Origin of the sequence: Pseudomonas sp. efr-133-TYG-5 (assembly GCF_030209175.1) — a bacterium.
Classification (GTDB): domain Bacteria; phylum Pseudomonadota; class Gammaproteobacteria; order Pseudomonadales; family Pseudomonadaceae; genus Aquipseudomonas.
In genome coordinates this window covers 1,998,048-2,109,351 of the sequence record NZ_JARVSM010000001.1, presented here as the reverse complement: position 1 = coordinate 2,109,351, position 111,304 = coordinate 1,998,048, and the positions used below count along the sequence as shown (strand labels likewise).

General features: G+C 63.0%; 109 protein-coding genes and 3 pseudogenes (2 of these 112 only partly in view). 59 read left to right on the top strand and 53 right to left on the bottom strand.

Translation table 11 applies throughout. The features are described from left to right. The 5 genes from QRN70_RS09595 to QRN70_RS09575 all read right to left on the bottom strand — a co-directional run. Positions 1-398, bottom strand: partial view of a transporter substrate-binding domain-containing protein gene (locus QRN70_RS09595; protein WP_285417287.1) — the 5' portion only. The gene continues 385 nt to the left of window position 1, outside the view; 398 of the gene's 783 nt are visible here — the first part of the coding sequence; its start codon is at positions 396-398; its stop codon lies beyond the left edge, outside the window. A 318-nt stretch (positions 399-716) separates the two neighbouring features. After that, a complete protein-coding gene (locus QRN70_RS09590; protein ID WP_285417286.1) occupies positions 717-2,405 on the bottom strand; it encodes an ATP-dependent DNA ligase in 1,689 nt (562 codons plus the stop codon). After that, the gene (locus QRN70_RS09585; protein WP_285417285.1) at positions 2,402-3,436 is read right to left on the bottom strand and encodes a ligase-associated DNA damage response exonuclease; all 1,035 of its coding nucleotides are present in this window, start codon (positions 3,434-3,436) and stop codon (positions 2,402-2,404) included. The genes QRN70_RS09590 and QRN70_RS09585 overlap by 4 nt, the downstream gene beginning before the upstream one ends. A 300-nt stretch (positions 3,437-3,736) precedes the next feature. Further along, positions 3,737-6,187, bottom strand: coding sequence for a penicillin acylase family protein (locus QRN70_RS09580; RefSeq protein WP_285417283.1), 2,451 nt, complete (start codon positions 6,185-6,187; stop codon positions 3,737-3,739). Positions 6,188-6,390: 203 nt separating this feature from the next. After that, complete coding sequence (locus QRN70_RS09575) at positions 6,391-7,035, bottom strand: glutathione binding-like protein (protein WP_285417282.1); 645 nt, start codon at positions 7,033-7,035, stop codon at positions 6,391-6,393. Between the two features lie 146 nt (positions 7,036-7,181). Here QRN70_RS09575 and QRN70_RS09570 point away from each other — a divergent pair, with 146 nt between their 5' ends. Continuing rightward, complete coding sequence (locus QRN70_RS09570; RefSeq protein WP_285417281.1) at positions 7,182-7,739, top strand: cysteine hydrolase family protein; 558 nt, start codon at positions 7,182-7,184, stop codon at positions 7,737-7,739. A 78-nt stretch (positions 7,740-7,817) separates the two neighbouring features. Here the strand turns inward: QRN70_RS09570 and QRN70_RS09565 are convergent, their stop codons facing one another. The 4 genes from QRN70_RS09565 to QRN70_RS09550 form a co-directional block, all read right to left on the bottom strand. After that, positions 7,818-8,021, bottom strand: a complete 204-nt coding sequence (locus tag QRN70_RS09565; RefSeq protein WP_003198420.1) for an SEC-C metal-binding domain-containing protein — start codon at positions 8,019-8,021, stop codon at positions 7,818-7,820. 5 nt (positions 8,022-8,026) lie between these two features. Continuing rightward, entirely contained in the window at positions 8,027-8,512 is a 486-nt protein-coding gene (locus QRN70_RS09560; protein ID WP_285417280.1) for an LEA/WHy family protein, read from the bottom strand. 101 nt (positions 8,513-8,613) lie between these two features. After that, entirely contained in the window at positions 8,614-9,090 is a 477-nt protein-coding gene (locus QRN70_RS09555) for a YchJ family protein (RefSeq protein WP_285417279.1), read from the bottom strand. Positions 9,091-9,094: 4 nt separating this feature from the next. Next, positions 9,095-9,592, bottom strand: coding sequence for a DUF6231 family protein (locus QRN70_RS09550; protein ID WP_285417278.1), 498 nt, complete (start codon positions 9,590-9,592; stop codon positions 9,095-9,097). Between the two features lie 199 nt (positions 9,593-9,791). Between QRN70_RS09550 and QRN70_RS09545 the strand changes: the two genes are divergently transcribed. From QRN70_RS09545 to QRN70_RS09530, 4 genes are all read left to right on the top strand, one after another. Further along, on the top strand, positions 9,792-10,487 hold the full coding sequence (locus QRN70_RS09545; protein ID WP_285417277.1) for a PA1041 family peptidoglycan-binding anchor lipoprotein: 696 nt from the start codon (positions 9,792-9,794) through the stop codon (positions 10,485-10,487). A gap of 89 nt (positions 10,488-10,576) precedes the next feature. Continuing rightward, the gene (locus QRN70_RS09540; RefSeq protein WP_285417276.1) at positions 10,577-11,299 is read left to right on the top strand and encodes a PA1041 family peptidoglycan-binding anchor lipoprotein; all 723 of its coding nucleotides are present in this window, start codon (positions 10,577-10,579) and stop codon (positions 11,297-11,299) included. Between the two features lie 163 nt (positions 11,300-11,462). Beyond that, on the top strand, positions 11,463-11,741 hold the full coding sequence (locus QRN70_RS09535; RefSeq protein WP_285417275.1) for a DUF1145 domain-containing protein: 279 nt from the start codon (positions 11,463-11,465) through the stop codon (positions 11,739-11,741). Beyond that, entirely contained in the window at positions 11,734-12,495 is a 762-nt protein-coding gene (locus tag QRN70_RS09530) for a collagen-like protein (protein ID WP_285417274.1), read from the top strand. The genes QRN70_RS09535 and QRN70_RS09530 overlap by 8 nt, the downstream gene beginning before the upstream one ends. A gap of 41 nt (positions 12,496-12,536) precedes the next feature. On the opposite strand, the gene QRN70_RS09525 is transcribed toward QRN70_RS09530, so the two are convergent. Further along, the gene (locus tag QRN70_RS09525) at positions 12,537-13,001 is read right to left on the bottom strand and encodes a CopD family protein (RefSeq protein WP_285417273.1); all 465 of its coding nucleotides are present in this window, start codon (positions 12,999-13,001) and stop codon (positions 12,537-12,539) included. Between the two features lie 98 nt (positions 13,002-13,099). On the opposite strand from QRN70_RS09525, the gene dinG reads away from it, so the two are divergent. From dinG to pdxH, 5 genes are all read left to right on the top strand, one after another. Next, positions 13,100-15,244 (top strand): ATP-dependent DNA helicase DinG, encoded by a 2,145-nt coding sequence (dinG, locus tag QRN70_RS09520; protein ID WP_285417272.1) that lies wholly within the window; start codon positions 13,100-13,102, stop codon positions 15,242-15,244. A 93-nt stretch (positions 15,245-15,337) separates the two neighbouring features. Beyond that, positions 15,338-17,821 (top strand): beta-galactosidase, encoded by a 2,484-nt coding sequence (locus QRN70_RS09515; RefSeq protein WP_285417271.1) that lies wholly within the window; start codon positions 15,338-15,340, stop codon positions 17,819-17,821. A gap of 213 nt (positions 17,822-18,034) precedes the next feature. Then, positions 18,035-19,180: a serine hydrolase domain-containing protein gene (locus QRN70_RS09510; RefSeq protein ID WP_285417269.1), complete on the top strand. Its 1,146-nt coding sequence runs from the start codon at positions 18,035-18,037 to the stop codon at positions 19,178-19,180. A 113-nt stretch (positions 19,181-19,293) separates the two neighbouring features. Next, on the top strand, positions 19,294-20,415 hold the full coding sequence (locus QRN70_RS09505) for an OmpA family protein (protein ID WP_285417268.1): 1,122 nt from the start codon (positions 19,294-19,296) through the stop codon (positions 20,413-20,415). 24 nt (positions 20,416-20,439) lie between these two features. Continuing rightward, positions 20,440-21,087 carry a pyridoxamine 5'-phosphate oxidase gene (pdxH, locus tag QRN70_RS09500; RefSeq protein WP_285417266.1) on the top strand — a complete coding sequence of 216 codons (648 nt, stop codon included), beginning with the start codon at positions 20,440-20,442 and terminating at the stop codon, positions 21,085-21,087. A 5-nt stretch (positions 21,088-21,092) separates the two neighbouring features. On the opposite strand, the gene QRN70_RS09495 is transcribed toward pdxH, so the two are convergent. Further along, positions 21,093-21,329: a hypothetical protein gene (locus tag QRN70_RS09495; protein ID WP_285417264.1), complete on the bottom strand. Its 237-nt coding sequence runs from the start codon at positions 21,327-21,329 to the stop codon at positions 21,093-21,095. 168 nt (positions 21,330-21,497) lie between these two features. Between QRN70_RS09495 and QRN70_RS09490 the strand changes: the two genes are divergently transcribed. After that, on the top strand, positions 21,498-21,962 hold the full coding sequence (locus QRN70_RS09490) for an outer membrane lipoprotein (protein WP_024776354.1): 465 nt from the start codon (positions 21,498-21,500) through the stop codon (positions 21,960-21,962). Between the two features lie 67 nt (positions 21,963-22,029). Here the strand turns inward: QRN70_RS09490 and QRN70_RS27760 are convergent, their stop codons facing one another. The 5 genes and pseudogenes from QRN70_RS27760 to nhaA all read right to left on the bottom strand — a co-directional run bounded on the left by QRN70_RS27760 (position 22,030) and on the right by nhaA (position 24,447). After that, a complete protein-coding gene (locus tag QRN70_RS27760) occupies positions 22,030-22,287 on the bottom strand; it encodes a DUF7683 domain-containing protein (protein WP_502941549.1) in 258 nt (85 codons plus the stop codon). 49 nt (positions 22,288-22,336) lie between these two features. Next, entirely contained in the window at positions 22,337-22,591 is a 255-nt protein-coding gene (locus QRN70_RS09485) for a colicin E3-like toxin immunity protein (protein ID WP_285417263.1), read from the bottom strand. A gap of 7 nt (positions 22,592-22,598) precedes the next feature. Then, a pseudogene (locus QRN70_RS09480) lies at positions 22,599-22,850 on the bottom strand (colicin E3/pyocin S6 family cytotoxin); the annotation flags it as partial. Further along, positions 22,844-23,074 (bottom strand): annotated as a pseudogene (locus QRN70_RS09475) (toxin); the annotation flags it as partial. The pseudogenes QRN70_RS09475 and QRN70_RS09480, both read right to left, overlap by 7 nt. 182 nt (positions 23,075-23,256) lie before the next feature. Further along, positions 23,257-24,447 carry a Na+/H+ antiporter NhaA gene (gene nhaA, locus QRN70_RS09470; protein WP_285417260.1) on the bottom strand — a complete coding sequence of 397 codons (1,191 nt, stop codon included), beginning with the start codon at positions 24,445-24,447 and terminating at the stop codon, positions 23,257-23,259. Positions 24,448-24,686: 239 nt separating this feature from the next. Here nhaA and QRN70_RS09465 point away from each other — a divergent pair, with 239 nt between their 5' ends. Continuing rightward, positions 24,687-25,781 carry a PLP-dependent cysteine synthase family protein gene (locus QRN70_RS09465; RefSeq protein ID WP_285417258.1) on the top strand — a complete coding sequence of 365 codons (1,095 nt, stop codon included), beginning with the start codon at positions 24,687-24,689 and terminating at the stop codon, positions 25,779-25,781. 134 nt (positions 25,782-25,915) lie between these two features. Here the strand turns inward: QRN70_RS09465 and QRN70_RS09460 are convergent, their stop codons facing one another. From QRN70_RS09460 to QRN70_RS09450, 3 genes are all read right to left on the bottom strand, one after another. Beyond that, entirely contained in the window at positions 25,916-27,529 is a 1,614-nt protein-coding gene (locus QRN70_RS09460; protein ID WP_285417256.1) for an NAD(P)/FAD-dependent oxidoreductase, read from the bottom strand. Positions 27,530-27,624: 95 nt separating this feature from the next. Further along, positions 27,625-28,278 carry a COG3650 family protein gene (locus tag QRN70_RS09455; RefSeq protein ID WP_285417255.1) on the bottom strand — a complete coding sequence of 218 codons (654 nt, stop codon included), beginning with the start codon at positions 28,276-28,278 and terminating at the stop codon, positions 27,625-27,627. Between the two features lie 152 nt (positions 28,279-28,430). Then, positions 28,431-29,030 carry a short chain dehydrogenase gene (locus tag QRN70_RS09450; RefSeq protein ID WP_285417254.1) on the bottom strand — a complete coding sequence of 200 codons (600 nt, stop codon included), beginning with the start codon at positions 29,028-29,030 and terminating at the stop codon, positions 28,431-28,433. Between the two features lie 103 nt (positions 29,031-29,133). Here QRN70_RS09450 and QRN70_RS09445 point away from each other — a divergent pair, with 103 nt between their 5' ends. Then, entirely contained in the window at positions 29,134-30,048 is a 915-nt protein-coding gene (locus QRN70_RS09445; protein WP_285417253.1) for a LysR family transcriptional regulator, read from the top strand. A gap of 31 nt (positions 30,049-30,079) precedes the next feature. On the opposite strand, the gene QRN70_RS09440 is transcribed toward QRN70_RS09445, so the two are convergent. From QRN70_RS09440 to QRN70_RS09425, 4 genes are read right to left on the bottom strand one after another with little or no spacing between them, the layout of a single operon-like run. Further along, positions 30,080-30,556, bottom strand: coding sequence for a DoxX family protein (locus QRN70_RS09440; protein WP_285417252.1), 477 nt, complete (start codon positions 30,554-30,556; stop codon positions 30,080-30,082). Beyond that, entirely contained in the window at positions 30,553-31,311 is a 759-nt protein-coding gene (locus tag QRN70_RS09435; RefSeq protein ID WP_285417250.1) for an HvfC/BufC N-terminal domain-containing protein, read from the bottom strand. Before QRN70_RS09435 ends, QRN70_RS09440 begins: the two co-directional genes overlap by 4 nt. Further along, positions 31,308-32,195, bottom strand: coding sequence for an MNIO family bufferin maturase (bufB, locus tag QRN70_RS09430; protein WP_285417248.1), 888 nt, complete (start codon positions 32,193-32,195; stop codon positions 31,308-31,310). Before bufB ends, QRN70_RS09435 begins: the two co-directional genes overlap by 4 nt. A 25-nt stretch (positions 32,196-32,220) precedes the next feature. Next, positions 32,221-32,526 (bottom strand): BufA1 family periplasmic bufferin-type metallophore, encoded by a 306-nt coding sequence (locus QRN70_RS09425; protein WP_285417246.1) that lies wholly within the window; start codon positions 32,524-32,526, stop codon positions 32,221-32,223. Between the two features lie 69 nt (positions 32,527-32,595). Here QRN70_RS09425 and QRN70_RS09420 point away from each other — a divergent pair, with 69 nt between their 5' ends. From QRN70_RS09420 to QRN70_RS09410, 3 genes are all read left to right on the top strand, one after another. Further along, the gene (locus QRN70_RS09420) at positions 32,596-32,733 is read left to right on the top strand and encodes a hypothetical protein (RefSeq protein ID WP_285417244.1); all 138 of its coding nucleotides are present in this window, start codon (positions 32,596-32,598) and stop codon (positions 32,731-32,733) included. Further along, positions 32,730-33,080, top strand: a complete 351-nt coding sequence (locus QRN70_RS09415) for a hypothetical protein (protein WP_285417242.1) — start codon at positions 32,730-32,732, stop codon at positions 33,078-33,080. Before QRN70_RS09420 ends, QRN70_RS09415 begins: the two co-directional genes overlap by 4 nt. 182 nt (positions 33,081-33,262) lie before the next feature. Continuing rightward, on the top strand, positions 33,263-34,501 hold the full coding sequence (locus QRN70_RS09410) for a DUF2599 domain-containing protein (protein ID WP_285417240.1): 1,239 nt from the start codon (positions 33,263-33,265) through the stop codon (positions 34,499-34,501). A gap of 188 nt (positions 34,502-34,689) precedes the next feature. Here QRN70_RS09410 and QRN70_RS09405 read toward each other — a convergent pair whose 3' ends face one another. The 5 genes from QRN70_RS09405 to QRN70_RS09385 form a co-directional block, all read right to left on the bottom strand. Continuing rightward, complete coding sequence (locus QRN70_RS09405; RefSeq protein WP_003222380.1) at positions 34,690-35,391, bottom strand: ABC transporter ATP-binding protein; 702 nt, start codon at positions 35,389-35,391, stop codon at positions 34,690-34,692. Beyond that, positions 35,392-36,159: a high-affinity branched-chain amino acid ABC transporter ATP-binding protein LivG gene (gene livG / locus QRN70_RS09400; RefSeq protein ID WP_025110759.1), complete on the bottom strand. Its 768-nt coding sequence runs from the start codon at positions 36,157-36,159 to the stop codon at positions 35,392-35,394. Continuing rightward, entirely contained in the window at positions 36,156-37,412 is a 1,257-nt protein-coding gene (locus tag QRN70_RS09395) for a high-affinity branched-chain amino acid ABC transporter permease LivM (RefSeq protein WP_285417239.1), read from the bottom strand. Before QRN70_RS09395 ends, livG begins: the two co-directional genes overlap by 4 nt. Continuing rightward, positions 37,409-38,332: a high-affinity branched-chain amino acid ABC transporter permease LivH gene (gene livH / locus QRN70_RS09390; RefSeq protein WP_065261020.1), complete on the bottom strand. Its 924-nt coding sequence runs from the start codon at positions 38,330-38,332 to the stop codon at positions 37,409-37,411. The genes QRN70_RS09395 and livH overlap by 4 nt, the downstream gene beginning before the upstream one ends. 231 nt (positions 38,333-38,563) lie before the next feature. After that, positions 38,564-39,691, bottom strand: coding sequence for a branched-chain amino acid ABC transporter substrate-binding protein (locus tag QRN70_RS09385; protein WP_285417236.1), 1,128 nt, complete (start codon positions 39,689-39,691; stop codon positions 38,564-38,566). A 352-nt stretch (positions 39,692-40,043) separates the two neighbouring features. On the opposite strand from QRN70_RS09385, the gene QRN70_RS09380 reads away from it, so the two are divergent. Next, on the top strand, positions 40,044-40,349 hold the full coding sequence (locus QRN70_RS09380) for a DUF2288 domain-containing protein (protein WP_285417235.1): 306 nt from the start codon (positions 40,044-40,046) through the stop codon (positions 40,347-40,349). 320 nt (positions 40,350-40,669) lie between these two features. Here QRN70_RS09380 and QRN70_RS09375 read toward each other — a convergent pair whose 3' ends face one another. Further along, the gene (locus QRN70_RS09375; protein ID WP_285417234.1) at positions 40,670-42,868 is read right to left on the bottom strand and encodes a hypothetical protein; all 2,199 of its coding nucleotides are present in this window, start codon (positions 42,866-42,868) and stop codon (positions 40,670-40,672) included. A 195-nt stretch (positions 42,869-43,063) separates the two neighbouring features. On the opposite strand from QRN70_RS09375, the gene QRN70_RS09370 reads away from it, so the two are divergent. After that, positions 43,064-43,960 carry an NAD(P)-dependent oxidoreductase gene (locus tag QRN70_RS09370; RefSeq protein WP_285417232.1) on the top strand — a complete coding sequence of 299 codons (897 nt, stop codon included), beginning with the start codon at positions 43,064-43,066 and terminating at the stop codon, positions 43,958-43,960. Here the strand turns inward: QRN70_RS09370 and QRN70_RS09365 are convergent. Together QRN70_RS09365 and QRN70_RS09360 are read right to left on the bottom strand one after the other, a co-directional pair. Then, the gene (locus QRN70_RS09365; RefSeq protein ID WP_285417230.1) at positions 43,851-46,133 is read right to left on the bottom strand and encodes a putative bifunctional diguanylate cyclase/phosphodiesterase; all 2,283 of its coding nucleotides are present in this window, start codon (positions 46,131-46,133) and stop codon (positions 43,851-43,853) included. The two genes, QRN70_RS09370 and QRN70_RS09365, sit on opposite strands and share 110 nt — an antisense overlap. 148 nt (positions 46,134-46,281) lie before the next feature. Continuing rightward, on the bottom strand, positions 46,282-46,650 hold the full coding sequence (locus QRN70_RS09360) for a YkgJ family cysteine cluster protein (protein WP_285417228.1): 369 nt from the start codon (positions 46,648-46,650) through the stop codon (positions 46,282-46,284). 298 nt (positions 46,651-46,948) lie between these two features. Between QRN70_RS09360 and QRN70_RS09355 the strand changes: the two genes are divergently transcribed. Then, entirely contained in the window at positions 46,949-48,298 is a 1,350-nt protein-coding gene (locus QRN70_RS09355) for a spinster family MFS transporter (protein WP_285417226.1), read from the top strand. A 164-nt stretch (positions 48,299-48,462) separates the two neighbouring features. On the opposite strand, the gene rapA is transcribed toward QRN70_RS09355, so the two are convergent. Beyond that, positions 48,463-51,309: an RNA polymerase-associated protein RapA gene (gene rapA, locus QRN70_RS09350; RefSeq protein ID WP_285417223.1), complete on the bottom strand. Its 2,847-nt coding sequence runs from the start codon at positions 51,307-51,309 to the stop codon at positions 48,463-48,465. 240 nt (positions 51,310-51,549) lie between these two features. Between rapA and QRN70_RS09345 the strand changes: the two genes are divergently transcribed. Then, on the top strand, positions 51,550-51,891 hold the full coding sequence (locus QRN70_RS09345) for an aspartate-semialdehyde dehydrogenase (RefSeq protein WP_285417221.1): 342 nt from the start codon (positions 51,550-51,552) through the stop codon (positions 51,889-51,891). On the opposite strand, the gene QRN70_RS09340 is transcribed toward QRN70_RS09345, so the two are convergent. The 3 genes from QRN70_RS09340 to QRN70_RS09330 all read right to left on the bottom strand — a co-directional run bounded on the left by QRN70_RS09340 (position 51,861) and on the right by QRN70_RS09330 (position 54,496). Next, positions 51,861-53,072, bottom strand: coding sequence for an aminotransferase class V-fold PLP-dependent enzyme (locus QRN70_RS09340; protein WP_285417219.1), 1,212 nt, complete (start codon positions 53,070-53,072; stop codon positions 51,861-51,863). The two genes, QRN70_RS09345 and QRN70_RS09340, sit on opposite strands and share 31 nt — an antisense overlap. Beyond that, positions 53,069-53,539, bottom strand: a complete 471-nt coding sequence (locus tag QRN70_RS09335; protein WP_285417218.1) for a RidA family protein — start codon at positions 53,537-53,539, stop codon at positions 53,069-53,071. The genes QRN70_RS09340 and QRN70_RS09335 overlap by 4 nt, the downstream gene beginning before the upstream one ends. Positions 53,540-53,629: 90 nt before the next feature. After that, positions 53,630-54,496 carry a LysR substrate-binding domain-containing protein gene (locus QRN70_RS09330; protein WP_285417216.1) on the bottom strand — a complete coding sequence of 289 codons (867 nt, stop codon included), beginning with the start codon at positions 54,494-54,496 and terminating at the stop codon, positions 53,630-53,632. Positions 54,497-54,677: 181 nt separating this feature from the next. Between QRN70_RS09330 and QRN70_RS09325 the strand changes: the two genes are divergently transcribed. Then, positions 54,678-54,839, top strand: a complete 162-nt coding sequence (locus tag QRN70_RS09325) for a hypothetical protein (RefSeq protein WP_007906621.1) — start codon at positions 54,678-54,680, stop codon at positions 54,837-54,839. Between the two features lie 145 nt (positions 54,840-54,984). After that, positions 54,985-55,098: a cytochrome c oxidase subunit CcoM gene (ccoM, locus tag QRN70_RS09320; protein ID WP_003222396.1), complete on the top strand. Its 114-nt coding sequence runs from the start codon at positions 54,985-54,987 to the stop codon at positions 55,096-55,098. Between the two features lie 227 nt (positions 55,099-55,325). On the opposite strand, the gene QRN70_RS09315 is transcribed toward ccoM, so the two are convergent. Together QRN70_RS09315 and QRN70_RS09310 are read right to left on the bottom strand one after the other, a co-directional pair. Beyond that, positions 55,326-56,801: an inorganic phosphate transporter gene (locus QRN70_RS09315; RefSeq protein ID WP_285417214.1), complete on the bottom strand. Its 1,476-nt coding sequence runs from the start codon at positions 56,799-56,801 to the stop codon at positions 55,326-55,328. Positions 56,802-57,176: 375 nt separating this feature from the next. Continuing rightward, the gene (locus QRN70_RS09310; RefSeq protein ID WP_007986337.1) at positions 57,177-57,377 is read right to left on the bottom strand and encodes a hypothetical protein; all 201 of its coding nucleotides are present in this window, start codon (positions 57,375-57,377) and stop codon (positions 57,177-57,179) included. A 644-nt stretch (positions 57,378-58,021) separates the two neighbouring features. Between QRN70_RS09310 and pcaR the strand changes: the two genes are divergently transcribed. The 11 genes and pseudogenes from pcaR (at position 58,022) to pcaC (ending at position 69,022) form a co-directional block, all read left to right on the top strand. After that, positions 58,022-58,864, top strand: a complete 843-nt coding sequence (gene pcaR / locus QRN70_RS09305; RefSeq protein WP_285417210.1) for a pca regulon transcriptional regulator PcaR — start codon at positions 58,022-58,024, stop codon at positions 58,862-58,864. A 292-nt stretch (positions 58,865-59,156) separates the two neighbouring features. Beyond that, positions 59,157-60,503: a 4-hydroxybenzoate transporter PcaK gene (gene pcaK / locus QRN70_RS09300; protein ID WP_285417208.1), complete on the top strand. Its 1,347-nt coding sequence runs from the start codon at positions 59,157-59,159 to the stop codon at positions 60,501-60,503. 268 nt (positions 60,504-60,771) lie between these two features. Then, positions 60,772-61,629 carry a CoA transferase subunit A gene (locus QRN70_RS09295; protein WP_285417206.1) on the top strand — a complete coding sequence of 286 codons (858 nt, stop codon included), beginning with the start codon at positions 60,772-60,774 and terminating at the stop codon, positions 61,627-61,629. Next, positions 61,626-62,406 (top strand): annotated as a pseudogene (locus QRN70_RS09290) (CoA-transferase subunit beta). Before QRN70_RS09295 ends, QRN70_RS09290 begins: the two are co-directional and overlap by 4 nt. Beyond that, positions 62,403-63,608 carry a 3-oxoadipyl-CoA thiolase gene (gene pcaF / locus QRN70_RS09285; protein ID WP_285417204.1) on the top strand — a complete coding sequence of 402 codons (1,206 nt, stop codon included), beginning with the start codon at positions 62,403-62,405 and terminating at the stop codon, positions 63,606-63,608. Before QRN70_RS09290 ends, pcaF begins: the two are co-directional and overlap by 4 nt. Positions 63,609-63,644: 36 nt before the next feature. After that, the gene (gene pcaH / locus QRN70_RS09280; RefSeq protein ID WP_285417202.1) at positions 63,645-64,349 is read left to right on the top strand and encodes a protocatechuate 3,4-dioxygenase subunit beta; all 705 of its coding nucleotides are present in this window, start codon (positions 63,645-63,647) and stop codon (positions 64,347-64,349) included. 1 nt (position 64,350) lies between these two features. Then, positions 64,351-64,917: a protocatechuate 3,4-dioxygenase subunit alpha gene (pcaG, locus tag QRN70_RS09275; protein ID WP_285417200.1), complete on the top strand. Its 567-nt coding sequence runs from the start codon at positions 64,351-64,353 to the stop codon at positions 64,915-64,917. Between the two features lie 192 nt (positions 64,918-65,109). Continuing rightward, entirely contained in the window at positions 65,110-66,405 is a 1,296-nt protein-coding gene (locus QRN70_RS09270) for an MFS family transporter (RefSeq protein WP_285417199.1), read from the top strand. A gap of 46 nt (positions 66,406-66,451) precedes the next feature. Further along, positions 66,452-67,816, top strand: coding sequence for a 3-carboxy-cis,cis-muconate cycloisomerase (locus QRN70_RS09265; RefSeq protein WP_285417198.1), 1,365 nt, complete (start codon positions 66,452-66,454; stop codon positions 67,814-67,816). 11 nt (positions 67,817-67,827) lie between these two features. After that, a complete protein-coding gene (pcaD, locus tag QRN70_RS09260) occupies positions 67,828-68,619 on the top strand; it encodes a 3-oxoadipate enol-lactonase (RefSeq protein ID WP_285417196.1) in 792 nt (263 codons plus the stop codon). Positions 68,620-68,629: 10 nt separating this feature from the next. Next, entirely contained in the window at positions 68,630-69,022 is a 393-nt protein-coding gene (gene pcaC, locus QRN70_RS09255; protein WP_285417195.1) for a 4-carboxymuconolactone decarboxylase, read from the top strand. Positions 69,023-69,126: 104 nt separating this feature from the next. Here the strand turns inward: pcaC and QRN70_RS09250 are convergent, their stop codons facing one another. Both QRN70_RS09250 and QRN70_RS09245 read right to left on the bottom strand, forming a co-directional pair. After that, positions 69,127-69,933 carry a methyltransferase domain-containing protein gene (locus QRN70_RS09250; RefSeq protein ID WP_285417194.1) on the bottom strand — a complete coding sequence of 269 codons (807 nt, stop codon included), beginning with the start codon at positions 69,931-69,933 and terminating at the stop codon, positions 69,127-69,129. 259 nt (positions 69,934-70,192) lie between these two features. Further along, complete coding sequence (locus QRN70_RS09245) at positions 70,193-71,446, bottom strand: OprD family porin (RefSeq protein WP_285417192.1); 1,254 nt, start codon at positions 71,444-71,446, stop codon at positions 70,193-70,195. 446 nt (positions 71,447-71,892) lie between these two features. On the opposite strand from QRN70_RS09245, the gene QRN70_RS09240 reads away from it, so the two are divergent. Further along, positions 71,893-72,366 (top strand): hypothetical protein, encoded by a 474-nt coding sequence (locus QRN70_RS09240; protein WP_285417190.1) that lies wholly within the window; start codon positions 71,893-71,895, stop codon positions 72,364-72,366. A 131-nt stretch (positions 72,367-72,497) separates the two neighbouring features. Here QRN70_RS09240 and emhC read toward each other — a convergent pair whose 3' ends face one another. Genes emhC through emhA form a run of 3 tightly spaced genes read right to left on the bottom strand, consistent with a single transcriptional unit; the run spans position 72,498 to position 78,280 of the window. Then, on the bottom strand, positions 72,498-73,958 hold the full coding sequence (gene emhC, locus QRN70_RS09235) for an efflux RND transporter outer membrane subunit EmhC (RefSeq protein WP_285417188.1): 1,461 nt from the start codon (positions 73,956-73,958) through the stop codon (positions 72,498-72,500). Next, positions 73,955-77,119 (bottom strand): efflux RND transporter permease subunit EmhB, encoded by a 3,165-nt coding sequence (gene emhB, locus QRN70_RS09230; protein WP_285417187.1) that lies wholly within the window; start codon positions 77,117-77,119, stop codon positions 73,955-73,957. Before emhB ends, emhC begins: the two co-directional genes overlap by 4 nt. A 3-nt stretch (positions 77,120-77,122) precedes the next feature. After that, a complete protein-coding gene (gene emhA, locus QRN70_RS09225) occupies positions 77,123-78,280 on the bottom strand; it encodes an efflux RND transporter periplasmic adaptor subunit EmhA (RefSeq protein WP_285417185.1) in 1,158 nt (385 codons plus the stop codon). Positions 78,281-78,547: 267 nt separating this feature from the next. Between emhA and emhR the strand changes: the two genes are divergently transcribed. After that, positions 78,548-79,180, top strand: a complete 633-nt coding sequence (gene emhR, locus QRN70_RS09220) for an efflux system transcriptional repressor EmhR (RefSeq protein ID WP_285417183.1) — start codon at positions 78,548-78,550, stop codon at positions 79,178-79,180. A 255-nt stretch (positions 79,181-79,435) separates the two neighbouring features. Here emhR and QRN70_RS09215 read toward each other — a convergent pair whose 3' ends face one another. The 3 genes from QRN70_RS09215 to QRN70_RS09205 are packed head-to-tail and all read right to left on the bottom strand — an operon-like array spanning position 79,436 to position 82,006. Continuing rightward, positions 79,436-80,485: an alkene reductase gene (locus QRN70_RS09215; protein WP_285417182.1), complete on the bottom strand. Its 1,050-nt coding sequence runs from the start codon at positions 80,483-80,485 to the stop codon at positions 79,436-79,438. A 29-nt stretch (positions 80,486-80,514) separates the two neighbouring features. Next, positions 80,515-81,681, bottom strand: a complete 1,167-nt coding sequence (locus QRN70_RS09210; RefSeq protein WP_285417180.1) for an MFS transporter — start codon at positions 81,679-81,681, stop codon at positions 80,515-80,517. 4 nt (positions 81,682-81,685) lie between these two features. Further along, positions 81,686-82,006, bottom strand: a complete 321-nt coding sequence (locus QRN70_RS09205; RefSeq protein WP_285417179.1) for an ArsR/SmtB family transcription factor — start codon at positions 82,004-82,006, stop codon at positions 81,686-81,688. A 171-nt stretch (positions 82,007-82,177) separates the two neighbouring features. On the opposite strand from QRN70_RS09205, the gene QRN70_RS09200 reads away from it, so the two are divergent. Beyond that, positions 82,178-82,756 carry an acyl carrier protein phosphodiesterase gene (locus tag QRN70_RS09200; RefSeq protein WP_285417178.1) on the top strand — a complete coding sequence of 193 codons (579 nt, stop codon included), beginning with the start codon at positions 82,178-82,180 and terminating at the stop codon, positions 82,754-82,756. Between the two features lie 111 nt (positions 82,757-82,867). Here the strand turns inward: QRN70_RS09200 and QRN70_RS09195 are convergent, their stop codons facing one another. Both QRN70_RS09195 and olsB read right to left on the bottom strand, forming a co-directional pair. Continuing rightward, positions 82,868-83,662, bottom strand: coding sequence for a lysophospholipid acyltransferase family protein (locus tag QRN70_RS09195; protein ID WP_285417177.1), 795 nt, complete (start codon positions 83,660-83,662; stop codon positions 82,868-82,870). Continuing rightward, positions 83,662-84,417, bottom strand: a complete 756-nt coding sequence (gene olsB, locus QRN70_RS09190) for an L-ornithine N(alpha)-acyltransferase (protein WP_007916280.1) — start codon at positions 84,415-84,417, stop codon at positions 83,662-83,664. Before olsB ends, QRN70_RS09195 begins: the two co-directional genes overlap by 1 nt. A gap of 153 nt (positions 84,418-84,570) precedes the next feature. Here olsB and QRN70_RS09185 point away from each other — a divergent pair, with 153 nt between their 5' ends. The 5 genes from QRN70_RS09185 to QRN70_RS09160 all read left to right on the top strand — a co-directional run bounded on the left by QRN70_RS09185 (position 84,571) and on the right by QRN70_RS09160 (position 89,132). Further along, positions 84,571-85,449: an acyl-CoA dehydrogenase family protein gene (locus QRN70_RS09185; protein ID WP_285417174.1), complete on the top strand. Its 879-nt coding sequence runs from the start codon at positions 84,571-84,573 to the stop codon at positions 85,447-85,449. A gap of 180 nt (positions 85,450-85,629) precedes the next feature. Further along, the gene (locus QRN70_RS09180) at positions 85,630-86,709 is read left to right on the top strand and encodes a serine hydrolase domain-containing protein (RefSeq protein WP_285417173.1); all 1,080 of its coding nucleotides are present in this window, start codon (positions 85,630-85,632) and stop codon (positions 86,707-86,709) included. Further along, positions 86,706-87,008: an amidase gene (locus QRN70_RS09175; protein WP_285417172.1), complete on the top strand. Its 303-nt coding sequence runs from the start codon at positions 86,706-86,708 to the stop codon at positions 87,006-87,008. Before QRN70_RS09180 ends, QRN70_RS09175 begins: the two co-directional genes overlap by 4 nt. A gap of 374 nt (positions 87,009-87,382) precedes the next feature. Then, positions 87,383-87,973: a YceI family protein gene (locus QRN70_RS09165; protein ID WP_285417170.1), complete on the top strand. Its 591-nt coding sequence runs from the start codon at positions 87,383-87,385 to the stop codon at positions 87,971-87,973. Between the two features lies 1 nt (position 87,974). Beyond that, positions 87,975-89,132: a phospholipase D-like domain-containing protein gene (locus QRN70_RS09160; RefSeq protein WP_285417168.1), complete on the top strand. Its 1,158-nt coding sequence runs from the start codon at positions 87,975-87,977 to the stop codon at positions 89,130-89,132. Between the two features lie 156 nt (positions 89,133-89,288). Here the strand turns inward: QRN70_RS09160 and bglX are convergent, their stop codons facing one another. Continuing rightward, a complete protein-coding gene (gene bglX / locus QRN70_RS09155; protein ID WP_285417167.1) occupies positions 89,289-91,580 on the bottom strand; it encodes a beta-glucosidase BglX in 2,292 nt (763 codons plus the stop codon). 259 nt (positions 91,581-91,839) lie between these two features. Here bglX and QRN70_RS09150 point away from each other — a divergent pair, with 259 nt between their 5' ends. From QRN70_RS09150 to QRN70_RS09135, 4 genes are all read left to right on the top strand, one after another. Next, positions 91,840-92,448 carry a LemA family protein gene (locus QRN70_RS09150; protein ID WP_285417165.1) on the top strand — a complete coding sequence of 203 codons (609 nt, stop codon included), beginning with the start codon at positions 91,840-91,842 and terminating at the stop codon, positions 92,446-92,448. 50 nt (positions 92,449-92,498) lie between these two features. After that, a complete protein-coding gene (locus QRN70_RS09145) occupies positions 92,499-93,257 on the top strand; it encodes a TPM domain-containing protein (RefSeq protein ID WP_285417164.1) in 759 nt (252 codons plus the stop codon). A gap of 33 nt (positions 93,258-93,290) precedes the next feature. Beyond that, the gene (locus tag QRN70_RS09140; RefSeq protein ID WP_285417162.1) at positions 93,291-93,908 is read left to right on the top strand and encodes a TPM domain-containing protein; all 618 of its coding nucleotides are present in this window, start codon (positions 93,291-93,293) and stop codon (positions 93,906-93,908) included. Between the two features lie 155 nt (positions 93,909-94,063). Next, positions 94,064-95,281, top strand: coding sequence for a class I SAM-dependent methyltransferase (locus QRN70_RS09135; RefSeq protein ID WP_285417161.1), 1,218 nt, complete (start codon positions 94,064-94,066; stop codon positions 95,279-95,281). A 65-nt stretch (positions 95,282-95,346) separates the two neighbouring features. Here the strand turns inward: QRN70_RS09135 and QRN70_RS09130 are convergent, their stop codons facing one another. Then, complete coding sequence (locus QRN70_RS09130; RefSeq protein ID WP_285417160.1) at positions 95,347-96,252, bottom strand: DMT family transporter; 906 nt, start codon at positions 96,250-96,252, stop codon at positions 95,347-95,349. 273 nt (positions 96,253-96,525) lie between these two features. Here QRN70_RS09130 and QRN70_RS09125 point away from each other — a divergent pair, with 273 nt between their 5' ends. The 5 genes from QRN70_RS09125 to QRN70_RS09105 all read left to right on the top strand — a co-directional run bounded on the left by QRN70_RS09125 (position 96,526) and on the right by QRN70_RS09105 (position 99,169). Next, the gene (locus QRN70_RS09125) at positions 96,526-97,107 is read left to right on the top strand and encodes a DJ-1/PfpI family protein (RefSeq protein ID WP_285417159.1); all 582 of its coding nucleotides are present in this window, start codon (positions 96,526-96,528) and stop codon (positions 97,105-97,107) included. Between the two features lie 13 nt (positions 97,108-97,120). Beyond that, positions 97,121-97,426, top strand: a complete 306-nt coding sequence (locus QRN70_RS09120; protein ID WP_285417158.1) for a ribbon-helix-helix domain-containing protein — start codon at positions 97,121-97,123, stop codon at positions 97,424-97,426. Between the two features lie 82 nt (positions 97,427-97,508). Beyond that, positions 97,509-97,853, top strand: a complete 345-nt coding sequence (locus QRN70_RS09115; RefSeq protein WP_285417156.1) for a YegP family protein — start codon at positions 97,509-97,511, stop codon at positions 97,851-97,853. Positions 97,854-98,003: 150 nt separating this feature from the next. After that, positions 98,004-98,648 (top strand): hypothetical protein, encoded by a 645-nt coding sequence (locus QRN70_RS09110; RefSeq protein ID WP_285417154.1) that lies wholly within the window; start codon positions 98,004-98,006, stop codon positions 98,646-98,648. Next, complete coding sequence (locus tag QRN70_RS09105) at positions 98,648-99,169, top strand: hypothetical protein (protein ID WP_285417153.1); 522 nt, start codon at positions 98,648-98,650, stop codon at positions 99,167-99,169. The genes QRN70_RS09110 and QRN70_RS09105 overlap by 1 nt, the downstream gene beginning before the upstream one ends. A gap of 54 nt (positions 99,170-99,223) precedes the next feature. On the opposite strand, the gene QRN70_RS09100 is transcribed toward QRN70_RS09105, so the two are convergent. Both QRN70_RS09100 and QRN70_RS09095 read right to left on the bottom strand, forming a co-directional pair. After that, positions 99,224-100,105 (bottom strand): dihydrodipicolinate synthase family protein, encoded by an 882-nt coding sequence (locus QRN70_RS09100; protein WP_285417152.1) that lies wholly within the window; start codon positions 100,103-100,105, stop codon positions 99,224-99,226. 22 nt (positions 100,106-100,127) lie between these two features. Continuing rightward, positions 100,128-100,910 (bottom strand): aldolase, encoded by a 783-nt coding sequence (locus tag QRN70_RS09095; protein WP_285417151.1) that lies wholly within the window; start codon positions 100,908-100,910, stop codon positions 100,128-100,130. 160 nt (positions 100,911-101,070) lie between these two features. Here QRN70_RS09095 and QRN70_RS09090 point away from each other — a divergent pair, with 160 nt between their 5' ends. Next, entirely contained in the window at positions 101,071-101,613 is a 543-nt protein-coding gene (locus QRN70_RS09090; RefSeq protein WP_285417150.1) for a helix-turn-helix domain-containing protein, read from the top strand. A 107-nt stretch (positions 101,614-101,720) separates the two neighbouring features. Here QRN70_RS09090 and QRN70_RS09085 read toward each other — a convergent pair whose 3' ends face one another. Then, positions 101,721-102,740 (bottom strand): DUF4917 family protein, encoded by a 1,020-nt coding sequence (locus QRN70_RS09085; protein ID WP_285417149.1) that lies wholly within the window; start codon positions 102,738-102,740, stop codon positions 101,721-101,723. Positions 102,741-102,891: 151 nt separating this feature from the next. On the opposite strand from QRN70_RS09085, the gene yiaY reads away from it, so the two are divergent. The 5 genes from yiaY (at position 102,892) to QRN70_RS09060 (ending at position 108,711) form a co-directional block, all read left to right on the top strand. After that, on the top strand, positions 102,892-104,040 hold the full coding sequence (yiaY, locus tag QRN70_RS09080) for an L-threonine dehydrogenase (RefSeq protein ID WP_285417148.1): 1,149 nt from the start codon (positions 102,892-102,894) through the stop codon (positions 104,038-104,040). A 68-nt stretch (positions 104,041-104,108) separates the two neighbouring features. Further along, on the top strand, positions 104,109-105,023 hold the full coding sequence (locus tag QRN70_RS09075; protein WP_285417146.1) for a LysR family transcriptional regulator: 915 nt from the start codon (positions 104,109-104,111) through the stop codon (positions 105,021-105,023). 143 nt (positions 105,024-105,166) lie between these two features. Next, positions 105,167-106,360 (top strand): CaiB/BaiF CoA transferase family protein, encoded by a 1,194-nt coding sequence (locus QRN70_RS09070; RefSeq protein ID WP_285417145.1) that lies wholly within the window; start codon positions 105,167-105,169, stop codon positions 106,358-106,360. Next, positions 106,357-107,283, top strand: a complete 927-nt coding sequence (locus tag QRN70_RS09065; protein WP_285417144.1) for a hydroxymethylglutaryl-CoA lyase — start codon at positions 106,357-106,359, stop codon at positions 107,281-107,283. The genes QRN70_RS09070 and QRN70_RS09065 overlap by 4 nt, the downstream gene beginning before the upstream one ends. 96 nt (positions 107,284-107,379) lie before the next feature. Further along, on the top strand, positions 107,380-108,711 hold the full coding sequence (locus QRN70_RS09060) for an MFS transporter (protein WP_285417142.1): 1,332 nt from the start codon (positions 107,380-107,382) through the stop codon (positions 108,709-108,711). 71 nt (positions 108,712-108,782) lie between these two features. On the opposite strand, the gene QRN70_RS09055 is transcribed toward QRN70_RS09060, so the two are convergent. After that, positions 108,783-109,271, bottom strand: coding sequence for a DMT family transporter (locus QRN70_RS09055; RefSeq protein WP_285417140.1), 489 nt, complete (start codon positions 109,269-109,271; stop codon positions 108,783-108,785). A 78-nt stretch (positions 109,272-109,349) separates the two neighbouring features. On the opposite strand from QRN70_RS09055, the gene QRN70_RS09050 reads away from it, so the two are divergent. The 3 genes in view from QRN70_RS09050 to QRN70_RS09040 are tightly spaced (at most 39 nt apart) and all read left to right on the top strand, a layout consistent with a single transcriptional unit that may run on beyond the window. Then, complete coding sequence (locus tag QRN70_RS09050) at positions 109,350-110,261, top strand: LysR family transcriptional regulator (RefSeq protein ID WP_285417138.1); 912 nt, start codon at positions 109,350-109,352, stop codon at positions 110,259-110,261. A gap of 19 nt (positions 110,262-110,280) precedes the next feature. After that, a complete protein-coding gene (locus QRN70_RS09045) occupies positions 110,281-111,006 on the top strand; it encodes a PA3715 family protein (RefSeq protein ID WP_285417136.1) in 726 nt (241 codons plus the stop codon). Between the two features lie 39 nt (positions 111,007-111,045). Then, on the top strand, positions 111,046-111,304 hold the 5' end (the start) of the coding sequence (locus QRN70_RS09040) for a PA3715 family protein (protein WP_285417135.1). It continues 458 nt past the right edge of the window; 259 of the gene's 717 nt are visible here — the first part of the coding sequence; the start codon lies at positions 111,046-111,048; its stop codon lies off the right edge, out of view.

The window sequence follows — 111,304 nt, the reverse complement described above, 5'->3', positions numbered from 1 at the left end:
CCCTTGAGGGAGGCGACGTCGTCGCTCAGGCCGGAACCCTTCTTGAACACATAAGCGGTCGGGCCGGAAAACAGTTCGCTGGAGAAGTCGATCGCCTTTTCACGGGCCGGTGTTACCGTCATCGACGAGATCACACCGTCGAACTTGTTGGCGTTGAGGCCTGGAATCATGCCGTCGAAGTCGCTTTCAACCCATTTGCACTTGACCTTCAGCTCGGCGCAGATCGCGTTGCCCAGGTCAATGTCGAAGCCCACCAGGCTGCCGTCGGCCGCTTTCGACTCGAACGGTGCGTAGGATGGGTCAACGCCAAAACGCAGCTCTTTGTATTCCTTGGCCAGCGCGGAGCCGGCAGCCATGCACAACGCCAGTGCAGAAAGGGTCAGCAATGCTTTTTTCATTATTCAATCCCTAAGAACCAATATGAGCGCTTGTGGCGCAGAATTATTGTTACTGCAACGCTTACGACCTATAGAAAGTAGCAATTTCCGAACCAGAGTCCCGAACAAGTGTTTTAAAAGGTTGGAAACGATGCCGGCGAGAGGCTTTGGTGCACGAAAACGGGCATTGAAAACCCGTTGCACTGTTTGCGGGCGTGATCGTCGCCGCGTGTTGGGCGAGAGATGCTTGGCGAGCGCTGTCCGGGCGGCTTTTGCCGGGTCGTGGCGCACCCGGCTGACCTTCCCGCGCCGGGCGAGATAACGCGCAGGCCGCTTGGGTCAGGCCAGCAGATCCTGCAGCGTCGCCAGGCTGTCGGCTTCGTCGACGGTCTTGTCCTGGCGCCAGCGCAGCATGCGCGGGAAGCGCACGGCAATGCCGCTCTTGTGCCGGCGTGAGAGGGCGATGCCTTCGAAGCCCAGTTCGAACACCAGGCTTGGCTTCACGCTGCTGACCGGGCCGAATTTTTCCACGGTGGTCTTGCGCACGATGCTGTCGACCTGGCGCATTTCCTCATCGGTCAGCCCGGAATAAGCCTTGGCGAACGGCACCAGCGAGCGTTGGCTGGCGCTCGGCGGGCCGTCCCACACGGCGAAGGTGTAATCGCTGTACAGGCTGGCGCGGCGCCCGTGGCCGCGCTGGGCGTAGATCAGCACGGCGTCGACGCTGAACGGGTCGACCTTCCATTTCCACCACACGCCCATGTCCTTGGTCCGGCCCACGCCGTACATCGCATCGCGGGCCTTGAGCATCATGCCCTCGACGCCCAGGCGTCGTGACGCTTCACGCTGGCGGGCCAGATCGAACCAGTCGGTGCCGCTCAGCACCGGCGAAGGTAACAGCACCGGGCTGTTACAGCGGGCAATCACCTGGTCCAGCTGTTCCCGGCGTCGCGCCTGGGGCTGGTTGCGCCAGTCGTCACCCTGCCATTCCAGCAAGTCATAGGCGAGGACCACCACCGGCACTTCCTCGAGAATCTTTTTGTCCAGCGTCTTACGCCCGATCCGCTGCTGCAGCTGGGCAAACGGTTGCACGGCCGGTGGCGTCGTGGCTTGCGGGTCGAAGGCGTCTACGGTGCCGGGCCCGGCGTTCTTCCATACGACGATTTCGCCGTCGATCACCGTGCCGTCGGGCAACCCCTGTACCAGCACGTCAAGTTCGGGGAAGCGCTCGGTCACCAGTTCCTCGCCACGCGACCAGATCCACAGCCGCCCGTCACGCTTGACCACCTGGGCACGGATGCCGTCCCACTTCCATTCCACCTGCCAGTTGCTGGCCGGGCCGAGCAGGGTTTCGAACTGTTCCACCGGTTGCGACAGGGCGTGGGCAAGAAAAAACGGATAGGGCTGGCCGCCCCGCTGCGCATGTTCGTCGGCGGATTCCGCAGCGATCAGTTTCAGGTAACTGTCGGCGCTCGGCCGGTTGGACAGGTCGGTGTAACCCACCAGGCGCTGGGCCACGCGTTTGCTGTCGAGCCCGGCCATTGCCGCCAGGGCCCGGGTCACCAGCAGTCTCGACACGCCGACGCGGAAGCTGCCGGTGATCAACTTGATGCACAGCATCAGGCTCGGCCGATCCAGTTGCGCCCACAGCTGCGGTAACAGGCGGGCGAGGTTTTCCGGGGTTTCCCCGCGCAGCGGCAGCAGTTTGTCTTCGATCCATTCGGCGAGGCCGGCGGCGGAGCTGTGCGGGTTTTCGGCCAGGACCAGGGAAATGGTTTCCGCCAGATCGCCGACGGCCTGGTAGCTCTCTTCGAACAACCACGGGGTCAGTCCGGACACCTCGACCGCCAGTTCGCGCAGGATGCGCACCGGCACCAGTTGCCGCGGCCGACCGCCGGACAGGAAATACACCGCCCAGGCGGCATCCTGCGGTGCGGCCTGGGCGAAGTAGGCCTGCATGGCGGCAAGTTTGGCGTTGCTCGACGTGGTCGCGTCGAGTTCGGCGTACAACCCGGCGAAATCCTTCATGGTTGCACCTCGGCGATTGCCGGTTCGGCGGCGACGTTGTCCTCTTCATCGTCACCGTATTCGGTGTTGAAACCCTGGGCATCGAGGCCTTGCTCGCGCAGGTGACGGACGAGCACGCCGATCGAACCGTGGGTGACCATCACCCGTTCGGCGCCGGTCTGGGCGATGGCCCACAGCAGGCCCGGCCAGTCGGCGTGATCGGAGAGCACGAAGCCGCGATCGACGCCACGCCGCCGCCGCGTGCCGCGCAGGCGCATCCAGCCGCTGGCAAAGCTGTCGCTGTAATCGCCGAAGCGGCGCATCCAGCTGCTGCCACCGGCGGAGGGCGGGGCAATGACCAGCGCCTGACGCATCAACGGATCGCTTTTCTTTACGTCCCCGGCGTAGAGGGTCGGCGGCAGGTACACCCCGGCGTCGCGGTAGACGCGGTTCAACGGCTCGACCGCGCCGTGGCTGAGGATCGGGCCGATGTTTTCGTCGATGCCGTGGAGAATCCGCTGGGCCTTGCCGAACGAATAGCAGAACAGCACGCTGGCCTTGCTGGCCGCGATATTGCCCCGCCACCAATCGTTGATTTCGGCGAACACCTGGGCTTGCGGCTGCCAGCGATAGATCGGCAGGCCGAACGTCGATTCGGTGATGAAGGTGTGGCAGCGCACCGGTTCGAAGGGCGCGCAGGTGCCATCGGGCTCGATTTTGTAGTCGCCGGAGGCGACCCAGACCTCACCGCCGTACTCCAGGCGCACCTGGGCCGAGCCCAGCACGTGACCGGCAGGGTGGAAGCTGAGGGTGACGCCGTGGTGGGTCAGGCGCTGGCCGTAGGCCAGGGTCTGCAGGTTGATGTCCTGGCCCAGGCGTGCACGCAGAATGCCTTCGCTGGCGCTGCTGGCCAGATAATGCTGGTTGCCGCCGCGGGCGTGATCGCCGTGGGCGTGGGTGATGACCGAGCGCTCGACCGGCCGCCACGGGTCGATGTAGAAATCTCCGGCGGGGCAGTACAAGCCTTCGGGACGCGCGATAACCAGGTCCATGTCGTTCCCGCAAAGGGTGGGCTTGTTAGCTATGAGGCGGGTGCGGGGACGGAAGTTCTATCGACTTTTGCGGGCGGCGCAGGGGCAGGGCAGCAGGGGAACTCGCTCCCCCTTACCCCAGCCCTCCCGGAGGGAGAGGGGGCTGACGGAGGTGTCTGGCGTCCTGCACCGGCCTGAAAGCCCGGGCCGATGTGGGATTCGGCGTCGGGCGTTCGGCTCGATGTAGTTTTCCAGCAACCCCAATCAGTCCCCCCTCCCGTCGGGACAGGATCAGGGCGATGGGACTATTCGCCTGGGGGGTTATTTGCCGGGCGTCAGGGTCAGGCGCGTTTTTCCGTAGACCCGATCAAAGTTCTGCGGCTGCATCGGCAGACCGATGTACTGGCCCTTGAGCCAGGCATCGATGCCGTTGAGGTAGCTCGCACTGGCCGGGTTACCCGACTGTCCTGTGCCGTTCTGCCCCATCAGCGGCTCACTCTGGCCGAAGTCGACGATGAAACGCATCGACGGCGCACGGCGGGTGTTGAAGTCCTGACCCCAGGCAAACGCCGCGGTGTTCAGCGTGGTGTGGTCACCGCCCGCGGCGAGTGGACCGCGCACGGTCTGGCCGCTGGCGTTTTTCCATTCGTAGCGATGCAGTTTGCCCCACTGCCAGGCCTTGTGATCGCCGCCGAGTTGACTGTCGCCGGCGCTGATCGCTGCGGCCAGGCTGCGGGCGAGGATCGCCGGTTTGTCTTCTTTGTGCGGGGTGCGCACGTCGTCCCAGAAAGGGCTGTCTTCACGACCGAGCAGGTGATCGGCCTGCGCCGCGTAGGAAAGATCACCATTGGCGACAAAGGCTTTCCACGCCGGACTCGATTCGGGGCCGAGTTCGTCGAGGAAGATCTGCTTCATGCTTTCCTGCAGGAACAGTTCGTAGATCGCTGCATCGGCCGAAGTCGGGCTGAGCTTGCCGTCGAACGCCAGCAAACGCGTGTAGGCCTCGCGGGCCTTGTTGCGCTCGGCTTCCGGCAGGGCATCGATTGCCTGTTTCAGCGGCTGGGCCATGCCCGGTGCCTCGAACATCTTCTTCAGTTTGGCGGCGAAGGTGGTGGTCTGGTCGTATTGCATGGCGATCACGCTGCGGCCGTCATGTTTGCCGCTGCCGGCCAGTTCGGCCAGGCGCTCGCCACGTTCCGGGGCGGCCCAGGAGTTGGACAGTTGCATGCCGTAGCCATGGGGAATGACTCGCTGGTTGGCCGTGCCGAGCCAGCCTTGCGCCGGGTCCTGATCGTACGGATGGAGCATCGGGTCGGCGTAACCGTCCCAGTCGTAGCGACCTTCCCAGCCCGGCGAGGGCAGCAGGCCTTCGCCTTCGCGACGGTTGGGGAAACGCCCGGTGACTTGCCAGCCGATGTTGCTGGCGTCGGCGAACACCAGGTTCAGCGCGATGGCGCGGATTTCCCGGCTGGCGTCGGAGGCGCGTTCCACGGTCTGGGCGCGGCTCAGGTCGAAGAACGCATCGAGGGATTTGTCATCGGTGAAGCTCGGGGTCTGCAACGCCAGGCCAAAGCCTGCCCCTTGGGCGGCAGCCTGTGAGCTGTTGAGCAGCGCACCGTGGCGGGTTTCGTACACCGCTTCGCGAATCGGCCGCTGGCCTTTGACGAAATAGGTTTCATTGCGCACGCCCAGCGGCTGCCATTTGCCATTGACCTCGTAGGTCAGGCTGCTGCCCTGGCGACGGATTTTTTCCAGGAACAGGTCCTGGTTGTCGCCGAGCACGCTGGTCAGGCTCCACGCCACTTTGCCGTTGAAACCGCCGAGCACCATCGGCAGACCGGCCACGGTGACACCGGCGGCCTGATATTTCGGCGCGCGGATCTGCACGAAGCTCCACAGCGACGGCGCGGCCAGCGGGCCGTGGCTATCGCTGGCCAGCAGGCTCTTGCCGCTGCGGCTGCGCTGCGGGGCGATGGCCCAGTTGTTCGAGGTCGTGGTGCCGAGCAGATTCAGCGCCGCCAGTTGTTCACTGGCGTTGCTCAGTTCGCCGAGGCCGGGGATCTGCCCGTTGAGCTTGATGCCCTGCAGCTTGTCGGCTTCGGCCAGCGGCAGGTTTTCGTCAGGCGCCGATGGCGTCAGCCAGGCGAGTTTGTCGCTGCTGACCGTCTGCGCCAGCACCAGTGAGGCGATTTCTTCCGGCAGGTTGGCCGACTGGCTGAAGTTCAGCAGGCAGAAAATCAGCGCCGAATCTTCCGGCTTCCAGTACTCCGGCTTGTAACCGCTGCTGGCGAGGTCGCCCGGCAGTTTCTCGGCATAGCGGAACAGGTAGGCGTTGACGCCCCGCGCATAGACTTCGAAGAAGCGTTTGAGGCGCGGCGACGAGGCCTTGTACAGCTCGTCGGCGCTCTTCTTCAGATTGACCGCACGCATGTAGCGGTCGGCATCGAGCAGCGACGCCCCGGACATTTCCGCCAGGCGGCCCTGGGCCAGCAGGCGCAGGGTGACCATCTGGTTGATGCGGTCGCTGGCGTGCACATAACCGAGGGCGAACAGCGCATCGTGGAAGCTGTTGCTCTCGATCAGCGGCATGCCCATGGCGTTGCGCCGCACCGAGACGTTCTGCGCCAGGCCCTTGAGCGGCTGCACACCGGAGGTTGGCGGGAGGGTGTCCTGAGCGTTCCAGGTCTGGCAACCGGACAGGCTCAAGACACCGGCCACTGCTGCGGCAACGCCGAACCGGGGAAGAAATTGTGTGAGGGCTGGCGAGGCCATGGCAAAGCTCCTGCGGGGGGTAGCGTCAGTAAAGGCGCTACGTTAGTGAGCAGGAGGTGGCCGCGCAAGCGGGGCGAGCGGTTATTTCTTACCGCTCACGCAGATCGTTCCCACGCTCTGCGTGGGAATGCAGCCCGGGTCGCTCCGCGGCCCATTTCCAAGCGCACGGTTCGACGCCTCTACATGGGAACGATCAAGGCCGGTCAGGCCTTCGGCGGATTGATCTTCTGCACCAGCGCATAGGCCTTCACGGTCGCCGGACGCTCCTGGATCTGCTTGAACCAGCGCTGCACGTTCGGGAAGTCTTCCAGGTTCTGGCTCTGCCATTTGTGCGAGACGATCCACGGGTAGATGGCCATGTCGGCGATGCTGTATTCGCTGCCGGCGACGAACCTATTAGCGGCCAGTTGCTTGTCCAGCACACCGTACAGGCGCGCGGTTTCGTCGATGTAGCGCTTGATCGCGTAGGGGATTTTTTCCGCAGCAAACTGGCTGAAGTGATGATTCTGCCCGGCCATCGGCCCCAGTCCGCCCATTTGCCAGAACAGCCATTGCAGGGCGGTCTGGCGCCCGCGCAGGTCTTTGGGGAGGAATTTCCCGGTCTTCTCCGCCAGGTACAACAGAATCGCCCCGGACTCGAACAGCGACAACGGCGCGCCACCATCGGCCGGCTGATGATCGACGATGGCCGGAATGCGGTTGTTCGGGGAAATCTTCAGGAAGTGCGGCTGGAACTGCTCGCCCTGGCTGATGTTGATCGGATGCACGTTGTAGGCGAGGCGGGCTTCTTCGAGGAACAGGGAGATCTTGTGGCCGTTGGGGGTGGTCCAGTAATACAGATCGATCATGGAAAGCTCCAAATCAGGAAATGGCTTGCATGCGGACAGCAAACGCCGGCGTCAGGTCGTCCCGTGTGCATTCGATGGCTTGCGTACCCACAGGAAGTGATGCTCAAGTGCGGGAAATTCAATGACCTCTTGTGAGAAAAATCGCCATGGAGCTTCGCGCCAATGCGGCACTGATCATCATCGACCAGCAAAAAGGCATTCTGCAGCCGCGTCTGGGGCGCCGGAACAATCCGTTGGCCGAAGAGCGGATCCTCGATTTGCTCGGTTTCTGGCGGCGCAGCGGGCGGCCGGTGATCCATGTGCAGCACTTGTCGCGCTCGCCGGATTCGGTGTTCTGGCCCGAGCAGTCAGGGGTGGAGTTCCAGGAACGCTTCGTGCCGCAGGACGGCGAGCGGCGGGTGCAGAAGCAGGTGCCGGACGCGTTTTGTGCGACGGGGCTGGAAGTGCAGTTGCGTGAAGCGGGGATCGGGCAATTGGTCATTGTCGGCGTGGCGACGAACAATTCAGTGGAGTCCACAGCGCGCACGGCGGGCAATCTGGGGTTCGAGACCTGGGTGGCGGAGGATGCGTGCTTTACCTTCGACAAGGCCGACTATTTCGGTACGTTGCGTTCGGCTGAAGAGGTGCACGGGATGTCGCTGGGGAATCTGCAGGGTGAGTATGCGACGGTGGTCAGCAGCGGGCGGATTCTGGCGGCAGGCTGAACATCGCAGCTGACCGTGCTATCGCGAGCAGGCCCGCGATAGCGATCTGACGGGCGAAACGCATGTTCGCCCGAAACATCAAGCGCCGTGGCACTTCTTGAATTTCTTGCCGTTGCCGCATGGGCAAGGGTCGTTGCGGCCAACGTCCTTCAGGGCGTTGCGCACCGGTTCCTGGTGGGCGTGGCCGCAGTTCGGGCCGTGGACATGGCCATGGTCGTGATCGTGGTGATGGTCATGATCGTGGTTGCAGTCAGGGCCATGGACATGAGGTTGCTGGGTCATCGGGTTCACTCCGGAATTAAATCGGCGGGGATTATCACGCCATTGCGCGCCAGGTGCACGTAGTGGGCGATGAATAAACCGGTTTCCATCTCGCCTTCCAGCCGATAAGGGATCTGCTGCCGCGGATTTTTCAGCATCTTCACCACTTCTTTGACCTGTGGCCACAGGTTGGTGCGAATCGGCACGTTGTAGAACCGGCTGCTTTTCGCGCCGACCGTGATCCAGTGTTCGTACTCGCCGTCGGCCAGCAGCAGGTCGGCCAGGTGAATGCGGTACTCCAGGCCGCGTACCGTCAGGTCGCTGTCGTTGGGGTTGTCGATACGAAAGTGCAGGATGAATTTCTGTTCGAGCAACTTGGCGCGCACCACCTCGACTTTGACCAGGTGTACCGCGGGATCGACGCTGTCGTCGGCGAACCACGAGGCGCAGCCGCCGAGGTTCAGCAACAGGATCAACGTGAAGCATTGCAGTGTGCGCCAACGACCGAGCATGGTTGAACTCCCTTTGCAGCCAGTCTAGACGCTAACAGGATCGCAGCCTGCGCCAGCGTCTGCCTGCGTCGCGTGGCGCCGCAGGCTGCGGTCTTGGGTTATTACGCGCCGAAATACCCCGCACAGCACTTCTTGAACTTCTGCCCGCTCGCACACGGACACGCATCATTGCGCCCCAGCTTCAACTGCACGGTCGGATCGATGAAGTACCAGCGCCCGCCGTTCTGCACGAACGACGAGCGTTCGCGGTGGCTGTGCTCGCCTTGGCTGTCGTGCCAGCGCGCGGTGAAGGTGACAAAGGCGTGTTCCGGCTGGCCGCCAAAGACTTCCGAGCCTTCCACTTCCAGACCGAGCCAGGTGCTCTGTGCACTCCAGCTGCTGATCGCCTGGCGATCCAGCCCGGCCTGCTGGGCGGGCAGGGTGGTGGCCACCAGGTAATCGACCAGGCCCAGCACATAGGCGCTGTAGCGCGAGCGCATCAGGGCTTCGGCGCACGGCGCGGGGTGGCCGGCGTGATAGTGGCCACAGCAGGCCTCCAGCAGATTACCGCTGCCGCACGGGCAAATGGCTGTACTCATTGCATTACCACCAGTATTTGCCGAAGTTTTCCGGATTGGCCCAGAACCGCGCGTTGAGCCAGTCGGGGACTTGTTTGTAGTCAAGCAGATCGTAGGTGAACAGGGTCAGTACCTGCGCGTCGCGTTGAAAGCGCTCGCTGGCTTGCAGGGCCAGCGAATAGAAATCCGTCTCCTGCCAGCCGCTGGCCGGCAGGTCCGCCAGCACCGCGATGCGGCTGGCGTTGAGATTGCGGATGCCGCCCAACAGATTCAGGCCGTCGCGCTTGGGCAGATGCTCCAGGCAATCGACCACCAGCGCCAGGTCGAAACGCTGCGCGGCCAGGTCTGCGGGCAGGGCACCGGGCGCGGCACAAGCCACCTGAGTGTCCGGGTGGGCCTGCCGGAAAGCGGCCAGCGCGGGGAATTCGCTGGCGCCGATCAGCAGCAGGCGCGCCGGGGCGTAGCGCTCCAGCAGAGCGGCCAGGGCCTGTTGCGGCGTGCGGGAAGAAATGGCGACGTTCATCGATGCTCCTCAATCAGACCGCCAAGACTAGCGTGCCTGACTGCGCTGGCAAAGCGCCCCGTGCCGGCGGTTGCCAGGCAACACGGCGAAGTCCTGTGAACACGGTCGCAAACAGCAGTGGCCTATTGCTGGCGGAGATTAAAACTCCGGTCTTTACTCCCTGAATCGGTTCTAAGCCGATCCCTCAGGAGAAAACTAGATGAGCATAGTTCGGACAGCATTACCCTTGGTTCTGCTAACCAGTGTGTTGACTGGTTGCGCAGGTTTGCAGAAAACCGACTGGCCGACCTGTGCGGCGGTCGGGGGTGTCGTCGGTGCGGGCCTCGGGGCGACCGAGAGCTCGGCGTGGGCCGGTTACGGCGCATTGGTCGTCGGTGGTACGGCGGCCGCCTATTGCTGGGTGCACGGTGATGGCGACGAAGACGGCGATGGTGTGCCGGACAGTCGCGACAAGTGCCCGCACACGCCTAAGGGCGTGCAGGTCGATGCGGACGGTTGCCCGCCACCAGCCCCTGCACCAGTGGTTGAAGAAGCTGTAGTGGTCAAGGAAGAAACCATTGTCATCCGCGATGTGCACTTCCAGTTCGACAAGGCCACGCTGACCGGTGCCGACAAGCAAGTGCTCGATAAAGTCGCCACGCGCCTGAAACAGGAGTCGTCCACCGCGCAACTGACTGTGACCGGCCACACCGACAGTGTCGGCAGCGATGCCTACAACAAGAAACTCTCGGATCGTCGCGCGCACTCGGTAGTGGAATACCTGATCCAGCAAGGTGTGCCACGCGCCAGCTTCGTGTCGGTGACCGGTGCCGGTGAAAGCCAGCCAGTGGCGGACAACAAAACCGCCGATGGCCGCGCGCAGAACCGCCGCACCGAAATCAAAATCGTCCGCTAGCCCCCTCGCATCCGCGGCTTGTGCAGTCGCGGATGCGGGTCTTTACTCCTGTGTAACCGGTATGGGCCGGTGACACAGGAGCTTTCACAATGAGTGTTTTCTCAAGGTCCGTCTTGCCGGTTCTGCTGCTTGGCAGTCTGCTCACCGGTTGCGCCACCCACAGCGATGGCACTGCCCCCCTCAATCAACGTACGTGGCCGATCTGCAGCGTCATCGGCGGTCTGGTCGGCGGCGGTCTCGGCGCCATTGAAAGTGGCGGCTGGGCCGGAGGCGGCGCGGCGCTGGGGATCCTCACCGGCGGACTGATCTGCTACGCCCAGGATGGCGATGAAGACGGCGATGGCGTGTTCGACCGCCGCGACCGTTGCCCTGACACCCCTGCCAACACCCCGGTCGACCACCGCGGCTGTCCGCTGCCGCAATATCCAGTGACGGTGAAACCGGTCGAGCCTGCACCGCAGAGCGAGGTCATCACCCTCAGCGATGCCGGCAACGTGCTGTTCGATTTCGACAAGTCCGACCTGACCCCGGCCGCCAGAAGCCAGCTCGATGCGTTGATGGACAAGCTGCGCAACGCCGACGTCGTCAGCATCAAAGTCATCGGTCACACCGACAGCAAGGGTTCCGATGCCTACAACCAGGCACTGTCGCAGCGGCGCGCCAGCAGCGTGGCGGCCTATCTGCTGAGCCAGGGCCTGGCGCCGAACAAACTCACCAGTGAAGGGCGCGGCGAGAGCGAGCCGGTCGCCGACAACAGCACCGACGAGGGGCGTGCGCAGAACCGTCGCGTGGAGTTGCATATCAATCGCTAGGACGTCTCTGTAGTCCGCGAGCTAGAGCTGCCGGGCGACGATCTGCGTCGATCCGGCAGCCATCCGGCGGCCGCGCGCAATTTTTTCATTTGCCCCTCTGGCTTATCGCGTACGGAAGCCGTTACTGTGCGCGCAAAGAATAATTCGCAACACGGGGGAGCGTATGAAGGTGTTCTGTGGGCTGGGGCGGTTGTTGACCCTGCTGTTCTGCTGCGTGGTGCTGGCCAATCAGCTGGTGCCGTTTGTTCATCCGTTGCAGCTGCTGGTCAATCTGGCCGCTGCGTTGCTGCTGGCCATCCACGTGCTCGAAGTGCTGCTGTGCAATCGCAGCCTCAAGGGGCGGGCGCACCCGTGGCGTGATCGTGGCCGTGTTCTGCTGTTCGGCATTTTCCATCTGTACACCATCCCGGCCCCGGCCGCTCCGGAGGCTTCCCATGCGTAAACAACTCTGCCTGCTCGCGGCATTCATCAGCCCCCTGGCCTGTGCCCAGGTGGTCAGCGTCGAAACCAATTCGCTGATGCGCCTGCCCAACACCGCCAGCACCTTGCAACTGGAAAAACTGGTGGTGGCCGATTACGGCACGCTGCTGGTGCCGTCCAATGTCACCGAACTGAGCGTCGGCGAATTGCAGCTGGGGCGCGAAGCGCGCATCGCCATCGTGCCGAGCGAACAGCCGCTGGACATGAAAGTGATTCGTGCCGAATTGGCCGAAGGCAGCCAGATCACTGCACGCGGCGCTCCGGGCACTTACGAAAAAGCCGCCCGCGCCGGACGTAATCTGAATCTGCATTTCAAGGCTTTGAATGCGCCGAAGCTGCTGGTCGACGCCCGTGGCGGCACGGGGGCGCCGGGGTTTGTCGGGCTCGACGGTGCCAACGGCGAGGCACCGGGCTGCACCTGGGGCCAGGCCGGACGTGGCGCCGACGGCAGTGACGGCAGCAATGGCCAGCCGGGCGCACCGGGGGCGCTGGTGCGCCTGGAAGTGCCACGCGACTTCCCGGCCGAGCTGATCAAGGTCGACGTGGCCGGCGGTGTCGGTGGCGCGGCAGGTCCGGGTGGCAAACCGGGGGCGGGTGGCAAGTCCAAGGGTTGCCTGGTGTATCGCGCCGACGGTGGCAAAAGCGGTCGGCCGGGGGCTGATGGCCAGCCTGGCCCGGCGGGGGCGGCAGGTTCCGTCACCGTGCAACGGCTGTAACGGCGCCCCCTCTCCCGACGGGAGAGGGGGCCTCTTGCCCGTCAGAGCATCGGCCGCGCCGCGGCGATCGCCACCAGCAATACGCCGACCAGCAGATTGATCCCCACCACCCGGCGGATTCGCCCCAGCACCGCTGCACCCGCCGGCCAGTCCTGCGCGGCAACCGCCGTGCGCAGTTCCGGCAGCATCAAACCCTGCACGCGGATGAACAGCGCGGTCATTACCACGTACAAGCCCATCATCACCTGCACGTACTTCGGCGCCGTCTCGAAGCCGATGTGCTGCAGATGCAGCATGCCCACGCCGGTCACCGGCAGCAGGATCACCGCGCCCCAGACCCAGCGGAAAAAACCTTGAAACACTTCCACCCACAGCGTCAGCCGCCCGGGGCCGTCCAGGGCTTTCACCGCCGCAGGGCGCAGCACCATCCAGGCGAAAAACATGCCGCCGACCCACACCAGGGCGGCCAGGACATGCAGCGGATAAACGAGGCTAAAAGGTGTCATTGGGGTACTCCGTTCTGCGCGGGATCGATTCGCGGGGTATGATAGCCGCCAACCCGAACCACTGAAAATTTATCCAGCGTTTTTGCGCCCGACACTCAATGATCAGCACTGAACTCAAAACCACGATCCAGGGCGCCTATTCGCGTTTTCTAGAGGCCAAGAGCCTCAAGCCGCGTTACGGCCAGCGCCTGATGATCGCCGAAGTGGCGAAAGTCCTCGGCGATATCGACACCGACGACGAAGGCCGGCGCAGTGGCGACCCGGCGATTGTCGCGGTGGAAGCCGGCACCGGTACCGGCAAGACCGTGGCCTACAGCCTGGCCGCCATTCCGACCGCCAAGGCTGCCGGCAAGCGCCTGGTGATCGCCACCGCGACCGTGGCCCTGCAGGAGCAGATCGTCTACAAGGATTTGCCCGACCTGATGCGCAACAGCGGGCTGAACTTCAGCTTCGCCCTGGCCAAGGGCCGGGGGCGCTACATGTGCCTGTCCAAGCTCGACATGCTGCTGCAGGAGGGCAATGCGCAGACCGCCACGGCCCAGCTGTTCGAGGAGGAAGGTTTCAAGATCGAGGTCGACGAGGCCAGTCAGAAGCTGTTCACCAGCATGATCGAGAAGCTCGCCGGCAATAAATGGGACGGCGACCGCGACAGCTGGCCGACCGCTCTGGAAGACGCCGACTGGGCGCGCCTGACCACCGATCACAGCCAGTGCACCAACCGCCATTGTCCGAATTTCGGCCAGTGCGCCTTCTACAAGGCCCGCGAAGGCATGGGCAAGGTCGACGTGATCGTCACCAACCACGACATGGTGCTGGCCGACCTCGCACTGGGCGGCGGCGCCGTGCTGCCCGATCCGCGCGACACCGTCTACGTGTTCGACGAAGGCCATCACCTGCCGGACAAGGCCATCGGTCACTTCGCCCACTACACGCGCCTGCGTTCCACCGCCGACTGGCTGGAAACCACCGCCAAGAACCTCACCAAACTGCTGGCCCAGCATCCGTTGCCGGGGGATCTCGGCAAGCTGATCGAGCAGGTGCCGGAGCTGGCGCGCGAGATCAAGTCGCAGCAGCAGTTCATGTTCAGCGCCTGCGAGCAGGTCGCCGACTTCAAGCCCGGCGAAGACGTCGAGGGCCGCGAGCGGCCGCGCCATCGCTTCGTCGGCGGGGTGATTCCCGAGCACATGCGCGAGATGGGCATCGAACTGAAAAAAGGTTTCGCCCGCCTCACCGACCTGTTCACCCGCCTGACCGACCTGCTCAAGGAAGGCATGGACGGCGAGGTCAACATCGGCATCGCCAGCAATCAGGCCGAAGAGTGGTATCCACTGTTCGGCAGCCTGTTGTCGCGGTCGTCGGGCAACTGGGAGCTGTGGACCGCGTTCACCGTCGAAGACCCGGAAGATAACCCGCCGATGGCTCGCTGGCTGACCCTCGCCGAGAGCGGTTCGCTGTTCGACATCGAGGTCAATGCCAGCCCGATCCTCGCCGCGGAAATGCTCCGGCGCAACCTGTGGAACGTCGCCTACGGCTGCCTGGTGACGTCGGCGACCCTGACCGCCCTCGGCACCTTCGACCGCTTCCGCATGCGCGCCGGCCTGCCGAAAAAAGCCGTCACCGCTGTGGTGCCGAGTCCGTTCCACCACGCCGATGCCGGGGTGTTGCGCGTGCCGGACCTGAAGGCCGATCCGCGCGATGCCGCCGCCCACACCGCGGCGATCATCCGCGACCTGCCGGACCTGGTCGAAGGTTCGCGCGGCACGCTGGTGCTGTTCTCTTCGCGCAAACAGATGCAGGACGTGTTCGACGGCCTTGACCGCGACTGGCGCAAGCAAGTGTTCATCCAGGGCAACCTGTCGAAACAGGAAACCCTGAACAAACACAAGGCGCGGGTCGATGGCGGTGATTCCAGCGTGCTGTTCGGCCTCGCCAGTTTCGCCGAAGGCGTGGACTTGCCCGGCGCGTATTGCGAGCACGTGGTGATCGCCAAGATTCCGTTCTCGGTCCCGGACGATCCGGTCGAGGCCGCGCTGTCGGAGTGGATCGAGGCCCGTGGCGGCAATCCGTTCATGGAAATCTCGGTGCCGGACGCCTCGCTGAAACTGGTCCAGGCCTGTGGCCGCCTGCTGCGCACCGAAGAAGATCGCGGCACCATCACCTTGCTCGACCGGCGTCTGGTTACCCAGCGCTATGGCAAGGCGATCCTCAATGCGCTGCCGCCCTTCCGTCGTGAAATATCCTGAGACATCGGTGGGCAGTTTTGCCCGCCGCGTTGTCTATCTCTCTGCCATCGCTTTTCCATTGGCCTTCTGGTCGTTAGGGAGAACTCCGTTCTTATGATCCGCCGTTCGCTGCCTGCCGTTTTTGCCTTGATCTTCGCTGCCCCGTTGCTGGCGGCACCTGCCGGTCAGCAGACCCTGTTCAACTTCGTCCGCCCCGCCGATGTGGTGAAAGTGGCGACCGAAAACGCCGACCTGCCGCAAGCCAACGCCGAGCAGACGCCGGAAGGCGAAGTGTTGCGCCGGGTGACATTCAACCCGGCGGCACGCCCGACCTTGCGCCTCACGCCGCAGACCGGCGCCTGGGACTGGTCGCAGTCGGGCATGATGAGCCTGCGCATCCAGAGCGCGATGAACTGGGCCGTGACCCTTTACGTACGAATCCAGAGCAACGACGGCAAGACCCTGGTCAGCCGCGTCGACCTGCCGGCCGGTCCGGCGCAGACCCTGCTGGTGCCACTGGTTGCCACGACGCCGTTGAGCCAGGGCATGAAGGCCGGGCCGCCGATGCCGATGACCGTCGATGGCCAGCGCATTCTGCTGGCCAGCAGCAGCGGTGAGCTGGATCGGCGCCAGGTGGTGTCGGTGAGCCTGTCGCTGGATCAGCCCAAAGCCGCGCAAAGCCTGCTGCTTGAGCGTTTTGGCGTGCAGGAGGGGGACGAGGTGGTCAAAGCCGTCTACGGCAATCTGGTGGACGCCTACGGCCAGTCGACGCGCAGCAAGTGGCCGGAAAAAGTCGCCAGCGACGATCAGCTGAAAACCGCCGCTGCCAAGGAACAGCAACAGCTGAAAACCTGGCTGGCCGAGCGCGAAAAGAGTTCGCTGGACCAGTACGGTGGCTGGAGCAAAGGCCCGGCCTTCAAGGCCAGCGGTTTCTTCCGCACGGAAAAACGCGACGGTCGCTGGTACCTGGTGACGCCGCAGGGCCATCCGTTCTACTCCCTTGGCGTCAACACCGTCAGCCCCGAGGTCAACCAGACCTACGTCGCCGGCCGCGAGTGGATGTTCGAATCCCTGCCCAAGCCCGAAGATCCGCTGGCCGGTCATTTCGGCGAGGGCGACAACCGTGGCGGCAACGGCGCCGATCAGGGCCGTGGCTACGCTGCCGGGCGCTGGTACGACTTCTACGCGGCCAACCTGCAACGCCTGTATGGCGAGCCGTGCAGGCCCGACAGCGACAACAAGGCCGGGGTCGCCGCAGCGGCCAAGGCCGGTGCGGCCGAAGAGACCGCTGCCAAAGCCGCGCAACCGCTGGACACCGCGCAACAACCCAAGGCTGGCGTCGCTGAAGCTGCGCAAGCCGCTGCGGTAGAGCAGCCTGGCAATCAGCCCACCAGCGTGCCCTGCACGGCGACCTTCGACGAGCAGCGCTGGGCCGGCCACACCCTCGATCGCCTGCAAGCCTGGGGCTTCAACACCGTCGGCAACTGGAGCGCACCGGCCCTCGCCAACGCCGAGCGCGTGCCGTACACCTTACCGCTGTCGATCGTCGGCGATTACGCCAGCATCAGCACCGGCAACGACTGGTGGGGCGGCATGCCCGATCCTTTCGACCCGCGCTTCGCCATGGCCACCGAACGCGCCGTGGCCATCGCTGCGCGCGATCACCGCGACGATCCCTGGCTGATCGGCTACTTCGCCGACAACGAACTGGCCTGGGCCGGGCCCGGCGACGATCCGCAGTCGCGCTATGCCCTGGCCTACGGCACCCTGAAAATGACCACCGACGTACCGGCCAAGCGCGCCTTCCTCAAGCAATTGCGTGACAAGTACCGCAACCAGGCCGGCCTGTCGAAAGCCTGGGGCATTGACCTGCCGGCGTGGGAGTTGATGGAAGATCCGGGCTTCGTGCCGCCGCTGCCGAACCCGCAGCACCCGGAAATCGAGGCCGACTTCAAATACTTCCAGAAGGTCTTCGCCGATACCTACTTCAAGACCATTTCCGACTCGCTGAAATGGCATGCGCCGAACCAGCTGCTGCTCGGCGGACGCTTCGCCATCAGCACCCCGGAAGCCGTGGCCTCCTGCGCGCAGTATTGCGACGTGCTGAGTTTCAACATGTACACCCTGCAACCGCAGGACGGCTACGACTTCGCCGCGTTGCGCCAGCTGGACAAACCGGTGCTGATTACCGAGTTCAACTTCGGCTCCGCTGATCGCGGCCCGTTCTGGGGCGGCGTGACGCAACTGGCCAAGGAAGAAGATCGCGGCCCGGCCTATGCCAACTTCCTCAAACAGGCGTTGAGCGAACCGTCGATTGTCGGCGTGCACTGGTTCCAGTATCTGGATCAACCGGTGACCGGACGCCTGCTCGACGGCGAAAATGGCCACTTCGGCCTGATCGGGGTGACGGATCTGCCGTATCAGGGCTTTGTAGAGACGGTGCGCAAGAGCAACCTGCAGGCAGTTGATCAGTTGGGCAAAGAGGCTGAGAAAGCCGCGGCTGCGGCAGGTCACGAGGCTGAAGGCGGGCGCAAGGGTGACGCCGGCAAAGGCCCGGGGGCCGGGCATGCGGGTGGGCATTCGGGGAATGGTCATTAAGGTTCAGACCGCGTCATCGTTCTGCGCGAGCAGGCGCGCTGCCTCATCGGATTTGTGAACACCAGCGATCCAGTGTGGGAGCGAGCCTGCTCGCGAAGGCGTCAGCCGCGCCAGTGCAGCATTCAACCGTCCGGCCTGCAGCTGTTCCCAAATCCCTCAAGGGCTGGAACAATGCGGGCCACTTTGTAGAGCGTTTTCGCGGGGGAGTTGCGGGTGCAGATTCAGGGACATTACGAGCTTCAATTCGAAGCGGTGCGCGATGCTTTCGCCGCACTGTTCGACGATCCCCAGGAACGCGGAGCAGCCCTGTGCATCCAGGTCGGCGGGGAAACCGTCCTTGACCTCTGGGCGGGCACGGCCGACAAGGACGGCGCCGAAGCCTGGCACAGCGACACCATCGCCAACCTGTTCTCCTGCACCAAGGCTTTTACCGCCGTCACCGCGCTGCAACTGGTCGCCGAAGGCAAGTTGCAGCTCGATGCCCCGGTCGCCCGCTACTGGCCGGAATTCGCCGCTGCTGGCAAAGAGTCGGTGACCCTGCGCCAGTTGCTCTGCCACCAGGCCGGGCTGCCGGCCCTGCGTGAACTGCTCGCCCCCGAAGCCCTGTATGACTGGCAAACCATGGTCGACGCCCTCGCGGCCGAAGCGCCGTGGTGGACGCCTGGCACCGGTCACGGCTACGCCGCGATCACTTACGGCTGGCTGATCGGCGAGCTGTTGCGTCGGGCCGACGGGCGTGGGCCGGGTGAGTCGATTGTCGCGCGCGTCGCCAAACCGTTGGGACTGGATTTCCATGTCGGTCTGGCGGACGCCGAATTCCACCGGGTCGCGCACATCGCCCGGGGCAAGGGCAATGTCGGCGACGCCGCCGCCCAGCGCCTGCTGCAAGTGACCCTGCGCGAGCCAACGGCGATGACCACACGCGCATTCACCAATCCGCCGTCGGTGCTGACCAGCACCAACAAGCCGGAGTGGCGGCGCATGCAACAACCGGCGGCCAACGGCCACGGCAATGCGCGCAGCCTCGCCGGTTTCTACGCCGGCCTGCTCGACGGCAGCCTGCTGGAAAGCGAGATGCTCGACGAACTGACCCGCGAACACAGCCTCGGCGAGGACAAGACCTTGCTGACCCGCACCCGGTTCGGTCTCGGCTGCATGCTCGACCAGCCGGATGTAGCCAATGCCACCTACGGCCTCGGCCCGCGGGCATTCGGCCATCCGGGCGCCGGCGGTTCCATCGGTTTTGCTGATCCGGAGCATGATGTCGCGTTCGGTTTTGTGACAAATACGCTGGGGCCGTACGTCTTGATGGACCCGCGCGCGCAGCAGCTCGCGCGGGTGCTTGCCACTTGTCTGTAAAGCCGCACCCGAGGTTCCAGGGCCGGAACCTCGAGCGCTTTTTCGATTCAAAGCGTCTGTTTATCCGGGCGAAAGTCCTCTGATCGTTCATTACTTCATTTTGTGGGTTTCCAATGTCATCCAAACAAACTCTCGCCCTGGCCCTGTGTTTTGCGATTACCGGTTGTGCACAGACTCCGAAGAACGATGCTGATGGTGGCAGCTGGTGGCCGTTCGGTTCGTCCGACAAGGTCGCGGCCAAGGAGCCCGCACCGGCGCCTGCACCGGCACCGGCGCCTGCACCGTTGAAGCCGGCCGCCACGGCGCCGGTCGCCAAGACTGAAAGCAGCAGCCACTGGTACTGGCCGTTCGGTTCCGATGACGCGGCGGACAAGGCCGCAGTGAAGCCGGAAGCCAAACCCGAGGCGAAACCGGTCGGCGTCGCCAAGGCCGACGCCGACAAGGCGGGCAAATGGTGGTGGCCGTTTGGCGGCAAGGATCAGGACACCGCCAAAGTCGTACCGATGCCCGACCCGAAAGTCACCCAGGCCTGGCTCGACGACTACGAACCGCGTCTGCGTGAGGCGATCAAGGGCAGCAACCTGCAATTCGAACGTCGTGACAACGTGCTCGTGGTGATTGCGCCGGTTGAAGGCTCGTTCAACCCCAAGCGTCCGGCCATGCTCTTGCCAGTGACCCTCAGCCCGTTCACCAATGTCGCGAAAATCCTCGAGGCTGACCCGAAAACCGCGGTACTGGTGCTCGGTCACAGCGACAACAGCGGTGACGCGCCGGCCAATACCAAGCTCAGCCAGGAGCGTGCGCAGTCCGTGGCGGCCATCTTCCGCCTCAGCGGCCTGCAGCGTGATCGCCTGATGCTGCGCGGCATGGGCGCCGATGCTCCGCGTGCGGCCAACGACAGCGTTGAAGGGCGGGCCTTGAACCGTCGTGTCGAACTGCTGGTCACCCCGCAGAACACCATGGTCGCGCTGCTCAGCAAATACAACATGCCCGCACCGAAGCCAGCGACCATGGTCGCCGCGCAGGACGTCAAGCCAGTGGCCAAACCGGTGACGCCGGCCCCGGCCGCGAAAAAGGCCGCTGTCCCGGCCACGAAAAAGGCACCGGCCAAGAAAGCGGCGGCCAAGGCCCCGGCGAAAAAGGCTCCGGCCAAGACCCCGGCAAAGAAAACCACGCCGGCCAAAGCCGCAACGGCTGACAAGAAAGTCGCCGCGAGCGATGCTGCAAAACAGTGATCCGCTAACGAAAAGGAATGCGCCATGACCCAGGCCCTGGCAGATATGCGTCGTGATTACACCCGTGATGGCTTGACCGAGGCGCAAGCCCCGGGCGAGCCGTTCGCGCTGTTCCACCAGTGGTTTGCCGATGCGGTGAAAACCGAGCAGGCGCCGGTCGAGGCCAATGCCATGACCCTGGCCACGGTCGATGCGGATGGCCGTCCGCATTGCCGCATTCTGCTGCTCAAGGGCCTGGACGAGCAGGGCTTCACGTTCTTTACCAACTACGACAGCGCCAAGGGCCAGCATCTGGCAGCCAACCCGTTCGCCGCCATGACCTTTTTCTGGCCGACCCTGGAGCGTCAGGTGCGCATCGAGGGACGGGTGGTCAAGGTCACGCCGGCCGAATCCGACGCCTATTACCAGGTGCGTCCGTTGGGCAGCCGTCTCGGTGCCTGGGCGTCACCGCAGAGCCAAGTCATCAACGGTCGGGGCGAACTGGAAGCGCTGCTCAAGGCTACCGAACAGCGCTTCACCGACACCCAGCCCGATTGCCCGCAGCACTGGGGCGGGTATCGCCTCTTGCCGGAGCGCATCGAGTTCTGGCAGGGCCGTCCGAGCCGCCTGCATGATCGCCTCAACTACCGTTTGCAGGGCGCCGACTGGATTCTTGAACGTCTGGCACCCTAAGCAGTCTACCGACCGGGATAGCCTGTCGCCGCAGCTTCAAGCCACTGTGACAGGTCCCGGCGCCTGATTTTCTGCGCATGAGCCCGCGCCAGCTGCGCGAGCATGTAGGCGCGTTTGCCTTCATCCTTACCGGCCAGCGACAATGCCAGGTCGCGATCCATCCAGCGTCTGATCCGCACGTACAACCACCCGTGGAAGTACAACCCGGCGACGGTGGTAACGACGATGATGAAGTAATCCATGAAAATCCTTGGGTCGGCGGCGCAAGCTTTGTATTTTGGCGCTACTGTTGGGTGAGCCGTTCCAGGCCCCTGTACCGGGCCTGAATGAAAGCAAATTTGTCCGGGCCGCGCCGTGACAGGCGTCAAGCTGCGGAGTTTAATGAATACCTGTCCTTTGGAGTTGATGCTATGCGTAAGTCTGTTCTGCTGGTTGCTTCCTTTTCCACGATGGCGATGTTGCTTACCGGCTGCCAATCCAGCCTGACCGGTGACTCCTACTCCCGTGACGAAGCGCGTCGTGTGCAGACGATTCGCATGGGCACCATCGAATCCCTGCGTCCGGTGAAAATCGAAGGCACCAAGACCCCGATCGGCGGCGCTGCCGGTGCAGTGGTCGGCGGTGTGGGCGGCAGCGCCATCGGTGGTGGTCGCGGCAGCATCGTTGCAGCGGTCATCGGCGCCGTGGCCGGTGGCTTGATCGGTTCGGCCACCGAAGAAGGCCTGACCCGCACCCAGGGCGTGGAAATCACCGTGCGTGAAGACGACGGCAGCATGCGCGCCTATGTGCAGCAGGTTCAGGAAAACGAAGTGTTCCGCGTCGGTGAACGCGTGCGTATTTCCACCGTCGGTGGCACCAGCCGCGTTTCGCACTAAGCGCAAACGAGCGGTAAAAGAAAACCCCGATCAGGTGACTGGTCGGGGTTTTTTACTGAAATTCTATTTAATTACTTCCATGACAAACTATTTGAAAGTCGTATCGTGGATCGAAAAACTCGGTCCCTATTAGATTTTCCAGTTCGGTTATTTTCTGACTATCGAGGTCGTACCCATAAATCTCATCCTCTGGCTCAGTCCAGCCCATGATCTTTCTTAACTGCTCAATGTTTCCGTCTGGAATGTTTACGTCAAAAACAAGAAACTCGGTTTTTTTGTCGAAGGCTTCGATCGTGTGATTTAGTTTCGAGTATCGGCAAGTCATTCGGTGCGCACCATTTGAACGATATGCTCTGAGAGTCCCATCAAAATATTCACCAGCTCTTTCTATAGCGAAACGCTATTTGATAGTCGTAAATACTTTCGTCAAATTTGTGAGTGAAGAAGGGCTGAAGGCGGGATACCCAGTCAGTCCTGACATCAAACCCCCCATCATAGATTTCGCTTTCCGCCATCAAGCCCAAGGCCTCAATGATCGATCCGTCATCACCGAGATCGGCTGAATACTCCTTCCCCACAGGTTGCTCGGATATTTTTTCGTACCAATTCAGTCTTAATTTCAGCCCCATTGCGGCCTCACAAATACTTTTTAATATTTCGGTTTTTCTTGGGTGGATCTATCTGTTCACCCGTTATCGGATCAAAAGAGCCTAGATGGCTGCCATCACTTGCACGGTAAGCTTCCAGTTCTCCGTGCAGCGAGTCCCATTCATAGATTGTCCTACCCTTTTTGTCAGTCCAACGCTCTCGAAGCCCCGCACCACCCTGTTTAGGTGTTTTTCTCTTGTCTTCCTTCAACCCCGGGAAACCCACTACTTCCCCAGTTTGAAGGACTTGGCGAATACGCACCCGGCGCGACGCGGTTGGTGTTTTTCGGCGGCGACTTCGCGGTTGCGCTCAAAGGCATCCTGGCGCGCCAGCATGGCCTCGTAGGCTGCCTCGCGGGCGTCGCGTTCGGCCAGTTCGGTGGCCGACAGGAAACGCTGGGTCACGCGATGTCCGTCACCCGCCGGTGGGTTGAATACCCGAGGAATGTCTTTCTTGCCAGCCACTGAGCGTCCTTTCGTTCATCCGTCGACAGCCCCCGGTAAGGGGACCGCGTGACGTTAACGAAGCCGGGAAGTCGTGGCTGTAGGACGCGTCGCTAATGACGTGAGGATTGTTCGATGCGGGGCGGGAGGCAGGAGAACAAGGCGTAGGTGGCGAGGGAGCCAGGTCCCTCGCCGCAAGTGCGCTATACAGCAGGCAAGGCGTTATTCCGGCGACTCGCCGCCGCGGTGACCGCGTAACCGATCAACGCCGCGAACAGCGAGCCGGTGAGGATACCCATGCGATCCATGCCGGCGTATTCGCTGGCGCCGGGCACAAAGGCCAGGGAACCGACGAACAGGCTCATGGTGAAGCCGATCCCACAGAGGATCGCCACACCCAGCACCTGGCCCCAGTTGGCGCCTTGGGGCAGGGCGGCGATGCCGCTTTTCACCGCCAGCCAGGTCAGGCCGAACACGCCAATCGTCTTGCCCAGCAGCAGGCCGATGGCGATGCCCATCGGTACAAAGTGCGTGAAGCTTTCGACAGTCACGCCACTGAGGGACAGGCCTGCGTTGGCGAAGGCGAACAGCGGCAGGATGCCGTAGGCCACCCATGGATGCAGCGCGTGTTCGAGAGTCAGCAGCGGCGAGGTCTCGGCGTTTTTCGTGCGCAGCGGGATGCAGAACGCCAGGGTCACGCCGGCCAGCGTTGCGTGGACACCGCTCTTGAGCACGCACACCCAGAGAATCAGCCCGACGATCATGTACGGCCCGAGCTTGACCACGCCGAGCCGGTTCATCGCCACCAGGGCGGCAATGCACGCCGCCGCCAGGGCCAGCGACAGGGTCGAGAGTGCGCCGGAGTAGAAGATTGCGATGATCACGATGGCGCCGAGGTCATCGATGATTGCCAGGGTCATGAGGAACAGCTTCAGCGATACCGGCACGCGCTTGCCCAGCAGGGCCAGTACGCCGAGGGCGAAGGCGATGTCGGTCGCGGTGGGAATCGCCCAGCCGTTGAGGGCGGGCGGATTGTCACGGTTGAGGAACCAGTAGATCAGCGCCGGCACCAGCATGCCGCCGATGGCGGCCGCACCGGGCAGGACGATCTGCGAAGGCTTGGACAACTGGCCGTCGAGCACTTCGCGCTTCACCTCCAGGCCGATCAGCAGGAAGAACAGCGCCATCAGACCGTCGTTGATCCACAGCAGCAGCGGCTTGGCGATCTGCAAGGCACCGATCTGCGCCACCACCGGGGTGTCGAGCAGGCCGGTGTAAAGCCACGACAGCGGCGAATTGTTGATTATTAAAGCCAGGATGGCTGCGGCGATCAGTAACAGACCGCTGGCAGCTTCCAACTGAAAGAAACGCGTGAAAGTGCTACGCAGAGGCAAGGTCGCTCTCCATCGATAGAGTCAAAAGGTGAGACACCCTAACCCGTACCGTTAGTTGTTAAAACAAAAGTTATATTCTTTTTTGTTATATGTCGTTACAGGCTTTCCGGTCGACGTGCAGCAGAGCCTAGCAGTTGCCAAAGCGATTGCCGTTCAGCTGTATCTGTCGGTGCAGTAGGTTTTTTCCTAAGCTTGGGGGTTGAAGGCGCCTCCTGCCCGATTCACAGAGAGCAACAGCCATGAGCGACAACCGACAGTGGGCCCGCGAAGCCATCCGCATCATCGAAGCCGACTTCCAACGCAGCGCCGACACTCACCTGATCCCCTTGCCACTGCCAGGATTTCCCGGCATCGAGCTGTATTTCAAGGACGAGTCCAGCCATCCCACCGGCAGCCTCAAGCATCGGCTGGCGCGTTCGCTGTTCCTCTATGCGTTGTGTAACGGTTGGCTCAAGCCCGGCGCGCCGGTGATCGAGGCTTCGAGCGGTTCGACGGCGATTTCCGAAGCGTACTTCGCACGGATGCTCGGCCTGCCGTTCATTGCTGTGATGCCTGCGACCACCTCGAAGGAAAAAATCGCCCAGATTGCCTTCTATGGCGGGCAAAGCCATCTGGTCGACGATCCGACGCAGATCTACGCCGAATCCGAGCGTCTGGCCCGCGAGCATGACGGCCATTTCATCGACCAGTTCACCTACGCCGAACGCGCCACCGACTGGCGCGCGAACAACAACATCGCCGAGTCGATTTTCCAGCAGATGCGCTACGAGCGGCACCCGGAGCCGAGCTGGCTGATTTCCAGCCCCGGCACCGGCGGTACCACCGCGACCCTCGGGCGCTACGTGCGCTATCGCCAGCACTGCACGCGTGTGCTGTGCGCCGATGCCGAGCGTTCGGTGTTTTTCGACTATTACCGCAGCGGTGACGCCAGCCTGCGCCTGAACCACGGCTCACGCATCGAAGGCATCGGCCGGCCGCGGGTCGAAGCGTCGTTCCTGCCCAAGGTGATCGACGCGATGGTCAAGGTGCCGGACGCCTTGTCGCTGGCGGCCATGCATTACCTGGCGCAGCGTCTCGGGCGACATGTCGGCGGGTCGAGCGGTACCAACCTGATCGGCGCCTTGATGGCGGCGCAGCAGATGCAGGCGACAGGGGAGTCGGGCTCGATCGTGGCAATCCTGTGCGATGGCGGCGAACGCTATGCCGACACTTATTACGATCAGGCGTGGCTCAAGGCGCAGGGGTATGAGCTGGATGGATTGATAGCGGCCGTGGCGGCGAGTGCCGAGAAGGGTGAGGCGCTGCCGGCCAGTGTGTTGCGCGCCAATATCTGATACACCGAAAACCACTGTGGGAGCTGGCTTGCCAGCGATAGCGGAGTGTCAGTCAACATCAATGTCGAATCTGAGTCCGTCATCGCTGGCAAGCCAGCTCCCACAGGGTTGTGCATTTTTGCAGATTCAGCGGATCAGTCTTGCAGACCGAGAATATCCCGAGCCACGGCTTCGGCGATGCGAATGCCGTCGACGCCCGCCGACAGAATCCCGCCGGCATAACCCGCGCCTTCACCGGCCGGGAACAGCCCTTTGACGTTGAGGCTCTGCAGCGATTCGTTGCGGGTAATGCGCAGCGGCGACGAGGTACGGGTTTCGATCCCGGTCAACACCGCATCATGCAGCGAATAACCGCGAATCTGCTTCTCGAACGCCGGCAGGGCTTCACGGATCGCTTCGATCGCGAAGTCCGGCAAGGCCAGGGCCAGGTCGCCCAGGGCCACGCCCGGCTTGTACGACGGCTCCACCTCGCCCAGCGCCGTGGATGGCGTGCCGTTGATGAAGTCGCCCACCAGCTGCGCCGGCGCCTTGTAGTCGCTGCCGCCGAGGATGAAGGCGTGGGATTCCAGGCGTTCCTGCAGTTCGATGCCGGCCAGCGGGCCGCCCGGGTAGTCGACTTCCGGGGTGATGCCGACGACGATCCCGGAGTTGGCATTGCGCTCGTTACGCGAGTACTGGCTCATGCCGTTGGTGACGACGCGGTTCGGTTCGGAAGTCGCCGCCACCACGGTGCCGCCCGGGCACATGCAGAAGCTGTAGACCGAACGGCCGTTCTTGGCGTGGTGCACCAGTTTGTAGTCGGCGGCACCGAGTTTCGGGTGGCCGGCGTACTTGCCCAGGCGTGCGCGGTCGATCAGCGATTGCGGGTGCTCGATGCGGAAGCCCACGGAGAACGGCTTGGCTTCCATGAACACACCGCGGCTGTGCAACATGCGGAAGGTGTCGCGGGCACTGTGGCCAAGGGCGAGGATCACGTGTTTCGAATGCAGGACTTCGCCGCTGGCCAGTTCGACGCCGAGCAGTTGGCCGTCCTCGATCAGCACGTCGCTGACGCGCTCCTGGAAACGTACTTCGCCACCCAGGGCGCGGATCTCTTCCCGCATGGTCTCGACCATACCGGTGAGGCGGAACGTACCGATGTGCGGCTTGCTGACGTAGAGGATTTCTTCCGGCGCGCCGGCCTTGACGAATTCGTGCAGAACCTTGCGGCCGAGGAACTTCGGATCCTTGATCTGGCTGTACAGCTTGCCGTCGGAGAACGTGCCGGCGCCGCCTTCGCCGAACTGCACGTTGGACTCGGGGTTGAGCACGCTTTTGCGCCACAGGCCCCAGGTGTCCTTGGTGCGCTGGCGCACTTCGGTGCCGCGTTCGAGGATGATCGGCTTGAAGCCCATCTGTGCCAGCAACAGGCCGGCGAAGATCCCGCACGGGCCGAAACCGACCACGATCGGGCGCTGGCCGAGGTCGCTGGGCGCCTGGCCGACAAACTTGTAGCTGACATCCGGCGCCACGTTGACGTTACGGTCATCGGCGAACTTGCCCAGCACCTTGGCCTCGTCGCGCACGCTCAGGTCGATGGTGTAGATGAAGCACAGCTCGGAGGACTTTTTCCGCGCATCGTAGCTGCGCTTGAACAAGGTGAAGTCGAGCAAGTCGTCGCTGGCTATCCCCAGGCGCTGCACGATGGCGGCACGCAGGTCTTCGTCGGGATGGTCGATCGGCAGCTTGAGTTCGGTAATTCGTAACATGACAGGATCCGGTTCGCGGGGCGCACAACTGCGCCAGGGCGTTTGAAGGCGGCGATTATAAGCCGCAACGGCCGGATCCCGTGAGGCTAAAACGCTCAGTCGTCGCGCGATCCGCCGAAATACCCGCAACCGCGCTGCACCTGGCCGTCGATGCGCAGTTCGGCGCTCATGTGCTGCACGCTGCCGGTGCTGCTGTCGACGCAGCGCTGCGGTGCGACCCACAACTCGATGCGCTGATTGTTGGCTTCGCTGCTGAGGTTGAAACGGCCCTCGCCGAGTTGCTCTTCCACATACGGCACGGCGAGCGGCGGCTGGCCGGCACGGTCGATGACCATGCCTCTGCCACTGACCTTGACGTTCCATTCCGGGCCATGGCCGGCGGCGCGCAGAATCAGCAGCTTGAAGTTCGGATCGTCGCAGGCCGTGCCGGAGCGCTCGACGCGGTACAGCTGGGTCAGGTCGAGGCGGTCGCCCGCGACCCGGCCGCGCACGTCGGCGAACAGCTTGCCCTGTTCATCGGCGAGGGTCGCGGCCTCTTGCAGGATGCTGCTGCCGCCGACGTCGTTGACCACCAGCTGGCGCTGATCCTGGCACGGCTGGAACACCAGTTTGCCGTCGGCGGCGGTCAGTTGCCCCTGCATGCGGGTCTGGCCGACATGCGAGGCGCTCTGTCGCGGGCCATCGAGCAACTGGCAGGCAGCGAACAAGGGCAGCAGGGCAACAACGATCAATGAACGGGCAACACGCATCTTCGGCTCTCCAGACAAGTGCCGCCACGTTACGCAGGCTGACCGTTCATCACAACCCTCTCTTGCCGGCAAAAGATTGCAGCCCGCAGCCGCTCCTGCCCGCAAACGCAGGTTGCTTTGGAGAAGCTGCCGCAGGCTGCGCTCTATTGCGGTCAACCCACGTGAAAGGTCTGACCGGTTTGCAGGCCTTCGACACTTTTGGCGTAGGCCAATGCCACATCGGCTGCAGGAACCGGCTTGTAGCCGCGGAAATACGGGGCGTAACTGCCCATGGCTTCCAGCAGCACGGTCGGGCTGATCGAGTTGACGCGCAGACCACGTGGCAGTTCGATGGCAGCGGCTTTGACGAAACTGTCCAGGGCACCGTTGACCAGTGCCGCCGAGGCGCCGGAGCGGATCGGGTCGTGGCTCAGCACACCCGTGGTGAAGGTGAACGAGGCACCGTCGTTGGCGTATTCGCGGCCGATCAGCAGCAGATTGACCTGGCCCATCAGCTTGTCCTTCAGGCCCAGGGCAAAGCTGTCTTCGCTCATGTCTCCCAGCGGGGCGAAGGTGACGTTGCCAGCCGCGCAGATCAGCGCATCGAACTTGCCGGTCTGTGCGAACAGTTGGCGGATCGACGCGCTGTCGCTGATGTCCACCTGGAAATCGCCGCTGCTGCGGCCGATGCGAATGACTTCATGACGTTGCGACAGTTCTTTATCGACTGCCGAACCGATAGTTCCGCCAGCGCCGATCAACAGAATCTTCATGTGCAGTGCCTCGAGTGATTGAACGAGGTTTCAGTCTAGAGTGGTTTTTTCTGCGGATAAGCGCACTAATGGGCAACCTTTGGTTTTCAAATGGAAACAATCCATGAGCGAAATGGATGATCTGGCGGCGTTCGCGGTGTTGATCGAGGCCGGCAGTTTTACCCTGGCGGCGCAGCGGCTGGGGTGCAGCAAAGGCCAGCTGTCCAAGCGCATCAGTCAACTGGAAGCGCGGTTTGCCGTGGTGTTGCTGCAACGCACCACACGGCGCTTGAGCCTGACCGCGGCGGGCGCGGCGTTGTTGCCGCAGGCCCAGGCACTGGTCGTCCAGGTGGAGCGAGCGCGGCAGGCATTGGCGCGGTTGAAGGACGATATGGCCGGCCCGGTGCGGATGACCGTCCCGGTGTCGCTGGGGGAAACGTTCTTCGACGGCTTGCTGCTGGAGTTCTCGCAGCAGTACCCCGAGGTGCAGATCGAACTGGAGCTGAACAACAGCTACCGCGACCTTTCCCGCGACGGCTTTGACCTGGCGATCCGCACCGAGGTCGCCAATGACGAGCGCCTGGTGGCCAAACCCTTGCTGGCCTGGCAGGAAATGACCTGCGCCAGCCCGGCCTACCTGCAACGTTTCGGCGAACCGCTGACGCCACAGGCGCTGGCCGAACACCGCTGCCTGCTCAACAGCCACTACAGCGGGCGCGAGGAGTGGCTGTACCACCAGCAGCACGAACTGTTGCGGGTGCGGGTGTCGGGGCCGTTCGCCAGCAACCACTACAACCTGCTGAAGAAGGCCGCGCTGTCCGGTGCCGGCATTGCCCGCCTGCCGTCGTACCTGTTGCAGACGGAATTGGCTGACGGCCGTCTGCGCGGGCTCCTGCGTGATTTTCAGACCCGGCGCATGCCGATGTACCTGGTGCACCCGTACCAGGGCGGGTTACCGAAACGCACGCAAGTGCTGGCGGATTATCTGATCGGCTGGTTCAGGCGCAGCGGCGAAGCACTGGATCGTTTGTCGAACTGACGATGAGAGCGGCGTGCCGATGTCGGGGATATCAGCGCTTGTAACGTTGGGCGATCAGGTGATCGATCGACAATTTCCCCGGCCCGGTTGCCATCAGGTACAGCAACAGCGCCGCCCAGGTGCCGTGGGTCGGATAGGCATCGGGATAGACGAACAGTTGAATGGTCAGGGTCATGCCCAGCAGCGCCAGTGCGGAAAACCGCGTGGCCAAGCCGATCAGGATCAGCACCGGAAAGAAGTGCTCGGCGAACGCGGCCAAGTGCGCGGCGATTTCCGGTGACAGCAGCGGCACGTGGTATTCGCTCTGGAACAGCGGAATAGTCGAATCCGCCAAGCGTGGCCAGCCGAGGTCGAAGGTGCCATCGACCAGGTCGATGGCCAGGCCTTCGACCTTGGTCTGCCCGGACTTCCAGAACACGGCGGCAATCGAGAAGCGCGCGATGAAAGCGATCAGGCTGCGAGGAATGCTCTGCAGCAGCGAAACGGCAGAAATGACGGGATTGTTCATGGCGCTACCTTGTTGTGCAGATAAGTGATGGCGTTGTGGCGGATCAACAGCGCCAGGGTTTGGCTCAGGTCAAATTCCGGGCTGCCTTCGACGGCCGCCAGCAGTGGCTGGCCTGCGCTCAGGTGGCGAATAAAGGTGCAGGTGCCGGCGTCGATGGCAAAGACTTCAACCTCCAGGCCGTTGCGCAGCACCAGTGCGTGTTGCGGCTGCCGGATGTCGATGTGCTCGAGCGTGGTGTCTTGCTGGTGCGCTGCCCAGATCGCCACCACCGCGTAGGCGGAATCGAGCAACTGCAACGACGGATGCAGGTCGAAACGCAGCTCGCTCAGCGCATGCGGAGTGGCGAGCGCGCGGCTGATCTGTTCCGGCCACAGTGGCAAGGCGTCGGCGGCGTGATAGGCGAGGGTGCGCAGGCGTTCGAGGCGCGCCACGTCGGCCAGGTACGGCACGCTGGCGGCGGGCGCGAACGCTTCGATGAAGTTCGCCAGCTCAGCGCCGTAGTCGCTCAATACTGGACTGCGTGGCGGGTGGCCGTGGATGAACAGCGCCGCCATCGCGCGGAAAAACGCCTCACCGACCAGTTGCAGGACCACCGGATAGCTGTCCGCCAGGGCGTTGATCAGCGAGCTTTGCACGTTGTTGCGATAGACCGCGAAACGACTGGCCGGATCAGCGCCATTGGCGCTGCACAGACCGTCCGGGCAGGGCTGGTGAATGTCGAGCAGGGCTGCGCTGAAAGCGGCTTGAGTGGTCATGGCCGGCCCCCGACAAATCGCAATAACTCATCGGCTCGCCGCGCTTCGTCGAGCAGCACGCTGAATGGCGGAATCTGGTTGTCACGTTCGATCAAGGTGGCCACCGGGCCGATGCGTCCGAGCACTTTCTGGTACAGGGCCCACACTGCCGGGTCGACGGGCGCACCGTGATCGTCGATCAGCAGACGGTCACCGAGGCTGTCGCCGTCTTCGGCGAATCCGGCCAGATGAATCTCGCCCACTGCGTGCAACGGCAGCGCCTCGAGATAGGCCAGCGGATCGCGCTGATGATTGATGCACGAGACGTAGACGTTATTGACGTCCAGCAGCAGCCCGCAGCCGCTGCGCCGGATCACTTCGGCAATGAACTCTGGCTCATCGATGGTCGAGCGCTGGAACGCCAGGTAGGTGGCCGGGTTTTCCAGCAGCATCGGGCGTTTCAAGGTGTTCTGCACCTGGTCGATGTGCGCACAGACCCGGTCCAGGGTCGGCGAGTCATAGGCCAGCGGCAGCAGGTCATTGAGGAACACCGGGCCGTGGCTCGACCAGGCCAGGTGTTCGGAAAAGGCGTGGGGTTGATAGCGTTCGATCAGCGCCGCGAGGCGTTTGAGGTGCTGCGTGTCGAGGGCGTCTTCGCCGCCGATGGACAGACCGACGCCGTGCAGCGACAGCGCATAGCGTTCGCGGATCAGACCGAGGAAATGATGAAACGGACCGCCGGCCACCATGTAGTTTTCGGCGTGGACTTCGAAGAAACCGAGGTCCGGTTGGGTGTCGAGCACTTCACCAAAGTGCCCGGTCTTGAGTCCCAGCCCCGCGCGGGGCGGGAGCCCGCAGAGGGCTGCCCGAGTGCGCGGTGGGACAGGTTCGCTGGTTGAGAACATGAGCGTCACTCGGGCAGGTCGTGGATCAGGACTTGGCTTTGAAGGCTTCCATCTGACCGAAACCGGTCGGCGAGGTCTTGCTTTCGGTGGTGGTGCAGGTGCCTTTTGGCACGAACTTCCACGAGTTGGCCTGGTAGTCCATCTTCGCGGTGCCGGCACAGGTGGTGCCTGCGCCTGCAGCGCAATCGTTCTTGCCTTTCATGGCGACGCCGAAGCATTTTTCCATGTTGGCGTCGGCGGCCTGGACGGTCGATACGGTGGCCATGCTCAGGGCAGAACCAAGGGCCAGAACCAGGGCGGTAGCGGACAGGGTGCGGGTGGTAGCAGTCATGATGTTTCTCCGATGTGAGCTTGGGTTTGAACAAGCGATTGCGCTTGCTTGCTCCACTAGAGAAACGGCATGGCGATGCGTTACAGCCGGGCCGAAATATTTCCGGAAAAATTCCACCGTGCGGTTTTTTCCGCGCTGTCACGCGTGTTCTATAGTCATTTCAACGGCCACTTCGACAGGCCGATTTACCAGGACGGTATCTCATGACGAAGGATCGCTCAGTCCCCGCTGTGCTATCGCGCAGGTTTTATTCTTCTGCGCTCGCCTGCACGCTGCCCTCGCTGTTGTCTGCGGCTTATGCCCAGCCGCTTGATCCGTTGAACAGGCTCAAACGCATCGACCACCACACCTTCGCGCATGCCGGTCGGGAACCCGGTAGCGGCGTCGCGCGCGGGCGGTATGCCTGCAGTGGCGGAACGCTGCGATCCCGACGTCCGCCGGGACGAATGGAGCCTGAGCATCATGCCCACGGCCGCGACGCGCGCCTTGCCGGTGAGCAGATCGACGTTCTGTACGAGCAGTTGTTCGCCCTCAGGGGCACGGGCAGCAACTGACGTGATAACCAAAAACCGTCGGCAACATGCGCCAGCCATTGCGCGGCGTGCAGGTCAATTACCGCAACAAGACGCCAAGGAATACGGAGCCGTTCAGGCGTTATCGGACAGCGAGACGCGGGCGCGGGTTGCAACCTGCTCCCGCGTCGAGTGTGTGTTGGCTAATCAAGGAGATGCAAGCCATGAAAAAACCTCTGGTCAGGACCTTTCCACTGCTGATCTTGCCGCTGCTGTTGCACGCGACAGCGGCCCATGCCGAGTCATGCGCGGAGACACTGAAGAAGGTCGAAACGTTGTACAACAAAACCGTCGACAGTTGCGGACAGGATCCCGCTTCGGACTGCTCGGGGCTGCTGGTGCGGGGCACGCACCGGGCCGATCCAGCCAAGGGGCAGAAATGGGATGTGTGGAATCCCAGCCCTAAAGCCGTGGAACTGGGGACGTTTGCCGCTTCATTCATGCGTGCCGATGGCATCAGTTATGAAGATCCGGGCATGAGCACGCAGAACGGCTACCTGATTACGCCAAGGGATCTGGTGCGCGATCCGGAAACCCCAGTGCATGTCTACTGTGCCTTTCCCAACGATGCCTGGACCGACTTTCGCAACGACCGTGGCTGTGGCGACAACAAAAACACCGCCCCGACCGAGGCGGTCTGTCAGGCCATGAAGCCGCCGATCGGCAGTCCGAACGCCTGGGTCGCGCACTTCACCCAGTACAACAACAATCGCCAACAGGACCAGTTGCAGTGTGGCTTCAACATGCGCAATCCGATGAGCAGCAAGGAACGGGTCGATGCCTTTCGCAACTTCATGGGCGCGCGCAAAGTCATCAACAGCCGTGAGTTTCAGACCCAGACCGAGCTGCGCCTGGGCAATCCGAAAACCGATGAGTTGCCGATCCTGGCGTTCTTCTACAGCGATCAGCGCGGCTTGAATGACGCCCTGGCCAATCAACGGGACTACAAGGCCAAGACCGGCAAGGACCGCAACATCATCAAGATCGACTTCCCGAGAACGCCGGTGGCCAAGGCCTCTTTCTCGTGTATGCAGACCGCAACGCCGACAGCACCGAAATTCTGCGACAGGTACATCGAGTCGAGCACCTGGGTACAACGCCCCGATCCAAAGCTGGGGCCCGATACCTGGTCGCTCTCGGTGGTGCCGACTGCGTGCGGCCGCGCGATCAAGGATGACCAGACCGACCGGATGTTTGCCGAGCTGTACAACAAGCACAAGGACGATCCGCAATGGCGTCAGTACAGCGTCAATGGTGGTTCGTTGCGTCGGCAGATGGTCTGTCATCTGGCGGCGGTCTACGACGGCAAGCCGGTGCGCAACAAGCCGGAGTGGAACCTTGAGCCGGCACGGCCTTATGTCGATCAGGCGACGGCGGTGGCGCAGTACTGCAACCCGTACTGAATGGTTGCTACAAATCTTCCCTGTGGGAGCGAGCCTGCTCGCGAAGAGGGCGTCTCAATCAGCCCATTTGCTGAATGACGCAGCGCTTTCGCGAGCAGGCTCGCTCCCACAGACGACTTGTGTTGAATTCAGGATTGGCAGACACAAAAAAACGGCCCGAAGGCCGTTTTTCTGTTTGCCGCGATGGCTCAACCGCCCAAGTACGCCTCGCGCACTTTCGGGTCGGTCAGCAGCGCTTCGCCAGTGCCTTGCATGACCACCCGACCGTTCTCCAGAACGTAGGCGCGGTCAGCGATTTTCAGCGCCTGGTTGGCGTTCTGTTCGACCAGGAACACCGTCACACCGTCCTTGCGCAGCTGTTCGATGATGTCGAAGATCTGCTGGATGATGATCGGTGCCAGGCCCAGCGACGGCTCGTCGAGCAGCAGCAGTTTCGGCTTGCTCATCAGCGCCCGGCCGATGGCGAGCATCTGCTGTTCGCCGCCGGACATGGTGCCGCCGCGCTGGTTGAAGCGTTCTTTCAGGCGCGGGAACAGGCCCAGGACCTTGTCCATCTGCTCCTGATAGTCGCCCTTGTCGGTGAAGAAACCGCCCATGGACAGGTTTTCCTCGACGGTCAGACGGGCGAACACCCGACGACCTTCCGGCACCACGGCGATGCTCTTGCGCATGATCTGCGACGAGTCCTGGCCGACCAGTTCCTCACCCATGTAGCGGATGCTGCCGCTGTGCGCCTGCGGCGAACCGCACAGGGTCATCAGCAGCGTCGACTTGCCGGCACCGTTGGCGCCGATCAGGGTGACGATCTCACCCTGGCGGACTTCGACGTTGACGCTGTGCAGGGCCTGGATCTTGCCGTAGAAGGTGGAAACGTTTTCGAACTGCAGCATTTACGCTTCCCCCAGGTAGGCTTTGATCACTTCAGGATTGTCGCGGATCTGTTCCGGCGTGCCGTCGGCCAGGGGCGTGCCCTGGTTGATCACGACGATGTGGTCGGAAATGCTCATGACCAGTTTCATGTCGTGTTCGATCAGCAGGACGGTGACGTTGTGCTCTTCACGCAGCACGCTGATCAGCGCCTTGAGGTCTTCGGTTTCCTTCGGGTTCAGACCGGCCGCCGGTTCGTCGAGCATGAGGATCCGTGGACGGGTCATCATGCAGCGGGCGATTTCCAGGCGTCGTTGCTGACCGTAGGCCAGGGTGCCGGCGGTACGGTTGGCGAACTCCTTGAGGTTGACCTTTTCCAGCCAGTACTCGGCGTATTCCATGGCCTCGCGCTCGCTCTTGCGGAACGCCGGGGTCTTGAACAGGCCGGCCAGGAAGTTGGTGTTCAGGTGCCGGTGCTGGGCAATCAGCAGGTTTTCGACCGCTGTCATGTCCTTGAACAACCGCACGTTCTGGAAGGTGCGCACCACGCCTTTGAGGGCGATCTTGTGCCCCGGCAGTCCCTGGATCGGCTCGCCGTCGAGCAGGATGCTGCCGCCCGATGGCTGGTAGAAACCGGTCAGGCAGTTGAACACGGTGGTCTTGCCCGCGCCGTTCGGCCCGATCAGTGCCACCACCTGTTTCTCTTTCACGGTCAGGGCCACGCCATTGACCGCCAGCAGGCCGCCGAAGCGCATGCTCAGGTTTTCGACTTTTAGGATCTCGCGGCTCATTTGCGCAACTCCATGTGTGGGCGTTGCATCGGCAGCAGACCTTGTGGACGCCAGATCATCATCAGCACCATCAGCGCACCGAACATCAACATGCGGTACTCGCTGAACTCACGCATCATTTCCGGCAGCAGGATCATCACCACGGCCGCCAGGATCACGCCCAGTTGCGAGCCCATGCCACCCAGAACAACGATGGCGAGGATGATTGCCGACTCGATGAAGGTGAACGATTCCGGCGTCACCAGGCCCTGACGAGCGGCGAAGAAGCTGCCGGCGAAACCGGCGAAGCTCGCTCCCAGGGTGAAGGCGGAGAGCTTGATCACGGTCGGGTTCAGGCCCAGCGCCCGGCAGGCGATTTCGTCTTCACGCAGCGCTTCCCACGCACGACCGATCGGCATGCGCAGCAGGCGGTTGATGATGAACAGCGCCGCCAGCGCCAGCAACAGGGCAACGAGGTAGAGGAAGATCACCTTGTTGATCGAGTTGTATTCCAGGCCGAAGAACTCGTGGAAGGTCTGCAGGCCTTCCGCAGCCTTGCGTTCGAAGGTCAGGCCGAAGAACGTCGGTTTCTCGATGTTGCTGATGCCGTTCGGGCCGCCGGTGATATCGGTCAGGTTACGCAGGAACAGACGGATGATCTCGCCGAAGCCGAGAGTCACGATCGCCAGGTAGTCACCGCGCAGACGCAATACCGGGAAGCCCAGCAGGAAGCCGAAGGTGGCCGCCATCAGGCCGGCAATCGGCAGGCAGATCCAGAAGCTCAGACCGTAGTAGTGCGACAGCAGCGCATAGCTGTAGGCGCCGACGGCGTAGAAGCCGACGTAACCGAGGTCGAGCAGGCCGGCCAGGCCCACGACGATGTTCAGGCCGAGGCCGAGCATCACGTAGATCAGGATCAGCGTCGCGATGTCCACCGCGCCACGCGAGCCGAAGAACGGCCACACCAGTGCACCGAGGATCAGCGCAATGATGATGTAGCGCTGGGTGGTCGGCAGGGTCAGGAAGTTGCTGGCCTTGGCCGGGATCAACGGCAGCCCCGGCGAGGATTTCCACGCCTTGCTGATCTGCTGGTTGAACAGCACCCGCAGGAACATCAGCACCGAGCAGATGGCGATGGTCGCCAGGATGGCCGGGCTGGTGCCGTGCACTTCGAGGTTGATACCGACGATGGTCAGTTTCAGACCCAGTACCGGGTAGGCCACGGCCCACACCAGCAAGGCACTGAACAGTGCCTGTTTAAGATTCCTAGTCATACTTTCTCAACCTCCGGACGGCCCAGAATGCCGGTCGGACGGAACAACAGCACCAGAACCAACAAGCCGAAAGCCACGACGTCCTTGTACTGGTCGCCGAAGATATCGGCACCAAAGGCTTCCGCCACCCCGAGCACCAACCCGCCGAGCATGGCACCGGGGATGCTGCCGATCCCGCCCAGTACCGCAGCGGTGAAGGCCTTGAGGCCGACGAGGAAGCCGGCGTTGGGGTTGATCACGCCGTACTGCATGCTCAGCAGGACGGCCGCGACGGCCGCCAGTGCGGCACCGATGACGAAGGTCAGGGCGATGATGTTGTTGGTGTTGATGCCCAGCAGGTTGGCCATCTTGATGTCTTCGGCACAGGCGCGGCAGGCGCGGCCCAGGCGGGAGCGGGAGATGAACAGCGTGAGGCCGAGCATGGCGACCAGGGTCACCACGAACACCACGATTTGCATGTAGGAAATCAGCACTTCATGTGCGCCACCTGGCCCGATGGAGAAGTTTCCAGGGATCAGGTTGGGGATGGATTTGTCCTTGGAGTCTTGCGCCAGCAGAACCGTGTTCTGCAGGAAGATCGACATACCGATCGCGGAAATCAGCGGGATCAGACGGTTGCTGCCGCGCAGGGGGCGGTAGGCGATCCGTTCGATGCTGTAACCGTAGGAGCTGGTCACGACGATGCTCGCGATGAAGGCGGCGGTCATCAACAGCGGGACGTTGTCGAGTCCCATCATGGCGAGCCCGGCGATGGCGATGAACGCCACGTAGGAGCCGATCATGTACACCTCGCCGTGGGCGAAGTTGATCATTCCAATGATGCCGTAAACCATCGTATAGCCGATGGCGATCAGGGCATACGTGCTGCCAATGGTCAGACCATTAACCAGCTGCTGGAAGAAGTGATAGATGTCAGGCATTACAGCGCTCCTAAAAACCTGATACGCATTTCACTGGTGGAGTCATTTTCCCGCCCGGCCCCGTGGATCTTTATCCACTTCGAATCCGGGTTTTGCCAGCGAACCGCTGATGACGGTTTTGAGATTTTCAGGTGGGGAGACTGGCGGATCACGCCAGCGCGGCCCAATACATTCGTAAAACAAAGCCCACGGCACGCCGTGGGCTTTATTGGCAGTCAGTCAGGCAGCGCCTTACTGAGGCGAAACTTCAGTTTTAGGTTTGCCGAAGTGCCACTCGTAAACCACGAATTTGAAGTCTTTCAGGTCGCCCTTGGCGTCGAAGCTGAGGTCGCCGGTAGGGGTCTTGAAGGTGCCGGCGTGAATGGCTTCGGCCACTTTGGCCGGGTCTTCGGATTTGGCAGCGGTGATACCGCCGGCAATCACTTCAACCGCCGAGTAGGAAGGGAACACGAACGGGCCGCTCGGGTCTTCTTTCTTCGCCTTGAATGCATCGGCCAGGGCGATGTTGGCCGGATCCTGGTCGAAGGATTTCGGCAGGGTCACCAGCAGGCCTTCGGAAGCGTCCTTGGCGATCTGCGAAATGGAGTCGTTACCCACGCCTTCCGGACCCATGAACTTGGCTTTCAGGCCTTTTTCCTGGGATTGACGCAGGATCAGGCCCAGCTCCGGGTGGTAGCCGCCGTAGTAGACGAAGTCGACGTTGGCCTGCTTGAGCTTGGAAATCATCGAGGAGAAGTCTTTGTCGCCGGCGTTGACGCCTTCGAACACGGCGACTTTCACGCCTTTCTTCTCCAGAGTGGCCTTGACGGCGGTGGCGATGCCTTCACCGTATTGCTGCTTGTCGTGCAGCACGGCAACGATTTTCGGCTTCACGTGATCGGCGATGTAGTTACCGGCGGCAGGGCCCTGGGCGCTGTCCAGGCCGATGGTACGGAAGACCATCTTGTAACCACGGGCGGTGATGTCCGGGCTGGTGGCAGCCGGGGTGATCATGACCACGCCTTCGTCTTCGTAGATGTCCGAAGCAGGCTGGGTGGAGCTGGAGCACAGGTGACCGACCACGAACTTGACGCCGTCGTTGACGACCTTGTTCGCTACCGCTACCGCTTGTTTCGGATCGCACGCGTCGTCGTATTCAACGGCTTCGAGCTTCTTGCCGTCGACGCCGCCCTTGGCGTTGATCTGCTCGATGGCCATTTTTGCGCCACTGAACTGCATGTCGCCGTATTGGGCTACTGGACCGGTCTTCGGACCGGCGATACCGATTTTGATGGTGTCAGCTGCGAACGAATGGCTGGCAACCCCGGCCAGAACCATAGCGGCAAACAGTTTGGAAATCTGCTTAGTAGCCTTAGTCATAGTGCTCCACTCTTACTGTTGTATTTTTTTAGAGTCCTGGCGCCGTAGCAGCAGAACCGGGTCAGATATCTTTGCGATACCCTCCGGAAATGCCCCCGGCAACTGTACCGGTACAGTGTAGAGCGCCGGTTGTTGGCCTGGGAAGCGGGCGCCGAGGGGCAAAACTTGGGGGTGTCGCATTTTTGAATGAAAAAGACAGAATTGCGGCGGGGCTTTTGCGGGCATATATCCCAATCAGCAGCATTCCCTGGCGTTCCTGCTCTTTTCGTTCGGTGCAGCTATTTGCAACCGGGTTTTTCTGCCGAACCACCGACGTTATCATTCGCGTCGATTTCTTTTCCGGACAGGGCCCATGAATCAAGAACCTAGCACCCTCTATGCCAAGCTGCTTGGTGAAACCGCATCTATTACCTGGAAGGAGCTGGAGCCGTTCTTCGCCAAGGGTGCCCTATTGTGGGTCGACGCCGCTCTGGATTTGATCGCCGTGGCCGAGGCCGTGGCGGCGGACGAAGGCGAGAAAGTCGCTGCCTGGCTGGCCGAAGACAAGGTGGCCAAGCTGTCTGAAACGCGGGCGCTGGATCTTTTCGAACGTGATCCCGAGATGTGGGCCGTGGTGGTCCGGCCGTGGATTCTGGTCCAGGAAAGGGCGCCTGTCTGAGCTCGCGCACCGGGTTGGTGCGCGATGCCGACGGGGAAAAGTGTGTAGGCGAGTAGCGTGATGGCACGTTGCCGTAGAGAAACGCCACAAGCGAGGGCGGCATAACGGTGACGTAAACGTAACGGGAACAGTTTATTGAGCAGCCTGAGGGCTGCTTAATTGTTTCTGGATATTGGAATGAGTGAAATCTTCAGAGAATTTGCCGGCCCCATCGCTGGCAAGCCAGCTCCCACAGTTTTTGTGGTGTTCACAAATAGTTGTGTTCACGTGGACCCTGTGGGAGCTGGCCTGCCAGCGAATGGGCGCGACTCGGTCTCCGATCAGACCGAGTAAGTCTTCCCGGTATGGTTATTCAGGGAAATAACCTTGGTCTTGCCGATCCGGTGACGGTAGATCTCGCGCAGGTACTTGATGGCCTTCTTCACGCAGTCGCGCGACAGACGAATGTCATTGATCGAGACAAACTTCTCCTTGTCGTTGATCAACTCGCGGTACTTCTTCTCGTACATCGGCTTGATCGCGTACCAGTTGGTGTCGAGGATCTTCGCCGGGTTCTCGAATTCGTTGAGCAGATCGTCGATGCGGTCTTCGTCGAAGTCTTCATTGATGATGAAGTCGAGGATCGAGTTGTCCAGCGTCTCGTCGAAGCGGTACGGAGTCTTGGCGAAGCAGCGCTTGATGAAGGCCACGATCAGGGTCAGGAAGTCGTCCGACAGGCACGGGCTCTTGGCGATCAGGGTGGTCAGCGACAGGTTGGCCGAAGCGCCGATCACCAGCGCGTAACGCTTGAGCGTGGTGTTGGGGAACAGGCTGTTGAGGTGGGTCTTCAACCGGTTCAGGTCCATGTACGACAGTTTGTAGTCCTTGGGCAGCGAGACGATCGACACCACCGACGAGCAATTCTTGAAGAAGTGCAGGTCGTGCAGCGCGGCGGCGTCGTAGCCGGAGTTCTTGTATTGCTCCAGCGAGGCGCGATAGCGCTTGGATTCGATCGGCAGCAGGCTGATGCCTTCGATGGCCTGGGTCACTTTGTTGAAGTGCGGCAGGTCGATCGACCGGAAGAACAGGTCGTCGATGTTCAGGCGCTGCGGCTCCTTGTCGAACACCTTGAACTTGTCGCTGCTTGGCGGTGGGGTTTCCGGCACCACCGATTCGGCGTAGGCAATCGCCACCGGGCCGGCCAGGCTCATGAACAGGTCGTTGGCATCCAGGCGGATGGTTTCGCCGATGTCGATGCCGGCGCGGCGGAAGTAGTTCTGGTCGTAGTCGGTGGTCACCGCCTGCGCCGTCAGAATGTTGAAGATCTGCTGCGAGATGTACTGGTTGGCGTGCTTCTCCATCGCATTGACATCGATGTTCTGGATGTTGCCGTCGTCGCTCTCTTCGGCGTAACGCATGATGTCGTTGGAGATCAGCATCATCGCGTTCCATGGGCGGATACGGCCCATGACGCTGGCTTCGCTGCTGTCTTCGTTGGCGAAGTTGTAGGAGAAATCCCATTCTTCCGACAGGTATTTGCACAGCAGGCGACCGGCGTTGATGTGCAGTGCCTCGGACATTTCGCTGCGATGATCGGAAATGTTCGGCAGCACGCAGATGCCGCTGGTGAAGATCGGCTCGAACACGAACGAATGACCGCTCTTGCCGTCATGTTCGTCCATCGGCTTGGTGTCGAACGTCTTGTTCATGTACGAGTGTTGCTGGGCCAGGCCGAATTCCGAGGCCATGCCCGAACCGGTACCGCCACCGGCGCTGAAGATCGAGAAGTACAGGCGCGACTGGTTGGCCTTGATCCCGCAGCTGTCGATCAGGTAGGAGTGGATCATTTTCCAGTCGGGGCTGGAGAAGCGCTGGGTGTCCTTGTTGAGGATGATCTTCGCCAGGTACTGACCGAGGATCGGCGCGTTACCGGCGCCACCGGCGTGGACTTCGGACAAGTCCATGATCTTCATTTTGCTGTAGTCGCGCAGGAAGCCGCTTTTCTCACCCTTGCGCGAGAAACGGATGCGTCCGGCGATGTCCTTGTCGAGGTCGCCGAGCATCACCAGCGGTTCGACCAGGAACACCGGTTTGCTCGACTTGTTCGGACCGATCCGCAGGTTGTGCTTGATCCACTGGGCCGGGCTGTAGCCCTTGTCGGCCAGACGCCGGTCGGCAGCGCGGTCTTCGTTGTTGAATTCGTTGAGGTAGAACTTGCGCGCGTTGTACACCAGCTCCGCGACGTCGAGCGCGATGTTGGAGCCGCAGCGACCGAGGCCGATCAGGCACACCGAGGGGAATTCCTGATCGTTGTGCTGTTCGTTGTCGCCTTCCAGGTGCGGTGGGCGCGGGAACACCAGGTCGCGCAGACCGTCGAGGTTGTCGAGGATGCGGTCGGTGTTGGTTTCGGTGAAATACAGGTATTGCTGGGTGCCCAGCGGGCGCGAGGGCGGCAATGGCTTCATCGGGGCAGGGCTGTTGGCTGCAGGGCTCAGGGTCAGATCGGATACCGCGGTGGCCGGGTTGTTTTTAGAAGTCATTGTGCGCCATGTACCTTGACTGGTTGGCCGGCGACCACTGTCGTCGGACCTCACGGAATGGGATCTCGCGTCTTTTTACTGCGCGTATTTGGCCCCGGCGGCAGGGTTGTGCGCTGCGTGTCGCCAGGGGGAATCCTTTCCTGATTGATCAAGGATCGGCCATCATTCGGCGATCTTTAATCAAAAGGAGGCTAAATGATGTCAACGCTACCTTCGTTGGGGTTCGCCGGAATCGGCCTGATGGGCCTGCCGATGTGCCGCCGTCTGCTGGCTGCCGGTTATCCGCTGACCGTGTGGAACCGCAACCCCGACAAGTGCGCGCCACTGGTCGAGGCCGGCGCCCGGCAGGTGGCGACGCCCGCCGAGCTGTGCCGGCACGCCGAGGTGGTGATGCTCTGTCTGGCCGATACGGCGGTGGTGCGTGAGGTGGTCTTCGGCCCTGCGGGTATCGCCGCGGGCGCCAGGCGTGGCCAGTTGCTGGTGGATTTCTCCAGCCTCGAACCGACCGCCACCCGCGAGATGGCCGCGCAGCTGGCGAACCAGACCGGCATGGCCTGGCTCGATTCACCGGTGTCCGGCGGGGTGGTCGGCGCCGAGGCCGGCAGCCTGGCGATCATGGTCGGTGGCGACGTGGCGGATCTGCAACGCGTGCGCCCGGTGCTGCTCAATCTCGGTCAACGCGTCACGCACATGGGTGGCGTCGGAGCGGGGCAAGTGACCAAGGCCTGCAACCAGATGATCGTGGCGTGCAATGCGCTGGTGATTGCCGAAGTGGTGGCGCTGGCGGAGCAGTCCGGTGTCGATGCGAGCCTGCTCGCCGAGGCCCTGGCCGGTGGGTTTGCCGACTCCAGACCGTTGCAGATCCTCGCCCCGCAAATGGCCGAAAGCCGTTTCCAACCGGTGAAATGGCATGTGCGCACGCTGCTCAAGGATCTCGACACGGCGGTCAAATTCTCGCGCGAGCAGGGCTCGGCCACGCCGATCAGCGGATTGGCCGCACAACTGATGCGCCTGCATGGGGCGCAGGGCTTTTTGCAGCAGGATCCAGCGACACTGGTGCAGATGTACCGCGGGCCAGACTCAGCGGATTGACCGCGTGCGAGTTCTTGCGCTGATTGATTTCCTCGAGCACCGGGCGCAGTTCGGTCAGCGCCACCGGGCGACTGAGCAGGTAGCCCTGGATGAAGTCGCAGCCCGAGCGCTCGAGAAATTCGTATTGCTCCAGGCTCTCCACGCCTTCGGTGACCACCTGCAGGTGCAGGGTGTGGGCCATGACGATGATGGCCTGGACGATCTCCATGTCGGCTGTCGATTGCGGGATGTCGAGAATGAACGAGCGGTCGACTTTCAGGGTGTTGAGCGGCAGGCGCTTGAGGTAGGCCAGCGACGAGTAGCCGGTGCCGAAATCGTCGATCGACAGCGATACGCCGAGGGCGCGGATCTGCCGCAGCAGCACCAGCGTGTTGGCGATATTGCCCATCAGTGCGTTCTCGGTGACTTCCAGTTCCAGGCGCTCCGCCGCCACGCCAGCGCTGCGCAAGGCACTTTCGATTTCGTTGGCCAGCTCTTCCCGGGCCAGGTTCAGTGGTGAGCAGTTCCAGGCGATTTTCAGTTCGTCGCAGCCATGCCGTGACAGCTCGCCGAGGTCTGCGCAGGCCTTGCGCAGCACCCAATTGTCGAGTTCGGCGATCAGGCCGTTGTTTTCCGCGATGCCGATAAAACGGTCCGGGGTCAGCAGGCCATGCACCGGGTGTTGCCAGCGGATCAGCGCTTCGAGTTTGGTCACGCGCCCGGTCTTCAATTCGAAAATCGGCTGGTAGTACAGCATCAGGCCGTTTTCTTCACGCAGGGCGTGGCGCAGTTCTTCCTCAAGTTGCAGTTCGAACGTCGCGCGGTTTTTCAGCCTGGAATTGAAAAAGTGCAGGCCGTTGCGCCCGGCACCCTTGGATTGGTAGAGGGCCAGATCCGCGTGCTTGAGCAGTTCCTCGCAGGTGGTGCCGTCCTCGGGAAACAGGCTGATGCCGATGCTGGTGGTCATCACCATGCGCCGGCCCGCCAGTTCGATCGGTTCTTTCATCTTGAGCATGATGCGCTGGGCCAGGTTGCGCGCTTCTTCGCGATCGCGCAGGCCGATGAGGATGCAGAACTCGTCGCCGCCGAAACGCGCGACCACGTCTTCGTGACTGCGCACCGAGCCCTTGATGTGCTGGGCGATGACTTTCAGCAGTTCATCGCCGGCGTCGTGACCGAGGCTGTCGTTGATGCGCTTGAAGTGGTCGATGTCGAGAAACATCACCGCCAGCATGCCGCCTTCGCTGGCTTTCTGGCTGAGTTTCTCGGCGAAGAGCTGGTTGAAACCGCGGCGGTTGATCAGGTTGGTCAGGGCGTCGTAGTTGGCCACTTGCTGCAATGACACGCGTGCCTGATCGAGCTGGCTGAGCAGGGCATTGACCCGCCGCAGGTCGTGTTCCTTGGTTTGCAGTTTGCGGTCGGCCAGTGCAGCGCTGATGGCGCTGCCGAGGATCAGCAGGACGATCAGCGCGACCGTCAGCCCCAGTTGCAAATGGCTGCTGGCGCCGGCCAGCGTCGGCACGGTGTCGGCCGGCAAGACCAGCTGCAGCGCGGCCATGCCGGTGAAGTGCATGCTGATGATGCCGGCGCCGAGTATCAGCGCCGCGACGTATTTGAGCACCTGGTGTATCGGACCGCTGCCTTCGCGCAGATAGCCGGCCACCCACAACGCGGCAAAACTGGCGCCGATGGCGATCACGATCGACAGGCTGAACAGCTCCGGCTGGTAGTAGGCGCTGGCGTCGCTGCGCATCGCGGCCATGCCGACATAGTGCATGCCGGCGATGCCCAGGCCGATGACGAACGCAGTCTTGAGGTAGTGCAGCAGGCTGGGCTGCGGTTCGCTGAGCGTATGCATGGCCAGCCAGGACGCGAGCAGGGCGATCAGCAGGGAAAACAGGGTGACGGGCAGGTCGTACTGGATCGCGATGGGTGCCCGGAACGCCAGCATGCCGATGAAGTGCATGGCCCAGATGCCGCCGGCCAGGCAGGTTGCACCGATCCAGCGCCACAGGCGCTGAGAGCCGGCGTCTTCGGCGTGGCCGACCCGTTCGGCCATGCCCAGGGTGGCAAAACTCGCGGCGCAGGCGACCAGGTAAGCCACCAGCACCAACAACGGGTCATGTGTGCAATCGAGAATGACCTGCCCGCTCTGCGGCAGCTCGCTGACAAACTGCAAACCCAGCCACTCCATAGCCTGCCCCGGTTCTGAGTAGGTCCTTACTGCGTCACCGACGCAGGCGAATGTCAGGAGTATAGAGGTCGATTTTGCCGTGAAAGCGGTAGTGGCACATTGGTTCTAACGATTTTGGCATTGCCACCATAGCGATTGGTGCTAAGACTCAAGCGCTCTGCTCGTAGGGGATTTCATTCCAGCCCGGTTGCAGTGGCGGCAGGCCGAAACGCGCGCGGGCGGCGTCACAGTCGCTGTTCGGTTCGCCGTTTTCCCACGCGGCCTCGAATTCGCGGCAGGTGCTGGAGCGCTTGTCGTAGATCGAACAGTGCACGGTCTGGCCGACTTCGCCGAGCAACGCGGTGCAGCGCGTCGGCTTGCGGTCGGTGCCGATCATCGCCACCCGGCTCGGGGTGATCTGCGTGACCAGTTCATCGGGCACCGTACCGCCGGAGGAGGCGCATTCACCCCAGAAAAATGACACGCGAAAATGGGCACAGCAGGCACCGCAATTCAGACACGGACTGACTTCGGACATGGACAGGACATCAAAGGGATTGATCGGAGGATCCGGACGGATCCGCGGCCATTCTAGGCTTCGCCGTGCGCTTGGGAAGGGGGGCGTGAAAGTATTTTTTCATTGCCGGATTTTGCTGCAGAGCCCCGGTTTTTCGGGGACTCCAGGCTTTTCAACGGCTTACGTTTCGTTACACGGCCATGGACCGATATCAGGCCGGCGAATGATCACAGACAGCCCCGGCGACCCTGACTAGATTGCAGGTTCCGGGCTCGGATGCGTTGGCAGTGAAGCCCTATAACAAGAAAGAGACGGACCCATGCAGAACTCGACCCAAGCGGCGAATGCCTGGCGCATTCTGTTCCTGCTGTTCCTCGCCAACCTGTTCAACTTCTTCGATCGCACCATCCCGGCGATCATCATCGAGCCGATCCGCATGGAATGGCACCTCAGCGACTTTCAGCTGGGCATCGTCGGCACCGCGTTCACCATTGTCTATGCGCTCGCCGGCCTGCCGCTGGGACGCATGGCAGACACCGGTTCGCGCAGCAAGCTGATGGGCTGGGGCCTGGCGACGTGGAGCGCGTTGACCGCGGTCAACGGCCTGGTCGGCAGTTTCTGGAGTTTCCTGCTGGTGCGCATGGGCATCGGCATCGGCGAGGCCAGTTACGCACCGGCCGCCAACTCGCTGATCGGCGACCTCTTTCCCGCCCATCGCCGCGCGCGTGCCATGGGCATCTTCATGCTCGGCCTGCCGTTGGGGCTGTTGCTGGCGTTCTTCACCATCGGCGCGATGGTCAAGGCGTTCGACAGCTGGCGCGCGCCGTTCTTCATCGCCGCGGTGCCGGGGCTGATCCTCGCGGTGTTCATGTTCTTCATTAAGGAGCCCAAGCGCGGCGCGGCGGAAACCGTGCAGGTGTCACAGGAGAAAGTCGACAAACCGATCCGGCGGGTGCTGGCGGTGCCGACGTTCCTCTGGCTGGTGCTGGCCGGGCTGTGCTTCAACTTCGCCACGTACGCCTGCAACTCGTTTCTGGTGCCGATGCTGCAGCGCTATTTCCTCATGCCGTTGCAGGAAGCGGCGGTGGCCACCGGGCTGATCGTCGGCGTGACCGGGCTGATCGGCCTGACACTCGGCGGCTGGATCGCCGACAAGATTCACCAGCGCGTCGCCAGTGGGCGGCTGCTGTTCGCCGCGTTCAGCCTGATCATCTCGACCCTGTGCACCGCGTGGGCGCTGCACGCCGGGCGCATCGAGATCGGAGTATTCGTTGCGGTGTTCAGTATCGGCTGGTTGTTTGCCTACAACTTCTATACCTGCGTCTACACGGCCATCCAGGACGTGGTCGAACCGCGCCTGCGGGCCACGGCGATGGCGCTGTTCTTCGCCGGGCTGTACCTGCTCGGCGGTGGCCTGGGGCCGGTGGTGGTCGGCGGGCTGTCGGATCACTTCGCGAAGTCGGCGATGCTCGCGGCGGGCGCCGAGCAGATGACCGAGGCGTTCAAGGCCGTCGGTCTGCACGACGCGATGTACCTGATTCCGGTGGCGCTGTTTTTCACCATGGTCTTTCTGTTTCTCGCGGCGCGGTGTTTTGTGCGGGATGCGCAGCGGATGAAGGAAGGTCTGGTTGCTGTGGTCGAGCCAGAGGTGGCAGCGGTGACTGCATGATTGCTATCGCTGGCAAGCCAGCTCCCACAGTGGCTCTGTAGTGAACTCCTGTGGTAGCGAGCCTGCTCGCGAAAGCGCCATCAAATCACCGGATCCATAACAGACCAATAAAAAGGCCCGCATCGCTGCGGGCCTTTTTATTTGCGGCGATGGAGCAGGGCGGTTTAGCCCGCCACCAGCACCCGGATCGCTTCCAGGCGCAATGCCGCTTTGTCGAGCATTGCCAGACCCTGCTCGCGCTGCTTGCGCAAGGCCTCCAGTTCGCTGTCGCGTACAGTCGGGTTGACCGCCTGCAACGCGGTCAGGCGCGCCAGTTCTTCCTCGGTATCGGCAGCCAGACGACGGCGCGCCTCGGCCACGCGCTCGGCGTGACGAGGGGTGACCTTGTCTTCACCGGCGTTGATCCGTGGCGTCAGCTGATCGCGCTGGGCCTGGATGAACTTGTTGGCGCTGGCGCGCGGTACGCTTTCCAGCTGATCGTTGAGGGTTTCGAATGCCACGCGCGGCGACAGGTCGTTGCCGTTGGCATCGAGCAGGCAGCGCAGGGCGGCCGGTGGCAGGTAGCGGCCCAGTTGCAGCGAGCGCGGCGCGACCACTTCGCTGACGTAGAGCAGTTCCAGCAGCACGGTGCCCGGCTTGAGCGCCTTGTTCTTGATCAGCGCGACGGCGGTGTTGCCCATCGAACCGGACAGCACCAGATCCATGCCGCCCTGCACCATCGGGTGTTCCCAGGTGATGAACTGCATGTCTTCGCGCGACAGCGCCTGGTTGCGGTCGTAGGTGATGGTCACGCCTTCGTCGTCGCCCAGCGGGAAACTGGCGTCGAGCATTTTCTCGCTCGGCTTGAGGATCAGGGCGTTTTCCGAGTGGTCTTCGCTGTCGATGCCGAAGGCGTCGAACAGGGTTTCCATGTAGATCGGCAGGGCGAACTGGTCGTCCTGCTCAAGGATCGCCTCGACCAGCGCTTCACCTTCGCCGGCGCCGCCGGAGTTCAGCTCCAGCAGGCGGTCGCGACCGGTGTGCAGCTCGGCTTCCAGACGCTCGCGCTCGGCGCGCGCCTCGTCGATCAGCGCTTGCCACTCGCCGTCATCGGCCTCTTCCAGCAGCGGCAGCAGGCGCGGGCCGAACTGGTGCTGCAGGGCGTTGCCGGTCGGGCAGGTGTTGAGGAACGCGTTCAGCGCTTCGTGATACCACTGGAACAGACGCTCCTGCGGGCTGGTTTCCAGGTACGGCACGTGCAGTTCGATGACGTGTTTCTGGCCGATCCGGTCGAGACGACCGATGCGCTGCTCGAGCAGGTCCGGGTGCGACGGCAGATCGAACAGCACCAGGTGATGGGCGAACTGGAAGTTGCGGCCTTCACTGCCGATTTCCGAGCAGATCAGCACCTGCGCGCCGAACTCTTCATCGGCGAAGTAGGCGGCGGCGCGGTCACGCTCAAGGATGTTCATGCCTTCGTGGAACACCGTGGCCGGAATGCCGGAACGCACGCGCAGGGCGTCTTCCAGATCCATCGCGGTTTCGGCGTGGGCGCAGATCACCAGCACTTTGGTGCGCTTGAGCATTTTCAGCTGGTCGATCAGCCATTCGACGCGCGGGTCGAATTTCCACCAGCGCTCTTCTTCGCTGGCGTCCGGCTGCGCCTGGAAGCTGACTTCCGGGTACAGCTCGGCGTGCTCGCCCAGCGGCAGTTCGAGGTATTCGTCAGGGCATGGCAGCGGGTACGGGTGCAGTTTGCGCTCCGGGAAACCCTGCACGGCGGCGCGGGTGTTACGGAACAGCACGCGGCCGGTGCCGTGGCGGTCGAGCAGTTCGCGCACGAGGCGGGCGCTGGCTTCGGTATCGCCATCGTTGACCGCGGTCAGCAGGGCTTCGCCTTCGTTGCCGAGGAAACCATGAATGGTCTTGTGCGCTTCTGGCGAGAGACGGCCCTTGTCCAGCAGCTCCTGGACGGCTTCGGCCACCGGGCGATAGTTGTCGCTCTCGGCACGGAAGGCGGCCAGGTCATGGAAGCGGTTCGGGTCGAGCAGGCGCAGACGGGCGAAGTGGCTGTCCTGGCCGAGCTGTTCCGGGGTCGCGGTGAGCAGCAGCACGCCGGGAATGACTTCGGCCAGTTGCTCGACCAGCGAATATTCCGGGCTGACTTTTTCTTCGTGCCAGACCAGGTGGTGCGCTTCGTCGACCACCAGCAGGTCCCAGCCGGCGGCGAACAGCGCGTCCTGGGCCTTCTCGTCGTCGACCAGCCACTCCAGCGCGACCAGCGCCAGTTGGGTGTCTTCGAAGGGGTTGCTGGCATCGCTTTCGATAAAGCGTTCTTCGTCGAACAGCGCGACCTGCAGGTTGAAGCGGCGGCGCATTTCCACCAGCCACTGGTGCTGGAGGTTTTCCGGCACCAGGATCAGCACGCGACTGGCGCGGCCGGACAGCAGCTGACGGTGGATCACCAGGCCGGCTTCGATGGTCTTGCCCAGGCCCACTTCGTCCGCCAGCAGAACCCGCGGCGCGATGCGGTCGGCGACTTCACGGGCAATGTGCAACTGGTGGGCGATCGGCTGCGCGCGCACGCCACCCAGGCCCCAGAGCGAGGACTGCAACTGGCGGCTGGTGTGTTCCAGGGTGTTGTAGCGCAGGGAGAACCATGGCAGCGGATCGATCTGGCCGGCGAACAGACGGTCGCTGGCCAGACGGAACTGGATGAAGTTCGACAGCTGGGTTTCCGGCAGGGTGACCGCTTCGTTCTGCCCGTTGAGGCCGTGGTAGACCATCAGCCCGTCGATGTCCTCGACTTCGCGCACGGTCATTTTCCAGCCTTCGAAGTGAGTGATGGTGTCACCCGGCGAGAACCGCACGCGGGTCAGGGGCGCATTCCGTAGCGCGTACTGGCGGGTTTCGCCAGTGGCCGGGTAGAGCACGGTCAACAAGCGGCCGTCCTGTGCCAGAACGGTGCCTAAACCAAGCTCTGCTTCGCTGTCACTGATCCAGCGTTGCCCCGGTTGATACTGCTGCGCCATGCTGCCTGACTCCCACCTTGAAAAAGCGGGCTATCTTAACGGAATGAGGGCTTCAGGGCCAAAGGATTAGGAGCAGGGGCGAGCTTTTGGCGGTGGGCTGCAGGCCGGCGCAAAACGCGTCAGCGGTCAGTTTTTCCAGCGGCGGTGGCACCCAACGCTGCCAACCCGGTCACATGTTTGCGACGGATGGCTAAAGCCAGCCCCGCTCAAGCCGATAGCCTGCTCACAGGAGACCTTTATATGCTGCCACCGATGCTCCCCCTGAGCGCTGTGCCGATCACTTCCCAGACGGACCCGATTCGCCAGCGGCCGGACATTCCTCCGGTGGTGCCGGTGCAGGAAAGCTCCAACGAAAGCACCATCGACCTGCAAAAGCGCGACCCGGAAGAAGACGGCCTGTTGCTGCGCGAAGAACAGCGCCGCCAGCAGGAACGCGACCGCCGCCGGCGCGAGGCCGATGAAGACCCGGAAGAACACCTGGCCGTGCCGGGCACCGAACTCAACGCTGACAACACCGTGCCGGTGGTGCCGCTGATGGAAGATCAGCCGCGTCAGGGCCTGTGGGTCGACATCGAGATCTGAGGCTGCGCCGCCAGCTCGGCCAGATGGTTCAGCAGCACGTCGATTTCCTCTTCGGTATTCAGATAACTCACAGCGATCCGGGCGATGCTGTGCAGGCCGCGGGCCTGCATGTCCAGCGGCGTGTAGGCCACGCCGTTGGCGCCGATGTTGATCCGGCGTGCTGCCAGCGCCTGCTGCAGCGCCAGGCAATCCCATCCCTGAAGCGTGAACGCGATCAGCCCCGATTGCTGATTTGGCGCGCCGAGATTGTGCAATGTCAGGCCGGAAATCGACGGCAGGCGTTGGCGCAGCAGACGAGCCAACTGATCGATGCGTCGGCGGATCGCTGCCGCGCCCAGCCGCTGATGTTCCTCCAGGGCATTGGCCAGTCCCGCCAGCAGGGCCAGCGACACTTCACTGGTTTCAAAGCGCCGGGCGTCAGGACGCAGGGTGAAGCGCTGGCCATCCCACGGTGCCGACAGCACATCGCGTTGCACCGGCAGCAGGCGTTGCAGCAATTGCGGGCGGATATACAGCAGCGCCGTCCCCCGTGGGCCACGTAGAAACTTGCGCCCGGCGCCCTTGAGCACGTCGCACTGCAAGGCCTGGACATCGCACGGCACTTGCCCCAGCGCCTGACCGGCATCGAGGAAATAGGTGATGTCGTGGCGCCGCGCAACCGCGCCGACGGCGGCCGCCGGATTGATCAGGCCACCGTTGGCCGGCAGCCAGGTCAAGGCGATCAGCCGCACGTTGCGGTCGATCATTTGCGCCAGTGCCTGCGGGTCGACGGCACCCTTGGCGTCGCAGGGAATCACTTCCAGGCGCGCGCCGGCTTTCACCGCTTCGGCCATGCAGGCCAGGTTGCCGGCCCATTCATGACGACCGACAAGAATGCGCTGGCCGGGCTGCCACGGTTCCAGCGCATTGAACGCCTGGCTCCAGGCCGCCGAGCCACTGCTGGCGAAGGCGATGTCTTCGCACTGGGCGTTGAGCAGGCTGGCGGCAGCGCTGCGGGCGCGCGCCAGGACCTCGCCGTCCGCCGCTTCCATCGGCCCGCCGCGAGCCTCGCGCTGTAGCTGTGCGAGTACGGCATCCAGGGTGGCCTGACTGGGCAGCGAGGCGCCGGCATGGTTGAAGTGCAAGACATGGCCACAACCCGGTGTGGCTGCCCGCAGGCGCGCGATTTCCTCGACGTTCAAGGCTGCAGCTCGAAGATGGCGTCGATTTCCACCGCAACCCCCGATGGCAGACTGGCGACGCCGACTGCCGTGCGCACATGCCGGCCCTTGTCGCCCAGCGCGTTGACCAACAGGTTCGACGCACCGTTGGCCACCGCGCCCTGGCGCTGAAACTCGGGCGTCGCGGCAATGAACGCGCCGAGGCGGATGATGCGTACCAGTTTCGACAGGTCGTCGCCCAAGGCGTCGCTCAATTGGGCGAGCAGACCGAGCGCTGCCAGTTCGGCAGCCTTGATGCCTTCCTCTTCTGAAATGGCTTCACCGAGGCGGCCGATGAAGGCCGGTTGGCCGTCGAGCAGCGGAATCTGCCCGGAGATAAATAGTTGGTTCTGGCTGACCACGTGATTGACGTAGTTGGCGATTGGCTGGCTCGGCGTTGGCAGGCGCAGGCCGAGTTGCTGGACACGTTGGGCGAGTGAGTCGGTCATGCAAAGTCCTCCGTAGATGAGGACTCCAGCATGTGGCGACCGGGTGGGGGCCGACAAACGGATAGATTTAATCCGACGTATCGAATCTGCTCATGCGTCGACCCTGCTGTCCAGCCAGTCGCTGAAGCACTGCACCGCCGCGCTGCGCTCGGCCTCGGCGGTGACCAGCCAGTAGCCGATTTCGCCGCGCATGGCCGGGGTGTCGAAGGCCGGAACCAGCGCGCCTTCCGTGAGCCGCCGTTCGATCAGGCACTGACGCCCCATGGCAATGCCCTGGCCGGCGACGGCGGCTTCGACCACGATGTTGTAATCGTGGAGCATCACCGTTGGCACATGAGCCAGATCGATGCCGCTGTGCAGCTGCCAGTCGATCCACTCGAACGGCTGGTGCGACTTGGCCATCAACAGCGGCCCTTTGTCTATCCCGCGTGCCTTGAATTGCGGGCTGCACACCGGGGTCAGGGTTTCGCTGAGGAAGCGTCGGGCATGCACCTTCGGCCAGCCCCCCTTGCCGTAGCGCAGGGCGACATCGACCTCGCCGCCGTCGACGTCGGCCAGTTGCACCGCCGGTAGCAGTTCGACATGAATGTGCGGATGCTGGCGATTGAAGTCCGCCAGGCGCGGGGCCAGCCATAGCGTTGCAAACGAGGCGAGCAGGCCGATGCGCAGAACGGTGGGCTGCTCGCCACGCAATTGCCGGGTGGCGTCACCGATGGCGACGAGGGCAGGTTGGATCTGCCGGTAATAGGCTTGCCCGGCGCTTGTCAGATCTATGGCCCGGGTGCGTCGGACAAACAGGCGCAGATTGAGGAATTCTTCCAGTTTGTGCACCTGATGGCTGATCGCGCTTTGCGTCACCGACAACTCGGCGGCGGCCTTGATGAAGCTCAAGTGACGGGCCACGGCTTCGAAGGCGCGCAGGGCCATCAGCGGCGGCAGATCCTGATGCAGGGGCACGGCAAACATCCTCGGGTTTGGCGCAAAGCGCAGATTGTGCGGGCAAAACCGCCGTCCGGTACATCGATTGTTGCCGGGCCTGGCGGCGACGACTGGTCAGCGCCGCCGCCAGGCCGCATTATTGACGCAGTCCTGTCGCCGCTGCGGCAGTTGCGATTCTTTTCCTGCGATGCACCCTGCCATGAGCCAAGATGACAAACTGATCGACCTCAACACCGAACGCGCCAAGCGCGTGCACGACCTCAACGAGAAGCGCCTGAACGAAGTGCGTCAGGCCTTCGAGCAGGCGATGCCGCTGGGCAAGGCCAAGAAAAAGCCGAAAAACAAACCGAAAAAGCGTTGATCTCCCCGGCATCCGTTGATGCAGGTCAGTTATTTTCCCGCCTTTGTCCCGCGTCTTGACCGGCATTGATCCCGGTCAATTTCTGCCCCTGCGCGATTGGTTAACTTAGCTCCATCGCAGCAGAGCAGGGGCCAGGAGGCCAGTCATGTTTTTCGATAACGTGGTGTTCGCCGGAGTCCTGACCGTCGGTCTCATGGTGCTGTTTTTTGCAGGGTTTGGATTTTTTATCTGGAAAGACGCGAACAAGCGCAAGAAGTAAAAACCAGTCTTTCCGGATTTGATGAGCACGCAAGGCATTTTGGGGCGACTTCGGTTGCCCCTTTTTTTTGCCTGGCTGACGGCTTCCGCGCCGGCCATGCTCGTGGATTTTTGCTCGTTCGCACGCTCGGTGCGGGGCTGCCGTCCGCGACGTTCCCCGTGCATTCACCGAGCCAATAAAAAAGGCGTGATCCTCGCGGATCACGCCTTTTTTCATGCGGCTGTCTATCAGCTGCCCAGGGCCTTGGACGCCAGCCAGAACAGGCCGGCCGACAGGGCCACGGTGGCGGGCAGGGTCAGGACCCAGGCCAGCAGGATGGTTTTCACCGTGCCGCCCTGCAGGCCGCTTTTGTTGGCGACCATGGTGCCGGCCACGCCCGAGGACAGGACGTGGGTGGTGGACACCGGCAGGCTGAAGATGTTGGCCAGGCCGATCAGGCTCGCCGTGGTGATCTGCGCCGACATGCCCTGGGAGTAGGTCATGCCTTGCTTGCCGATCTTCTCGCCGATGGTCAGAACCACGCGTTTCCAGCCGACCATGGTGCCCAGGCCCAAGGCCAGGGCGACCGCCAGAATCACCCAGAACGGCGCGTATTCGGTGGTGGTGGTCAGGTCTTTGCGCAGTTTGTCCAGGTCGGCCTTTTCACGGGCTTGCAGGCCAGGCAACTTGCCGACTTTCTTCGCGGTGTCGTCCAGGCAGAGCAGGTAGCGACGCACTTCGATACGGCTTTCCGACGACAGCGAATGATAGTCCGCGACACCCTTGAGGGTGTGCAGCAGGGCGGCGATGGTCGGTTCGGTCTGCTGCGGGTTGCAGCGGAATTTCTCCGGCAGGTCGCCTTCGACGCTCTTGCCCAGGGCCAGGAATTCGCCCAGCGAATCGGCGTTGCGCTGGTAGAACTGGCTCAGGTGCAGGGTCGCATCGCGGGTGCGTTCGATCTGGTAGGTCGTGCTGTTCAGGTCGAGCACGAACTGCGCAGGGACGATACCGATCAGCACCAGCATGATCAGGCCGATGCCTTTCTGGCCGTCGTTGGAGCCGTGCACGAAGCTCACGGCCATGGCCGAGATCACCAGGACCAGGCGGTTCCAGAAGGGTGGGTGTTTCTTGTCGTCGATCTTGCGGCGCTGTTCCGGCGTCTTGTGCATCTTCGACAGCGGACGCCACCATTTCAGGCCGATCAGCACCAGCGCGGCGATCAGGAAACCGGCCATTGGCGAGAACACCAGCGAGGCGCCGATGTCGATCGCTTTCTGCCAGTTCACGCCGTCAGCCAACGGGATTTCGTTGATCAGCGCGTTGGCCAGGCCGACGCCGAGGATCGAACCGATCAGCGTGTGCGAACTGGAGGCGGGGATACCAAAGTACCAGGTGCCCAGGTTCCAGGTGATCGCGGCGGCGAGCAGCGAGAACACCATGGCCAGGCCATGGCCGGTGTTGACGTTGATCAGCAGTTCCACTGGCAGCAGGTGCACGATGGCATAGGCCACGCCAACGCCGCCGAGCAACACGCCGAGGAAATTGAACACACCGGAGAAGAACACGGCCAGGTGCGGCGGCATGGCTTTGGTGTAGATAACAGTGGCTACCGCGTTAGCGGTGTCATGAAATCCATTGATGAACTCGAAGGCGAGGACAAACGCCAGGGCGAGCAAGAGGCTCACAAGCACCCAAGCATCCAGTCCGCTGAATAAATCGATCATGAAGGTTTTCTGACCCGGTCATAAGGGGGCGCGATTATGCCAGAAAAGCGTGGAAATCGATCCCCTACCTGCTCATCGGTATCGCACATCCACGAAATAATTTGTGGCAAGGCGTAACCCCCGAGCATTTTGCAGGGTTTTTCAAGTCTTTGATTGGCAAGGAAAAATAGCCGGATGTCGAGGTTTTTGCCCCGCGCGTCGGATGCTTAAACGCTTGTGTGAAATATCTCTGAAACGAGTCAGACATGTACCAATCCCTGTCAGGAATGGTCTGCTGGCCGCTGCCCGCGGGTAGCGGGCGCGCAAGGCAGGGTCACCGCACCGCGCTTTTAACCGGTGTGGACGCCAACCCTGGAAAACATCAAACCCTCGGGCTCATGGCTCTTCGGCTTTGAGTTCCTTTTCCATCTTCTGCAGTTCTTGCTGGAAGACCTGATCCTGAACGGTGGCGCGTTTACGCCAGGGTTTGCGTTCCGGTTCGGGCTGGGCGGCGTAGGTGGTGACTTCCCCGCCGTAAACTTCCTTGTAACGTTGTTCCTGGCGCTCAAGTTCCGCGCGCAGTTCGTCTTTCGTCACAGTGCTACCTGTTTGAGTTGAGATAAATGTCTGGTGAAACGCACGGCAACGAATCAATTGAGCGGATCCGCCGAAGCGCGCAGCCTGGACAGGCAGCGGTGAGTTTCGGCAGGACGATCAAGACTTCCATGTTGCAGGCGGCTACGGCACCAGATTAAAAACTGACGCAGCTTCAGTTTCCTGTTTCAGCGAGCGCGCTGGCGGTGCATGGCAATGAACTTCAGGCGCTTGCCGGGGCCGACGCAGATGGCCATCGCGTCGGCGGGTGGCGTCGTCGGCAAGTAATAAATGCGCCGCCACTGAGATCCATTATAGCGGTCGATTCGGGATTGCCTATCTTTGAAAATTTAAAAACAGTTCTGAATGTGTGATCGTTTTGTTACTCGCATGTTTTACCCATAGTTGCAGTACGGGTAAGCCGTTGTTGAAAAGTGCTTTGTTTCTGACGCCAGTTATTCGCGTAACTAACGTAGCGGCACCGCCCGCCGAAGTTGGCCGCAATACGCGCTAGGCGGCGGCCGGTTGATTGCGATTATCGGTCGATGGTTCGATAATCGCCCAATGTTGGCGGTCCGGCGCTTGTGCAGAAGCGCGCGAGCCGCTTGTATAAGCCATTGATCTGCGCCGCATAACAAGGACCTGACATGAACGATCAAATGCGCAACTCCTTCACTTCGGTGGCGCCACCGATCGTCGCCTCGCCGGCCAAGCGCATCCAGGCGCTGACCGGCGACCCGGATTTCATGACCTCGCTGGCCCGTGGCCTGGCGGTGGTGCAGGCTTTCCAGGAGCGCAAGCGGCACCTGACCATCGCCCAGATCAGCCATCGCACGGAAATTCCGCGCGCCGCCGTGCGCCGTTGCCTGCACACGCTGATCAAGCTCGGCTACGCCACGACCGACGGGCGCACCTACTCGCTGCTGCCGAAAGTGCTGACCCTCGGCCATGCCTATCTGTCCTCGACGCCGCTGGCGGTGTCGGCGCAACCCTACCTCGACCGCATGAGCGAACAACTGCACGAAGCCTGCAACATGGCCACGCTCGAAGGCGACGACATTCTCTACATTGCCCGCTCCGCGACCACCCAGCGCCTGATCTCGGTGGACTTGTCGGTGGGCGGACGCCTGCCGGCCTATTGCACATCGATGGGGCGCATTCTCCTGGCGGCGCTGGACGACACCTCGCTGGGCGAATACCTCGATCACGCCGAACTGGTGGCCAAGACCAGCCGCACCATTCATACCCCGCAGGCGCTGCTCGAGTGTCTGCAGGAGGTGCGGCAGCAGGGCTGGTGCATCGTCGATCAGGAACTGGAGCAGGGCCTGCGTTCGATTGCGGTGCCGGTGTACGACGCCTCCGGCCAGGTGGTGGCGGCGCTCAACGTCAGCACCCACGCCGGGCGGGTCAGCCGCACCGAGCTGGAACAGCGCTTCCTGCCCGGCCTGTTGAGCGCCAGTCGCGACCTCAGCGCGCAGCTGTTCGCCTGAGGAAGCTGTTCGATAAACGCACAGAGTTGCGTTTATCGAATTGACGCTAAAACCCCCGGATCATTAATGTCGCGGCAGCGTCATCCGGCGCCGACGTGAACGCGGCGGCCCGAGCGACCTTCATAATAATGACAAGAGGCAACTTCCCCATGCGCCCGTTCCCCGACTGTCGTCACGCCCGCTGCCGTTGCCGGGCTTAAAGCAACGCCGGATTCCAACCTTCTATTCTTGACACCGTGCCGCGCTTTGGCCGGCCGCCGTTCGACTGCGTTTTTTGCGTGGAATAAAAATAATGAACCAGCCTCAGTCCGCTGTTGGTCACTGCCTCGACGTGCAGTCCTTCATCAATGCTCAACCGATCTCGCGCTATCAGTGGCGGGTGGTGATTCTGTGTTTCCTGATTGTTTTCCTCGATGGCCTCGACACCGCGGCCATGGGCTTCATTGCCCCGGCGTTGTCCCAGGACTGGGGCATCGACCGCGCCAGCCTGGGGCCGGTGATGAGCGCCGCGCTGATCGGCATGGTCTTCGGCGCACTGGGCTCCGGGCCGTTGGCTGACCGCTTCGGGCGCAAAGTCGTACTGGTCGGCGCGGTGCTGCTGTTCGGCGCCTTCAGCCTGGCCTCGGCCTACAGCACGAATGTCGAGCAACTGCTGGTGCTGCGTTTCCTCACCGGGCTGGGTCTGGGCGCCGGGATGCCCAACGCCACCACACTGCTCTCCGAATACACCCCGGAGCGCAAGAAGTCGCTGCTGGTGACCAGCATGTTCTGCGGCTTCAACCTGGGCATGGCCGGGGGCGGGTTCATCTCGGCCAAGCTGATTCCGGCGTTCGGCTGGCACAGCCTGCTGCTGATCGGCGGGCTCCTGCCACTGATACTCGCTGTCGTTCTGCTGTTCTGGTTGCCTGAGTCGGCGCGTTATCTGGTGGTGCGCAATCGCGGTACCGACAAGGTGCGCAAGACCCTGGCGCCGATCGATCCGGTCGCCGTGGCGCAGGCGGCGAGTTTCAGCGTGCCCGAGCAGAAAACCGTCAAGGCGCGCAACGTATTCGCGGTGATTTTCTCCGGCACCTACAGCGCCGGCACCTTGTTGCTGTGGCTGACCTATTTCATGGGCCTGGTGATTGTCTACCTGCTGACCAGTTGGCTGCCGACCCTGATGCGCGACAGTGGCGCGAGCATGGAGCAGGCGGCGTTCATCGGCGCGTTGTTCCAGTTTGGCGGGGTGTTGAGCGCGGTCGCTGTGGGATGGGCGATGGACCGCTTCAATCCGCACAAGGTGATCGGCACTTTCTACCTGCTAGCCGGGGTGTTTGCCTACGCGGTGGGGCAGAGCCTGGGCAATATCACGCTGTTGGCGACGTTGGTGCTGGTGGCGGGGATGTGCGTCAACGGCGCGCAATCGGCAATGCCTTCGCTGGCCGCACGGTTCTATCCAACCCAGGGCCGGGCGACCGGAGTGTCGTGGATGCTTGGCATCGGCCGCTTCGGCGCGATTCTCGGCGCGTGGATGGGCGCGACCCTGTTGGGCCTGGGCTGGAATTTCGAACAGGTGCTGACGGCGCTGGTGATTCCGGCGGGCCTGGCCACGGCCGCGGTGCTGATCAAGGGCCTGGTCAGTCACGCCGACGCGACCTGAGTTCAAGCGTAGGAATATTCGTTGAATGTTCCGGCCCTTTCGCGAGCAGGCTCGCTCCCACATTGGAATGCATTTGAAAATGTGGGAGCGAGCCTGCTCGCGAATAAGGTGATAGTTAGGGAAGCAACAATCTGTTCGATAAACGAACACTCAGTCGATTATCGGATTGTTTGGCGATTTTTCGCGGCTTAATCTGCAGTGACTCCGGCGCTGAACCTCGCGCCTTTTTATCACTGGCGATCCATTACAAAAAACGGGAGTCCGCTCCATGGCTGAGATCCTTTCGCTGCACGACGCAGTGAAGCAATTCGTCAGCGACGGTGACACCGTCGCGCTCGAAGGCTTCACTCACCTGATCCCGACGGCGGCGGGTCATGAAATCATTCGTCAGGGCAAGAAAGATCTGACCCTGGTGCGGATGACGCCTGACCTGATCTACGACCAGTTGATCGGTGCCGGTTGCGCTCGCAAGCTGATTTTCTCCTGGGGCGGCAATCCGGGTGTGGGATCGCTGCACCGTCTGCGCGACGCGGTCGAGAAGCAATGGCCGCACGCTCTGGAAATCGAAGAGCACAGCCACGCCGACCTGGCCAATGCCTACGTCGCCGGCGCTTCCGGCCTGCCGTTCGCAGTGCTGCGGGCCTACGCCGGTTCCGACCTGCCGAAGGTCAACCCGTTGATCAAAAGCGTCACCTGCCCGTTCACCGGTGAAGTGCTGGCCGCGGTGCCGTCGGTGCGCCCGGACGTGACCGTGATCCACGCGCAGAAAGCCGACCGTCAGGGCAACGTGCTGCTGTGGGGCATCCTCGGCGTGCAGAAAGAAGCGGCACTGGCCGCCAAGCGTTGCATCGTCACCGTCGAAGAGATCGTCGACAACCTCAACGCACCGATGAACGCCTGCGTGCTGCCGACCTGGGCCTTGAGCGCGGTCTGCCACGTACCGGGCGGGGCCCATCCGTCCTACGCCCACGGTTACACCGAGCGCGACAATCGTTTCTATCAGGCGTGGGATCCGATCGCCCGCGACCGTGAGACGTTTACCGCGTGGATCAACGAATACATCCATGGCTGCGCTGACTTCAGCGAGTTCCAGGCCAAGTTGGCTGCTTCGGAGGCCCGGCAATGACTTACACCACCAATGAAATGATGACCGTCGCGGCGGCCCGTCGCCTTCGGAACGGCGCGGTGTGTTTCGTCGGCATCGGCCTGCCGTCGAAAGCCGCCAACCTGGCACGCCTGACGTCGTCGCCGGACGTCGTGCTGATCTACGAGTCGGGCCCGATTGGCGCCAAGCCGAGCGTGCTGCCACTGTCCATCGGTGACGGCGAGTTGGCGGAAACCGCCGACACCGTGGTGCCGACCGGTGAGATTTTTCGCTAACTGGCTGCAGGGCGGGCGCATCGACGTCGGTTTTCTCGGCGCGGCGCAGGTCGACCGATTCGGCAACATCAACACCACCGTGGTCGGCGACTACCACGCGCCAAAAGTGCGCCTGCCGGGTGCCGGTGGCGCGCCGGAGATTGCCGGGTCGGCGAAAAGCGTATTGATCATCCTTAAACAGTCGGCGCGTTCCTTTGTCGACAAACTCGACTTCATCACCTCGGTCGGTCACGGCGAGGGCGGGGATTCGCGCAAACGCCTGGGCCTGCCGGGTGCCGGGCCGGTCGGGATCATCACCGACCTGTGCATCATGGAGCCGGAAGCGGGCACCCACGAATTCGTGGTCACCGCCCTGCATCCGGGCGTAACCCGCGAGCAAGTCGTTGCCGCCACCGGTTGGCCGATCCGTTTTGCCGACACCGTGGCGACCACCGCCGAACCGACTGAACTCGAACTCACCGCGCTGCGCGATCTCGAAGCGCGCACCGCAGCGGCCCATGGCCAGGCACCTGGAGAAGCATGATGCGTGACGTGTATATCTGTGATGCGATCCGTACCCCCATCGGCCGTTTCGGCGGCGGTCTGGCGGCCGTGCGCGCCGATGATCTGGCGGCCGTGCCGATCAAGGCCTTGATGGCGCGCAATCCCTCGGTGGACTGGGCGGCCCTCGATGAAGTGTTCCTCGGCTGCGCCAACCAGGCCGGCGAAGACAACCGCAACGTTGCGCGCATGGCGCTGTTGCTCGCCGGGCTGCCGGAGACTGTTCCGGGCGTGACCCTCAATCGGCTCTGCGCTTCGGGCATGGACGCCATCGGCACCGCGTTCCGCGCCATCGCCAGCGGCGAAATGGAGCTGGCGATTGCCGGTGGCGTCGAGTCGATGTCGCGCGCGCCGTTCGTCATGGGCAAGGCCGACGCGGCGTTCTCGCGCAATATGAAACTGGAAGACACCACCATCGGCTGGCGTTTCATCAACCCGCTGATGAAGGCCCAGTACGGTGTCGATGCGATGCCGCAGACCGCCGATAACGTCGCCGACGACTACAAGGTGTCGCGCGCCGATCAGGACGCGTTTGCCTTGCGCAGCCAGCAGCGCACCGCTGCCGCGCAGGCCGCTGGCTACTTCGCCGAAGAAATCACCGAAGTGCGGATTGCCCACAAGAAGGGGGAAACCGTGGTCAGCCAGGACGAGCATCCGCGCGCCGACACCACCCTGGAAGCCCTGAGCAAACTGAAACCGGTCAACGGCGCGGACAAAACCGTCACCGCCGGCAACGCTTCGGGCGTGAACGACGGTGCTGCCGCACTGATTCTCGCTTCTGCCGAAGCGGTGAAAAAACACGGCCTGACTGCCCGCGCCAAAGTGCTGGGCATGGCCAGTGCCGGCGTTGCGCCACGGGTGATGGGCATCGGCCCGGTGCCCGCGGTACGCAAGCTGATCGAACGCCTCGGCGTGGCGGTCAGCGATTTCGATGTGATCGAACTCAACGAAGCCTTCGCCAGCCAGGGCCTGGCGGTGCTGCGTGAACTGGGGCTGGCGGACGACGCTGTCCAGGTCAACCCCAATGGTGGTGCGATCGCCCTCGGTCATCCATTGGGCATGAGTGGCGCGCGTCTGGTGCTGACCGCGCTGCATCAGCTGGAAAAGACCGGTGGCAAGAAAGGTCTGGCGACCATGTGCGTTGGTGTCGGTCAGGGTCTGGCCCTGGCTATCGAACGCGTCTGACGCCTGGCCGTGATGAAAAGAACAGAGGAAAGCGAAATGACTGACAAGCCTGGTTACCGTCGCCCACAGGAAGGCACCCAGCCGCCGTACCTGCACCCGACCTATCAATCCACCAATCTGCGCTCGCCGTCCAAGCCGTTGGTGTTCCTGCCCCATTCCCTGTCGGAAATCACCGGGCCGACCATCGGCGCCGAGCGCGTGGCCGACACCGATAACGACCTGACAGCGCAGCACGCCGGCGAACCGCTGGGCGAGCGCATCATCATTCACGGCCGTGTGCTCGACGAAGACGGCCTGCCGGTGCCGGGGATTCTCGTGGAGATCTGGCAGGCCAACGCCGCCGGCCGCTACAACCACGCCCGCGACCTGCACGACGCGCCGCTGGACCCGAATTTCACCGGCACCGGCCGCACCGTCACCGACGCCGACGGCTGGTACCAGTTCCAGACCATCAAGCCTGGCGCCTATCCGTGGGGTAACCACCACAATGCCTGGCGCCCGGCGCACGTGCATTTCTCGCTGTTCGGGCCAAGCATCCTCACGCGCCTGGTCACGCAAATGTATTTCCCTGGCGATCCGCTGCTGGCGTACGACCCGATCTACAACTGCGTGCCGGACACTTCGGCCAAGGAACGCCTGATCGCCGCATTCGATCTGGAAAAAACCATTCCGTCCTACGCCCTCGCTTATCGCTGGGACATTGTGCTGCGCGGCCGCGAAGCCACGCCGATGGAGAAATAAGATGACCCTGACCGCGACCACGTCCCACACCGTCGGGCCGTATTACCACATCGGCCTGACCTGGCTGAACCGCGAAAACCTCGCCACCGAACTGACCCTCGGCGAGCGCGTGGCGATCACCGGGCAAGTCATCGATGGCAATGGCGATGTCGTCAACGACGCCATGCTGGAAGTCTGGCAGGCCAATGCCGCCGGCAAGTATGACCACCCGGAAGACGAACAGGACAAAGCCCTCGACCCGAACTTCGAAGGCTTCGGCCGGGTGCCGGTGGATGCCGAAGGGCGTTTCCGCTTCACCACGATCAAGCCGGGTACGGTCGAGGGCCTGAAAGGTTCGACCCAGGCGCCGCATCTGGTGGTGCTGGTGTTCGCCCGTGGCCTGGTCAAGCACTTGCTGACCCGCATTTACTTTGAAGGCGAGCCGGCGAACGTCAATGATCCGCTGCTCGAATGCGTGCCGGCCGAGCGCCGCACCACGTTGCTGGCGAAGCCGGATGCGGCGGGGGGTTATCAGTGGAATGTGATTCTGCAGGGCACTGAAGCGGAAACCGTGTTCTTCGATTATTGAGAACACCAGCGTCCCAATGTGGGAGCGAGCCTGCTCGTGATTGCGGAGTGTCATTGAGCACAAAGGTGGGTGATGTACCGCCATCGCGAGCAGGCTCGCTCCCACTGGGGGAACTGAGTTGCTGATCCAATGTGGAACGGGATTGTTGCGAAGTGTGTCTAGACTCTCACTGTCCCTATCGAGTGAAAAACAATGACAACCACTACCTCCCACTACACCGGCGAAGAGCGTAGCAAGCGCATCTTCGCGATTGTCGGCGCCTCGTCCGGCAATCTCGTCGAATGGTTCGACTTTTACGTCTACGCCTTCTGCGCGATCTACTTCGCCCCGGCGTTTTTTCCTTCCGATAACCCTACGGTGCAACTGGTCAACACTGCCGGCGTGTTCGCCGCCGGGTTCCTGATGCGACCGATTGGCGGCTGGATTTTCGGGCGCCTGGCGGACAAGAAGGGCCGCAAGACCTCGATGATGATTTCGGTGCTGATGATGTGCTTCGGCTCGTTGCTCATCGCCTGCCTGCCGACTTACAGCAGCATTGGCGTCTGGGCGCCGCTGCTGTTGCTGTTCGCGCGGCTGCTGCAAGGTTTGTCGGTGGGCGGTGAGTACGGCACCACAGCCACTTACATGAGCGAAGTGGCGCTCAAGGGCCAGCGCGGATTCTTCGCCTCGTTCCAGTACGTGACCCTGATCGGCGGGCAATTGCTGGCGGTGTCGCTGGTGGTGATCCTGCAGCAGTTCCTCTCGGAAGACGAGCTGCGTGCCTACGGCTGGCGGATTCCGTTCGTCGTGGGCGCGGTCGCGGCGGTGATTTCGCTGTTCCTGCGCCGTTCGCTGAAAGAGACCACCAGCAAGGAAATGCGCGAAAACAAGGACGCCGGCAGCATCCGCGCGCTGTTTCGCGATCACAAGGCCGCGTTCATCACCGTGCTCGGCTATACCGCCGGTGGCTCGCTGATTTTCTACACCTTCACCACGTACATGCAGAAGTACCTGGTGAACACGGCGGGCATGCACGCCAAGACCGCCAGTTACATCATGACCGGCGCGCTGTTCCTGTATATGTGCATGCAGCCACTGTTCGGCATGCTCGCCGACAAAATCGGCCGACGTAACTCGATGCTCTGGTTCGGCGCCCTCGGGACGCTGCTGACCGTACCGATCCTGTTGAGCCTGAAAAGCGTCAGCAGCCCGCTGCTGGCCTTCGTGCTGATCACCGTGGCGCTGGCCATTGTCAGTTTCTACACCTCGATCAGCGGCCTGGTGAAAGCCGAGATGTTCCCGCCGGAAGTCCGCGCCCTCGGCGTGGGCCTGGCCTATGCGGTGGCCAACGCGATTTTCGGTGGTTCGGCGGAATACGTGGCGCTGAGCCTGAAAGCCGGGGGCATGGAAAACGCCTTTTACTGGTACGTGACGGTCATGATGGCGGTGGCCTTCCTGTTCAGCCTGCGCCTGCCGAAACAGGCGGCGTATCTGCACCACGATCTCTAAACCGATGTGCGCGGGCCGTCATGGCCCGCGCCGGCAAGGACTGTTTATGACTCAGCGACCGGGCAATCAATTGTTCGATGCCTATTTCACTGCCCGCGATATGCGTGAGGTGTTCTGCGATCAGGGCCGGGTGCAGGCCATGCTCGATTTCGAAGCGGCGCTGGCCAGGGCCGAAGCGCGGGTCGGGTTGATCCCGCCAACGGCGGTGGCGCCGATTGCCGCTGCCTGCCGCGCCGGCCTGTATGACTTTGCAGCGTTGGCCGAGGCGATCGCCACGGCCGGCAACTCGGCGATTCCGCTGGTCAAGGCGCTGGGCAGGCAGATCGCCGCGGCGGATGCCGAGGCCGAACGTTATGTGCATCTGGGCGCCACCAGCCAGGACGTGATGGACTCCGGACTGGTGCTGCAATTGCGGCAGGCGCTGGCGCTGATCGACAGCGAACTGGCGCAGCTGGCCGCATCGCTCGCGACGCAGGCGCAGCGTCATGCGGCGACTCCGCTGGCCGGCCGCACCTGGTTGCAACACGCGACGCCGGTGACCCTCGGCATGAAGATCGCCACCTGGCTCGGCGCGGTGACGCGCAGCCGCCAGCGCCTGCGCGAACTCAAGCCGCGCTTACTGGTGCTGCAATTCGGCGGCGCGTCCGGGACCCTCGCGGCGCTCGGTGCGCAGGCGTTGCCGATCGCCCAGGCCTTGGCTGAAGAGCTGCAACTGAGCTTGCCCGAACAACCGTGGCACACCCAGCGCGATCGCCTCGTCGAGTTCGGCGCGGTGCTCGGGCTGATCGCCGGCAGCCTCGGCAAACTCGGCCGCGACATCAGCCTGCTGATGCAGACCGAAGCGGCGGAAGTGTTCGAACCGGCGGCACCCGGCAAGGGCGGCTCCTCGACCATGCCGCACAAACGCAATCCGGTCGGCGCGGCGGTGTTGATCGGCGCTGCGACGCGGGTGCCGGGGCTGTTGTCGACGCTGTTCAGCGCCATGCCGCAGGAACACGAACGCAGCCTCGGTCTGTGGCACGCCGAATGGGAGACCCTGCCGGAGATCTGCTGCCTGGTTTCCGGGGCGCTGCAGCAGGCGCGGTTGCTGGCCGATGGGCTGGAAGTCGATGCCGCGCGCATGGCCCGCAACCTCGAATTGACCCAGGGCCTGGTGCTGGCCGAAGCGGTGAGCATCGTCCTCGCGCAACGGGTCGGCCGCGACGCCGCGCATCACCTGCTCGAACAATGCTGCAAACGTGCGGTGGCGGAGCAGCGCCACCTGCGCGCGGTGCTCTCCGACGAGCCAGGGGTGAGCGCCGAACTGAGCGCCAGCGAACTGGATGATCTGCTCAACCCCGCCCACTACCTTGGCCAGGCGCAAACCTGGGTCGAGCGAGCGGTGGCCGAACATAACGCGCTGACTGACTGAAGGAGAGGGCTGTGGCTTTCGTACAACTCGCCGATGGCGAACTTCATTACCAAATAGACGGCCCGGTTGATGCGCCGGTGCTGGTGCTGTCCAACTCGCTGGGGACCGACCTGCACATGTGGGACGTGCAGATGCCGGCGTTTACCGAGCATTTTCGCGTGTTGCGCTTCGACACCCGTGGTCACGGCCAATCGCTGGTCACGCCGGGGCCGTACAGCATCGAGCAATTGGGCCGCGACGTGCTGGCCCTGCTCGACGCGCTGCACATCGAGCGTGCGCATTTCTGCGGGCTGTCGATGGGCGGCCTGATCGGCCAATGGCTGGGAATCAACGCCGGCGAGCGCCTGAACAAACTGATCGTGTGCAATACCGCGGCAAAAATCGGCGATCCGACAGTGTGGAATCCGCGTATCGAAACCGTGCTGCGCGATGGTCCGGCCGCCATGGTCGCCCTGCGCGATGCGTCGATTGCGCGCTGGTTCACCTCGGACTTTGCCGCGGCCAATCCGGCAGCGGCGAAGCACATCACCGACATGCTCGCGGCGACCTCGCCGCAAGGTTACGCGGCCAACTGCGCGGCGGTGCGCGATGCCGATTTCCGCGAGCAGCTGGGATCGATCACCGTGCCGCTGCTGGTGATCGCCGGCAGCGAGGATGCGGTGACGCCGCCGGCCGGCAGCCATTTCATTCAGCAACAGGTGCGTGGCGCCGAGTACGCCGAGTTTTATGCCGCGCATCTATCCAACGTCCAGGCCGGGGCTGAATTCAGCGATCGGGTGCTGGCGTTTCTGCACGCTCATTGAGGGGATAGTTGTGGACGAGAAACAACGTTATGACGAAGGCATGCAGGTGCGTCGCGCCGTGTTGGGCGATGCTCACGTCGATCGCAGCCTGACCACGCTGACCGAGTTCAACGCGGAGTTCCAGGAGATGATTACCCGTCACGCCTGGGGCGATATCTGGACCCGCCCGGGCCTGCCACGGCACACCCGCAGCCTGATCACCATTGCCATGCTGATCGGCATGAACCGCGAGGGCGAACTCAAGCTGCACCTGCGCGCCGCCGCCAACAATGGCGTGAGCCGCGGCGAGATCAAGGAAGTGATCATGCAGAGCGCGATCTACTGCGGGATCCCGGCGGCCAACGCCACGTTCCACCTCGCCGAGGCGGTGTGGGATGAGCTGGGTGTCGAATCCCGGGCCTGAGGGCGCCTGAACTGACGCCTTCGCGAGCCGGCTCGCGCCCACCTTTGCCATGCCTTGCAATGTGGACGCGAGCCTGCCCGCGAAAGCGCTAGTCGTCCGATCAATCACACCCTGGCGACGATGAAAATCCGCTTGAACGGAAACAGCGTATGGCCGTTGTTCTCCTGCGGATAATGCGCATGCACGCGCATCAGGAAGTGGTAGATGAAACGCGCCTGCTCCTGCGGGTCGAGCCCCTGCATCACCGGCCGCAGTGCCGAGACCTTGACCCAGTCATAGACCGGCGACTTGCCGTCCACCACCTGCAATTGCTCGGTTTCCCAGATGTCCAGCGAGGCCGTCAGCGGCGCCAGCAAACGGTAGTAATCCTCCAGCGTCAGTAACGGCCGCGCAGCCATGTGCTGGCGCAGTTGCGGCGTGCCCAACGGCGTGTGCCCGGGGCCGGCGTCCTCGAGGGTGTCGAGCATCAGCCGATACCACAGCGCATCGCGCCAGTCCGGCATGTGCGCGGCGAGGCAGCCGCCGGGGTTGAGCCGGCCGAGCAGGCGCGGCAGCAGCTCTTCGTGACCTTCGATGAAATGCAGCACGGCAGCGGCCAGCAGCAGGTCTGCCGGTTGCTCGGGCTGCCAGTCGAGCAGGTCGCACTGTTGCCATGACGCCTTGATCGGCAGGCAGCGCGCCTGATCGAGCATCTGCGCTGAACTGTCGACGCCGAGCAACTGCGCGCGCGGCCAGCGTTCGGCCAGCAGTTGCGTGGCGATGCCGGTGCCGCAACCGAGGTCGTAGATGCGTTGTGGATCGTGCAGTTCGACGCGCTCGAGCAGTTCGTTGACCGGGCGTTGCCTGAGGCGGGAAAACTGCTGGTACGCCTTGGCGTCCCAGTCGGCAGCAGGGGTGGGGCGAGTGATCATGAGGCGGTCCTCCGGTGATCAGCAGTGTCTTCCGATGACAGCCTGGCTCGAGTCTTGGGGACCAACATCAACAGATAACGGAAGCGGGAAGGGTGGTGCGCCTGAGTCCTTCAGGTTTTTCCACTTTAATCCAAGGCCCGCAAAGTGCCACCTCGCCTGACAAATGGCCATCGCCCCCCTGGCAGGCAGGCGCTGCCGAATGCAACGAGGCTGCGAGCACCCGATCGCAGCTTCGGCGGCGCCTACAGTGGCCCAGGCGTTACAGCAGGCTGATCGGGTAGCTGACGATCAGGCGATTTTCGTCGAACTCGTTATTGCTGTAGTCGCGGCGCATGGTCGAGTTGCGCCATCTGACGTTCAGGTCCTTGAGCGCGCCGCTCTGTACGGTGTAGCCCAGCTCCGATTCGCGACCCCATTCCTTGCCGTCGGTGATGGTGCCGGTGTGCACGTTGCTGCCGCTGATGTAGCGGTTCATCAGGGTCAGCCCGGGAATGCCGAGGGCGACGAAATTGTAGTCGTGACGCACCTGCCAGGAGCGTTCCTGAGCGTTGTCGTAACTGGAGTTGTAGCTGTCGTTGGCCAGGGTGCCGCCGCTGGTGCCGTTGACCCGCATCCAGGCGCTGTCGCCCGTGAGTTTCTGCAGGCCGACGTAGAACGTGTTGCCGCCGTAGCGGGCAGACAACAGGCCGGACCAGGTCTTGTTGTCGAGGTCGCCGGCGCGGGCGCTGCCGTCGTCCTTGCCATAGAAGAAGCCGAGGTTGGCGCCCAGCGTCCAGTCGCCCAGCGGCTGGCTGTGGATCAGATTGACGTATTGCTGGCTGTAGATGTCCTTGAGCTCGGCGTTCCACAGGCCGATCTGCGTGCGTTTGTCGTTGAACACGTACTCGCCGCCCTGGAAGTTGAAGCGATCGGAGGTGAACGCGGCTTTGCCGGTCATCGACATGTCGCTCATGCTGCTGTCGTCACGCGGGCTGTTGGCGCGGAACTGGCCGCCGTAAAGGGTCAGGCCGGCGATTTCCTTCGAGGTGATCTGGCCGCCACGGAAGGTCTGCGGCAGCGAGCGGCCGTCGTCCGAACGCAGGATCGGCAGCACCGGCATCCACTCGCCGACCTTCACCTCGGTCTGCGACAGTCTGGCCTTGAACGCGACGTTGGTGCGGCCGAAGTTGTCCGCCGGACGGCCGTCATGATCCAGCGGCAACAGTTGCGTGCCGCCGGTGCCTTTGCCGCCATCGAGTTTTACCGAGTACAGCCCGAGCACGTCCATGCCGAAACCGACGGTGCCCTGGGTGAAGCCGGATTTGGCGTCGAGGATGAAGTTCTGCGTCCACTCTTCAGCCTTGCCCTGAGCCTTGGTCGGGTTGGTGAAGTTGCGGTTGATGTAGAAGTTGCGCAGGTTCAGGTTGACCTTGGCCCCTTCGACGAACCCGGCTTCCTCGGCCATTGCCGGCAGCGCGGTGCCAGCCAGGGTCAGGGCGAGCAAACCGGGAAATGCATAAGTGGAAGGCGTCATGAGCGGAGTCTCTCTAATTATTTTGGGGTGAACGGGTACGCTGCCGCCGCTTTTGAGGGCAGACAGGGGGAAGCGAACAGGACGTGAAGCGGTGGCGATCAGCCGGACGGGGAAGGGCGGGCAAACATGGCATCGAACCTGTTGTTATTGGTTTTGTGAAGCGGATGGTGCGTGGCGTGGATGACCCCTTTCAATCGGCGAAAACGGGTTTCGGGCGATTATCGAACAGAAGATCGCAGGGATCTTTCGATACCCTGCGACGCCCCCGGGCCGGCGCGAGTACACCGTGCAGCGGCATCGCAAAAAAATGCTCACGATAACTGAAAGTGTCAGGGGTGCTCACCTGTCAGTTCTGACAGTGGTAAAGCTGAGTTTTCGGCGTAGTTTTTTCACTGGCGAGACTTTCGAAGTCTATTTGCTTGATCACAGCCAGTGGAGCGAAGGAAATGAACAGCACGCAGGACAAGTGGGTTTCTACCCAAGACATCGGACTTGAACCGTTTGCGGCGACTCAGGAAAGTACGGGGACGGTGGCCATTACCGTTACCGAAAATGCCAAGGAAACAAAACTGGATACGGCCTGGGTGTATTTTTTTTACAGAAGTGGCAGGCCCAGTTTGTGGGCTTATTTTGGATCGGACAACGGCCGCCCTGTACGCGCGGTCTATCTGGGCAGCAGAGTGCCGCTGGACGTGGGGATGCACAAAATCAGACCGATGAAGGATCCGGACTGGGAGGTGTTGGGATTGCTCGGCAATGGCACACCCGGCGCCGTTATCGGCGAAGACTGGGGAAGCGGGACGCTGAAAATCGATGCGGTATCGCCGCTTGTTTACAGCGGATCATTCAACTTCAAATACCGCAGTTTCGCTGACACGGTAGTGGAAGTCGTGGGTGAGTTTTCTCTCGAGAATCGCTAGGCGGGTCATCGCCAGCGTCGTTGTGCGCGGCAGACCGTTGCGGGCATTGCGCTACAAATGCCTGGCCGCTCGGTTTCATGCCTTGAAACAACAAGCCCACCGGACAGGTGGGCTTGTTGATGATGGCCGTGTCAGAACAGCTTCATTTTCGGTGCTTCTTCTTTCAGCGGTTCGTTCTGCGCGGTCTGCGCATTCCAGCCACCGCCCAGGGCCTTGTACAGGTTGACCGCACTGGTCAGCTGCGCGAGGCGGTCGGTGATCAGCGCCTGTTGCGCGCTGAACAGCTGACGCTGGGCATCGAGGAAGGTCAGGTTGCTGTCGACCCCGATGCGGTAGCGACGCTCGGCCAGACGGTAGTAGTCCTGGTTGGCGTTGACGAAGTCACGCTGCGCCTGCAATTGCTCGGTGTAGGTCTGGCGGGCGGCCAGGCCGTCGGCGACTTCCTGGAAGGCGGTCTGAATCGACTTCTCGTAGTTCGCCACGCCGATGTCCTTCTGGATCTTGGCGTAGTCGAGACTGGCGCGCAGGCTGCCGGCGTTGAAGATCGGCAGGTTGATCTGCGGCTGGAACAGCCAGGTGCCCGAGCCGCCCTTGAACAGGCCGGACAGGTCCGGGCTCAGGCTGCCCGCGTTGGCGGTCAGACTGATGCTCGGGAAGAACGCCGCGCGGGCCGCGCCGATGTTGGCGTTGGCCGCCTTCAGGTTGTATTCGGCCTGGAGGATGTCCGGACGCCGTTGCAGCAGATCCGACGGCAGACCGGCCGGGACATCGGCGAGCAGGTCGTCGGACAGCGGCTTGGCCGCCTGCAGGTTGGCCGGCACGCCGGTGCCGAGCAGCAGGGTCAGGCTGTTTTCATCCTGAGCGACCTGGCGGGTGTAACGCGCCAGTTGCGCCCGGGCGTTTTCCACCGAGGTGCGCGACTGCGCCAGGTCCAGCGCCGAGGCCACACCGACCTCGTTGCTGCGGCTGGTCAGCTTGTAGCTTTCTTCGAAGGCACCGAGGGTGTCTTGCGTCAGCTTCAGCAGTTCCTTGTCGGCCTGCCAGGTCAGGTAGGCGTTGGCCACACTGGCCACCAGGCTGATCTGGGTGCTGCGCCGTGCTTCTTCGGTGGCGAAGTATTGTTGCAGCGCTTGCTCGCTCAGGCTGCGCACCCGGCCGAACAGGTCGAGTTCGTAGGCGCTGATGCCGACAGTGGCGGAGTACGAGCTGGTGATACCCGATTCACCGGTCTGCGAGGCGCGTGCCGGGATCCGCTGGCGGCTGCCGGCGGCATTGGCCGACACGGCCGGGAACAGGTCGGCACGCTGGATGCGGTACTGCGCCGCATAGGCGTCGATGTTCAGCGCCGCGACGCGCAGGTCGCGGTTGTTTTCCAGGGCGACCTGGATCAGCTGCTGCAGGGCCGGGTCATGGAAAAACTGCTTCCAGCCCTGCTCGGCAGCGGCCTGCGCCGGTGCCTGGGCCGGCGAGTACGCCGGGCCCTGCGGGTACTGGTCCGCCACCGGTGCTGCAGGCTGCTGATAGTCGGGTATCAGCGAGCAACCGCTCAGCACGAAGGCGGCGACTGCGATGGAGAGTAGCGACTTGCTCATTGGCCAGCCTCTTTAGGAGTTTCTATGGCGTCATCCTTGCCGGCGTTTTTGCGCTGGCCCATGGACGACACAGTGACGAAGAACAGTGGAACCCAGAAAATCGCCAGGATCGTTGCGGTGATCATACCGCCGATTACGACCGTACCGATGGCGTGCTGACTGCCCGAGCCGGCCCCGGTGGAAATCGCCAGCGGTACCACGCCGAGGATGAATGCCAGGGAGGTCATGATGATCGGTCGCAGACGCATGCGGCACGCCTCGATGGCGGCATCGACCAGGCTGTTACCCTGTTCGTGCAGTTCCTTGGCGAACTCGACGATCAGAATAGCGTTTTTCGCCGCCAGACCGATGGTCGTCAACAGACCTACCAGGAAGTACACGTCGTTGGACAGCCCGCGCAGGCTGGTCGCCAGCAAGGCCCCGATGATCCCCAGCGGCACCACGAGGACCACCGCGATCGGAATCGACCAGCTCTCGTACAACGCCGCCAGACACAGGAATACCATCAGCAGCGACAGCGCGAACAGTGCCGGTGCCTGGGAACCGGCCAGACGCTCCTCGTAGGACAGACCGGTCCAGGAGATGCCCACACCCTTCGGCAGCTTGGCGGCAATCGCCTCGACTTCGGCCATGGCTTCACCGGTGGAGTAGCCCGGGGCCGGGGCACCGAGGATCTCCATCGCTTCCACGCCGTTGTAACGCGACAGCTTCGGCGAACCGTAGATCCACTCGCCCTTGGCGAACGCCGAGAACGGAACCATGGTGCCGGAGGCATTGCGCACATACCACTTCTTCAAGTCTTCCGGACTCATGCGCGAGTTCGGCTGACCCTGCACGTAGACTTTCTTCACCCGACCGCGGTCGATGAAGTCGTTGACGTAGCTACTGCCCAGGGCAATCGACAGGGTGTTGTTGATGTCGGTGATGGTAATGCCCAGGGCACTGGCCTTCTCGTCATCGATTTCGAGCTGGAACTGCGGCTCGTCGTTCAGACCGTTCGGACGTACCTGCGAGAGCACTTTGCTCTGCGCCGCCATGCCGAGGAACTGGTTGCGCGCTTCCATCAGCTTGTCGTGACCGATACCGGCACGGTCTTGCAGGAACACGTCGAAACCGGTGGCGTTACCCAACTCCAGTACCGCCGGCGGGGCGAAGGCGAACACCATCGCATCGCGGAAGGTGAAGAAGTGCTGCTGGGCGCGAGCGGCCAGTTTGAACACGCTGTTGTCGGCGTTACGTTCGTGCCACGGCTTGAGCATGATGAACGCCATACCCGAGCTCTGGCCACGGCCGGCGAAGTTGAAGCCGGTCACGGTGAACACCGAGGCGACCGCGTCGCCTTCACCGCCGTCCTTGGTCGGACGCAGGAGGAATTCGCGCATTTCATCGACGACCACTTGCGTACGCTGGGCACTGGAGCCGGCCGGCGTCTGCACCTGGGCGAACAGTACGCCCTGGTCTTCCTCGGGCAGGAAGGAGGACGGGATCCGCAGGAACAGCCAGATCATGCCGATGAAAATCAGCAGGTACGCCAGCAGGTACGGAGCCTTGTGACGCAGGATGTTGCCCACGCCGCGCTCGTAGCTTTTGACGCTGCGGTCGAAACCACGGTTGAACCAGCCGAAGAAGCCTTTTTTCGGGGTGCCGTGCTCGCCATGGGGAATCGGCTTGAGCATGGTCGCGCAGAGCGCCGGGGTGAAGATCAGGGCCACCAGCACCGACAACGCCATGGCCGACACGATGGTGATCGAGAACTGCTTGTAGATGACCCCGGTGGAACCGCCGAAGAACGCCATCGGCAGCAGTACCGCCGACAGTACCAGGGCGATACCGACCAATGCGCCCTGGATCTGGCCCATGGACTTCTTGGTCGCTTCCTTCGGTGACAGGCCTTCTTCGCTCATCACCCGTTCGACGTTTTCCACCACGACGATGGCGTCGTCCACCAGAAGGCCGATGGCCAGGACCATACCGAACATGGTCAGGGTGTTGATGCTGAAACCGGCGGCGGCGAGGATGCCGAACGTACCGAGCAAGACCACCGGCACGGTCATCGTGGTGATGACGGTGGCGCGGAAGTTCTGCAGGAACAGGAACATCACCAGGAACACCAGCACGATCGCCTCGACCAGGGTTTCCACTACGCCCTTGATCGATTCGGTCACCACCGGGGTGGTGTCGTACGGGAACACCACTTCCATCCCTTGCGGGAAGAACGGCTTGAGGCTGTCGATGGTATTGCGCAGGGCCTTGGCCGTGTCGAGGGCGTTGGCGCCGTTGGCCAGTTTCACCGCCAGACCGGAAGCCGGGCTGCCGTTGAACTGGGCGCTGATCGCGTAGTTCTCGCCACCGAGGCCGACGTCGGCGACGTCTTTGAGGCGCACCTGCGAACCGTCCTTGTTGACCTTGAGCAGGATTTCCTTGAACTGCTCGGCCGTTTGCAGACGGGTCTTGCCGATGATCGTCGCGTTCAGTTGCTGACCCTGCACGGCAGGCAGGCCGCCGAGCTGGCCGGACGACACCTGGACGTTCTGTGCCGCGATGGCGGTCTTCACGTCGACCGGGGTCAGGTTGAAGTTGTTCAGCTTGGCCGGGTCGAGCCAGATGCGCATCGCGTACTGGGCACCGAACACCTGGAAGTCACCGACACCGGCAGTCCGCGAGATCGGATCCTGCATGTTCGAGACGATGTAGTTGGACAGGTCGTCCTTGGTCATGCTGCCGTCACGCGACACCACGCCGATCACCAGCAGGAAGTTCTTCACTGCCTTGGTCACGCGGATACCCTGTTGCTGCACTTCCTGCGGCAACAGCGGGGTGGCCAGGTTCAGCTTGTTCTGCACCTGGACCTGCGCGGTGTCGGAGTTGGTGCCTTGCTCGAAGGTCGCGGTGATGGTCATGCTGCCGTCGGAGTTACTTTCCGAGGACACATAACGCAGGTTGTCGATACCGTTGAGCTGCTGCTCGATCACCTGGACCACGGTGTCCTGCACGGTCTGCGCGGACGCACCCGGGTAGGTCACGGAAATCGCAATGGCCGGTGGCGCGATGCTCGGGTACTGGTTGATCGGCAGTTTCAGGATCGAGAGTGCCCCGACCAGCATGATCACCAGGGCAATTACCCAGGCGAAAATCGGACGGTCGATGAAAAATTTTGACATGGATTACTCCCCTTTGCCGCCGGCGGCTTTGTCAGCTGCCTGGGCGGGGGCCGGGTTCTTGGTGCCGACGTTGGTCGCTTCGGTCGGTTTGACCTCGACGCCCGGTTTGACGAACTGCAGCCCTTCGGTGATCAGGCGATCGCCGGCCTTCAGGCCGTCTTCGATCAGCCACTGGCTGCCGACGGTGCGGCTGGCCTTGAGCTGACGCAGTTCGACCTTGTTGTCCGGACCGACGACCAGTGCGGTTGGCGTGCCTTTGAGGTCGCGGGTCACGCCTTGCTGCGGCGCGAGGATCGCGGCGCTGTTCACACCGGCCTGCAACTGAGCGTGGACGAACATGCCCGGCAACAGGGTGTGATCCGGGTTCGGGAACACCGCGCGCAGGGTCACCGAACCGGTGGTCTGATCGACCGACACTTCGGAGAATTCCAGCTTGCCGTCGAGCTTGTACTGGCTGCCGTCTTCCAGGGTCAGTTTGACCGCAGCGGCGTTGTCGCCGGCCTTCTGCAGGCGGCCGCTTTCCAGTTCGCGACGCAGTTCCAGCAGTTCCACCGACGACTGGGTGACGTCGACGTAGATCGGGTCCAGTTGCTGGATCACCGCCATGGCATCGGCCTGGCCGTTGCTGACCAGGGCGCCCTCGGTGACCGCCGAACGACCGATACGCCCGGAGATCGGCGCATAGACCTTGGTGTAACGCACGTTGATCTGCGCACTCTGCAGGGAGGCTTCCGACTCCAGGCGATTGGCGACAGCGGTGTCGTATTCCTGACGGCTGACAGCCTGCTCATCGACCAGTTGCTTGTAGCGGTCGGAGATCGACTTGGTCGAACGCAGGTTGGCTTCGGCGCTTTTCAGGGTCGCTTCGTAGACCGACGGATCGATCTGGTACAGCTGCTGGCCGGCTTTGACATCGCCGCCTTCCTTGAACAGACGCTTGAGAATGATGCCGTTGACCTGCGGTCGAACTTCGGCGATGCGGAACGCGCTGGTGCGGCCCGGCAGTTCGGAAGTCAGGGTAAAGGCTTGTGGTTGCAGGGTGACGACGCCGACCTGAGGAGGTGGTGCGGCGGGAGCCGCCTCTTCCTTTTTACATCCGCTGAGCAGCGATGCCAGGGCGACGGCAGTGACCAGAGCGGTAACAGCTGGCTTGAATTGCATGAAGATCCTCGGGTCAGGCGCGCGAAAAGCGCACAAGAAGTGTGAAAGGGTAAAAATTGTTCATCGAGTGGATAAGTAGCTTGCTAAGGAATATACTTACGTTCATGGTTGTTTGTAAACACCTTGGCTGTGTACCCACCCTGTTACAAAACACGTCGCAAGGTTTGAAATTGTAGGCCGGGGAGTCGATTCACGAGAGATCGCCCCCTTATTTATTCAGCGGATATTCAGCCATCCCTGAAACATCCTGTTTGAGGTTTTACTGCCATGGTTCGTCGCACCAAAGAGGAAGCTCAGGAAACGCGAAGCCAGATTCTGGAAGCCGCCGAGAAAGCTTTCTATGAAAGGGGCGTGGCGCGCACGACGCTGGCCGACATTGCGACCCTGGCCGGCGTGACCCGCGGTGCCATCTATTGGCACTTCAGCAACAAGGCCGATCTGCTGCAGGCGATGCTCGATACCCTGCATGAGCCGCTGGATGAACTGGCCAAGGCCAGCGAGAGCGAGGACGAACTCGATCCGCTGGGCTGCATGCGCAAGCTGCTGGTGCGCTTGTTTCATCAAGTGGCGCTGGACCCGAAAACCCGGCGCATCAACGAAATTCTGTTTCATAAGTGCGAGTTCACCGATGAAATGTGTGATCTGCGCCAACAGCGCCGGACAGCCAGCCTCGACTGCAACCTGCGCATCGGCCTGACCCTGCGTAATGCGGTGAATCGCGGCCAGTTGCCGGAAGATCTCGACACGGCCCGTGCAGCCATCAGCATTCACGCCTATATCGACGGCCTCCTGTACGGCTGGCTGTTGGCGCCGGACAGCTTCGAACTGCAGGCCGAGGCCGAGCGTTGGGTCGATACCGGGCTGGATATGCTGCGCTGGAGCCCCAGCCTGCGCAAATGAAACAAAATATGTAATTGGATCAGGTTGTTTCAGTCAAAGGGGCGAATGAAGATCCCTGTTCATCTGCCTCGCTGCAATGGGCTGCTTTTATATACCGCCGGGGATCGAGTTGATACATAGCGAGCTACGTATTTTGTAGGGTTTTTGTTTCGCCCGTGTGAACAAATGTTCACGAGCCCCCCGGCGCGTCGCCCAGGAAAAAGCCCCGGCTCTTGCGAGTCGGGGCTTTTGTGTTTCTGCGCTACGGTGCGCCGCTTACAGCGTCGGGTAGTCGATGTAGCCGACCGGGCCTTTGCCGTAGAAGGTTTCCGGATGCGCCGGGTTCAGCGGTGCATCGGCCTTCAGGCGTGCCGGCAGGTCCGGGTTGGCAATGAACGGTACGCCGAACGCTACCGCGTCCGCCTTGCCCTCAGCCAGCCAGGCGTTGGCGCTGTCTTTGGTGAAGCGCTCGTTGGCGATGTACGCGCCGCCGAAGGCTTCTTTCAGTTGTGGGCCGAGGCTGTCGGCGCCTTCTTTTTCGCGCGAGCAGATGAAGGCGATGCCGCGCTTGCCCAGCTCGCGGGCGACGTAGGTGAAGGTTTCGGCAAGGTTGTCGTCACCCATGTCGTGCGAGTCGGCGCGCGGCGCCAGGTGCACGCCGACACGGCCGGCGCCCCACACTTCGATGGCCGCGTCGGTCACTTCCAGCAGCAGGCGCGCACGGTTTTCCAGGGAACCGCCGTAGTTGTCGGTACGCTGGTTGGTGCTGCTCTGCAGGAACTGGTCGAGCAGGTAGCCGTTGGCGCCATGGATTTCCACGCCGTCGAAACCGGCGGCCTTGGCGTTCTCGGCACCGACGCGGTAGGCCTCAACGATATCGGCGATTTCCGCAGTTTCCAGGGCGCGCGGTGTCGGGTAGTCGGCCAGTGGGCGCACCAGGCTGACGTGGCCCTTGGGCTGGATGGCGCTCGGGGCCACCGGCGTTTCGCCGTTCAGGTACGACGGGTGCGAGATGCGGCCGACGTGCCACAGTTGCAGGACGATCTTGCCACCCGCGGCGTGCACGGCCTTGGTCACGTTGGTCCAGCCGCGGACCTGGTCGTTGGACCAGATGCCCGGGGTGTCCGGGTAGCCGACGCCCATCGGGGTCACCGAGGTGGCTTCGCTGAGGATCAGACCGGCGGAGGCGCGTTGTACGTAGTACTCGGCCATCAGTGCGTTGGGCACACGGCCCTCGTCAGCGCGGCAGCGAGTCAGCGGCGCCATGATGATGCGGTTGGACAGCTCGAGGTCGCCCAGTTTGATCGGATCGAAAATAGTTGCCATGTCTACAACCCTCGTACGTTAACAGTTAATCAATTGGTAGCAGGAGCCAGCCCGGCATCGCCGTTCTGACGGAAAGTGATCAGGGTCACCAGCAGTGCCAGCACCGCCAGTGCGGCCGCCGCGAGGGGCACGCTGGTCAGGCCGAAGCCGTGGGCGATGACGCTGCCGCCGACCCAGGCGCCGAGGGCGTTGCCGATGTTGAAGGCGCCGATGTTCAGGGTCGACACCAGGTTCGGTGCGGCCTGGCCGTAGGTCACGACGTTCACTTGCAGGGCCGGCACGGCGGCGAAACACGCGGTGGCCCAGAGGAACAGGGTGATCTCGGTGGGGATCAGCGCGATGCTGGTCCAGGTCAGTACCGTGGAGGTCACGGCCATCGCGATGAACACGCCGATCAGCGTCGCGGCCAGGCCTTTGTCAGCCAGTTTGCCGCCGAGGATGTTGCCGACGGTCAGACCCAGGCCGATGAGCATCAGCGTCCAGGTCACGCCACGGGGCGAGACCCCCGTGACATCGCCCAGCAGCGGCGCAACGTAAGTGAACAGGGTGAATACCGAGGCGGCGAACAGCGCGGTCATGCTCAGCGACAGCCAGATGCCGGCACCCTTGAGGGCGGCGAGTTCGGCGCGCATGTCGAGTTTTTCCTCGTCACGCTTGGCCGGCAGGAAACGGATCAGGCCGAACAGGGCAATCACGCCGATCACGGTCACCGCCCAGAAGGTCGAGCGCCAGCCGGCTTCCTGGCCCAGCGCGGTGCCCAGCGGCACGCCGAGGACGTTGGCCAGGGTCAGGCCGGTGAACATCAGCGCCACGGCGGACGCGCGCTTGTTCGGCGCAACCAGGTCGGCCGCGACTACCGAACCGATGCCGAAGAACGCGCCGTGGCACAGCGCAGTGACGACCCGGGCGAACATCAGCACGTTGTAGTCACTGGCAATGGCGCAGAGCAGGTTGCCGATAATGAAGATGCCCATCAACGCGACCAGTGCGGCCTTGCGCGGCAGCCTGGCGGTGGCCAGTGCCATGAACGGCGCACCGATGGCCACGCCCAGGGCGTAACCGGTCACCAGCCAGCCGGCGCCGGGAATCGACACGCCGAGATCCGCCGCCACATCGGGCAGCAGGCCCATGATGACGAACTCGGTAGTGCCGATGGCGAAGGCGCTCAAGGCCAGGATGAGGAGCGAGAGGGGCATTGGATCAATTCCTTGTGGGAGCGCTGAGCTCCTTGACGATGGCGTCGAGGAACGCCTGGATCACGTCCTCGTTGCGTTTGAAGAAGTGCCACTGGCCAGCTTTCTGGCTGCTGATCAGGCCGGCGCGTTGCAGCGTCGCCAGGTGCGCGGAGACGGTCGACTGCGACAGGCCGCAGCGCTGATCGATCTGCCCGGCGCAGATGCCGTACTCGTGGTTGTGGATCTGTTGCGGAAACTCGGCTTTGGGGTCTTTCAGCCAGATGAGGATGTCTCGCCGTACTGGATGCGCCAGGGCTTTTATTATTTCGTCGAGGTCGAGGTTCATGGCTTTGGGCTCGTGATGTGTGTAGCGCTATATCGCGATGAGGCGAACTTTAAATCGGTACTTCGCGATATACCAATATGAATTCGATCTGACGGACGCATAAATCGGTATATCGGGTTATAACGATACGTTGAGTGTAAACAAGCGTGGGCGCGGTGCTAAGCTGCGCCCATGAACTATCTCGCACATTTGCACCTCGGTGGCCAGCGCCCCGGTCAACTGCTCGGCAGTCTGTATGGCGATTTCGTCAAAGGGCGGCTGCAAGGCCGGTTCGCCCCGGAGATCGAGGCCGCGATCCAGTTGCACCGGCAGATCGACGTGTTCACCGATCGCCATCCCTTGGTGGACATAGCCCTGGGGCGTTTCACCGAGACCCGCCGCCGTTACGCGGGCATCGTCCTCGACGTGTTCTTCGACCATTGCCTGGCCCGGGACTGGCAGTTGTACGCCGACCGGCCATTGGAGCATTTCACCCGCGACGTTTACCGCGTGCTGTCCAATGAACGGCAGTTGCCCGAACGTCTGGCGAAAATCGCCCCGCACATGGTGGCCAATGACTGGTTGGGTTCGTATCAGGAATTCGAAGTACTGGATCAGGTGCTGCGCGGGATTTCCCGGCGCCTGAGCAAGCCTGAGGAGTTGGCGGGGGCGATGCAGGAGTTGCGGCGCTTGTATGAGCCGCTGAGTGAGGATTTCCGCTTGTTCTATCCGCAGCTCCAAAACTTCGCGCAAAAACCGTCAACGACATAAAAACCAATGTGGGAGCGAGCTTGCTCGCGAAGGCGTCCTGTCAGACAACATCGATAGTGAATGACAGACCGCATTCGCGAGCAAGCCCGCTCCCACAGGGGGATGGGGGTTTCAGGCAGCGATCAGTTCGCCCGTACGGCGTGGCTCGGCCGGTCTGGCCACATCACCGAACAACGCCTTCTGCACCGCCTGCTGTGCGTCGAACGCCAGTGCCGCGCGCTCCCGGCCCTGGCAGGGGATCGGCTTGAGCAGGTGCACTTCGACATCGCCACAGTCATTGCTGAACAGGCGCATCAGGTGCGAGAGCAGATCGTCCTCGCCAATGAACGGTGCCAGCGCATCGATTTCCCCGTTGCGCAGATAGCGGATCGCCACCGGTTGCAGCATCACCTCGGAATCGATCGCCGCCGACAGCAGGCGCCCGTGAAAGGTGCGCAGCGAGCGGCCATCGGTGGTGGTGCCTTCGGGGAACATCAGCAGCGGATGGGCGCTTTGCAGGTGCCGGGTCATCTGTTTGCGGATCAACTGGCTGTCGCCCGAGCCGCGACGGATAAACAGGCTGCCGGCCTTCGCCGCCAGCCAACCGGCCACCGGCCAGGTGCGCACTTCGGCCTTGGACAGAAACGACAGCGGCGTGAGCATGCCCAGCAGCGGAATGTCGGTCCACGACACATGGTTGCTGACCCACAGCATCGGCTGCTTCGGCAGCTCGCCGTGCACGGTCACGCGAAAGGGCAGGGCATTGCTCAGGCGCGCCATGAAGAACCGCGACCAGCGCTGCCGACGTTGCATCGAATGCGCCAGGCCCAGGCGTTCGAACACGCCGAAGACACTGGCCATGCTCAGGCCCAGCGTCACCACCAGCAGCACTCGCGCGATCCGCGCGTACACCCGCAGCCGGCTCATCACACCGCCGCCTTGAAGTGCTTGGCGTAGCGCGGGCAGAGTTCGTCGCGCTTGAGCAGGATGAACACGTCGGCGACCTGGAAGTCTTCGTCCCAGCACGGCTCGCCGCAAATTTTCGCGCCCAGGCGCATGTAGGCCTTGAGCAGCGGCGGCATCTCGGCGATCACGTTCGACGGAATATCCAGGGTCGGCAACGGATTCTTCGGTTCGGCGCGCAGGTGTTCGGTGCACAGGTAGCGTTCACGCAGACGCTGCATGATCGCGTGGGCCTGAATGCCGCCGTCCTGCATCGGGATGCTCGCGCAGCCCATCAGGTAGCTGTAGCCGCCCTGGTTCAGGACTTCGGCCAGTTCGCCCCAGAGCACGGCGATGGTGCCGCCATTGCGGTAGGCCGGGTCGACGCAGGTACGGCCGATTTCCAGGATCGGGCCTTGCAGATGGGCGAGGCCGTGCAGGCTGAATTCTTCTTCGCTGTAGAACTTGCCGAGGCTGCTGGCGGCGGTGTGATCGAGCAGGCGGGTGGTCGCCACCAGGCGCCCGGTGTTCAGGTCACGCACGCCGATGTGGCTGCAGTGAACATCATAGTCATCCATGTCCAGACCCAGCTCGGCGCCTTTCAGCTTGGCGTTGAACTCGCCGCTGAACACGTTGAAGCGCAAGGCCTGGGCTTGCTGCAGGGCCTCGGCGCCGATCAGGCGTTCGGCTTGCAGGCGGCGTTCATTGCCGGTGTCGCTGATGCGGGCGATCTGAGTCATTTGAATCTCCGTACGGGCCTTGAACCCGTCGTGGGTTGCAGCCGATCGACTTTCTTTATGCAGCCATGTTGGGCAAAGTCAGGCTATGTAGCCCCGGTGTCATCGCCATGAATGTTTGGTGATGCTTATATGACAGCCCACGAGGAGCCTCTGATGACCTGGTCGACCCTGCTTGAATGCCGCGAACGCCTGCCCGCTGTTGCCGATCTGGCGGAGGGCTTCGCCACGTTGCTGCATCAACTGGGCAGCGTGACGCCGTTCGAACTGGCGGTGGCGGGAGGGCGGCAAATGGCGACGCCGGGGCTGGCGTTTCTGGTGGGTTATCAGGCGGCGTTGCGCATGCTTTGGCCGAGCGCGCCGCCGAGCCTCGGTGCGTTGTGTGCGACCGAGCAGCGCAGCCTGCGCCCGGCGGACATGCACACCCGGCTGACGGATCTGCGTCTCACCGGGCAAAAGGATTTCGTCACCGCCGGTGATGCCGCGGACTGGCTGCTGGTCGCTGCACGCAGCGAGGAGCCCGGGCAAACTCCGCGCCTGAGCCTGGCCGTGGTGTATCCCGGTGAACCCGGCGTACGCGTGGAAAAACTCCCGGCGCTGCCGTTGATGCCGGACGTCAGTCACGGTCGCCTGCAGCTCGATAGCGCCTTGTGCGAATTGCTCGCCGGAGACGGTTGGGATGCCTATGTGAAGCCGTTCCGCACCCTCGAGGATGTCTATGTGCTCAGCGCCATGACCGCGTGGCTGTATGGCGTCGGTCAGGACAGCGGCTGGCCGCAGCCGTTGCAATTGCGCTTGCTGGCGCTGTTGGCCGGTTGCGCGGAAGTCAGTCGCCAGCCGCCGAACAATCCCGCCGGGCATGTCTTGCTCGGCGGATTGTTTGCGCAGTTCGACGGGCTCAAACCGGAAGTGGATCAGGCATTGCGCGACGGCAACCCAGAATGGGCGACGATGTGGCAACGCGATCAAGCGGTCATGCAGATGGCCGCCGGCGCGCGGGCCAAACGTCTGGCCAAGGCTTTGGCGGTGAACTGACGGGCCCCTTCGCGAGCAGGCTCGCTCCCACAGGATCAGAGGATTGCCGCAGGTTGTCTGCATACCAAGGACACTGTGGGAGCTGGCTTGCCAGCGATGGCGATCTCATGGGCAGCCAACATCTCGAATTTGTCATCAACCCTGACTACCCTCAGCAGGTTCTTCCCAAGAGCCCTCACCATGCGCAAAGGCCTGTCGCTGTTTCTGCTGCTGATCAGCTTCACGGTTCAGGCCGAACAGTGGCCGGGCGAACAATGGCCGAGCGGCCCGCAACTCACCGGCCCGGCCGTCGCTGCACTGACGGCCTATGCCTTCCCGACCCGCGACGACAACACCCGCCAGGGCATCCGCACCGATGCCTTGCTGGTGATCCGCGACGGCCAGATCGTCTACGAACGCTACGCCGCGGCGACCAGCGCCGACACCCCGCACCTGATCTGGTCGATCAGCAAAAGCCTGATGGCCACGGTGCTCGGCGTGGCGTACGGCGAGGGCTTGTTCCAGCTCGATGATCCGGCCGCGAAGTTTTACCCGGCGCTGGAAAAACACCCGACCGTCACGATCAAGGATCTGCTGCACTGGGCCTCGGGCCTCGACTGGCAGGAAGACTACGAATACGCCCCGCTGAAATCCTCGGTGGTGGCCATGCTCTACACCCGCGGTCACCGCGACATGGCGGCGTTCACCGCCGATCACGACAGCTACGCGCCAGCGGGTCAGGCGTTTCGCTATTCCAGCGGCGACAGCAATCTGTTGGCCGCGGCGCTGAAAACCATGGTCGGCCCGCAGCACTATCCCGACTATCCGTGGGCAGCGCTTTTCGAACCGCTGGGCATTCGCAGTGCCACCTGGGAAACCGATGCCACGGGCACCTTCGTCGCCTCTTCCTACGCCTACATGACGGCGCGGGATCTGGCGCGAGTCGGGCTGCTGATGGCGCGAGACGGTCGCTGGCATGACCGGCAGCTGTTACCCAAGGATTGGGTCGCGTTCAATCGCCAGCCCTTCGCCGGCTACAAGGCGAATCAGGACGAAGCGGTGCCGGGTGGCCAGTGGTGGCTCAATCGGCCGATGGCTGGCGACGCTTCTCCGTGGCCCGACGCACCGCCCGACACCTTCGCTGCCCTCGGCCACTGGGGCCAGGCGCTGTACGTGATCCCGAGCGAGAAACTGCTGATCGTGCGCTACGGCGATGACCGCGACGGCAGCTATCGCCACAACGAATTGCTCAGGCGCGTGCTGGCGGCGCTGCGGCCATGAAAATGGGCAGACGAATCCTGCTGGTGCTGCTGGCCGTGCTGGTGGGCTGGGGCTGGCTCGAACGCGAGAATCTGTGGGCTTTTCCGGACATCATCAGCGCCTACACCGCCAAGGAATATTGTTCGTGTCGTTACGTGATGAACAACGATGCCGAGTATTGTCGGGGCTATGTGAAGCAGTGGCTGCCCAGCGAACTGAGCGATGACCGCAGGCAAAAACGGGTCACCGCCAGCGGCATGGGCCGCAGCAACAGCGCCCAGTGGCAGGGCGAACGCCCGGGCTGTCGCCTGCAACCCTGAGCTTTAGGTTCCAGCTGCCGATCCATGCCAAGGGCCGACTGGTAGGCAGCAGGGCGCGGCACTGGCCGATGGATCAGGCGCCGGTGGAATGGGGGCGAAGCCTGCACCTGAACAGCCTGGCGGGTGACCATTGGCGACGTCCGGCAAGCACTGATCTAGCCCGGGCGCCTGCTTGTGCCGGACTGCGAAGCGGCCCCCGAGCCTTCCAGGCGCACGCCTGGCTGACGGTCAGCGCAGAGTTCACGCCGTCAGTTCAGTTGTGCGGCGGCAGGCTCTCGCGCCACAAGAGGGAAAACAAGTGGTGACGGACAGTTTGCAATAACGCCAGTGGCGGTTAAGGTTCGGCTCAGGTTTATTCGCCCCATGAGTCTGCAATGTTCAACCGCTTCCTTTACACCGCTTGTACCGGCCTGCTGCTGGGCGCCGCCGCGCTGCCGGCCCAGGCCAACTGGTATCTGGACGGCGAGTCGTCGCGGCTGTCGTTCGTCAGTACGAAAAATGCCCATGTCTCGGAAGTGCAGCGCTTTCTGGTGCTGCACGGCAAGGTCGATCCGGACGGGCGCGCCGAAGTCGAAGTCGAGCTGGACTCGATCAACAGTGGCATCCCGCTGCGGGACGAGCGCATGCGCAAGGAGCTGTTCCAGATCGAGCAGTTCCCCACGGCGACCATCAGCACCCGGATCGACCTGCGCCCGATCAACGATCTGGCCCCGGGCGCACAGCTGGAGTTGCGCCTGCCGCTGACCGTCAACCTGCACGGCAAACAGCACGAATACCCGGCCGAACTGCTCGCCACCCGCCTGGATGACCGGCGCTTTCAAGTGGTGACGCTGGAGCCGCTGGTGATCAACGCCGAGGATTTCGCGCTGCTGCCGGGGCTGGAAAACCTGCGCAACCTGGCCGGTCTGTCGGCCATCAGTCTGTCGGTGCCGGTGGGTGCGGTGCTGATCTTCACGGCGCGCTGACATGCGCGGCGCGGTGTTTCCGTGGCGTGATGGCAACCGCTTCGAGCTATTGATCGACGGCCCGCAATTCTTTCCGCGCATGCTCGCGGAGATTGCCCAGGCCCGCGAGCAGATCGAGCTGGAGTTGTATCTGGTGGAGGCCGGGGCCTGCGCCGAAACCATCGTCCAGGCGCTGGTGCTGGCGGCGGAACGCGGCGTGCGCGTGCGTTGCCTGTTCGATGATTACGGCAGCCTTGCCTTCACCCTGACGCTGCGCCAGCGCCTGACTCTCGCCGGGGTCGAGCTGCGCTTCTACAACCGCCTGAGCTGGCGGCGCTGGGTCGGCAATTTCTATCGTGACCACCGCAAGCTGTTGCTGGTCGACCAGCGTCTGGCGGTGGTGGGCGGCACCGGCGTCACCGACGAGTTCTGGACGCCGGGCCACGCCACCAGCGAATGGCACGAAGTCATGGTGCACATCACCGGGCCGCTGGTGCTCGACTGGCAGTTGCTGTTCGACCGCCAGTGGATCGCCAACCGCCATCGCCGGGCCTGGAAACCCTCGGCCAATTTCGGCCTGCCGCGTCTGCCACGGGTGCCGGACACGGGGCAGGGCATGGGCCGGGTGGCCTATGCCGACGCGCGCCAGCATCGCGACATTCTGCAATCGCTGCTCCGCGCGCTGAACAGCGGCCAGCAGCGGATCTGGCTGGCGACGCCGTACTTCCTGCCGACCTGGAACATCCGCCGCTCCCTGCGCAAGGCCGCCGCCCGGGGCATCGACGTGCGCCTGTTGCTGACCGGGCCGCGCACCGATCACCCGTCGGTACGTTACGCCGGCCATCGCTACTACCCGCGCCTGCTCAAGGCCGGGGTGAAGATCTACGAATACCAGCCGTGTTTCCTGCACCTGAAAATGGTCCTGGTGGACGATTGGGTGAGCATCGGCTCGTGCAATTTCGATCACTGGAACCTGCGCTTCAACCTGGAAGCGAATCTGGAGGCGCTGGACCCGCAACTGACGGCGGCGGTGGTGGCGAGTTTCGAGAGCGATTTCGCCCTGAGTCAGCAGGTGAGCCTGGAGGAATGGCAGCGCCGGCCGTTGTGGCGGCGGATCAAGCAGCGGATCTGGGGCTGGGTGGATCGCCTGGTGGTCAACCTGCTCGATCGTCGCGGATAGTTACCGCACCCAAAACAACGGTGGGAGCGAGCTTGCTCGCGAAGAGGCCGTCACATTCAACATTGATGTTGATTGTCAGGCCGCATTCGCGAGCAAGCTCGCTCCCACAGGTTTTTGATCGTTCCCACACAGAGCGTGGGAACGATCAGGGCAGGCTTACAGCAACTCGAAGCTCTGCTGCGTGACGTCCTGGGAGTCCAGGCCGATCTGCACGTTGAACTTGCCAGGCTCGGCCGCGTACTTGAGCTGGGCGTTGTAGAACTTCAGGTCATCCTCGGTGATGGTGAAGTGCACGACTTTCTGTTCGCCGGCCTTGAGCAGGATTTTCTGGAAGTTCTTCAGCTCCTTGACCGGGCGGATCATCGAGCCGGTGACGTCCTGGATGTACAGCTGCACCACGGTTTCGCCGTCACGCTTGCCGGTGTTCTTGACCGTCACGCTGGCGTCGAGCTTGCCGCTGGCGTTCAGCGTGGTCGAGGACAACGCCATGTCGCTGAGGCTGAAATCGCTGTAGCTCAGGCCGAAACCGAACGGGAACAGCGGCCCGGTGGTGTCATCGAAATACTGCGAGGTGTAGTTGCCCGGTTTGCCCGGCGTGAACGGGCGGCCAATGCTCAGGTGGTTGTAGTAGGTCGGAATCTGGCCGACGGAACGCGGGAAGGTCACCGGCAGCTTGCCCGACGGGTTGTAGTCGCCGAACAGCACGTCGGCGATGGCGTTGCCGCCCTCGGTGCCGCTGAACCAGGTTTCCAGAATCGCGTCAGCCTGTTCCTTCTCCTGCAGGAGGGTCAGCGGCCGGCCGTTCATCAGCACCAGCACCAGTGGCTTGCCGGTGGCTTTCAGCGCGCGGATCAGCTCGCGCTGGTTTTCCGGGATATTCAGGTCGGTGCGGCTCGACGATTCGTGGGACATGCCACGGGATTCACCGACCGCCGCGACGATCACGTCAGCCCCTTTGGCGGCTTTTACCGCTTCGTCGATCAGCACGTTGGCCGGGCGCGGGTCATCGACCACTTCCGGGGCATCGAAGTTGAGGAAGTTGAGGTAGTCGAGGACTTTCTTGTCGCTGGTGATGTTGGCGCCACGGGCGTAGGTCAGATTGGCCTTGTCGCCGATCAGCGAATTCATGCCGTCGAACAGGGTCACCGATTGCGCCGGACGCCCGGCGGCGGCCCAACTGCCCATCATGTCGATCGGAGCCTTGGCCAGCGGGCCGACCAGGGCGACTTTCGCGTCCTTCTTCAGCGGCAGGGTTTCATTCTGGTTCTTCAGCAGCACCAGGCTGCGACGCGCCACTTCACGCGCTTCGGCGCGGTGCAGGCGGCTGTCGGCGTAGGTGTCGGCCGGATCGTCCTCGGCCTTGCCGATGCGCAGGTACGGGTCCTTGAACAGGCCCATGTCGTACTTGGCGGCGAGCACTTCGCGCACGGCATTGTCGATGTCTTTCTGCTCGATCTCGCCGGACTTGAGCAGCCCCGGCAGCTCCTTGCCGTACAGGGTGTCGTTCATGCTCATGTCGATCCCGGCCTTGATCGCCAGCTTCGCGGCTTCGCGACCGTCGGCGGCGACGCCGTGCTTGATCAGCTCGAAGATTGCTCCGTGGTCGCTGACCGCCAGACCCTTGAAGCCCCACTCCTTGCGCAGCAGGTCGTTCATCAGCCAGGTGTTGGCGGTGGCCGGGATGCCGTTGATCGAGTTCAACGCCACCATCACCCCGCCAGCGCCGGCGTCAATCGCTGCGCGGTAGGGTGGCAGATAGTCCTGGTACATCTTCACCGGGCTCATGTCGACGGTGTTGTAGTCGCGACCGCCCTCGACCGCGCCATACAGGGCGAAGTGCTTGACGCTGGCCATGATGCTGTCGGCGGCGCTCGGGGTGGCACCCTGGTAGGCCTTGACCATGACTCTGGCGATGCGCGAGGTCAGGTAGGTGTCTTCACCGAAGCCTTCGGAACTGCGGCCCCAGCGCGGATCGCGGGAGATGTCGACCATCGGCGCGAAGGTGATGTCGAGGCTGTCGGACGCGGCTTCCTTGGCGGCAATGCGCCCGGACAGGCCGATGGCGTCCATGTCCCAGCTCGAGGCCAGGGCCAGCGGAATCGGGAAAATCGTACGGTGACCGTGGATCACGTCGTACGCAAAGAACATCGGAATCTTCAGCCGGCTGCGCATGGCTGCGTCCTGCATCGGCCGGTTTTCCGGGCGTGTGATCGAGTTGAAGGTGCCGCCGATGTTGCCGGCGGCGATCTCCTTGCGGATCAGCTCGCGGGGCATTTCCGGGCCGATGCTGATCAGGCGCAACTGGCCGATCTTTTCGTCGAGGGTCATTTGCTTCATCAGGTTGCTGATGAAGGCGTCCTTGTTTTCCAGGGGTACCGGGGTGTCGGCGGCCAATACCTGATGACTGGCCAGGCTGACGAACAGACCCAGCAAACACAGCTTCTTCATGAATGTTTTTCTCGAGGGCGCAAACGGCAATGTACTGCCGGCCAGCCAAAATTTAGGGAGCGACTATTGTTGTTCGGGTGTCGATGGAAAAACCGACGCCGGATCGACGCAGCCGAATCCGGCGGCGTGATCACGCAGGGCCTCTTTTTAGCCCATTGGCCCGTTGCAATCCAGTGGCGCGGCCGATTATGCCCCAAGAGCCGCCGGAGAATGTTTCGCGGTCTACTTTTCCTCAAATGTGCAAGGGAGCACCTGTCCGATGAATGTCCGTCCAACCTACCGCTCGCGTTTGCAGGTCGCCACGCTGCTGGTGCTGGCCACGCTGTTGACCGCTTGCGGAATCAACAACATTCCGACCCTCGACGAACAGGCCAAGGCCGCCTGGGGCCAGGTGCAGAACCAGTACCAGCGGCGCGCCGACCTGATCCCCAATCTGGTGGAAACGGTGCGTGGCTATGCCAAGCATGAAGAAGCGACCCTGACCGCCGTGGTCGAGGCCCGGGCCAAGGCGACGTCGATTCAGGTCGATGCCAGCACCCTCGACAACCCGGAAAAGCTCAAGCAGTTCCAGCAGGCCCAGGATCAGTTGAGCGGCGCACTGAGCCGCTTGATGGTGGTATCCGAGCGCTATCCGGACCTCAAGGCCAATCAGAATTTCCTCGCCCTGCAATCGCAGCTCGAAGGCACCGAGAACCGCATCGCCGTGGCGCGGCGTGATTTCATTCTGGCGGTGCAGAAGTACAACACCGAGATCCGCACCTTTCCCGGCCGGCTCTGGCACAGCGTGATGTACAGCGACCTGCCGATCCGCGAAACCTTCGAAGCCACCACACCCGGCGCCGACAAGGCCCCCGAAGTGAAATTCTGAGCAACGCCCGGCAGGCGCAGTGCCTGCACGGGATCGGCGGGGGGGTATGCATGCGTGTGTTGAAGATAGGCCTGGTACTGATGCTTTGGCTGTGCGCCGTCAGCGCCCGGGCCGAGTTGACGTTCCCGGCGCTGAGCGGGCGGGTGGTGGATGAGGCGCAGCTGATCGAGCCGTCGGTGCGTGCGCAGCTCAGCCAGCAGTTGCAGGCCCACGAGCAGGCCACCGGCGAGCAACTGGTGGTGGTCACTGTGCCGGACCTGCAGGGCACCACAATCGAGGACTATGGCGTTCAGCTCGGCCGGCACTGGGGCATCGGCCAGAAGGACAAGAACAACGGCGCGCTGCTGATCGTCGCCCGCGACGAGCGCAAGTTGCGCATCGAAGTCGGCTACGGCCTGGAAGACCGCCTGACCGACGCGCAGAGTTCGGTGATCATCCATCAAGTCATCACGCCGGCATTCAAGGCCGGCAATTTCAGCAAGGGCATCAGCGACGGCGTGGCGGCGATGCTGGTGGTGCTGGGCGGCAATCCGCTGGACGAGCCGTCGACCGTGTATGAATCGGCTGGCGATCCGTCCGCCGATTTCATCTCGCGCCACCCGGCGCTGTTCGTGTTTCTGCTGATGTTGTTCATCCTGACGGTGTTTGTCTGCCAGATGCTCGGTATCCTTCCCGCCGGCCGTGGTGGTTCCGGTGGCGGCGGTGGTTTCGGTGGCAGTGGCGGTGGTTTTGGCGGTGGCGGCGGAGGCGGGGGCTTCAGCGGCGGCGGGGGCAGCTTCGGCGGCGGCGGTTCGTCCGGCGGCTGGTGAGCACACAACAATAATGATCAGGCACTTTTCGACATGGCATTACTGACTGAACACGAACAACGCAAAGTGGCCGAGGCCATCGCCCGGGTCGAGCGCGACACCGACGCCGAACTGGTCACGGTGCTCGCCGCGCGCGCCGACGACTATGCGTACATCCCGCTGCTGTGGGCCAGCCTGCTGGCGCTGATGGTGCCGGGCATGGTGCATTACCTCAGCGGCTGGCTGACCCTGCGCAGCCTGTTGCTGGTGCAGTGGGGCCTGTTCATTGTGCTGTGCCTGCTGTTCCGCCTGCCAAGGATCACCACCCATCTGGTGCCGCGCCGGGTCCGCCACTGGCGCGCATCGAACCTGGCGCGCCGGCAGTTTCTCGAACAGAACCTGCACCACACCGTCGGCAGCACCGGCATGCTGATCTTCGTCTGCGAGGCCGAGCGCTATGTGGAGATTCTGGTCGACGAAGGCATTTCCCGGCGGCTGGACAACACCAGCTGGGATGCAATCGTCGCCGCGTTTACCGAGCAGGTGCGGCAGGGGCGCACGCTGGAGGGGTTCGTCACGTGCATCGAGGCCTGCGGTGAACTGCTCAAGGTGCATGTGCCGGTGACGCAGGTGCGCAATGAATTGCCGAACCGCCTGGTGGTGTTGGGCTGAGCATTTTTTCAACTTGAGATCCAGCCCTCGCTCCCGGAGAGGATTGGGCTGAGGGCGCTTTTCCAGCCGTTGGGTAAATAAGCACGTGTCCCCAACCGCCATCCCCCCTAAAATACCCGCCATTCCCGTTTCGCCCGTCCCGAGGCCGCTTGTTCATGTCCGTCACCGTCCCCTCCGCCAAACCTGCGCCGGATCACCACGCCCAGTTCATCGAGCTGCTGCACGCCAGCCTCGAGCAGAACGGCTTCATCAAACTGGTGCTGGCCAAGTACGTCGGTGACGAAGCCGATCTGCAGCGGATCATCATCAAACCGGTGACGGTCAAGTCGCAGCCGCATCTGTCGTTCGTCTATCGCTACAAGACCCGCGACATCACCAAGAACCTGCCGTTGGCCGAGGGGGTGGCAGCGATTGCCGCGCTGCTGCCGGCCGCGTTCAAAAATGCGCATCTACTGGCCGTGAGCGACGAAGCCCAGCTCGAATACAGCAAAAAGGGCAAGAGTTCGCTGTTCAGGAGCAAACCTCAGCAATTGCGCGAAGCGCCGTCCGCCGAGCACAACCGTGAGAAGAACCGCTACCTCGACCTGAGCCGGCCGTTCCTCAAGGACCTCGGCGTGACCAACGCCCAGCACGAGCTGATCCCGGCGATGTCGCGCAAGTGGAAGCAGATCAACAAGTTCATCGAAGTGTTCAGCCATGCGCTGACCTCGTCGCCGCTGGCCCTGGACAAACCGGTGCGGGTGGCGGATTTCGGTTCGGGCAAGGGCTACCTGACGTTCGCCATCCATGACTACCTGCGCAACACCCTGCAGGCCCAGGGCGAAGTCACCGGCGTCGAGCTGCGCGAAGACATGGTCAACCTGTGCAACGTCGCCGCGCAAAAGCTGCAGCACCCGGGGCTGGTGTTCAAGTGTGGTGACGTGCGCAGCGTGGCACCGAGCGAACTGGAGGTGATGATCGCCCTGCATGCCTGCGACATCGCCACCGACTACGCGATCCACACCGGTATCCGCTCGGGCGCGGCGATCATCATGTGCTCACCGTGCTGCCACAAGCAGATCCGCCTGCAGATCCAGAGTCCGGCGCTGCTCAAACCGATGCTGCAATACGGCCTGCACCTCGGCCAGCAGGCGGAAATGGTCACCGACAGTCTGCGCGCGCTGTTCCTCGAAGCCTGCGGTTACGAAACCAAGGTCTTCGAGTTCATCTCGCTGGAGCACACCAACAAGAACAAGATGATTCTGGCGGTGAAGCGCGCCGAGCCGGTGGACCCGGCGCAGTTGCTGGTGAAGATCGAGCAGCTCAAGGCGTTCTACAACATCAGCGAACACTGCCTGGAAACCCTGCTGCGCGCCGACGGTTACCTGGCCTGACCCGGCCTCTGCGCGGGCGAGCCTGCTGGCGAAGGCGGACTCACCGTCAACGATGCTGCTGACGGTTACGGCCCCTTCGCCAGCAGGCTCGCTGCCACATGAGGCTTGATCGCGGTCTTGCGCCCGAGCATCACCGTCGCGATCACGCCGCAGGCGAACAGCCAGGTGATCGGCTCGACGTGTTCGCCGAAGAACAGCGCGGAAAACGCGATGGTGAAAAAGATCTGCAGCAACTGGATCTGACTGACCCGGGCGATGCCCCCCATGGCCAGCCCGGCGTACCAGGCAAAGAAACCGAGGAACTGCGAAAACAGCGCGACATAGCCGAACGCCCACCAGGTTTTCGCCGTGACCGCGCCCTGATGCTGCAGCGCCAGGTACCACACCGGGCCGATCAGCAGCGGTGTCGACAGCACCAGCGCCCAGCAGATCACCTGCCAGCCGCCCATCTCTTTGGCCAGCCGCCCCCCCTCGGCGTAACCCAGGCCACCCACGGCAATCGCCCCGAGCATCAGCAGATCCCCGGCCTGAATGCTGCCGGCGCCGCTGTACAGCGCGTAGCCAAGCACCAGCGCACTGCCCAGCGCGGCGCAGGCCCAGAAGGCTTTCGACGGCCGTTCATGGGACAGCCATGCGGCGTACAGCGCCACGCACAACGGCTGCAAACCGTTGACCAGCGCGCCGTGGGACGCTGGCAGGGTCTGCATGGCCCAGGCCGAGAGCACCGGGAAGCCGAGGATCACCCCGGCGATCACCAGGCTCAGGCCTTTGACTTGCGACCAGGTCGGCCATTTCTCGCGCCGCCACATCAGCAGCAGCGCCGCCGGAACCGCCGCGAACAGCGCCCGGCCGAGGCCGTTGAGCAGCGGATGCAGTTCCTGCACGACAATCCGCGTGAAGGGCAAGGTGAGGCTGAAAATCACAACGCCGAGCAGGCCCAGGGCCATGCCGGTGTTCTCGCGTGAAGACATGATGGCAACCAGAATCGAAGGTGACAGGGACGTGACTTCATCTAGCCACAAACCCGGCGAAACTTGCTGTTACAGCTAGGCGCAGAGTTATCCATACAGTTGGGGCCGCCCAACACAGGAGCTGCCCAAGGCTGCGAGCTTATTTCGCAATCAACCGTTCGCAGCCTGCGACAGCGCCCTGCCGGCCCGCGCTGTAGTAGGCGGTTATTACCCACCCCGGCCGATAAGGACTACCTTGACTACTCCCGCGTCAATTCCCAGAGGAGTCCTGTCATGGCTGCGAAAAAAATCCTCATGCTGGTCGGCGATTACGTCGAAGACTACGAAGTGATGGTGCCGTTCCAGGCGTTGCAGATGGTCGGTCACAGCGTCCACGCGGTGTGCCCGGACAAGACCGCCGGCCAGACCGTGCGTACGGCGATCCACGACTTCGAAGGCGACCAGACCTACAGCGAGAAACCCGGTCACCTGTTTGCGCTGAATTTCGACTTCGCCAAGGTCGACGCCAAGGATTACGACGCGCTGCTGGTGCCGGGCGGGCGTGCCCCGGAATACCTGCGGCTGAACGAAAAAGTCCTTGAGCTGGTGCGTGCTTTCGACCAGGCCGGCAAGCCGATTGCCGCGGTCTGCCACGGCGCGCAACTGCTGGCGGCGGCGGGCATTCTCGAAGGCCGTGAATGCAGCGCCTACCCGGCCTGCGCGCCGGAAGTGCGCCTGGCGGGCGGCACGTTCATCGATATTGCGGTGACCGATGGCTACGTTCAGGGCAATCTGGCCACTGCGCCGGCATGGCCGGCGCACCCGAACTGGCTGGCCGGTTTCCTCGGCCTGCTCGGCACCCGAATTACCCTGTAACGAGGCAGCGCCGATGTGCGAGCTCTACGTCAAGGCCGACCCGATCCTCTACGAATCGCGCTCGCGTTCGCTGCGCATCTGCGGCGTGGTCACCACGTTGCGCCTGGAGAATCAGTTCTGGGACATTCTCAGCGAAATCGCCGAGGTCGACGGCATGACCACCAATCAGTTGATCGCCAAGCTGTATCAAGAGGTGATGGATTATCGCGGTGAGGTGGTCAACTTCGCGTCGTTCCTGCGGGTCAGCTGCACGCGCTACCTGAGCCAGCGCCGCATGACGCCGCCGCAGCTGTCGATGGTGCGGGCCGTGCTGAAGTAGCACGGCCCGAGCGGGCGACAGATGCCCGTGGCTGGTCTTTACTCCTTGGCGCGCCACCTTTCAATCGCCAGGGAGAACGAGCATGTCCGGATGGTACGAGTTGAGCAAAAGCAGCACCGGCCAGTTCAGGTTTGTGCTGAAGGCCGCGAACGCCGAAACCATTCTCACCAGTGAGCTGTACACCAGCCGCAGCGCCGCCGAAAACGGTATCGCCGCCGTGCAGGCCAATAGTCCGCTGGACGAACGCTATGAGAAAAAGTCGACCAGGGACGGCAACCCGTACTTCAACCTGAAGGCCGCCAACCACCAGATCATCGGCAGCAGCGAGGCGTATTCCTCCGAAACGGCGTGTGCCAAGGGCATCGCCAGCGTCAAGGCCAACGGCCCGACGAAGACCATCAAGGACAAGACCCTGCCGGTGCTCTGAGGCGCACTGTGACGTTCAGTCGCCAAGGTTTTGGCGACTGAATTCTGGCTATGTGCCACTATTTGCCTTATCCTCCGTCACCCATCCATGGAAGGGTCGGCGTATTCACTCTTTCGTGCCTGTCTGAATGTTCACGCAAGAGTCCCACCGATGATCCGCTTTCTCTCTGTCCTGATGATGCTGCTCGCCCTGAGCGGCTGCTACAGCCTGTCCCCGACGCACATTGACGACGAACTCAAGCCGACTGCCGAGTCCGGCGTGGCCTATGTGGTGGGCGTGGTCGGCATCTGGCCCAAGGCTGAATTCGCGGCGCAGGAACAAATGCTGATGATCCGCAAGCGCGGCGGCGATGAATTCGCCAGCGCCCGCCTGCACAACCAGTTTTATGCGCGCACCGAGCGCGACGTGCGCGAGACCGGGCACGGCATCGGCACGCTGTTCGTCATGCCGCTCAAACCGGGGCGCTACGAGATTTACAACGTGCGCTTCGATCAGGGCCGGGCGCTGTCCTGGAGCCGTGAAGACTTCACCATCGGCATGCAACTGGAGGCCGGCAAGGCCTATTACCTCGGCGATTTTCGCGCCGGCTGCCTGATCGGTCGCAATGCCACGTGCCTGTTCCTGCACAGCGATCACCTTGAGCGCGATGCGGCCCTGGTGCGCGCCAAATACCCGCAGGTGCCGGGTCTGCAACGCCTGGATATGCCCAACCTGTACACCGCCACGCCGTTCATTCGCGAAGAGAACGGCACCAGCGCCTCCATCTATAAAGCCATGCTGTCAGGAAAACTCTAATGCGCATCAAACAGCTGTTTCTCGGTCTGCTTCTGTTGCTCGGCGGTTGCCAGGCGACCCACAGCCTGAAGGCGCCGGTGGTCGACTACAACCAGGCACTGCCGGCCATCAACGTCGACGTCGTCGGCTTGCCGAGCTGGATGCTGCGTGACGATCTGCGTCGGCGCGGCACCTTCGAAGAGGTCAAGGCCGGGCGCAGCGAGGACGGTTACAACCTGCTGGTGATCGCCAACAGCGATGTCGGCGGGATGCAGCCGCAGATGTTGCTGAGTGCCTTTACCCTGTTCCTCGTGCCGGTACCGGTCAGTTGGGACAGCACGGTGATTTTCAGCCTCAGTCACGGCAAGGAAGTGCTCGGCGTCTACACGGTGCACAACCACAGTGAATCCTGGCGGGGCGCGTTCAACGCCTCGGGCGGCCAGTTCGAACACCTGCAATTGGTCACTGACACGTTTATCGCGCAGATCCTCAAGGATCAGCCATTCCACCGCGAAGCGATGAAACGCGCCGCCAGCCTTTGAGCGGCGCGCAGGAACAATCCCGCCCTGAGCAATCGGCGCGGGATTTTTTTTCAGTCAGCGCAAGGCCTTGAGCAGGTTTGCCAGTTGATTGGTGCCGCTTTCATCGAGCGCGAATACCGGCAGGCGCGGGTCGCCGACCTCCAGCCCGGTTGCGCGCAGACCGGCCTTGATCGTCGCCGGCAAACCGCCCTTGAGGATGAAGTCGAGCAGCGGCAACTGCCGGTAGAACAACTCGCGCGCGGTGTGCAGATCGCCCGCTTGCGTGGCTTCGTACAAGTCGAGGTTGAGCTGGGCAATCAGGTTCGGCGCCGCCGTGCACCAGCCCTTGGCCCCGGCCGCGAATGCTTCCAGCGCCAGCGGATTGCAGCCGTTGTAGAACGGCACCTGACCTTCGCCGAGCAGTTTCAGCTTGTGCATGCGCTGGATGTCGCCGGTGCTTTCCTTGACCATGGTCACGTTCTCCACGGCCTTGACGATGCGCAGGATCAGCTCGACGGAGAGGTCGATGCCGCTGGTGGCCGGGTTGTTGTAGAGCATGATCGGCACGCCGATGCTGGCGCCGATGGCGCGGTAGTGGGCGAGGATTTCCGCCTCGCTGAGTTTCCAGTACGACGCCGGCAGCACCATCACCACATCGGCGCCATGGGCCTCGGCGAAGCGCGCGCGGCGTACCGCATTGGCGGTGGTCAGGTCAGAGACGCTGACCACGGTCGGCACGCGTCTGGCCACGTGTTGGAGGCTGAATTCGGCCACCTGGTCCCACTCCGCATCGCTCAGGTAGGCGCCTTCGCCGGTGCTGCCCAGCGGGGCGATGGCGTGCACGCCACTGTCGATCAGGCGATCGATGGATCGACCGAGGGCCGGCAGGTCGAGGCCTGCCCCGTCGGCGCCGAACGGGGTGATGGTGTAGCCGATGATGCCGTGAAGTGTGGACATGGTGTGTCTCCGCAAAAGAATTTCAGTTCAGGCAATCGGCGTGTTGCCGCAGGTTCTGCCGGGCGTAGTAGTTGAACGCGGCAGCGTGGCGCTTGGGTTTCGACACCCAGTCATGCGCCTCGCGCCCCAGTTCGGGGATGATCGGCTTGATCGTGCCGGCGGCCATCGCCAGCAGTTGCAGTCTGGCCGCGCGCTCGATCAATTGCGCGATGACACAGGCTTCCTCGATGGTGGTGCCGGTCGACAGCTGACCGTGGTGGGAAAGCAGGATTGCCCGTTTGTCGCCCAGGGCGCCGGCAATCAGTTCGCCTTCCTCGTTGCCCACCGGCACCCCCGGCCAGCCTTCGAGAAAAGCGCAGTCCTCGTACAGAGGGCACAGGTCCATGTGGGAAATCTGCAGCGGCACTTCCAGCATCGATAACGCTGCGATGTGCGTCGGATGGGTGTGGATGATGCAGTTCACATCCGGCCGGGCGCGGTACACCCAACTGTGGAAACGGTTGGCCGGATTGGCCATGCCATGGCCTTCGAGGACTTCCAGGTCTTCGTTGACCAGCAGCAGGTTGCTCGCGGTGATTTCATCGAAGCCCAGGCCCAGTTGCTGCGTGTAATAGGTCCCGGGTTGCGGGCCGCGGGCGGTGATTTGCCCGGCCAGGCCCGAGTCGTGCCCGCTCTCGAACAGGATCCGGCAGGTCAGGGCCAGCTTTTGCCGGTCGGTCCACGTATTATCCGCCAGGGTCTTCTGCATCTGGGTCAGTGCTTGCTCGACCAGTTGCGCTTTGGGGAGTGCTAATGTCTTGGCCATATCGGGTGTCCTTTGGCTGATTCAATGGACGTCGGGTTTGCGCTTGCACCGCCACTGGCAAGGTCGTCGGTGCAGGCAAATGACACCAAAGAGGCTATATGACACAAAGTGTCATTGGCAAGCATCAATCGTCGCTTCCTCCGTGAGTTAATCGCTGCGCATGTCTATCCGTTTGAAATTACTGAGAAAAAAACTCGGCGTAACCCTCGAGGCACTGGCCGAGAAATCCGGCATGACCAAGAGTTATCTGTCGAAAGTCGAGCGCGGGTTGAACACTCCGTCGATTGCCGCCGCGCTGAAACTGGCCAAGGCGCTGAACGTCAAGGTCGAGGAATTGTTCAGCGAAGACAGCGTCAGCCTCGACAGCTACAGCCTGGTGCGCAGCCACGAGCGCCAGTCGCTGGCGGCCAATGACCAGAGCCCGGGGTACGCGGTCCTGGCGCATCAGGTCAGCGAGCGCAGCCTGCTGCCGTTCATCATCTACCCGCCGAGCGAGTTCACCGACAAGACCTTCAAGGAACACCTGGGCGAGGAATTCCTGTTCGTCCACGAAGGCCGGGTGGAAGTGGATTTCATGAACGAGCGGGTGCTGCTCGAGCGGGGCGATGCGCTGCACTTCAATGCGCAGAAGCCGCACCGGATCCGCTCGGTGGGCGAGGTGCAGGCGCAGTTGCTGGTGGTGGTGCACAGCACGGAAGAATGAGCCAGGCAGAACAAGCGTCGTCGTAACGCCGCCCGGAGCCAACCCGCGACCACCCTGGAATGCCTGGGGGCGCGAGCCTGCTCGCGAAAGCGCTCAACCTGCCTGAATCAAATCTCCACCGGGACCGAAAGCTGCGGATGCCCCAGCGCATGCGTCTTCGAATCGAAAAACCGCAACTCGACCCCGGTGCCTTCGAACACCTTCGCGTAATGGCGTTTCTGATGCTGAATGAACGCCGCACTGCGCGGATAAATTGAGATTGCCACGCTCTGCGGTTTCGCCAGCCGCAAGGCGCGCACGATATGAGCATCCTGCTCGCCCAAGGCATGGCCGAAGATGCACAGGCTGTCGCCATGCCCCAGTAACTGCTCGTAGCAGAACGACAGGTAGTCCGAGCTGCGGATGGTCTTGAGCTTGTCCGCGCTCGGCCCTTCGTTGACGAGCAGCGGCACGTCGTCGAGTGTCTTGATCGTGTTGTTGATTGCAAAGCTGCCGAGCAGCGTGCCCTCGGTCGAAGTCAGTTTGCGCGCCGTGCCGTCCTGGTTGCGCACCAGGTGCAGGCCGCCGTGCAGGTACAGCAGCCGCGGCTTGTCGCTGGCCGTGGCGCTCAGGTCGAAACTGGCATCGGCGCCGTTGAACAGGTCGTCGATGGCCTCGCTGCGGTACTGCAGCGCCCAGTAGTTGAGCAGGTCGTAATTGCTGGTGAACACGGTGCGATAACGGGCCAGTTCCTGATTCAGGGTCGCCAGGGTCGACGGCTGTACCAGGCGCCAGGGAATGTGCACGGCATGCACGGTGTTGATCAGCGCTTCCTTGATCGCGTAGTAGCGATTGCGTGGCGCGGCCGAACTGACGGCCAGGGCCTTGTTGACCCGGCTGGTGGTTTTCAGCGCGCCGAGTACCTGCTCGAAGCTGCGTGTCTGCAGGGCGTCGAACACGCTCAGCTCTGACGCGCTCAGCGGCTTTTCTTCCACCGTGCGCGCGTTGTCGAACAGCGAGTCGTAGCCGAAGTCGTCCCATACCGCGCGACTGGCGCCATTGCCGAGCAGCAGACCGTTGAAGTCAGCGGTGGCGCGCAGGACGCTCCAGTCTTCGAGGGTGGCGTCGACATCCAGAAAATCGGTCATTGCACAGGTGTCTCAAAACAAAGGGCGGATGGGCGGCGACTTTATCACGAGCGGGCATTGAGCCAGATCAACATCGGGCGTGACTGATCGGTCGATGCTGTACCCATCGCCGTATCGCAGCAGTCGATCCGGCCCCAGCCAGGAGACGCGCATGAGCAGCACCTTTTTCATTCCCGCCGTAAACATCATGGGGAGCGGCTGCCTCGACGAAGCGATGGTCGCGATCCGCAACTATGGGTTTCGCAAGGCGCTGATCGTCACCGACGCCGGTCTGGCCAAGGCCGGTGTGGCGGCCATGATCGCCGAGAAACTGGCCATGCAGGACATCGATTCGGTGATCTTCGACGGCGCCAAGCCGAACCCGAGCATTGCCAATGTCGAGGCCGGGCTGGGCCTGCTCAAGGAAAGTCGCTGCGATTTCATCGTGTCGCTGGGCGGCGGTTCGCCCCACGACTGCGCCAAGGGCATTGCCCTGTGCGCGACCAACGGCGGGCAGATCCGCGACTACGAAGGCGTCGACCAATCGAGCAAACCGCAACTGCCACTGATCGCCATCAACACCACCGCCGGCACCGCCAGCGAGATGACCCGTTTCTGCATCATCACCGATGAAAGCCGCCACGTGAAAATGGCCATCGTCGATCGCAACGTCACACCGTTGCTGTCGGTCAACGATCCGGCGCTGATGCTCGCCATGCCGAAAAGCCTGACCGCCGCCACCGGCATGGACGCGCTGACCCACGCCATCGAAGCCTATGTCTCCACCGCCGCCAACCCGATCACCGACGCCTGTGCGCTGAAGGCCATGACGCTGATCAGCAACAACCTGCGCCTGGCCGTGCGCGACGGCAGCGATCTCGCCGCGCGGGAAAACATGGCTTACGCGCAGTTCCTCGCCGGCATGGCCTTCAACAATGCCTCGCTCGGCTACGTGCATGCGATGGCGCACCAGTTGGGCGGTTTCTATGATCTGCCCCACGGCGTTTGCAACGCGGTGTTGCTGCCGCACGTGCAAACCTTCAATGCCCTGGTGTGTGCCGAGCGCCTGACCGATGTGGCGCACGCGATGGGTGCGGACATCCGCGGGTTCAGCCCGGAAGAGGGCGCCCAGGCGGCCATCGCGGCGATTCGCTGCCTGGCCAGAGATGTCGACATCCCCGGCGGCCTGCGCGATCTCGGCGCCAAGTGCACCGACATTCCACTGCTCGCGGCCAACGCCCTGAAAGACGCCTGCGGCCTGACCAATCCACGGGCGGCGGACCAGCGCCAGATCGAGGAGATTTTCCGCAGCGCATTCTGAGGCGGGCGCAGGGCGGACGAACGACGGTATGCTGGTCGTCCGTCCGCGCTGCCATTGCCGAGTCCCGCATGCTGCAAAGAAGCCTGATCCGCCGTCTCGACCTGATCACCCTGCAACTGTTCGTCGCCGTCCACGAAGAGGGCACGCTGACTCGTGCGGCGGGCCGCGAAGCCATCGCGGTGTCGGCGGCGAGCAAGCGCCTGATGGAGCTGGAAGAGGCACTGGGCATCGGCCTGTTCATCCGCCAGGCCAAGGGCATGACCCTCACGCCAGCCGGCAAGACCCTGTTGCACCATGCCCGGCAGATGCTGTTCAACGTCGAGCGCATGGGCCTGGAACTGGGCGAGCACAGCCACGGCATCCGCGGCTACGTGCGGATGCTGGCGAACCTGTCGGCGATCATTCAGTTTCTCCCCGAAGACCTGCGCGACTTCTCCGCGCAGCATCCGCAGGTCAAGACCGACCTCGAGGAACGCCCCAGCGACGGGGTGATCCAGGGCGTGCTCGACGGCGTCGCGGATTTCGGCATCTGCTCCAGCGACAGCGACATCAAGGGCCTGCACAGCGTGCTCTACCGCCAAGACAAACTGGTGGTGGTGATGCTCGCCGAGCACCCGCTGGCCGGGCGCGAATCCGTGGCGTTCGGCGAAACCCTCGACAGCGATTACGTCGGTCTGCACGCCGCCAGTTCGATCAACATGCGCACCCACGCGGCTGCCCGTCAGGCCGGCAAGGTCCTGCGCATCCGCATTCATGTGCCGGGGTTCGACGCGGTGTGCCGGATGGTCCAGGCCAACATGGGCATCGGTATCCTGCCGCAGCGCGCCTACGAGTTGTTCGGCCGGGCGCTGGGGCTGCACGCGGTGCCGCTGAGCGATGCCTGGTCGGATCGCGCCTTGATCATGGTGGTGCGCGACGAGGCCGGTCTGTCGCCGGTGAGCCGGATTCTGTTCGAACGCCTGCGTGCCGGGGCGGCCGGGTGATTGCGCCAGCCGCTGCCTGAGTCCGACAGATAATTTCCCCAGCGTTCGCGTTTGGCGAACGCCTGTTGCCGAGTGACGGTTGGATTGCCTCGCCGCCATTCCTCTAGCCTTGGCCGCAATTCCAAGAACAAGAGGTACTCGCGATGACTGCCCCCCTGAGTGCGATCAAAGTGATCGAGATCGGCACCCTGATCGCCGCGCCGTTTGCCGCGCGCATGCTCGCCGAATTCGGCGCCGAGGTGATCAAGATCGAAGCCATGGGTCAGGGCGACCCGCTGCGCAAATGGCGCAAGCTGCACCAGGGCACGTCGCTGTGGTGGTACCTGCAATCGCGCAACAAGCAATCGCTGGCGCTCAACCTCAAATCCGCCGAAGGCATCGAACTGGTCAAGCAACTGGCCCGCGACGCCGACGTGATCATCGAGAACCTGCGTCCCGGCGCGTTGGAAAAACTCGGCCTGGGCTGGGACGTGCTGCATGCGCTGAACCCCAACCTGACCCTGGTGCGCATCTCCGGCTACGGCCAGACCGGGCCCTACCGCGATCGTCCCGGTTTCGGCGCGATCGGCGAGGCCATGGGCGGCATCCGCTACACCACCGGCACGCCCGGTTCGCCACCGGCGCGGGTCGGTGTCAGCCTCGGCGACTCGCTGGCCTCGCTGCACGCGGTGATCGGTGCGCTGATGGCGCTGCTGCGGGTCAAGACCGGCCAGGGCGGCGGGCAGATTGTCGATGTCTCGCTGGCCGAAAGCGTGTTCAACGTCATGGAAAGCCTGGTGCCGGAATACGACATGCTCGGCCATGTCCGCGAACGCAGCGGCGGCGCGTTGCCAGGCATCGCGCCGTCCAACACTTACCTCACCGCCGACGGCGCCTACGTGGTGATCGCCGGCAACAGCGACCCGATCTACAAGCGTCTGATGCAGGTGATCGGCCGCGACGATCTGGCCGAGGCGCCACAGTTCGCCCACAACGACGGCCGCGCGGCGCAGAGCGGCCTGCTCGACGCCGCCATCACCCACTGGACCAGCAGTCTGCCGATCACTGACGTGCTGGCCGCGCTGGAAGCCGCCGAAGTCCCGGCCGGGCGCATCTACTCAGTGGCCGACATCGTTGCCGATCCGCACTATCAGGCCCGCGACATGCTGCTCGACGCCGAACTGCCGGGCGGCGCCAGCGTGAAGATGCCCGGCATCGTCCCCAAACTCTCGGAAACCCCCGGTGGCGTGAACTGGTCCGGGCCCGCGCTGGGCCAGCACACCGACGCCATCCTCGCCGGCCTCGGCCTCGACGCCCGCGACATCGAACGCCTGAAAAGCCAGGGAGTGGTGCAATGATTACCGACTATTCGCAAGCGTTGCTCGTCCAGGAAGTCGCGCCCCGCGACGGCCTGCAGATCGAGCCGACCTGGGTCGAGACCGAGGACAAGATCGCCCTGATCGATCAGTTGTCCCTGGCCGGTTTCAGCCGCATCGAGGCCGGTTCCTTCGTCTCGCCGAAAGCCATTCCCGCCCTGCGCGACGGCGAGCAGGTGTTCAACGGCATCCAGCGGCAGCCGGGCGTGATCTACGTCGCGCTGATCCCCAACCTCAAGGGCGCCGAACGCGCGCTGGCGGCCGAGGCGGATGAACTGAATCTGGTGATGTCCGCCAGCCAGACCCACAACCTGGCGAACATGCGCATGAGTTGTGAGGCTTCGCTTACAGCGTTTTTCGAGATCGTCGCGTTCACCGCGGGCACCGGAGTGCGACTCAACGGCAGCATCGCCACCACGTTCGGTTGTCCGTTCGAAGGGCTAATCGATGAGGATCGCGTGCTGCACCTGGTCGAGACTTACCAGCAACTCGGTATTCAGGGCATCACCCTGGCCGACACCACCGGCATGGCCAATCCGCGCCAGGTCGAGCGCCTGGTGCGGCGAGTCCTGCAGCAGGTGTCGCCGGCGGACCTGACTCTGCACTTTCACAACACCCGGGGCCTGGGCCTGTGCAATGTGCTGGCGGCCTACGAGGCCGGCGCCCGGCGTTTCGACGCGGCGCTGGGCGGGCTCGGCGGCTGTCCGTTTGCACCGGGCGCCTCGGGGAATATCTGCACCGAGGACCTGGTCAATCTCTGCGCGGAAGTCGGGATCTACACCGGTATCGATCTGCCGCTGCTGCTGAAGCTGTCCCGCAGCCTGCCGGCGCTGCTCGGCCATGAAGTCCCCGGGCAACTGGCCAAGGCCGGGCGCAATTGCGACCTGCACCCGATTCCCACCTGACTCCCGGCGCTCCCGCCACGGGAGCGCCCTGCAAGCCCTCACCACCAGACAACAAAAACAATCGGACGCTACCGGCAGTCCGCCTGGAGAAACCCCATGAGCCTCAATGTAATGGAGGCGGGCGCGAGCCCGTCCGTCGATCTCGACGCCGAAAAAGCCCTGGTCAGCAAGGTCGCCTGGCGCCTGATGCCGCTGATCATGGTCTGCTACCTGTTCGCCTTCTTCGACCGCATCAACATCAGCTTCGCCAAGTTTCAGTTGCAGGCTGACCTGAGCCTCAGCGACACCGCCTATGGCCTCGGCGCCGGCCTGTTCGTGGTCGGTTACGTGCTGTTCGAAGTGCCGAGCAACATGATGCTGTACAAGGTCGGCGCGCGGCGCTGGATCGCCCGGATCATGATGTCCTGGGGCGTGGCGACGGCACTGATGGTGTTCGTCACCAGCGAATGGCAGTTCTACTTGCTGCGTTTCCTGATCGGCGCGATGGAGGCCGGGTTTGCTCCCGGTGTGCTGTATTACCTGACGCTGTGGTTTCCCCAACACTTCCGCGGGCGCATCACTTCGATGCTGTTCCTCGCCTCGGCATTCGCCGGGCTGGTCGGCGCGCCGTTCTCCGGGCTGGTGCTGGAACACCTCGACGGGGTCCTGCAGATGCGCGGCTGGCACTGGTTGTTCCTGCTCGGCGGCGTGCCGTGCGTGGGCCTCGGTTTCCTGGTGCTGACCCAACTCAAGGATCGCATCGAGGATGCTCACTGGCTGAGCGCGCAGGAGAAAACACTGCTGGCCAGCCGCATCGCCCAGCACGAACCGCACAAGAGCGGCGGTTCGCTGCTGGCAGCGCTGAAGATTCCCGGTTTCCTCACCCTGGGGCTGATCTATTTCCTGATCCAGGTGGCGTCCTACGGCCTGAATTTCTGGGCGCCGCAACTGATCCGCAGCGCCGGCACCGAGAGCCCGGTGATGATCGGTCTGCTGACGTCGATCCCGTACATCTGCGGCGCGATCAGCATGGTGGTGATCGGACGCCTGTCCGACGCCACCGGCGAGCGCCGCAAGTTTGTCGCCGGGCTGGTGATTGTCGGCGCCATCGGCTTCTTCAGCGCCGGGATCTTCGCCAGTCACACCACGTTCCTGATCGTCGCCCTCGGCCTGCTTGGCGCCGGCATCATTGCCTCGATCCCGAGCTTCTGGACCCTGCCGCCGAAGTTGCTGGCCGGTGCCGGGGCCGGCGCGGCTGGCGGGATTGCGGTGATCAACACGCTTGGCCAGTTTGGCGGCATCGTCAGTCCGGTAATGGTCGGGCGGATCAAGGACCTGACCGGCAGCACCACACCGGCGTTGTATGTCATCGGTGTCGCGGCCTTGATCGCGGCGGCATTGCTGCTGTGGGGCCTGCCGCAGAAACTGCGCACGCTGGACAAGGGCTGAGGCGGACAGAGCCGGCGCGGACGCCATCGCGGGGTTGCTCGCGATGGCCAGAGGCGCGTGGCTGTTGCGCCTCACCCGGCTGGCACTGCGCTCTTCTGCAACCCTGGGCCAAACTGAATCAGTCCTACCCCGGCAAGCAACAACAGCGCGCCCAAAACCCGAGGCAGCGTAAGTGGCTTGGGCGTCAGGCCAAACAGGCCGAAGTGGTCCAGCAGCATCGATGCCAGCATCTGCCCGGCCAGTGCCAGTGCGACGAAGCCCGATGCCCCCAGTTTCGGCAGGAGCATCACCGCCAACGCGACGAAGCACACGCCGAACGCGCCTCCCGTCCACAGCCACAACGGCGCTTTGGCGATGAACGCCAGCGACGGCAACGGCAAGCGCAACGCGACGATCACCGGCAACAGCACCAGCACACTCACCAGCAACGATGCCAGCGTCGCCCAAAGCGGATGCCCCAGCCCGCGCGCCAGATGGGCATTCATCGCACTCTGGAACGGCACCACTGCGCCGGCAAATGCCGCCAGGAGCAACACACCGGCCCACTGCAAAGTATTCATCTTCGTTCTCCGCCAAGGTTCTGCTGGACTGTAGGTCATTCGTCGCGCAGATTTAAATTCCAATTTGTGATGCGGAACATGCAGCGAATGAATGATCTGCGGCGTATCGACCTCAACCTGCTGGTGATCCTCGACGCCTTGCTCAGCGAGCAGCACGTAACCCGTGCCGCCGAGCGGCTGCACCTCAGCCAACCGGCGGTCAGCCATGCCTTGGCGCGTTTGCGCGACCTGCTCGGCGATCCGCTGCTGGTCCGCGCGGGATCGACGCTGGTGCCCACCGCGCGCGCCCTGGAACTGGTGGCGCCCCTGGCCGAAGCACTGGCCCAGGTGCAGTCGCTGCTGGCGCCGAACACCTTCGATCCAGCCAGCGCCCGCCGGACCTTTCGCCTGGCGATGTCCGACTACGGCGCCGCGATCATCCTGCCCGGGCTGATTCATACACTGCGGCGCGAAGCCCCCGGCATTGATCTGCAAATCAGCCATGCCAGCCGCGAAGGCATGGTCGAAGGTTTGCTCAACGGTGACATCGATCTCGCGGCCGGCGTGCTCCCGGAACTCCCCGGTGAATTGCGCAGTACGCCGCTGTTCGAGGAACGCTACGTCTGCCTGCTGGACCGCCAGAGCCTTCCCGCGGGAGGTGTTCTCGACATGCCAACCTACCTCTCGCGTCCGCACGTCCTGCTGGAAATGCGCGGCAGCGGCACCCCGGAAATCGAACGCACCCTGACCGCCCTGCGCGAACGTCGCCGCGTCGCCATCAGCCTGCCGCACTGGAGCGTCGCCCCGCAGTTCATCAGCGGCACGGATCTGATCCTGACCGTGGCTTCGCGGGCGTTGCAGGATGTGCAAGACGAAGCGCTGATCATCGTGCCGCCGCCGTTCGCGATCGCGCCATTCACCTTTGTCTCGGCGTGGCACACGCGCCGGGGCGGGGATCAGGCGTTGAACTGGTTGAATCGGCGGATCGGGGAGGGGATAGTGCGCGGCTGAAATCTTCTAGGAGCAGGGTATGACAATGAAGTCGGTTTTACGCGGGTGTGTGGCGGTGGGCGGATTCTTGTTGGCAGGGCAGGTGCTCGCCGATTGCGTGAAGCCAGCCGTGACGGGCGAGTACGGGTTTTCTGTCTGCAAGGAATGGCCAGCCTATCCGGGGCTGACCCTTACAGCACGTTCGCAATACGAACAGGGCTCGACGCAGGGCGGCGGCCCGCAGGGTACTTACGATCTCGACCTGGCGGTGCTGAGCGTCGATCAAGCGAGCCCAGTCGCGACGTATCACAAGGCTGGCGCTTTTGCGTCCGATGCGATTGAGCTGGACGAGTTGACGCTGGACACGGCCCGCTACGCACTCACGCCTGAACTGCGCGCCTTTGGTGTGCGCACGCACTCGCGCAACTTCTCCAGCGCCAACCCCTACGCGCAAACCCTGCTGTCGCTCTACGTGAGGGAAGGGAACCGGTTGCGTCCGGTGCTGGAAAATCTCTATGTGGATGTCAGTGGCGCGGAATGGGACGGTTGCGCCGGGGACAGTTTTCAGAACAGCAGAACCGTGGAAATCGCCAAGACCCGTTCACATGGCTATGCCGACCTGATTGTCAAAACGGTCGCGTCCGGCACGACTGCGGTCGGCAAGGGCGAAACCTGCGACGAGAAGTTCAGCAGCCACACGGTATTGACGACACTGCGCTATGACGGCAAGTCTTACGTCGTGCCGGCGGCACTCAAAGGCATGTAACGCTCGCGCACGCTCGATGAATTTTTTCAAGGAAGAACAATGCTCACCCCGACCCGACTGTTCATCGCCCTCAGCGTTTTCGCGATCACCGCCCAGGCGCAACCGGCCTGTGTGACAAAGAATCACGACGACCAATCACTTTCGCGCTGCAAACCATGGCCGGCGTTCAAGGAGCAGGTGATTGCCGTCAAGTCCACGTATGTACCGGACGCCGGTAGTGACGATGCGGGTGTGTTTGATCTGGATCTGGCGCTGCTGAACAGCACCAACGCCAAACCGATTGCCACTTACAGCAAAC

Coding starts and splice junctions, on each gene's coding strand:
- QRN70_RS09590 (WP_285417286.1), bottom strand. CDS start 2,405: ATGAAGGATTTCGCCGGGTTGTACGCCGAACTCGACGCGACCACGTCG.
- QRN70_RS09585 (WP_285417285.1), bottom strand. CDS start 3,436: ATGGACCTGGTTATCGCGCGTCCCGAAGGCTTGTACTGCCCCGCCGGA.
- QRN70_RS09580 (WP_285417283.1), bottom strand. CDS start 6,187: ATGGCCTCGCCAGCCCTCACACAATTTCTTCCCCGGTTCGGCGTTGCC.
- QRN70_RS09575 (WP_285417282.1), bottom strand. CDS start 7,035: ATGATCGATCTGTATTACTGGACCACCCCCAACGGCCACAAGATCTCC.
- QRN70_RS09570 (WP_285417281.1), top strand. CDS start 7,182: ATGGAGCTTCGCGCCAATGCGGCACTGATCATCATCGACCAGCAAAAA.
- QRN70_RS09565 (WP_003198420.1), bottom strand. CDS start 8,021: ATGACCCAGCAACCTCATGTCCATGGCCCTGACTGCAACCACGATCAT.
- QRN70_RS09560 (WP_285417280.1), bottom strand. CDS start 8,512: ATGCTCGGTCGTTGGCGCACACTGCAATGCTTCACGTTGATCCTGTTG.
- QRN70_RS09555 (WP_285417279.1), bottom strand. CDS start 9,090: ATGAGTACAGCCATTTGCCCGTGCGGCAGCGGTAATCTGCTGGAGGCC.
- QRN70_RS09550 (WP_285417278.1), bottom strand. CDS start 9,592: ATGAACGTCGCCATTTCTTCCCGCACGCCGCAACAGGCCCTGGCCGCT.
- QRN70_RS09545 (WP_285417277.1), top strand. CDS start 9,792: ATGAGCATAGTTCGGACAGCATTACCCTTGGTTCTGCTAACCAGTGTG.
- QRN70_RS09540 (WP_285417276.1), top strand. CDS start 10,577: ATGAGTGTTTTCTCAAGGTCCGTCTTGCCGGTTCTGCTGCTTGGCAGT.
- QRN70_RS09535 (WP_285417275.1), top strand. CDS start 11,463: ATGAAGGTGTTCTGTGGGCTGGGGCGGTTGTTGACCCTGCTGTTCTGC.
- QRN70_RS09530 (WP_285417274.1), top strand. CDS start 11,734: ATGCGTAAACAACTCTGCCTGCTCGCGGCATTCATCAGCCCCCTGGCC.
- QRN70_RS09525 (WP_285417273.1), bottom strand. CDS start 13,001: ATGACACCTTTTAGCCTCGTTTATCCGCTGCATGTCCTGGCCGCCCTG.
- dinG (WP_285417272.1), top strand. CDS start 13,100: ATGATCAGCACTGAACTCAAAACCACGATCCAGGGCGCCTATTCGCGT.
- QRN70_RS09515 (WP_285417271.1), top strand. CDS start 15,338: ATGATCCGCCGTTCGCTGCCTGCCGTTTTTGCCTTGATCTTCGCTGCC.
- QRN70_RS09505 (WP_285417268.1), top strand. CDS start 19,294: ATGTCATCCAAACAAACTCTCGCCCTGGCCCTGTGTTTTGCGATTACC.
- pdxH (WP_285417266.1), top strand. CDS start 20,440: ATGACCCAGGCCCTGGCAGATATGCGTCGTGATTACACCCGTGATGGC.
- QRN70_RS09495 (WP_285417264.1), bottom strand. CDS start 21,329: ATGGATTACTTCATCATCGTCGTTACCACCGTCGCCGGGTTGTACTTC.
- QRN70_RS09490 (WP_024776354.1), top strand. CDS start 21,498: ATGCGTAAGTCTGTTCTGCTGGTTGCTTCCTTTTCCACGATGGCGATG.
- QRN70_RS27760 (WP_502941549.1), bottom strand. CDS start 22,287: ATGACTTGCCGATACTCGAAACTAAATCACACGATCGAAGCCTTCGAC.
- QRN70_RS09485 (WP_285417263.1), bottom strand. CDS start 22,591: ATGGGGCTGAAATTAAGACTGAATTGGTACGAAAAAATATCCGAGCAA.
- QRN70_RS09465 (WP_285417258.1), top strand. CDS start 24,687: ATGAGCGACAACCGACAGTGGGCCCGCGAAGCCATCCGCATCATCGAA.
- QRN70_RS09460 (WP_285417256.1), bottom strand. CDS start 27,529: ATGTTACGAATTACCGAACTCAAGCTGCCGATCGACCATCCCGACGAA.
- QRN70_RS09455 (WP_285417255.1), bottom strand. CDS start 28,278: ATGCGTGTTGCCCGTTCATTGATCGTTGTTGCCCTGCTGCCCTTGTTC.
- QRN70_RS09450 (WP_285417254.1), bottom strand. CDS start 29,030: ATGAAGATTCTGTTGATCGGCGCTGGCGGAACTATCGGTTCGGCAGTC.
- QRN70_RS09445 (WP_285417253.1), top strand. CDS start 29,134: ATGAGCGAAATGGATGATCTGGCGGCGTTCGCGGTGTTGATCGAGGCC.
- QRN70_RS09440 (WP_285417252.1), bottom strand. CDS start 30,556: ATGAACAATCCCGTCATTTCTGCCGTTTCGCTGCTGCAGAGCATTCCT.
- QRN70_RS09435 (WP_285417250.1), bottom strand. CDS start 31,311: ATGACCACTCAAGCCGCTTTCAGCGCAGCCCTGCTCGACATTCACCAG.
- bufB (WP_285417248.1), bottom strand. CDS start 32,195: ATGTTCTCAACCAGCGAACCTGTCCCACCGCGCACTCGGGCAGCCCTC.
- QRN70_RS09425 (WP_285417246.1), bottom strand. CDS start 32,526: ATGACTGCTACCACCCGCACCCTGTCCGCTACCGCCCTGGTTCTGGCC.
- QRN70_RS09420 (WP_285417244.1), top strand. CDS start 32,596: ATGGCGATGCGTTACAGCCGGGCCGAAATATTTCCGGAAAAATTCCAC.
- QRN70_RS09415 (WP_285417242.1), top strand. CDS start 32,730: ATGACGAAGGATCGCTCAGTCCCCGCTGTGCTATCGCGCAGGTTTTAT.
- QRN70_RS09410 (WP_285417240.1), top strand. CDS start 33,263: ATGAAAAAACCTCTGGTCAGGACCTTTCCACTGCTGATCTTGCCGCTG.
- QRN70_RS09405 (WP_003222380.1), bottom strand. CDS start 35,391: ATGCTGCAGTTCGAAAACGTTTCCACCTTCTACGGCAAGATCCAGGCC.
- livG (WP_025110759.1), bottom strand. CDS start 36,159: ATGAGCCGCGAGATCCTAAAAGTCGAAAACCTGAGCATGCGCTTCGGC.
- QRN70_RS09395 (WP_285417239.1), bottom strand. CDS start 37,412: ATGACTAGGAATCTTAAACAGGCACTGTTCAGTGCCTTGCTGGTGTGG.
- livH (WP_065261020.1), bottom strand. CDS start 38,332: ATGCCTGACATCTATCACTTCTTCCAGCAGCTGGTTAATGGTCTGACC.
- QRN70_RS09385 (WP_285417236.1), bottom strand. CDS start 39,691: ATGACTAAGGCTACTAAGCAGATTTCCAAACTGTTTGCCGCTATGGTT.
- QRN70_RS09380 (WP_285417235.1), top strand. CDS start 40,044: ATGAATCAAGAACCTAGCACCCTCTATGCCAAGCTGCTTGGTGAAACC.
- QRN70_RS09375 (WP_285417234.1), bottom strand. CDS start 42,868: ATGACTTCTAAAAACAACCCGGCCACCGCGGTATCCGATCTGACCCTG.
- QRN70_RS09370 (WP_285417232.1), top strand. CDS start 43,064: ATGATGTCAACGCTACCTTCGTTGGGGTTCGCCGGAATCGGCCTGATG.
- QRN70_RS09365 (WP_285417230.1), bottom strand. CDS start 46,133: ATGGAGTGGCTGGGTTTGCAGTTTGTCAGCGAGCTGCCGCAGAGCGGG.
- QRN70_RS09360 (WP_285417228.1), bottom strand. CDS start 46,650: ATGTCCGAAGTCAGTCCGTGTCTGAATTGCGGTGCCTGCTGTGCCCAT.
- QRN70_RS09355 (WP_285417226.1), top strand. CDS start 46,949: ATGCAGAACTCGACCCAAGCGGCGAATGCCTGGCGCATTCTGTTCCTG.
- rapA (WP_285417223.1), bottom strand. CDS start 51,309: ATGGCGCAGCAGTATCAACCGGGGCAACGCTGGATCAGTGACAGCGAA.
- QRN70_RS09345 (WP_285417221.1), top strand. CDS start 51,550: ATGCTGCCACCGATGCTCCCCCTGAGCGCTGTGCCGATCACTTCCCAG.
- QRN70_RS09335 (WP_285417218.1), bottom strand. CDS start 53,539: ATGACCGACTCACTCGCCCAACGTGTCCAGCAACTCGGCCTGCGCCTG.
- QRN70_RS09325 (WP_007906621.1), top strand. CDS start 54,678: ATGAGCCAAGATGACAAACTGATCGACCTCAACACCGAACGCGCCAAG.
- ccoM (WP_003222396.1), top strand. CDS start 54,985: ATGTTTTTCGATAACGTGGTGTTCGCCGGAGTCCTGACCGTCGGTCTC.
- QRN70_RS09315 (WP_285417214.1), bottom strand. CDS start 56,801: ATGATCGATTTATTCAGCGGACTGGATGCTTGGGTGCTTGTGAGCCTC.
- pcaR (WP_285417210.1), top strand. CDS start 58,022: ATGAACGATCAAATGCGCAACTCCTTCACTTCGGTGGCGCCACCGATC.
- pcaK (WP_285417208.1), top strand. CDS start 59,157: ATGAACCAGCCTCAGTCCGCTGTTGGTCACTGCCTCGACGTGCAGTCC.
- QRN70_RS09295 (WP_285417206.1), top strand. CDS start 60,772: ATGGCTGAGATCCTTTCGCTGCACGACGCAGTGAAGCAATTCGTCAGC.
- pcaF (WP_285417204.1), top strand. CDS start 62,403: ATGATGCGTGACGTGTATATCTGTGATGCGATCCGTACCCCCATCGGC.
- pcaH (WP_285417202.1), top strand. CDS start 63,645: ATGACTGACAAGCCTGGTTACCGTCGCCCACAGGAAGGCACCCAGCCG.
- pcaG (WP_285417200.1), top strand. CDS start 64,351: ATGACCCTGACCGCGACCACGTCCCACACCGTCGGGCCGTATTACCAC.
- QRN70_RS09270 (WP_285417199.1), top strand. CDS start 65,110: ATGACAACCACTACCTCCCACTACACCGGCGAAGAGCGTAGCAAGCGC.
- QRN70_RS09265 (WP_285417198.1), top strand. CDS start 66,452: ATGACTCAGCGACCGGGCAATCAATTGTTCGATGCCTATTTCACTGCC.
- QRN70_RS09250 (WP_285417194.1), bottom strand. CDS start 69,933: ATGATCACTCGCCCCACCCCTGCTGCCGACTGGGACGCCAAGGCGTAC.
- QRN70_RS09245 (WP_285417192.1), bottom strand. CDS start 71,446: ATGACGCCTTCCACTTATGCATTTCCCGGTTTGCTCGCCCTGACCCTG.
- QRN70_RS09240 (WP_285417190.1), top strand. CDS start 71,893: ATGAACAGCACGCAGGACAAGTGGGTTTCTACCCAAGACATCGGACTT.
- emhC (WP_285417188.1), bottom strand. CDS start 73,958: ATGAGCAAGTCGCTACTCTCCATCGCAGTCGCCGCCTTCGTGCTGAGC.
- emhB (WP_285417187.1), bottom strand. CDS start 77,119: ATGTCAAAATTTTTCATCGACCGTCCGATTTTCGCCTGGGTAATTGCC.
- emhA (WP_285417185.1), bottom strand. CDS start 78,280: ATGCAATTCAAGCCAGCTGTTACCGCTCTGGTCACTGCCGTCGCCCTG.
- emhR (WP_285417183.1), top strand. CDS start 78,548: ATGGTTCGTCGCACCAAAGAGGAAGCTCAGGAAACGCGAAGCCAGATT.
- QRN70_RS09215 (WP_285417182.1), bottom strand. CDS start 80,485: ATGGCAACTATTTTCGATCCGATCAAACTGGGCGACCTCGAGCTGTCC.
- QRN70_RS09210 (WP_285417180.1), bottom strand. CDS start 81,681: ATGCCCCTCTCGCTCCTCATCCTGGCCTTGAGCGCCTTCGCCATCGGC.
- QRN70_RS09205 (WP_285417179.1), bottom strand. CDS start 82,006: ATGAACCTCGACCTCGACGAAATAATAAAAGCCCTGGCGCATCCAGTA.
- QRN70_RS09200 (WP_285417178.1), top strand. CDS start 82,178: ATGAACTATCTCGCACATTTGCACCTCGGTGGCCAGCGCCCCGGTCAA.
- QRN70_RS09195 (WP_285417177.1), bottom strand. CDS start 83,662: ATGAGCCGGCTGCGGGTGTACGCGCGGATCGCGCGAGTGCTGCTGGTG.
- olsB (WP_007916280.1), bottom strand. CDS start 84,417: ATGACTCAGATCGCCCGCATCAGCGACACCGGCAATGAACGCCGCCTG.
- QRN70_RS09185 (WP_285417174.1), top strand. CDS start 84,571: ATGACCTGGTCGACCCTGCTTGAATGCCGCGAACGCCTGCCCGCTGTT.
- QRN70_RS09180 (WP_285417173.1), top strand. CDS start 85,630: ATGCGCAAAGGCCTGTCGCTGTTTCTGCTGCTGATCAGCTTCACGGTT.
- QRN70_RS09175 (WP_285417172.1), top strand. CDS start 86,706: ATGAAAATGGGCAGACGAATCCTGCTGGTGCTGCTGGCCGTGCTGGTG.
- QRN70_RS09165 (WP_285417170.1), top strand. CDS start 87,383: ATGTTCAACCGCTTCCTTTACACCGCTTGTACCGGCCTGCTGCTGGGC.
- QRN70_RS09160 (WP_285417168.1), top strand. CDS start 87,975: ATGCGCGGCGCGGTGTTTCCGTGGCGTGATGGCAACCGCTTCGAGCTA.
- bglX (WP_285417167.1), bottom strand. CDS start 91,580: ATGAAGAAGCTGTGTTTGCTGGGTCTGTTCGTCAGCCTGGCCAGTCAT.
- QRN70_RS09150 (WP_285417165.1), top strand. CDS start 91,840: ATGAATGTCCGTCCAACCTACCGCTCGCGTTTGCAGGTCGCCACGCTG.
- QRN70_RS09145 (WP_285417164.1), top strand. CDS start 92,499: ATGCGTGTGTTGAAGATAGGCCTGGTACTGATGCTTTGGCTGTGCGCC.
- QRN70_RS09140 (WP_285417162.1), top strand. CDS start 93,291: ATGGCATTACTGACTGAACACGAACAACGCAAAGTGGCCGAGGCCATC.
- QRN70_RS09135 (WP_285417161.1), top strand. CDS start 94,064: ATGTCCGTCACCGTCCCCTCCGCCAAACCTGCGCCGGATCACCACGCC.
- QRN70_RS09130 (WP_285417160.1), bottom strand. CDS start 96,252: ATGTCTTCACGCGAGAACACCGGCATGGCCCTGGGCCTGCTCGGCGTT.
- QRN70_RS09125 (WP_285417159.1), top strand. CDS start 96,526: ATGGCTGCGAAAAAAATCCTCATGCTGGTCGGCGATTACGTCGAAGAC.
- QRN70_RS09120 (WP_285417158.1), top strand. CDS start 97,121: ATGTGCGAGCTCTACGTCAAGGCCGACCCGATCCTCTACGAATCGCGC.
- QRN70_RS09115 (WP_285417156.1), top strand. CDS start 97,509: ATGTCCGGATGGTACGAGTTGAGCAAAAGCAGCACCGGCCAGTTCAGG.
- QRN70_RS09110 (WP_285417154.1), top strand. CDS start 98,004: ATGATCCGCTTTCTCTCTGTCCTGATGATGCTGCTCGCCCTGAGCGGC.
- QRN70_RS09105 (WP_285417153.1), top strand. CDS start 98,648: ATGCGCATCAAACAGCTGTTTCTCGGTCTGCTTCTGTTGCTCGGCGGT.
- QRN70_RS09100 (WP_285417152.1), bottom strand. CDS start 100,105: ATGTCCACACTTCACGGCATCATCGGCTACACCATCACCCCGTTCGGC.
- QRN70_RS09095 (WP_285417151.1), bottom strand. CDS start 100,910: ATGGCCAAGACATTAGCACTCCCCAAAGCGCAACTGGTCGAGCAAGCA.
- QRN70_RS09090 (WP_285417150.1), top strand. CDS start 101,071: ATGTCTATCCGTTTGAAATTACTGAGAAAAAAACTCGGCGTAACCCTC.
- QRN70_RS09085 (WP_285417149.1), bottom strand. CDS start 102,740: ATGACCGATTTTCTGGATGTCGACGCCACCCTCGAAGACTGGAGCGTC.
- yiaY (WP_285417148.1), top strand. CDS start 102,892: ATGAGCAGCACCTTTTTCATTCCCGCCGTAAACATCATGGGGAGCGGC.
- QRN70_RS09075 (WP_285417146.1), top strand. CDS start 104,109: ATGCTGCAAAGAAGCCTGATCCGCCGTCTCGACCTGATCACCCTGCAA.
- QRN70_RS09070 (WP_285417145.1), top strand. CDS start 105,167: ATGACTGCCCCCCTGAGTGCGATCAAAGTGATCGAGATCGGCACCCTG.
- QRN70_RS09065 (WP_285417144.1), top strand. CDS start 106,357: ATGATTACCGACTATTCGCAAGCGTTGCTCGTCCAGGAAGTCGCGCCC.
- QRN70_RS09060 (WP_285417142.1), top strand. CDS start 107,380: ATGAGCCTCAATGTAATGGAGGCGGGCGCGAGCCCGTCCGTCGATCTC.
- QRN70_RS09055 (WP_285417140.1), bottom strand. CDS start 109,271: ATGAATACTTTGCAGTGGGCCGGTGTGTTGCTCCTGGCGGCATTTGCC.
- QRN70_RS09050 (WP_285417138.1), top strand. CDS start 109,350: ATGCAGCGAATGAATGATCTGCGGCGTATCGACCTCAACCTGCTGGTG.
- QRN70_RS09045 (WP_285417136.1), top strand. CDS start 110,281: ATGACAATGAAGTCGGTTTTACGCGGGTGTGTGGCGGTGGGCGGATTC.